The organism is Bacteroides sp. An51A, assembly GCF_002161565.1.
Classification (GTDB): domain Bacteria; phylum Bacteroidota; class Bacteroidia; order Bacteroidales; family Bacteroidaceae; genus Phocaeicola; species Phocaeicola intestinalis.
The window spans coordinates 402,672-485,454 of record NZ_NFIC01000004.1 but is presented as its reverse complement, the minus strand read 5'-3'; the positions used below and the strand labels follow the sequence as shown (position 1 = coordinate 485,454).

At 46.6% G+C, this 82,783-nt stretch carries 71 protein-coding genes, 1 tRNA gene and 1 pseudogene (1 of these 73 running past the window's edge); 36 read left to right on the top strand and 37 right to left on the bottom strand.

What is annotated here, in order from left to right:
- Positions 1–430 precede the first annotated feature (430 nt).
- The gene (locus B5G04_RS10505; protein ID WP_022039535.1) at positions 431–982 is read right to left on the bottom strand and encodes a 30S ribosomal protein S16; all 552 of its coding nucleotides are present in this window, start codon (positions 980–982) and stop codon (positions 431–433) included.
- 252 nt (positions 983–1,234) lie between these two features.
- On the opposite strand from B5G04_RS10505, the gene B5G04_RS10500 reads away from it, so the two are divergent.
- The 9 genes from B5G04_RS10500 (at position 1,235) to B5G04_RS10460 (ending at position 7,708) form a co-directional block, all read left to right on the top strand.
- Positions 1,235–2,212, top strand: coding sequence for a TolC family protein (locus tag B5G04_RS10500; protein ID WP_087397078.1), 978 nt, complete (start codon positions 1,235–1,237; stop codon positions 2,210–2,212).
- Between the two features lie 208 nt (positions 2,213–2,420).
- Positions 2,421–3,377: a hypothetical protein gene (locus B5G04_RS10495; protein ID WP_087397076.1), complete on the top strand. Its 957-nt coding sequence runs from the start codon at positions 2,421–2,423 to the stop codon at positions 3,375–3,377.
- A 59-nt stretch (positions 3,378–3,436) separates the two neighbouring features.
- Entirely contained in the window at positions 3,437–4,477 is a 1,041-nt protein-coding gene (locus B5G04_RS10490; RefSeq protein ID WP_087213269.1) for an IS630 family transposase, read from the top strand.
- A 301-nt stretch (positions 4,478–4,778) separates the two neighbouring features.
- On the top strand, positions 4,779–5,510 hold the full coding sequence (locus B5G04_RS10485) for a DUF6261 family protein (protein WP_087397074.1): 732 nt from the start codon (positions 4,779–4,781) through the stop codon (positions 5,508–5,510).
- Positions 5,511–5,756: 246 nt separating this feature from the next.
- The gene (locus tag B5G04_RS10480; RefSeq protein WP_087397073.1) at positions 5,757–5,981 is read left to right on the top strand and encodes a DUF3791 domain-containing protein; all 225 of its coding nucleotides are present in this window, start codon (positions 5,757–5,759) and stop codon (positions 5,979–5,981) included.
- On the top strand, positions 5,978–6,451 hold the full coding sequence (locus B5G04_RS10475) for a DUF3990 domain-containing protein (protein WP_087397071.1): 474 nt from the start codon (positions 5,978–5,980) through the stop codon (positions 6,449–6,451). The genes B5G04_RS10480 and B5G04_RS10475 overlap by 4 nt, the downstream gene beginning before the upstream one ends.
- Entirely contained in the window at positions 6,448–6,669 is a 222-nt protein-coding gene (locus B5G04_RS10470) for a hypothetical protein (protein WP_087397069.1), read from the top strand. The genes B5G04_RS10475 and B5G04_RS10470 overlap by 4 nt, the downstream gene beginning before the upstream one ends.
- Before the next feature lie 29 nt (positions 6,670–6,698).
- Positions 6,699–7,160, top strand: a complete 462-nt coding sequence (locus tag B5G04_RS10465) for a DUF2867 domain-containing protein (protein ID WP_143270456.1) — start codon at positions 6,699–6,701, stop codon at positions 7,158–7,160.
- Between the two features lie 131 nt (positions 7,161–7,291).
- Positions 7,292–7,708, top strand: a complete 417-nt coding sequence (locus tag B5G04_RS10460; RefSeq protein ID WP_087249731.1) for an EamA family transporter — start codon at positions 7,292–7,294, stop codon at positions 7,706–7,708.
- A gap of 7 nt (positions 7,709–7,715) precedes the next feature.
- On the opposite strand, the gene B5G04_RS10455 is transcribed toward B5G04_RS10460, so the two are convergent.
- The gene (locus B5G04_RS10455; RefSeq protein WP_087397065.1) at positions 7,716–8,432 is read right to left on the bottom strand and encodes a DUF169 domain-containing protein; all 717 of its coding nucleotides are present in this window, start codon (positions 8,430–8,432) and stop codon (positions 7,716–7,718) included.
- A 318-nt stretch (positions 8,433–8,750) separates the two neighbouring features.
- Between B5G04_RS10455 and B5G04_RS10445 the strand changes: the two genes are divergently transcribed.
- Complete coding sequence (locus tag B5G04_RS10445) at positions 8,751–9,215, top strand: ATP-binding protein (RefSeq protein ID WP_087397063.1); 465 nt, start codon at positions 8,751–8,753, stop codon at positions 9,213–9,215.
- 178 nt (positions 9,216–9,393) lie between these two features.
- Here B5G04_RS10445 and B5G04_RS10440 read toward each other — a convergent pair whose 3' ends face one another.
- The 12 genes from B5G04_RS10440 to gdhA form a co-directional block, all read right to left on the bottom strand.
- A complete protein-coding gene (locus B5G04_RS10440) occupies positions 9,394–10,749 on the bottom strand; it encodes a S41 family peptidase (protein ID WP_087212701.1) in 1,356 nt (451 codons plus the stop codon).
- A gap of 11 nt (positions 10,750–10,760) precedes the next feature.
- Positions 10,761–11,630, bottom strand: coding sequence for a hypothetical protein (locus B5G04_RS10435; RefSeq protein WP_022039526.1), 870 nt, complete (start codon positions 11,628–11,630; stop codon positions 10,761–10,763).
- Positions 11,631–11,832: 202 nt separating this feature from the next.
- The gene (locus B5G04_RS10430; RefSeq protein WP_087397061.1) at positions 11,833–13,584 is read right to left on the bottom strand and encodes a fimbrillin family protein; all 1,752 of its coding nucleotides are present in this window, start codon (positions 13,582–13,584) and stop codon (positions 11,833–11,835) included.
- 473 nt (positions 13,585–14,057) lie between these two features.
- Positions 14,058–16,478 (bottom strand): hypothetical protein, encoded by a 2,421-nt coding sequence (locus tag B5G04_RS10425; RefSeq protein WP_087397059.1) that lies wholly within the window; start codon positions 16,476–16,478, stop codon positions 14,058–14,060.
- Between the two features lie 18 nt (positions 16,479–16,496).
- The gene (locus B5G04_RS10420; protein WP_087397057.1) at positions 16,497–18,716 is read right to left on the bottom strand and encodes a DUF1566 domain-containing protein; all 2,220 of its coding nucleotides are present in this window, start codon (positions 18,714–18,716) and stop codon (positions 16,497–16,499) included.
- A 2-nt stretch (positions 18,717–18,718) separates the two neighbouring features.
- Positions 18,719–20,281: a fimbrial protein gene (locus tag B5G04_RS10415; protein ID WP_158100086.1), complete on the bottom strand. Its 1,563-nt coding sequence runs from the start codon at positions 20,279–20,281 to the stop codon at positions 18,719–18,721.
- Positions 20,282–20,295: 14 nt separating this feature from the next.
- A complete protein-coding gene (locus B5G04_RS10410; RefSeq protein ID WP_087397053.1) occupies positions 20,296–22,098 on the bottom strand; it encodes a hypothetical protein in 1,803 nt (600 codons plus the stop codon).
- Positions 22,095–23,141 carry a FimB/Mfa2 family fimbrial subunit gene (locus B5G04_RS10405; RefSeq protein WP_087397051.1) on the bottom strand — a complete coding sequence of 349 codons (1,047 nt, stop codon included), beginning with the start codon at positions 23,139–23,141 and terminating at the stop codon, positions 22,095–22,097. The genes B5G04_RS10410 and B5G04_RS10405 overlap by 4 nt, the downstream gene beginning before the upstream one ends.
- Before the next feature lie 249 nt (positions 23,142–23,390).
- Positions 23,391–24,944, bottom strand: coding sequence for an Mfa1 family fimbria major subunit (locus tag B5G04_RS10400; protein WP_087397049.1), 1,554 nt, complete (start codon positions 24,942–24,944; stop codon positions 23,391–23,393).
- A gap of 267 nt (positions 24,945–25,211) precedes the next feature.
- A complete protein-coding gene (locus tag B5G04_RS10395) occupies positions 25,212–26,672 on the bottom strand; it encodes a DUF3868 domain-containing protein (RefSeq protein ID WP_087397047.1) in 1,461 nt (486 codons plus the stop codon).
- A gap of 13 nt (positions 26,673–26,685) precedes the next feature.
- The gene (locus tag B5G04_RS10390; RefSeq protein WP_087397045.1) at positions 26,686–27,243 is read right to left on the bottom strand and encodes a DUF3575 domain-containing protein; all 558 of its coding nucleotides are present in this window, start codon (positions 27,241–27,243) and stop codon (positions 26,686–26,688) included.
- 689 nt (positions 27,244–27,932) lie between these two features.
- Complete coding sequence (gene gdhA / locus B5G04_RS10385; protein ID WP_022039514.1) at positions 27,933–29,270, bottom strand: NADP-specific glutamate dehydrogenase; 1,338 nt, start codon at positions 29,268–29,270, stop codon at positions 27,933–27,935.
- A 229-nt stretch (positions 29,271–29,499) separates the two neighbouring features.
- On the opposite strand from gdhA, the gene B5G04_RS10380 reads away from it, so the two are divergent.
- A complete protein-coding gene (locus B5G04_RS10380) occupies positions 29,500–32,457 on the top strand; it encodes a PEP/pyruvate-binding domain-containing protein (RefSeq protein ID WP_087397043.1) in 2,958 nt (985 codons plus the stop codon).
- Between the two features lie 224 nt (positions 32,458–32,681).
- Here the strand turns inward: B5G04_RS10380 and B5G04_RS10375 are convergent.
- Positions 32,682–32,755: transfer RNA gene (locus B5G04_RS10375), tRNA-Thr, on the bottom strand.
- Positions 32,756–33,097: 342 nt separating this feature from the next.
- Between B5G04_RS10375 and B5G04_RS10370 the strand changes: the two genes are divergently transcribed.
- The 9 genes from B5G04_RS10370 (at position 33,098) to B5G04_RS10330 (ending at position 42,218) form a co-directional block, all read left to right on the top strand.
- Positions 33,098–33,628 (top strand): DUF4199 domain-containing protein, encoded by a 531-nt coding sequence (locus tag B5G04_RS10370; RefSeq protein WP_087397041.1) that lies wholly within the window; start codon positions 33,098–33,100, stop codon positions 33,626–33,628.
- Positions 33,629–33,639: 11 nt separating this feature from the next.
- Entirely contained in the window at positions 33,640–34,590 is a 951-nt protein-coding gene (locus B5G04_RS10365) for a glycosyltransferase family 2 protein (protein WP_087213319.1), read from the top strand.
- 2 nt (positions 34,591–34,592) lie between these two features.
- Entirely contained in the window at positions 34,593–35,105 is a 513-nt protein-coding gene (locus B5G04_RS10360; protein WP_087397039.1) for a DUF6452 family protein, read from the top strand.
- On the top strand, positions 35,053–35,766 hold the full coding sequence (locus B5G04_RS10355; protein ID WP_087213328.1) for a DUF6048 family protein: 714 nt from the start codon (positions 35,053–35,055) through the stop codon (positions 35,764–35,766). The genes B5G04_RS10360 and B5G04_RS10355 overlap by 53 nt, the downstream gene beginning before the upstream one ends.
- A gap of 116 nt (positions 35,767–35,882) precedes the next feature.
- On the top strand, positions 35,883–36,452 hold the full coding sequence (locus tag B5G04_RS10350) for a manganese efflux pump MntP family protein (RefSeq protein ID WP_087397037.1): 570 nt from the start codon (positions 35,883–35,885) through the stop codon (positions 36,450–36,452).
- A gap of 157 nt (positions 36,453–36,609) precedes the next feature.
- The gene (locus B5G04_RS10345) at positions 36,610–37,623 is read left to right on the top strand and encodes an FAD:protein FMN transferase (protein ID WP_087397035.1); all 1,014 of its coding nucleotides are present in this window, start codon (positions 36,610–36,612) and stop codon (positions 37,621–37,623) included.
- Between the two features lie 128 nt (positions 37,624–37,751).
- Positions 37,752–39,746, top strand: coding sequence for an oligopeptide transporter, OPT family (locus B5G04_RS10340; protein ID WP_087397033.1), 1,995 nt, complete (start codon positions 37,752–37,754; stop codon positions 39,744–39,746).
- A gap of 106 nt (positions 39,747–39,852) precedes the next feature.
- The gene (locus B5G04_RS10335) at positions 39,853–40,692 is read left to right on the top strand and encodes an alpha/beta hydrolase (protein ID WP_087250114.1); all 840 of its coding nucleotides are present in this window, start codon (positions 39,853–39,855) and stop codon (positions 40,690–40,692) included.
- Between the two features lie 119 nt (positions 40,693–40,811).
- Positions 40,812–42,218 (top strand): amidophosphoribosyltransferase, encoded by a 1,407-nt coding sequence (locus tag B5G04_RS10330; RefSeq protein ID WP_022039641.1) that lies wholly within the window; start codon positions 40,812–40,814, stop codon positions 42,216–42,218.
- Positions 42,219–42,471: 253 nt separating this feature from the next.
- Here the strand turns inward: B5G04_RS10330 and B5G04_RS10325 are convergent, their stop codons facing one another.
- Positions 42,472–43,686 carry a BamA/TamA family outer membrane protein gene (locus B5G04_RS10325; protein WP_087250116.1) on the bottom strand — a complete coding sequence of 405 codons (1,215 nt, stop codon included), beginning with the start codon at positions 43,684–43,686 and terminating at the stop codon, positions 42,472–42,474.
- A gap of 202 nt (positions 43,687–43,888) precedes the next feature.
- On the opposite strand from B5G04_RS10325, the gene pepT reads away from it, so the two are divergent.
- Together pepT and gcvT are read left to right on the top strand one after the other, a co-directional pair.
- Positions 43,889–45,115 (top strand): peptidase T, encoded by a 1,227-nt coding sequence (gene pepT, locus B5G04_RS10320; RefSeq protein WP_022039638.1) that lies wholly within the window; start codon positions 43,889–43,891, stop codon positions 45,113–45,115.
- A 115-nt stretch (positions 45,116–45,230) separates the two neighbouring features.
- Positions 45,231–46,316 carry a glycine cleavage system aminomethyltransferase GcvT gene (gene gcvT / locus B5G04_RS10315; RefSeq protein ID WP_087250118.1) on the top strand — a complete coding sequence of 362 codons (1,086 nt, stop codon included), beginning with the start codon at positions 45,231–45,233 and terminating at the stop codon, positions 46,314–46,316.
- Between the two features lie 52 nt (positions 46,317–46,368).
- On the opposite strand, the gene B5G04_RS19835 is transcribed toward gcvT, so the two are convergent.
- The 3 genes from B5G04_RS19835 to B5G04_RS10310 all read right to left on the bottom strand — a co-directional run bounded on the left by B5G04_RS19835 (position 46,369) and on the right by B5G04_RS10310 (position 47,777).
- The gene (locus B5G04_RS19835) at positions 46,369–46,539 is read right to left on the bottom strand and encodes a hypothetical protein (RefSeq protein WP_158100085.1); all 171 of its coding nucleotides are present in this window, start codon (positions 46,537–46,539) and stop codon (positions 46,369–46,371) included.
- A 24-nt stretch (positions 46,540–46,563) separates the two neighbouring features.
- Positions 46,564–46,734 (bottom strand): hypothetical protein, encoded by a 171-nt coding sequence (locus B5G04_RS19830; protein WP_158100084.1) that lies wholly within the window; start codon positions 46,732–46,734, stop codon positions 46,564–46,566.
- Positions 46,735–46,880: 146 nt separating this feature from the next.
- Positions 46,881–47,777, bottom strand: a complete 897-nt coding sequence (locus B5G04_RS10310) for a helix-turn-helix domain-containing protein (RefSeq protein WP_087209256.1) — start codon at positions 47,775–47,777, stop codon at positions 46,881–46,883.
- Between the two features lie 162 nt (positions 47,778–47,939).
- Here B5G04_RS10310 and B5G04_RS10305 point away from each other — a divergent pair, with 162 nt between their 5' ends.
- Positions 47,940–49,352 carry an MATE family efflux transporter gene (locus tag B5G04_RS10305; protein ID WP_087250121.1) on the top strand — a complete coding sequence of 471 codons (1,413 nt, stop codon included), beginning with the start codon at positions 47,940–47,942 and terminating at the stop codon, positions 49,350–49,352.
- On the opposite strand, the gene B5G04_RS10300 is transcribed toward B5G04_RS10305, so the two are convergent.
- A complete protein-coding gene (locus B5G04_RS10300; RefSeq protein ID WP_087397031.1) occupies positions 49,353–50,555 on the bottom strand; it encodes an acyloxyacyl hydrolase in 1,203 nt (400 codons plus the stop codon).
- Between the two features lie 175 nt (positions 50,556–50,730).
- Between B5G04_RS10300 and B5G04_RS10295 the strand changes: the two genes are divergently transcribed.
- Entirely contained in the window at positions 50,731–51,051 is a 321-nt protein-coding gene (locus B5G04_RS10295) for an iron-sulfur cluster assembly protein (protein ID WP_022039632.1), read from the top strand.
- A 21-nt stretch (positions 51,052–51,072) separates the two neighbouring features.
- A complete protein-coding gene (locus B5G04_RS10290) occupies positions 51,073–51,840 on the top strand; it encodes a UDP-2,3-diacylglucosamine diphosphatase (protein ID WP_087209279.1) in 768 nt (255 codons plus the stop codon).
- Positions 51,841–52,011: 171 nt separating this feature from the next.
- Here B5G04_RS10290 and B5G04_RS10285 read toward each other — a convergent pair whose 3' ends face one another.
- From B5G04_RS10285 to pta, 3 genes are all read right to left on the bottom strand, one after another.
- On the bottom strand, positions 52,012–53,052 hold the full coding sequence (locus B5G04_RS10285) for a sugar kinase (RefSeq protein WP_087397029.1): 1,041 nt from the start codon (positions 53,050–53,052) through the stop codon (positions 52,012–52,014).
- A 141-nt stretch (positions 53,053–53,193) separates the two neighbouring features.
- Positions 53,194–54,396 carry an acetate kinase gene (locus B5G04_RS10280; protein WP_087209251.1) on the bottom strand — a complete coding sequence of 401 codons (1,203 nt, stop codon included), beginning with the start codon at positions 54,394–54,396 and terminating at the stop codon, positions 53,194–53,196.
- A 37-nt stretch (positions 54,397–54,433) separates the two neighbouring features.
- Complete coding sequence (gene pta, locus B5G04_RS10275) at positions 54,434–55,447, bottom strand: phosphate acetyltransferase (RefSeq protein WP_022039628.1); 1,014 nt, start codon at positions 55,445–55,447, stop codon at positions 54,434–54,436.
- A 242-nt stretch (positions 55,448–55,689) separates the two neighbouring features.
- On the opposite strand from pta, the gene B5G04_RS10270 reads away from it, so the two are divergent.
- On the top strand, positions 55,690–56,040 hold the full coding sequence (locus B5G04_RS10270) for a CidA/LrgA family protein (protein ID WP_087209248.1): 351 nt from the start codon (positions 55,690–55,692) through the stop codon (positions 56,038–56,040).
- Complete coding sequence (locus tag B5G04_RS10265) at positions 56,021–56,716, top strand: LrgB family protein (protein ID WP_022039626.1); 696 nt, start codon at positions 56,021–56,023, stop codon at positions 56,714–56,716. The genes B5G04_RS10270 and B5G04_RS10265 overlap by 20 nt, the downstream gene beginning before the upstream one ends.
- Here the strand turns inward: B5G04_RS10265 and B5G04_RS19825 are convergent.
- On the bottom strand, positions 56,685–56,882 hold the full coding sequence (locus tag B5G04_RS19825; RefSeq protein WP_158098063.1) for a hypothetical protein: 198 nt from the start codon (positions 56,880–56,882) through the stop codon (positions 56,685–56,687). The two genes, B5G04_RS10265 and B5G04_RS19825, sit on opposite strands and share 32 nt — an antisense overlap.
- 398 nt (positions 56,883–57,280) lie before the next feature.
- Between B5G04_RS19825 and B5G04_RS10260 the strand changes: the two genes are divergently transcribed.
- A complete protein-coding gene (locus tag B5G04_RS10260) occupies positions 57,281–58,252 on the top strand; it encodes a type I phosphomannose isomerase catalytic subunit (RefSeq protein ID WP_022039625.1) in 972 nt (323 codons plus the stop codon).
- 132 nt (positions 58,253–58,384) lie between these two features.
- Complete coding sequence (locus tag B5G04_RS10255; RefSeq protein WP_239414080.1) at positions 58,385–59,659, top strand: acetylxylan esterase; 1,275 nt, start codon at positions 58,385–58,387, stop codon at positions 59,657–59,659.
- A 165-nt stretch (positions 59,660–59,824) separates the two neighbouring features.
- Here B5G04_RS10255 and B5G04_RS10250 read toward each other — a convergent pair whose 3' ends face one another.
- From B5G04_RS10250 to B5G04_RS10240, 3 genes are all read right to left on the bottom strand, one after another.
- Positions 59,825–61,291: an MFS transporter gene (locus B5G04_RS10250; protein WP_191764811.1), complete on the bottom strand. Its 1,467-nt coding sequence runs from the start codon at positions 61,289–61,291 to the stop codon at positions 59,825–59,827.
- 61 nt (positions 61,292–61,352) lie between these two features.
- Positions 61,353–62,273 carry a 5-dehydro-4-deoxy-D-glucuronate isomerase gene (gene kduI / locus B5G04_RS10245; RefSeq protein ID WP_022039622.1) on the bottom strand — a complete coding sequence of 307 codons (921 nt, stop codon included), beginning with the start codon at positions 62,271–62,273 and terminating at the stop codon, positions 61,353–61,355.
- Between the two features lie 35 nt (positions 62,274–62,308).
- Positions 62,309–63,697: a PTS transporter subunit IIC gene (locus tag B5G04_RS10240; protein WP_022039621.1), complete on the bottom strand. Its 1,389-nt coding sequence runs from the start codon at positions 63,695–63,697 to the stop codon at positions 62,309–62,311.
- Positions 63,698–63,974: 277 nt separating this feature from the next.
- On the opposite strand from B5G04_RS10240, the gene B5G04_RS10230 reads away from it, so the two are divergent.
- A complete protein-coding gene (locus B5G04_RS10230; protein WP_087397027.1) occupies positions 63,975–66,077 on the top strand; it encodes a pectinesterase family protein in 2,103 nt (700 codons plus the stop codon).
- 87 nt (positions 66,078–66,164) lie between these two features.
- On the opposite strand, the gene B5G04_RS10225 is transcribed toward B5G04_RS10230, so the two are convergent.
- The 7 genes and pseudogenes from B5G04_RS10225 to B5G04_RS10205 form a co-directional block, all read right to left on the bottom strand.
- Positions 66,165–67,889, bottom strand: a complete 1,725-nt coding sequence (locus tag B5G04_RS10225) for a pectinesterase family protein (protein ID WP_087209237.1) — start codon at positions 67,887–67,889, stop codon at positions 66,165–66,167.
- 19 nt (positions 67,890–67,908) lie between these two features.
- A complete protein-coding gene (locus B5G04_RS20520) occupies positions 67,909–69,021 on the bottom strand; it encodes an alpha/beta hydrolase family protein (protein WP_239414079.1) in 1,113 nt (370 codons plus the stop codon).
- Between the two features lie 33 nt (positions 69,022–69,054).
- Positions 69,055–70,014 (bottom strand): annotated as a pseudogene (gene pelA / locus B5G04_RS20515) (pectate lyase); the annotation flags it as partial.
- Positions 70,015–70,112: 98 nt separating this feature from the next.
- A complete protein-coding gene (locus tag B5G04_RS10215) occupies positions 70,113–71,570 on the bottom strand; it encodes a pectate lyase (protein WP_143270455.1) in 1,458 nt (485 codons plus the stop codon).
- Between the two features lie 13 nt (positions 71,571–71,583).
- Positions 71,584–73,161: a pectate lyase gene (locus B5G04_RS10210; protein WP_087397025.1), complete on the bottom strand. Its 1,578-nt coding sequence runs from the start codon at positions 73,159–73,161 to the stop codon at positions 71,584–71,586.
- Positions 73,162–73,298: 137 nt separating this feature from the next.
- Positions 73,299–73,604 (bottom strand): hypothetical protein, encoded by a 306-nt coding sequence (locus B5G04_RS19820; protein WP_158100083.1) that lies wholly within the window; start codon positions 73,602–73,604, stop codon positions 73,299–73,301.
- Between the two features lie 50 nt (positions 73,605–73,654).
- Complete coding sequence (locus tag B5G04_RS10205; protein ID WP_239414077.1) at positions 73,655–74,899, bottom strand: TonB family protein; 1,245 nt, start codon at positions 74,897–74,899, stop codon at positions 73,655–73,657.
- A 208-nt stretch (positions 74,900–75,107) separates the two neighbouring features.
- Between B5G04_RS10205 and mscL the strand changes: the two genes are divergently transcribed.
- Entirely contained in the window at positions 75,108–75,533 is a 426-nt protein-coding gene (gene mscL, locus B5G04_RS10200; RefSeq protein WP_022039613.1) for a large-conductance mechanosensitive channel protein MscL, read from the top strand.
- A gap of 183 nt (positions 75,534–75,716) precedes the next feature.
- Positions 75,717–77,123, top strand: coding sequence for a glycoside hydrolase family 28 protein (locus B5G04_RS10195; RefSeq protein WP_087397023.1), 1,407 nt, complete (start codon positions 75,717–75,719; stop codon positions 77,121–77,123).
- A gap of 92 nt (positions 77,124–77,215) precedes the next feature.
- Here the strand turns inward: B5G04_RS10195 and B5G04_RS10190 are convergent, their stop codons facing one another.
- Entirely contained in the window at positions 77,216–77,617 is a 402-nt protein-coding gene (locus B5G04_RS10190; RefSeq protein ID WP_022039611.1) for a DUF6249 domain-containing protein, read from the bottom strand.
- Between the two features lie 324 nt (positions 77,618–77,941).
- Between B5G04_RS10190 and B5G04_RS10185 the strand changes: the two genes are divergently transcribed.
- Both B5G04_RS10185 and B5G04_RS10180 read left to right on the top strand, forming a co-directional pair.
- Positions 77,942–78,505: an RNA polymerase sigma factor gene (locus tag B5G04_RS10185; RefSeq protein WP_087213288.1), complete on the top strand. Its 564-nt coding sequence runs from the start codon at positions 77,942–77,944 to the stop codon at positions 78,503–78,505.
- Positions 78,492–78,845 carry a hypothetical protein gene (locus tag B5G04_RS10180; protein WP_022039609.1) on the top strand — a complete coding sequence of 118 codons (354 nt, stop codon included), beginning with the start codon at positions 78,492–78,494 and terminating at the stop codon, positions 78,843–78,845. Before B5G04_RS10185 ends, B5G04_RS10180 begins: the two co-directional genes overlap by 14 nt.
- A 74-nt stretch (positions 78,846–78,919) precedes the next feature.
- Here B5G04_RS10180 and B5G04_RS19815 read toward each other — a convergent pair whose 3' ends face one another.
- Together B5G04_RS19815 and B5G04_RS10175 are read right to left on the bottom strand one after the other, a co-directional pair.
- Complete coding sequence (locus B5G04_RS19815; protein WP_158100082.1) at positions 78,920–79,120, bottom strand: hypothetical protein; 201 nt, start codon at positions 79,118–79,120, stop codon at positions 78,920–78,922.
- A gap of 39 nt (positions 79,121–79,159) precedes the next feature.
- On the bottom strand, positions 79,160–81,457 hold the full coding sequence (locus tag B5G04_RS10175) for a glycoside hydrolase family 2 (protein WP_087397021.1): 2,298 nt from the start codon (positions 81,455–81,457) through the stop codon (positions 79,160–79,162).
- 585 nt (positions 81,458–82,042) lie between these two features.
- Between B5G04_RS10175 and B5G04_RS10170 the strand changes: the two genes are divergently transcribed.
- Together B5G04_RS10170 and B5G04_RS10165 are read left to right on the top strand one after the other, a co-directional pair.
- On the top strand, positions 82,043–82,507 hold the full coding sequence (locus B5G04_RS10170) for a hypothetical protein (RefSeq protein WP_013619197.1): 465 nt from the start codon (positions 82,043–82,045) through the stop codon (positions 82,505–82,507).
- 7 nt (positions 82,508–82,514) lie between these two features.
- A protein-coding gene (locus B5G04_RS10165; protein WP_158100081.1) for a DUF4377 domain-containing protein crosses the window boundary here: on the top strand, positions 82,515–82,783 show its start. Its footprint extends 868 nt past the window's final position; 269 of the gene's 1,137 nt are visible here — the first part of the coding sequence; its start codon is at positions 82,515–82,517; its stop codon lies beyond the right edge, outside the window.

Sequence of the window (82,783 nt, the reverse complement as noted above, 5' to 3'; positions counted from 1 at the left end):
ATCGCCCAAAGCACACACGAAAACAGATACATCAAGCCAAGAAAAACTTTTTGGAGAAATTCAAAACAGCTTCTAAGTGTAGTAAACAAAATTGGTTAGCGAAACTGTTATTATCTTCTTGCTTCAACGCAGATAGCTTCGTTTGGTAAGATTAATAATCTTCCGCTTGTAAGATTAATAATCTTGCAGCCTGAAGATTATTAATCTTACAGCGGATGAGCCTATCTGCGTTTACCGTTGCACCTATATCCGTGGTTCAACTGAAACATAATAACTCTTTCGGCGTGGATAAGTTGGTGCATCCGGGCGTATGCGATACGCCCCTACATTGGCTGTTTGTGGACATCCATTAAAAAAATAAAGAATGGCAAGAAGTATTGCCATTCTTTATTTTGCGACAGCCTCGCTTTTATTACGTCAAAAAGCGAATTTATGCTTCAGCCGGAGCTTCGGTAGCAGGTGCTTCTTCAGCCGGAGTTTCTTCTGCGGTAGCAGCTTCAGCTTCTGCCTTAGCGGCAGCTTCAGCAGCTTTCTTTTCAGCTACTTTCTTAGCAATTTCTTCATTGATTTTCTTTTCTGCTTCCAGACGTTCTTTAACGGCTGCTTGTTTGGTTTCTTCTGCTTTAGCCTTTATTGCGGCCAAATTAGCTTGTTTGTTTTCTTTCCAAGCGCTGAAGCGAGCCTGTGCTGTAGCTTCATCGAATGCGCCTTTTGCAACACCACCCTGCAAGTGTTTCATCATATAAACACCTTCGCGAGACAAGATGTTACGTACAGTGTCTGTAGGTTGTGCACCTACTTTTACCCAATACAATGCACGGTCGAAATTCAAATCTACTGTGGCAGGATTGGTATTGGGGTTGTATGTACCAACTTTTTCAATAAATCTACCATCACGTGGTGCTCTTGAGTCTGCAATAACAATTGAATAAAACGCATATCCTTTGCGTCCGTTTCTTTGCAATCTGATTTTTGTTGCCATCTTTAAATATAAAGTTTAGTAAATAATAAAATGATTTGAATTATACTAATAACTCGTATTAGCGGCTGCAAAGGTAATGCTTTTTATTTGATTGGCAAAGCATTGGTTCAGATTTTAAAAAACTGTTGTGAATTTCTTCAAAAAGTTTTCATGCCTTGATGCATTTGTCTTCACTATTCTTGGGGATTTGCCGGATGTCTTCAAGATTCCTACAACATCCGTATCTATTTTTGCCGGAAAAACGGTATCAATATGATTCGGATATGTTTTATTTTAGTCTTTTCCTTTTGTATCCTTACGGCAGGAGGGCAGCAAATGTCTCATGATTTGTCTTATTATGCAGAAGCTGCACGGAATTACAGCCCCTTGCTCCACGATTACCGCCACCAACTGCAAATCGAGCAGGCGGAACTCAGGCGGCTAAAGGCGCTGTACACCCGTTCACGGCTGGAGCTGAACGGGGATTACCTGTTCGTACCCGTCCTGACCAAAGACGGGGGACAAACCTCTTTCCGATGGAACGCACAGGATGCCACGGATTATTACGGCTACGACTTGGGCGAGAGCAGCGGGCACCTGCATGCCGGAGCCACGTGGACACAACCGCTCTTGGGACATTCGTCTTACAAAGTGGCACAAGAGCAATCCTGCATCAATATGGATATGGCCCGCAACCACATCCGCCTGGAAGAGAACCAACTGGAACGCGCGGTGACGGAACAGTACCGGCTGGACAGCCTGAACACGGCGGCATCGCTGCGCTCTTTCAACTTGCAGTACAAGCCGCGGCTGGACCTGTTTGTGGACGGAGGCATGCAGACGGGCAGTTTCTCGCAATGGTACAGGCATTTCGGCTGGAGCGCAGGACTGACATTTACGTGGACGCTCTTCGACGGCAGGCAAAAGCGTTGGAAGGAGCGTCAGGCGGAATTACAGCAGCAAAGCATACGCATCTACCGGGATCATGCCGAATACCAACGCAGCATGAGGCTTCGCCAATGCCTGTCGGAGTTGGAGAAATATGACCGGAGGGAAAAGGCTCTGACGGAGCAACTCGCCGGATATGAGCGTGTCCTGTCCGATTACGCGCGGGAGGTGGAGGCCGGGCAGGTGTCCGTGCTGGATTACCTGACCGTGCTCCGCAATAAGATACAGACGGAACGGGATGCCCTGCTGATGCGTACGAACCGGCAGCTTGTCATTGCCGCCTACAATTACTGGAACCACTAAACACAACTTGGATATGAAAGCAACTCTTTCGATTCATCAACTCTACGCCAAGCCCATCCTCTTCGTGGCGGGTCTGCCCCTGCTGCTGGTAGTGCTTCCGGCGCTGATGCGGAGGATTTACCGGTGAATGGTGGGGCTTTGTGTTTGCTCCTTTCCTTACTTTTCGTTATCTTCGCCACCCGAAAACTAACATTTAACAGAAAATGAAATGAAGAAAAAGACAAAACGTAATTTGATTATCGCAGCGATAGTGATAGTCTTGATTGCTGCCGGAGCCGCTTGGTTTGCTTATCCTTTCATCCGTTATAGTTCGCATACGCTTGCATACCGTTCAGCCCTGCCGGAAAACGCGTGCTATCAATATCCGATTCAGTACAGCAAAGAGGGTTGGTTTCTGATTGATTGTACCCTCAACGGCACGCACAAAGTTCCGCTCCGTATCGACACGCAAGCGACAAGCCTTATGCGTGAAGATTCCATCCAAGCCTATGGCGGTGAATACTGGGGGAACCTACCGATTAAAAGCACCAATGCGTATCAAGAGAAAAATTCTCCGGAATTGTACACATTCACTTCTATCTCTTTTGGTGAGGCAAGCATCCAAGAACCGATGTTCAACGGCATTCGCAAAGATAACGTGATATATGATGTGATAGATGAAGGCGTGTTCGGAACGGAAATGTTGGCTATTGGCACGTGGAAATTCGACACGGAAGCGGGCACGATGACGCTTTTCCATTCCAATAACAAAGACCTGCTGGCAAAGGAGACCGCAGGAATGACCTATCTCCCTCAAGGATTGCGCGAGGATTCCATTCCGGTTTATATGAATGGATTGAATGAAGAAGTACGCTTTACGCTCGATTTGGGTTATACAGGAGTATTGGAGATAAACAACGCACTTGCAGACCGGCTGAAAACGCACTTTCCTTACGAAGAAAAAATCAAACAGCACGGAGGGAAATTGACCGATACGCTCACTGTTTTCAAGATTCCCGTCACGGTTGCCGGAACACGGGTTGATTCTTGTGAGGTAGTGAACAGTCGCGTGGTGGATGCCAACTATATAGGAGCCGAATTTATGCACCGTTGCAATTTCGTTCTGTATTATTCTCTCAATGAGCATGGCAAGCCGAACAAAGACCTCTATCTGAAAGTGAGATAAATTATAGTCAAAAGTAAGTGAAATGCGAATAATTCGTTTAAAAGTTGTATCTTTACGGCATGGAAATGCAGTTGTCGACATCAGAAATAGAAAATTTACGTAAACTTCAACGGAATCTAGCCGGAAGTTCCGACTATGCCCGTGTGACTTGCATTCTGATGTTGGGCATGGGCAATTCTCCTTCCTTCGTGGCTTCATGCCTTGGAATAGACGTTTCCACCGTATACCGTTACCGTTCCGCTTATTTGCACGGCGGTGCCGATGAACTTCTGGAAAACCGCCACAAAGGTTATTGGGGGCTTCTTGACAGCAGACAGTTGTCCGCCTTGCGCAAGGAACTTCGTGAGCATATCTATACGGATGCCAAGAGTGTGGCAGAGTGGATAAAGTCCACATTCGGCGTGGAGTACACGCCCCAGGGGGTTGTAGACCTGCTGAACCGCATTGGTTTCACCTATAAGAAGACATCGGAAGTCCCTTGCGAGGCTGATGCCTCCAAGCAGGCAGCCTTTGTCGGAGAACTTTCCGAAATCCTTTCCGGTATGCCGGAAGATGCCGTGGTTTATTATGCCGACGGTGTTCATCCGACCCACAACAGCCGTTCCACTTATGCGTGGATAGAGAAAGGCGAAAAGTTGGAACAACCGACCGTCAGCGGTCGTGACAGGGTGAACATCAACGGGTTGCTTAACGCGCATGACGTGACGGACGTGATAGCCCATGATTGCGAAAGCGTCAATGCCGAATCCACAAAAGAAGTTTATCAGGCGGCCTTGGACAGGCATCCGGAGGCCCCGTTCATCTATATCATTTCCGACAATGCCCGTTATTATCACAACAAAAAGCTCAAGGAATGGGTGGACGGGACAAAAATCAGGCAGATATTCCTGCCGCCCTACTCGCCGAACCTCAATCTGATTGAGAGGCTTTGGAAATTCCTCCGCAAGAAGGTCATCAATACCGGTTTCTACAGGACAAAAGAGAAATTCAGGCAGGCCGTTAAGGATTTCTTCGACAATATCGGAAACTATAAAGAAGAGTTGGAGTCACTTCTGACTCTTAAATTCCGTTTGTCTAATTCGCAAACCATTTCTTTTTGACTATATTTCAGTCGACAAAGCCGCTCCGCCCCGATAACCGCCGTCGACCCGGTCGACAGCATCAATCCGTCAGGAAAAGCCCTGTCGATTCAATCGACAACGCCAATCGGCGCGGAGAAGCATCGTCGATTCAGTCGACGGCACAAATCGGGACGGAGAAACCCTGTCGACTGAGTCGACGGCACAAATCCTATAGGATTGGCACTGCCGACTGGTTTTCCGCATATAATTTGCCCCGACGAAGGAAAAAGACTATATTTGTCAACGTAAAATTTTCGTATCATCCTTAAAATTGAAGCGTATGAAACAATTATCAGCATTGAATATTGCCCGTCTCCGCACCGAAGAATCGTTCGGTTATCTGAAACAAGTTGAAACGGAAACGGCGAACCTGCCGGGCGAGGAACCGGCTGCCGCCCTTACCGCTGCAATAACCACCTTTACAACCAATGTAGACGCTTTCGACGATGCGCTGAAAGCATCTGCCACCAATCCTGCCACCGCCACGGCGACCGCAGCAGACGATGCACGCGATGCCGCGTGGCGTGGCGCGAACAACTACGTGGCAGCCATGTGCGCCTATCCCGATGCCGACCTCCGTGCCATCGCGGAACAATGCAAGGCGGTGTTCGACAAATACGGCGATCCCACGAAGCTGGCGCAAACCGAGGAAAGCGGCGTGCTGCACAACCTCCTGCAAGACCTTGAGGCACTGCCCATCGCTGAAATCAACTTTTCTGTCTGGGTGGAAGACCTGAAATATAAAGAAGAACAATTCCTTGCCGCAGCCGCCGAGCGCACGGAAGCCGATGCAGCCCGTCAGGTGGGCATCGTGAAGGAGACCCGCACTGCCGCCGAAGCTGCCTACCGCTCGCTGGTTGATACGGTGAACGCCCTGGCGATGATAAACGGTGATGCGGAATACGCTACGTTTATCGACCATGTGAACGCGATGATTGAGCGTCAGAAAGCCATCTCGAAAGCGCGTGCCACTCGTGCGAAGAAGGAGGACGAGAAGCCGGGCGAACTTTGATGACGGACGATAATCTGAAAGTTCTAAAAGCCTCTGCCGGGAGCGGAAACCGACAGAGGCTTTTCTTCGCCACGTGACGACGGTATCGGTGGTTCTTCTGTTTGTTTGAGGTCTCATTCTGGTGCTGATGCGGGGGATATATAGGTAAAAACAACCATTATCAATTATAAATGCAGTGTCTGCTTGCTTGATTCTTGCGCAAATTCATTACTTTTGTGCTGATTGAATCATTTAAGTAAAAGGAAAATGAAAGATGACATCAAAGACAAAGTGGAATGGACGGTTATATTCGTGCTGGAGTTCGGGCGCAAATATGGGTTGACAATGAAACAGGCATTCAATTATCTGAGTCGCTTCAAAGGGATTGAGTTCATCGACCGTCATTACGGGTACGCTCATACGCAGTCGTTTGCCTCAATGGTGGACGACGTTGCAGAATATTGCCATCGCCGTGGAGGGGCGTTACTATGAAGCTCTATCACGGAACCAACCGGGACTTCGACCGCGTGGACTTGTCGAAATCCAAGCCAAACAAAGATTTCGGGTGCGGTTTTTATCTGTCTGCCGATTACGAGCAGGCGTGGAATATGGCTCAAGTCAAAGTGGAACAGTTGGAAACGGGAACCCCTATCGTACAGACCTACGAAATAGATGATGCCGCATGGAAAGACTTGCGCATACTCCGCTTTGAGAACTATTCGGAAGAATGGGCAAAGTTTATTCTATTGAACCGTAACAACCCTGTCCGATTGCCTGCACACGACTACGACGTGGTGATTGGCCCTATTGCCAACGACCGGGTAGGCGTGCAGCTATGGAAATATGAGAATCGTTTCATTGACTTGCCCACACTGGTGCGCAATCTGCAATATATGAAAGGAATAACGATACAATATTTTTTCGGCACGGAACGTGCCATCAAATCATTACGACGAATATGAACGAAAAGACAGAAATGATGGCCGACATGGTGAAGAATCTTGCCGTGTTGTTGCTGGAACAGAATAACGAGCTGAGCATGGAGCAGGCATTATCCCAGGTATTCAATTCGGATACTTATCAGAAGATAACAGATGAACGTACACGACTCTATTTCCAAAGTCCGCGGTATGTCTTTTCCTTTTTAGAAGACGAACTAAAGAATGGGAAACTCTCTTGAACTCCATAATTCTACAAACATTTAAGAATATGGATAAACTGATTGACAAATACCGTCCTGCGAATTACGAAGATTGTTTCCGCCAAACATTGATTGGAAAAGAGCGGATGAAGCCAAGAGACTTGTTCGATCTTATATTTGTTCAATATCCGAAGCCTGCACAATATTTATTGAAATTCAGGGACATGTTAGTGAAGCCATTAGGGCTTAAAACTGGAGGCGGGTTTGCGGATATGATAATTGAAGAAAATGAAACAGGGCTGGTTATCGGTAAACGAGACAAGCATCTTGACTTTTATGTTGTGTTGGAATGTGAATCCCCGTCAGGAAATGCGCAGAATATCAGCATTGCGACATTGGTCAATTATAATAACGGCTTAGGCAGGATATATTTCTTTGCCATACGTCTTTTTCATATCCTCATCGTTAAGAATTTAGTTAAAAGGGCAGTGAGGATATGGAGCAATGAAACGAAAATATACGGATATTAGGGAATTCCGAACCCTATACAATGGGATTTGTTACAGGCTTTCCTTCTTTCTTCAAAATTCCTACAAAATCCGCTCCTACCTTTGCGCAGATACAATAACTTTGCAACCGATTTAAAAACAGGAAAGCGATTATGTGGAAATACTATGCACTGCTGTCCGCCCTCTTTGCCGCGCTGACCGCCATCTTCGCCAAGGTGGGCGTGAAGGACATCAATTCGGACTTGGCTACGGCTATCCGCACCACCGTCATCCTGCTGCTGACGTGGGGCATCGTGCTCTTCGGACAGCACGTGGGCGAGATAAGGGAGATACCGCGTCATGCCTGGCTCTTCCTCGTGCTGAGCGGGGTGGCGACGGGGCTGTCGTGGCTTTTCTACTTCAAGGCGTTGCAGACGGGCGACGTGTCGCGCGTGGCGCCGATAGACAAGCTGAGCGTCGTCATCACCATCTGCCTGTCGTTCCTGTTTCTGAAGGAACCGGTCAGCCTGCGGGTGGTGGCGGGCGCGCTGCTGATTACGGGCGGAAGTATCATCATGTTAATCAAGTAAGCGCAGGTCAGATGCTGTTGGTTATCCGTTCTTTTACCTTACTCCATGCATTCGTATGGAAGAGGCAACAACGGTCCATTGTCTGATACATCTCTTTAAAACGGCTTGCCGGAATCACAAAACTCAGCACATTGCTTTCTACATAAGGGCGCACGGAAGGGTCGAGCAGACCTATAAACGTACGACGGCCGCCTGTTCTGTTTTCTTTTACGGCTTGGGCTACAACTGATGAACAGCCTGAGCCGAAAATGCAGGAGACAGCATCATCGGCGTTATTGTCGAAGAATGCCCAAGTTGCCAGTCCTGACAGCATGTCGGGAGTAGCAAAAAACAAAATCCCTTCCATGGGTTCAAAACTCTCTACGCAGTCAATCCGTATGAAATTGAGATACTTTTTAGCAGCCGGCCGTATATCAAGCCGTTCAATGCACGTTATCACATCTTCCGGAGAAGCCTTGTAGCGTTCTTTATGTGACACAAAGCCGGGCACATGCTCAGGCATCGGCGCAAAGGCGGTATAGAGCTTGCCTCCGCCACAACCGATGGTTTCGGCATTCAGGCTAAGCCCTTTCCCTTTTCTCGCGGCATCCATTCCCTTAAAGAGACAACCGTTTATCTTATCTGTATCTGCCACTGGTTCGTTATCATAATAGAACAGAAGCGGAAGTTCCGCCGTTTCACCAAAAGCCTGGCGGTATTTGCTGATGAATGTCTGAGTATCCATATCTTTTTCAGTATAAGTAGTTTTGTGGGTAAATATAGTGAAAAATTCGATTCTTCTTCAATATATCTTCAAATTTCCTTATTACCTTTGCTTCCATGTTTATTCATCAAACGCAATGAAACTGCTGATAATCGAAGACGAAAGGGAACTGTCGGCCCTTCATCGGTAACGTGGGCAAGGCGGTGTCGAAGGCAGGGATGGCAGAGTATCCCAGCGGCGACATGGCGGATATGCTGGACAATCACGACTTCGTCTACACGCACATCAAGAACCTGAAGGCAAAGCTGGCGGAGGCGGGCGTAAGGGATTGCGTCAAGAATGTGTATCGCGGTGTTGCTGCTTGCCAAGATAGACAACCGCCAGTACGAACAGATGGAAACCATCAGTTTGGGCGATTTTTTCGACAGACTGCTGCCTTCATTGGAATGCCTTATGGGAAACATCGTTCTCCGCAAAGATTTCCAGACTTCGCTGATGATACGTGCCAACCGCACCCTTCTGGAAAGTCTCGTGAATAATCTTGTGGTGAATGCTGTCCGCCATAACCGTCCGAATGGGGACATCACTCTTGTTCTGACCGGCAGGCAGCTTATCGTATCGAACACTTCCGATGAGCCGGAATTGGACGCCCGGCAGGTATTCAATCGCTTCTACCGCCCGTCAGAAAAAACAAAAGGTAATGGATTAGGACTGGCGATAGTGAAAGCGGTTTGCGAATACCATGGATGGAAAGTGAACTACTGGTATGAAAATAACAGGCATTGTTTTGCGGTGAATTTTTAGTTCCTATGTTTGTAAAATGTGCTAGCAAAATAGCATAAAGCCAAGAGAAACTGTTTTGAATTTCTCCAAAAAGTTTTTCTTGTCTTGATGTGTTCGTTTCGTGTGTGCTTTGGGCGATTTATTTGGCAAAGCCTGTCCTATTGCGTTTTCATGAGAACATGCTGATAAATGTCAACATTCATTTTATTGACATTTGGCTTCGCTTTGGCTTGTGGTCTATAGGGTTATAAATAATTTTGCTTCCTGTTGAACGGGTACTTTCTTCTGTTCCAGTCGAGGGAAACGTGCCGTGTTCCAAATGATAAAATACCGGAGCCAAAATACTGTCGGCTGGTGTGCCGAACTCTCCTAAATTGGCAGTTAAGTCTTCAGATGAAACATAATCAGGTTGCAGCCCATCAGTATAATAATCGTAAAAGTTTTCCGAGTTAGCTGTATATGAGGTGGTTAACCAGAATTCCAGTTGTGGGTAAGCTTCATTGGTAAACAAGCTCTGTGCCACATTTTTTCCAAAGGTGGCAGCACCTACTTGTAATAGCTTATCACCTAAATATGGGCGCAAGGTATTGATAACAATTTCGGATGCCGAGGCTGTATTAGAGGTGGTGATGACGTACAGGTGGTCATAATTCAGATTGGTTACCCCTTGCAGCAGACTGGCATCAAAAGTATAGGTCTGTGTCTGAGGATCAGTCTTGTCATTAAATACCATTGTAAGCCACGGTTGTCCCATTGCACCTTGTGGGGCAAGGATGGTACTAAGCAATTGGGCGGTGGATACATAGCCACCCGGATTGTAGCGAAGGTCGAGGATGATGTCGGATGGTGACTGGGCGGCAGCTTCGTTGAAGGCTGCTTTCAGTGATTCTTCGTCGTCCGTTTCAAATCCATTGTAGAGGATATAAAAAGCTTTTTTGCTTCCAGCGGTTATGGTCTTATAGGTAAATACGCTGGGTTGTTCGATGATTCGGGGAGCAGGCATGTCAACGTAGGATGTATCCGGCTGTCCATCTACTTCTGTAGCTACCCGGTAGCGGCAGGAGCTGCTGGGACGCTGGAAGAAAGATTCGAAGTTACTTGTATTCAAAGCCCGGTCGTTCACGCTTACCACCCAGTCGTTGCGTTTCAGTCCCACTTCAGAAGCTGGAGAATCAGGATACACATATAATATATGTACTACATAGTCACCGTTGGTATTGCGTATCAATGAGCCTTCCAATCCGAAAGTGGGGTAAGCACTTTGTACACGTGAAACATTTACCGAATCAATGTGGGAAAACACGCTTCCATTTTTCTGGTCCTGTGAAGAAACAACCGACTGGAGAAATGTTTCGGGCTTATCGAAGAAGTTCAGTCCTTCTTCGGTGGGAAGGTCTTCGTAAAACAGGTAATGTTGTTGCATGGTTTCGTACATCCACGTTTTTGGTCCGATAAGGGCATAATATTCCCCCGAGCGGTCTTGTCCGCACGATGCAAGGAATAAGGCAGATGCAAGCATGCATAGCGCATGGATGTGGAATAGGCTTCTTTTCATGATGCAGGCTTTTATTTCATGGTAAACGAGTTTTGTCCGATCATATTGCCATCGGCAAAGATATAGACCGTATAGGTACCTGCAGGAAGGTATTCTTCCACGTCCCAATAGACGGTAACGCTTTGTTCTTCTCCGGTATATTCAATATACTTTTTAATGGAGTAAGTAATTTCACGGTCTTCGTAGGCAAAGGTGGTATTGCCTTTCGAGAGGATGTCATTGTCGGGCTTGGCAATGCGGATGTAGATTGTTTTGTTGCCCGTTTCGGCAGTGATGTTCTTTACGATGGTGAACGAGATAGCAATTTTTTTCACGTCTTTTACCTTTCGTGCTTTCTTGCCACGTTTATTCATCGGTAGTGCAGAGATGTTGGTGGCATCCAGTTGGGCTGCTAGCGATACCTTTTCGTTCAGGTTTTTCTTTTCTTGCGAGAGGGTATTGATTTGCGCTGTGGCAGCTGAGTATTTGCTTTTCACTTCCTGATTTTCTTCCATCAGTGCAGCGTTGAGCCGGTTGAGCGAGTCAATTTGGATCACGTAGGTACGTAGCACGGCACGTACGGTTTTCAATTCTTTCTTCAACCGCAATATTTCAGCAGCATTGGTTGTCTTCACCTGCCGCAGTTCTTCCAATAACCGTTGGGTCTTCAACTTTTCACTTTCCAGTTTTTCACGAAGCGAATCGTTGTTGATCTGCACCTGAAGTTCATCGTATTGTGTAGCAAACGCGCTATATTCATTTTCCATTTCTTGTTTTTCTACGGCAAACACTTCGGCCATTTCCTTATTTTTCCGGTATTCGTTCACGGCAAGGAAAGAAACGCCTGCAACAATGACAATCAATAGAATAATCGCTCCAACTAATTTTTTATTTTTTTCCATAGACTCTTGAGTTTGGGCGCAAAATTACAACATTTTGCACAGATGTAGTCTTTTGGGCTGATAAAAAACTATAATGGGGATGAGTTCATGCGTTTTAAGTTTTTGAGTTTTGGGGTTTGTTTGCTGATTCTGCCTCACTGGTTATTGGGAGTAGTTCTTAAAAACTCATCCTACATCATCACACAAAACTCAAAACAGACTTTTAAAGGCCTGCCAACTTGGCTGGAACACCTTCATCTCCTGCTTCCCAATGCAAAAGGGGAAGTCCGTTATACTCGCCTTGCTGCTTGTCTACCCAGGCATTCAAGGCATCCAAAAGGGTTTCGCCCGTATCGGTAACGGTGAAATCAGTATCGTAAGTATAGATGGTGCTTTTGTCTTTGATGTTGGTGAAATTCTTGTAAACAGGATCGGAGGTGCATGTTACCGGGTAATAACAATATTGAAATATCGTTTTTGTTGTTGCAACTCTATGACTAAAATAACCAAATTCCGTATTGCCCACATACATTAAATCCCCTGCATAACAATTAAGAAGGCAGTTTTCGTCATTTCCACTACGATGAAAAATTCCTCCAGTTTGCGATGCTTTGTTAAAATGACACGCGTATACATAGCTATTGAGTATTTGGGAATAATTATAGTTACATAATCCCCCTGCACTATATAATGTTCCCTCAAAATTGACATTATATGATGAGCAGTTGGCAATAATGCCATGATTTTCACTTACTAATCCTCCAGCGTAGCCCAATGTCCAGTCCTTGATACTACATGACTTTACATGACATCCAGTAACAATCCCTTCATTTTTCCCAACAATTATTCCTTCATAATAGGATTTATCAGAAATCATTGGATTGGTATAGGAACAGTTTTCTAAAGTCAAGTTTTTTACTATTCCTTGCGGACCAATGTATCCGAATAACCCTTGATAAATAGTGCCTTCCGGTGTAAGAATTTGCAAATACGAAAGCGTGTGTCCTTGCCCATCAAAACAATTAATAAATGGACAATCTTCTCTATCACCTGTTATAGTCCTATCATATCCTATCGGCTGCACTTGCTCACTTTGCTCTTCTGTAAACGCAATGTCTGCACAAAGGAAATAGGTCATGACGCCATCTACTTCATGTCCGAAATCGTCCAGCGTGTAGCCTTCGTATTCCATCCCGTTTATCAGATGGGAGAATGCGATAAATTCTTCTGCGGTGTAGATGCCGGTTTCTTTTTCTTTGGAAATAAGCCGGTAGGTATATTGGTGTCCCGAAATAAAAGATTGTGTTGGAGTGGTGAGTTGTAGTTCACCTTCGGAGGTGACAAGCCTGATGTCGACAGAAACATTGTCGGCAGGAGGTATGAAAAGTGTATATATACGGTCAGTTCGTTTTTCGAAAGAAACGGTAGGTGCCGGAGTTTCTGCAAATGTGAATGTTCGGGTGTGAGGCTCTATGCTTGCCAGTCGGACGGATGGGGTAAAACGGATGTTTTGCATCTGTGTATGGATTGATTCATCTGTCTCAAAAGTGATTTTGGCAAAGAGATGTTCGAATTGCAGTTCAACTGGTTTGCCGTAGGGCGTTTCTTGAGCTGCATATAAGATGTCTTTCAGATTTCCTTCCTTATCGTAAAGTTCTTGTTGGGTTGATGCGAATGCCGGATAGTAGACGACAACCGATGCTTCGTTTCCACTTTTATCCCAGTACAATGGAGTCTCAGGATGCCATTCCCCATCTTGATAAGTCAGGGCGATATTGTTGGCGTTTATTCCTCCTTGACTGAAAAGGGAGGCATTGTCGCCTGCGGTGAAGATATTTTTTCCTTCATTGTTCCGAGTCATCCCTTCCAATTGGTTTCCTTGGATGGAGACTGTTATAAGTGAGTTGTCCATAAGTTGTTCTTCCTGGCATCCGACAAGCAGGCAAGCAAGGAGGATGATATATAGCTGTTTCATGGCATTCGGTATATTGTTGTTTTTTAAATATAACGCAAGAGCATTATTTTGTTTACCCCCGTTCCCTGTTTTTTACCAGCTGATTATGCGAATCGGAAGTTGACAACGGATTCTTGTGATGCTATCATAGAACACAGACTACACAAGAATACACAGAAGAACAGGTCAATAATCAATATGCTGATGTGAAAATAAATTAGCACATTGCCCTATTATTCATTGGCACATTAAAATAAAATCTGTGTCTTTCCGTGTTGTCTGTGTTCCATTAAAATGCACAAATAAATACCGCGTGAAGTATAACTCCTAAACGAAGTGATAACTTCTGTGAAACATAACGACGTTTAACACCTGATTTGCATAAATCAAAAACCGGCGCGCATCCCTGCGAACCGGTTCCTTAGATTTACTAATTTAAGTAAAATGTGTGTGGGGACGCTTCCCCACGGTTTTGATAGAGATATAAAAATGTGTTAATATCCTTCTTTCAATGTTATAGTCTGAGGACTGCTTATCAAACTTTGAACCGTAGCTTCACCATCATAATTGGTGGCCCGATAACCACTACCTGTACTATACCTGAAATACAGTGTAGAGGTAAGTTCAAAACCTACAAACGAACGGATAGTTATTTCGCCGTTATTGCCTACGGTGTAATCTGCTACATGATTCTGATAGTCACGGTCGCTGTAAAGTGAAATCGTGGCATTGCTTGGTACATAATCTGTTTGAGGTATATAATTGCCATGAACATACTGGAACCTTACCGTACAAGGCGGAGTTGTATATTCTACTATAGCAGTTCCATGGTCATACGATTCCAATTGGAAACGCCCTGTAGCCAAATCTTCGGTTATGGTAAAGGTAATCGATTGAACACCATACGGATCACCCGGCGTATAGTGAATACCGTCACCATCCGGATCTACTTCGAATGTACCTGTCGAAGGTTCCGCTTTTGCCCAATTCATAAAGTTGCCATAGATTTCCACTACCGGATGAGTAGAACCATCGGATGTATATCCATCTCCTTGCTCATGCAACGTAAAGGAAAGCGTTATCTTTTTCGCTCCCGTTTTATACGTATTGAAAGTAAAAAGGTCGTCTACTGTACTAAAATCACCATTCCCTTCCGATGCTAACCTTACGTTAATGAAACTATAATGCATATCTCCTTCATTAACAAAACGCGCCGTATTGTTCTCATTCAAGAAATATGGATTCGTTACGGTTATCTGGGTGGCACTGGATGCCATATTTGTCTTGAAATAGAACGTGAAAGTTCCATTCTGTGTACGGTATTCGTTATACGATATCGTTGCCTGATAGGAGAATGTCTGGTTTCCTTCTGATTCCACAGGAATGCGGTTCCTTGTTACATCCGGATAAATAGATTTCCGTTCCGGCTCGATATCTAATGTCAATGGGAAAGCAGAAGTCGGCATATTTTCCGGGAGACCTATTGTAAGAGCCACATCCGAACCTGTTACCCGAGGTATGTTATCAGTACAATCCACCACTCTAAACCGGAACGGTTCATGTACACGCAACAAAATGCGACGAGACAAGCCCGATGGGGTGGTGACAATAAACTCTTGTTCTTCCATCAAAGCCGGAAGTGATGCAGGCGGCGTTATACTCAATACACCATCGCTATATGTAAAACTTGCTACGGCATTCGGATTAAGCCCATCTTCTCCGCTTCCACCTACGGCAAAGATTTTCACCTTGTCATTCGCAAGAGTTCCTTCACCTTCGTCTATTCCTTCCCGATATTCATAATCAATGGTTACTTCATCCGAAGTCACTACCAGCAAATCAGTCTCACTTACATAAAGTTCATTCTTTCCGTCTTGAATGGTATTTACTTCGCTGACTTCCACCGATGCACCAATATTATTCGATGCCACTGCATCAATGGCTTCTTGAGGCGTATCATATCCTACACCGCTTACGCTGGTAATACGGATGGTATATTGGAAATTGCGATACAGGTTCAGATACGTAGTAATGTACGTACTTGGGTCTGTTTCCACCAAATCCAATTTATAGTAATAAGCACCGCCATTATATTGTGCACGCACCAATACGAAAGCCGGACGAGAGGCTTCGTCTTGATTGCGTTCATAGACGTACTTTGGTGTATTGGTGAAATCAGCTTCCTGCGGAACAGTCTCATCTACACTTCCTGCATTGTTTCCGCCAAATCCCGGATTGAGAGAAGTGAATTGTTCGTATACAGTGCTTTCTTGTTCCGCTGGCAAATTGAATGTAGCAAACCCGCCGTTTGTACCCAAGGCTTCATCCGTGCCTGCATAAGGAGCTACTGTACCTTCCGTAGTTTCACGTACAATCGCATAGCCCAACACTTCAAGTTGTTCTAATTCTTTGCTTACCACAATCTTTGCAAAATTACGTATCAAGGTTACTTCCGGCAAAGTCATTCCGTCTTGTATGTTATTTACCGTGATACGTTGCCAATAAGCATCTGTACCATTCGTTACGGTTAACTGGCTGAATATGCTTGTTTCGCTATCATCAGGCACATAATCGCCAAATTCTACATCCCCCAAGACAAAATGCAATACACGTGCCCTATCGGAAGGAGGCAGTTGCACTGTATATGTACCCTTTGTTCCGTCGAAACTATTTACCGTAGCAAGTTGGTTGGCAACGAAGAAACCGTTTTCATCGAATACCAATACATGCAAAGGCAAGTCTGTTGCCGGTGTATCCCCCATGGCTCGTGTAGCGATTCTTGGTTCGGGGATATTGACCGTAAACCGATATTCACCCGACTTTAATGCCGGTGCCTCTGATACAATCTCCTGCTGCTGGCACGATGTAACCAGCAGAATCGTCAGGAGGCTTATGTAGTAATATATCTTTTTCATACGCTTATAACATTAAGTTTATTGCCTTGGTTCATCTCCCCACGTAAACCGATTGGGATTTTCGATTTTTTCATCACCCCAATACCATACGTCATAGACACAGCGGACTGAATGACTACCATTATCAGAATAAAAGCCTGGACGGTTTGAACTTTGATAACCGTTATCATAATATCTACCTGTCGATGCAAAATAGTCACCATTGAATAAATCAGGAATTTTATCAGCATTCGAAAGACTAATAATGTATTCTATTTCCCCTTCTGTTGGCACCCGCCAACGACCTGCGGGGTAACCATTCTCTTGATAAGAGGCACAACGTTGTTTTGCAGCATCAAAAGTTATACCATTTCCATCTACTACTCCCCATGAAGAAGCAATTTTAAATGCTGGTGCAACAACTGATCCATTCGTATTTATATCTGAAATGCTTTCTTGGACAGATGGATAGTAATATGTTAAATTACGACCGTTTACATCTTCTTGATTTCCCAAATAATCAAGATTGTCTATGATTTCACTCCTTGGATCTCCAATAGCATATTCATCATCTATATCGAAAGAAGAAATATAAATTGTATATTGATTTAAATTACTATTTGTCGCACCACTCGCTTCAGGATCGTATACATTACCTAATGACGTTCCCCTATCATTAGTTACAGAACGCCCATCTCTTCCTCCACCATTTACACCATATACAAATCGATTTGAAGAACCTGTTCGATTATATTCTCCTTCAATATACATAGCAGGATATTGTGTTATCGTCCATTTATCCGCCTCTACTCCTTGCTCATTATATACTGTAACCGTAATGGTGATAGCAACATAATCGTCGTCTGTCAATGGATGACCAAATACTAAATTATCACCTTCCACACGAATCGTATAATCATTAGGAATTTGACCAACATATTCCATCCTATTACCATCTTCATCAGTATAATTATTTTTTGCTTCTTCCGCATAATATTGATGACGAGCATTCGTTTGTCGGTAATTCCATAAACTCACTTCTGTAATTTCAGTATAATATCCTTCGGGAGTAGGATTATAGCCTTCTTCCGTTGATATTGGACTACTACTAATATACGGCATGCTCAATTCATCCACATTATTCATTACCGAAGTATATTCATCCAATACCAGATAGCGGTAATTATTCATCGCTGCATCTATACGCATTTTAAACCAATCATGAATAATGAAGTTTGATGATACCGTTACCGCATCGTGCGGATTCAAGCTACCCAATACACCTATCCTCGTATGAACCTCGTAATACTTGTTACGCTCCATTAAAGCAGGAGAATCATCGCCTGTAATGGGAACACGATAATAATAGTTTACAGCCTGTTCAGTAGCTTCACCATCTACATACCAAGGTACACAAAGAATCAAATACGTATCTTTGCGGTCTGTTGTTTCTTCGGGGTTGGGATAAGAATAGAACGGAGCCGTTTGTTCGTAACCGTTTTCTCCATCTATTTGCTGATAATCACGCAACATACGGGTAATATAATCGCTATTAGCTTGCACTTGATAAGTTCCAGCCAGATTTGTCTTATTCACACCATATACCATCGTAACCCTCATGCGGTCAAGTGCTGGACGATACGTCACCTGTTCATCACCTTCGCCTACTGTAATTTTATCTTCGGCAGTAGGGAAAAGCATGACTTTTGCCATAGCACGCTTTAAGTCTACATGTCCCGATGTACCTTCCGGAGAAATGGTAACCGTTGTTGCTCCGTCCATTACCAAAGAAGGTTCCGGACCTGTATTTCCGCTATAACCATCTTTCCAGTTCGTTGTAAGCACAGTTTCTTTTAAATCTGCCAAAGTCTTATTTGCAGCAGAAGTTCCGTTCAACAAATCGTAGTTTGCCACTACATATATATAATAGGAGTTTCCATCCGTAATAATATCCTTGTCAAGTTGTACTTGAAGTGTATTATTGCTTACCGGCACACTCAAATGGGCATAAAGACAAGTCCGGCTTTCATTTTGCTCTGCATCAGAAGAAAAGAAGTACACATCAGCACGTGTAATGGTGTTTTCATTGAAACGGTCTTCACCCACAACCTCGGCACGTGAAGCCGCCATGGTACTTACGCTCAATGTCAGGCAATCGCCGTCCGTTGCTTGCTCTCCTTTCCAGTCTTCATCCTGACATGACCCTAATACCAAAAGCAATGCCAGCATATATATAGGATATAATATTCTACGTTTCATAATTATCTACTTTGAAGAATTGTAAAACGATTGATTTCGTCTGTCTGTCCCGGAGTCATACTTGGATTCGGGTCAGTCAAATCAAGTTCATAAGTCTTTCCGCCAATATCCGCAAATACCCGCAAAGTCACGCTATGTGTATCTTCCGATTCGGGGTCAGTGCAACGTATTTGAAGCGTCTGTTCAACAGGCTGTCCGTTACTATAAGCCGTACCAGAGTTTTCACCTACGAACTCGAAGTAATTGACATCTTCTCCTATCAGCTGCGCACGCCATGTAGCTCCGCTTGGCGTATTAATGGTAAACTTCAGTTCAGCATTTTCATCGGGATTAACATGTACGGTCAAGCCATCTTCCATTATTTCCAGTATTGATTCCGGTGTCCAACCGGCACTGGTATAACTCAAATTATCGGTATAATCTACCGTTATCTCTTCTCCATCCCATGGCATAATCGAATAAGTCAAGTTAACCAGTGTTCCCGGATCTATGCGCGAACCGCCTTCACGGTCTATCGTTACCGCTATGTCGTAAATGTAATTGCGTTGCAATCGGTAAAGGTCTTTGTAGCTTTCATCCGGAGTGATGGCGTCGTTGTCTTCGGGCAACTGATAATTGACGGGGACTTTGTAGTACCAATCTTTTCCGTTGAAAGGAGCCTTCAGCAGGATGTAGGTTTGTTTGTCCGGATCTATCGGAGCTTCCGTATAGAGGTTATCCTGATCATCACCTACCTGCACCATGTTGTCATTGATATCATCATTCTCCCCCATCGGATGCGGTTCATACCAATTGTTGGCGTAAGAGTACAGTATGAGTTTACCGTCATAAATGTTTTGCGCTCCGTCCACCGGAATCATTTCATCTTCCGCCGAACTGGTCGTGCTTTGCAATATGGCGTTATTCGAAACCAAGAAAGCAGTTTCTCCCTCTTCCAATACGGCAGAGTTTGGTGCATAGTTAACGAATTGGTATTCGTAAGAAGCCTCATTATTATACGTATTGGTTACGGTCAAGCGGATTTTGGCTAAAGCACGTTTCAGTTCAACCTGAATCGTAGCATCATTGCCACTTCGTGTCAGCGTTCCTTTTCCGTCCATTAAGAAAGAAGTTTGCTTGGCGTTACAAGTCAAACTTTGCACGTATGCCTCTTGCAAACCTTGCAATGTGGTAACAGATGCTACGCTTGGACAATTCGCAATCAAATAAATCTGATCACCTTCTGCTATGTTTTCAGGCGAAAGGTCATTCATGGCAAATACCCAAGTATGGACACTCCCGTCTTGACCATCTGTAACATCAGGTGTTGATTCTTGATGTATGACATTACCTCCACCAGCTGGGAAGATAAACAAATCCAATCGGTTGATTTGGTTTTCATTCCAATAGTCATCATTCACACCTGCTTCTGCACGCGACGGCGTGATGCCGCTGATAGAATAGGTCAGCGTGACTTTACCTTTTCCTTCTGCGGAGATGCCGGACTGCATATCATCTGTACACGAACTGAATAGTCCGCATATAGCAGGCAGGCTTATCAATAAATATCGTATGTATGTTTTCATATTCCGCATTGTTTTTAATTTTCATTATTTGCCGGTGAATCCGGATCCCAAAACTGACTAATGGTATGGGTTGGATTATCTTGAAGGATATTCTTCACAATTTGAGTAAAATTATCACCGTTTGTGGCTTTGAACTGCCAGATATAAATCCGGGTATCCGTTCCGGCAAAACGTCGTCCATTTAGCCAATGAGTATTGGTTGCAACATTTTTCGGATTAATCACCAATTCGTGTTCTTCTACTCCATCTAAAGAAACGGTAATATAAAACTCGGCATATATTTCCTCCCCACTTTCTTCTACCTGATTGCCCCAGACCAAATTATTGAATTTTGCATCCGTCCAAGCATGGGTTGCTGTAATCTGAATCTGGTAAGGTTCTTCACGGGCGATACCAGTCGTTACACAAAACCGTTCATACGGACCATTATCCTCCAATCGATATTGTCCGGTCCCGAAACGGAAATTATGATTTCCATCCGGTTCTTCTAAGTGAGCTTTCCATACTGCTCCATCCGGCGCATCTAATTTAAAGTAGAAACCGGCATAAGAGGGTTTGGTATTGTCATACTCATCAGTTTCCAATATAGTGTGTTCATCATTATCATATCTCGGATATACCACATAACAATAAGCTGCCTCTTCGTCTCCTACTGTTGCATTCGTCAAGTTTGGAGCGTCATAATCATCACTATTCCAAGCTGCCACTATAGGGGTTGCATTCCAACCGATAACAGAACTTACGTTTTCCCATTGCAAGGCAAGGTATTCCAACTCTAAGATGCCGCCTTTCACCGTTCCGGTTATTACTACGTAATGGTTGCGGATTACGTCTTTATCCAATTTTACGGTTGCAGTCTTTACCTCTGCCGTACCTAATGTATATTGGATAGTTACCGTCATATCATTAGCATCCGCTTCGAACAGATAATAATCATTCGTAGAAGATGCGATTTGATTCAATCGGGTTACATAGTTTTGTGCGTCTTCTTCGTCACCACGTGCCAAAGTGGCATCTTCCGCTAATACTTGGATAGCAGACGGAGGAGTGATGGGAACGGTTTCCGTATTCGTTACTCCTGCCGGCACATTGGCTGCACTTGGACGAGTGTCTTTATTCTCAAATGTCACAGCCGCCGGGAATACGCTTCCCCTATCGGTTGCACCCGAAACAGTGATGCTGGTGATTTCGGCTTGTGTGCTTTCGCTTTCCTTGGCAAAGAAACAGGCAATTTTGGCTACGCCTCTTTCTAAGGGAAGTTGTGTGTTTGCATCATAACTTCCGGAAAGCTTTGCTACGGGAATACCCGTAATGATACGGCTCATCAGCAAACCATTGTTTGTCAATTCGGATGAAGTTTCATTGTTGGGCTTATTACTAAATGTTGTGGACTGCAATGCACTTCGTGTGGAATTGGCATCCAAACCTGTAACCAAACCATTCGTTATCACATAGATGTCTACCGTAGTTATCTCTTCGGGAATGGTCAGTTCCGTGCGGAGTTCTCCACTTGCCGTGGTATAGCGTTCGGCATCTTCAATACGCTTGTAGGCGGCTGCGGTGGCATTATCATCTGCATTATTACTATCAAATACCCAGATGTCAGCGGTGTGGAAAGTACTTTCTCCATCTATCGCATTCACATCATTATCGGCACGCGAAGCGGTATAAGGCTGGATTGCCGGGAAATTGAGGCTGATGGTGCGCATCTTTGCCTGCGGCGTGCCTGCATCATCATCGCGGCAGGACGTAAGGGACGCCACAAAGAGCAGCATCCAGCCTACAGCCCATAAATGAATATATCTGTTCCGTTTCATAATACGTCCTTTCCTCCTTCTAAGTCAACGTTTTCTAATGACAATACCCAGTCGTTTACGATGATGCGGCTCATCAGGAAGGTGTCGCCGTCTACGAAGAATGTCATCGCAAACTCATCTTGGCGGTCGAGGTATTCCTGGTCGCTCCATTCGCTCCGGTGTTCGCCGATAGCCTGCAACGAGAGGAACCATGTCAAGTTCAGGTCGAGCAAGGTTTCGCCCGTATCGTTATTCAAAATGCGAAGGCGAGGGTTCTGGTCGTACATCATGCGCGAGGTGTTCAGCTCTGCTACTACGGCATGATTGATTTCGCCTTCCGTTGTTTCTGAGTCGCTTGCTGTTGAAAGTTCCTGCAGGTAAGGTTCGTAGGCAAGCGGGTCTTCTTCGTAAGTGTCTCCTTTATAATCCAACCAGCCATTGTGTCCGTCAATCACAAAGTGATAATCTTCGGCTTGCAACTGCTGTCCGGCACGGTAAGGCATCAGGATGATACGCAACTTGTTGGTACATTTCATCATGTCGACCGTAAATACATCTTCACCACCTGTCACTTCACCTTCTACTGTTCCGCATAGCAATCCGTTCAGTTCAGTATGGCAAATGTTCTCTTCCCGATTTAGCCGGGCATGAAGATCGGTCAGTGTAGAGGTACCTGCGGTCAACTCAGGAAAAGTAAAGTTAGATAAATTGTCCTGGTTATCGGTTTCTTGTGCCCATGCTACAAAAGTGTACGTGCCTGGGGCTAAGTCGGACATATCCATGGTAAAGCCATTGTTGATGTTTTCGTTTTCCTCCTGCTGTGTAGAGAGATAATTTCCGTTTTCATCGAACACCCATACTTGCACGCGGTCGGCTTCACGTCCGAAAGCATCGCCTTCGGTTACGTTATAGGTATAACGGAACTGTAGCGTTACGCTACTTTCTGTTACGGGTGGTTCCGTCACACAATCATCACGGTCTTCTTTGATGCACGATGTCAGTGACAAGGCTGCAAGTGTACTGAGAAGTCCCCAATAAATGCCTGTTTTTCGACTCTTTTTCATGGTTATATCATTTTTTTGTTATTATCTCTCTGTTTATATGTTGTGGGAAAGGTTTCACCACGGATTACATAGATTAAATCCATTGGTTTCTGTTCTTTCCTTCTTTATTTTCTATTCCGGTGGCATCCATAGGATGCAGGTGTTTCCTTCTTTTGCAGAAGAGGAGCCTCCCCAAACCCCTCCCGAAGGAGGGGGGATACATAGGAGGTTGCTAGTTTTAAATTGTTTGCTTCTAAGAATAAAGTATTTTTATTGCAATGTTACATTGTAGTTGCTCAGTACCCATGGATTGACTTCGCATTCTACTTGCAGATAGTTTGGTACATCAATCGGTTCTTCAGGATCTACGTCCGGATTCCATCCGCCCGGTACATCATCACCGATGTTCTTCACACTCTGTACGGTCAACCCATAGATAGTGTTACGCATTACAGCGTTATACAATACTTGTTTGTTTTCACTATTGGCAGCTGTATAATTTTGGTCTTCAATGTAGTGTGTATAATACATTACACCGTCTTCAAATACGCGAACTAAGTATTTTACGCGGAAATCAGATACGGTTTTTACGTCTGCATCTTCTTCTGTGCCTGCAACCGCTGCGGTCAATTCATCTTGTGCTGCTTTCAGTTCTGCCGCTGCATCTGTTTGGTCATTGTTATCATCGAATACGCTCGGATATTCTGTCTGTAATGCTTCCAGCGATGCAAAATATTGTCCGTTATATCCATAGAAACAATTTTCGCCTGCAATCTTGTCGCTTGCATCAGCACTCAAAGTCGCTGTAGCTTTAAACAATACACCTGTTGTATTACCTTGCAGGTCTGCACCTACAGCAAAACAATTTTCAGCAGTAGAACCGCTGTTGTTTTCCATGCAGAACAGTGGGGTTTTTTCCCACTCAGCATCTTTTACTTCATCCGTAACTTCTGTATAAGTTTCACCGCCGCCTTGAGCTGGTGTCGTTGTAATCGTACTATAATCCGACCATTGATTATAGAAATCTGTACCGATAGTAGCGGCAGGAGTTAATAAAGTATTTATTTTGGCAAAAGCTGAAGCTGTAGGAGTGTCAGCAGACCAATGTTGTTGCAAATTAACTTTCTTAACACCATTTACTAACTTGAAGCCATTGAAAGTAATGCTTTCCAATGCGCCTAATTGATTTTTTGCAGCAGAAATATCTACAGCGTCAGCTTCTTTGTATGTAATCTTGGCTGCCAAGCGGTCCAGTTTAATCGGAGCTTTTGTAGTAGCCGGATTGTCATAATCGTTGGCTGCTGTTACGGTGATTTCGGCACCAGTTGTAGCATTTTTACCGTTGCACTCGTTGAACATAATGAATCTACCGTTTGTAGAATAGCCGTTCATTGTGGTTGCATCGATATTGTCCATAATGACATCTGTTACTTTAACACCAGTAGCAGGAGTATATGTACCCGGATTAGCTATCACATATACATAATATGTACCTTCAGTTACTGCAATAGGCTGGGTCTGTACCCCCGCTTCTGTACTTGTCAGGTTGGAAGTAGGTACAGCTTGTGAAATTGTACCGTCCTTCGCACATAACAAAACCTTAGCACTAGTAATCTGGCTTTCACCCGGTTCACCTTCATCTGTACCATCTTCCCCCGGCTGTGTTCTTGAAGCACCGTTATCGGCACCTACCAAAGTCAAAGTCAGATAAGCATTCGCTTGCTGATTACCATTATTTTCTGCAACAATATTTTCTTCATTGCTGCATGATGCGAGCATGCCCATACTCAGTATACCCGCTACCAAATAATAAAACTTTTTCATAATCACTAAAATTTAATAGTTATTCTGTTTTGTTGGTTCTTTTGTTTTTAAGTTTGCAAGTTATTGAGTTTGTAAGTTTATAAGTTCTGTTGATTTTTGACTTGAAAATTTATAAACTTATAAATTCTTTAATGATATCCGCATTTTGCCTAATTGGCTGTAAGGGCGTATTGCATACGCCTTGAAGATATCCGCATGGATAAGTAGACGTATTCGGGAGTATGCGATACGCCCCTACATGGGATGTTTTCGGATATTCAAAATTCTTTACTCTGCATAATATTCTGTTATGGCTTCCAATGTTTTTAAGTTCTGATGCGCCTGTGCGTTTCCTGCCGATGCCGCCTGGCGGAACATGCTACGGGCATCTTCGGTATTGCCTTGTTTCATGTATGCCACACCCAATATGTTTTGCAAGGCGGCGTCTTGCGGAGCTTTTTTCAGCAAGTCGATGGCTTCTTGGGTGCGTCCGGCTTCTATCAATGCCAATGCAGCATTGTTTTGCATTGTGATGTCCTGAGGATAGGCTTTGGCTCCGGCTTGCAGGCATTCGATATAGCGTGTCGAACCTTTGCCATAGCTGTCTGCTACCTGTTGTATCTCGTTGACGCTCATCAGGTCGGGGCGGGTAGCAATCATTTTCTTTCCCTCTTCCAAGTTGAAATGGCGCACGTTGTATTCGATGCGGTATTCATTGCGTCGGATAGGTGGATAGACTTCATTCAGTAGTTGACGGTAAGCTTCTGCTGAAACAGTCTTGCGTATTTGCTGTTCGCATGCATCCTTGTCATCATCACAACCGTTTATTACATCCATGATAATAGCACGTTCCTGTACTTCGGGATGCCGGTTGAGTTCGGCACGTAATCCTTCCCAATCCTCGCCTTTCCAATCCACGTGATACAGTTTCGGGTCGGTAGAGGAAAGATCGTCTTTGATATATTCTGTAAACGCTTTCGCGCGGCGTTCAGATAGTTTCATGTTGAAATCGAATCCTCCTTCGGGCGAAGCGTAGCCTGTGACGTAAATGCCTGTAATGGTAAGGTCTGTATTTTCTTTTACCAATTCGATAGACTGTTTTACTTCATTCAGTTCGTTGGCATTTTGTTTGTACTGTTTTTCAATTGCCGAACTGCCTTGACGGAATTGCAAGCGTGCCGTACGGGTTTCGGAGCGACGTTTTACTTCCTCTTCTTTGGGTTGGATAAACGGATAGGCGTATGTGGCTTCCATAGGCGGCAGCACATTTCCCAAATAACCGGTTTCGTTTCCTTCTTTGCATTCGGCGCACCCTGTAGTATAGCTATGCAATTGCAGATTGCCTCCTATCATCCAACGTTTAAAAGGTACGGCTGTTTCATAGCTGACAGTTTGTGCAGTTCCGTTTTTCCGTCGTACAGTAAATAATGCGTCTGCATTTGGCGTTGCTCCATGAAGTGCTTTGGTACGGGCATTTGCTTTGTCGCGCACTTTGCCGTTGATGATAAATGCAGGCAGTTCCACTTTTTGGTTTCCATCTTCGGATATCAGTACCGGAACTATGCGTAGTGATTGCTGGCGTTTCATGTCCAGTTCGGACAAATCGGCATCGAATGTCACTTTTACTTGCCTGCCGGCTATTTTCTCTACATTCGAATGATTAATGGAAATCTCTCTCAGATACGAAGTCTGGCTATAGGCTCCCGAACATGCCAACAGGAAAGCCAAGGATATAATTTGTTTTTTCATGACTTGTTTCTCCTTATTTAATAATATAGATGATAGAAACGGCAGCTTTTGTCACGCCGAAATAGTCTTTCTTGCCCGACCCTTGCCATTCTCCACATTGGGGGCATTCGTATTTATCCCAGTTGGCATGAATCCATCCGGCACCTATTTCCAATCCTAAATTCCAATGGTTTCCCAAGATAAATTGGTATCCGTAGCCTATTCCGGCTCCATACATACCGCCCTCGTAGCGTGCACCTTTGGTGGAAGGAAAGATACCTAAATCCATATTGCCTACATTGAATTCGCCTCCCAAAGCATGTAAGGCAAAGAAATGCCCGTTGAATGCCTCGCAAAGCCAATAGCGTGCTTCCGGCTGTACTAGCCAGTGCTTCATCTTCTTGTTGTCACTAAACTCAAACGGATTGTAATTTCCCGAAAGGTCGATTGTCCATTTTGGTGCAACTCGGAATTCAACACCAAGATTTAGTGTTGTGGTTGCGTCATACAATACATTCGTCTTCACAGCCACTTTCTGTGCCGAAACCGAAAGCCCGACAAAGAATAGAAGGATACAAACAATGTGTTTCATAATTATATCGATTTTTCTTATTTTTTTCTTGTATCAGGAATACAAAAACGTCTTTCCTGTTGTATCTTTGTATTCCTATCCTCCCGATAATATCCTCAACCGCATTTACTTTGTCTTGTCGTCTGTAATTCTGCACAAACATAGATATAATACTTTACAAAAACAAGTGTTTTCATTGTTTTTTTCAAAAAAATAAAATAAAATTCTTATAGGAGTGCTGTAGCGAGGGTAGCATAGTGGAGGAGGTACACCTTATTTGATATAATGCGAATCGGGAGTTAAAAGGGAGTTGGAAGAAATTATTGTCCGCAGGTGGGTTGGAAGTTTGGCGGTCAGTATATTTGTATCGGTTTCAGAGGCAGGAATATTGCTCTGGAAAGTAAGATATACTTCAACCGCGGATGAATATATACTTCAACCGCGAATGAATATATACTTCAACCGCAGATGAAGATATACTGCAATCAGATGGGGTATATTTTAGGGGCAGGAGGACATTGCTTTGGGATAATCGAATGTTATTTTGATGCGCCTTCGGAATGTGTCCACTTATCCATGTGGATGTATTCAGGGCGTATGCGATACGCCCCTACAGCAAAAAGCGCTGCTTACCTTCACAGGCGAGCAGCGCAGCTACAATACAAAATACAAATACAACTAAACGAGATATTATTATAAAACGTCCTGTTTTATACAATTCCTTGTGCCATCATGGCGTGTGCCACTTTCATGAATCCGGCAATGTTGGCACCTTTTACATAATTGATGTAACCGTCAGGCTCGGTGCCGTACTTCACACATTGTTCGTGGATGTTGTGCATAATCTGATGCAACTTGTCGTCTACTTCCTGTGCGGTCCAGCTGATGTGCATGGCGTTCTGGCTCATTTCGAGTCCCGAGGTCGCTACACCTCCTGCATTGACGGCTTTTCCCGGTGCATACATCACCTTGTTTTCGATGAATGCATCGATGGCTTCGGGTGTGCAACCCATGTTGGAAATTTCTCCGACACAAAGAACGGAATTTTTTATCAAATTACAAGCGTCTTCGCCATTTAATTCGTTCTGAGTGGCGCAAGGAAGTGCGATATCTACCTTTACTTCCCACGGACGGCGTCCCGGATAGAAGGTTGCGCCCGGATATTTTTCGGCATAGGGTGCTACCACATCGTTTCCCGAAGCGCGGAGTTCGAGCATGTAGTCTATCTTTTCACCGCTTACTCCGTCGGGGTCGTAAATATATCCGTCGGGACCGGACAGGGTGACTACCTTAGCTCCTAACTGGTTGGCTTTCGTTACGGCTCCCCATGCTACGTTGCCGAAACCTGATACGGCGATGGTTTTGCCCTTGATGTCGATGCCTTTCTTGTCGAGCATGTGTTTTACGAAGTACAGTCCGCCGAAACCTGTGGCTTCGGGACGGATAAGCGAACCGCCATATTCAAGTCCTTTGCCTGTAAAGGTGCCGGTAAATTCGTGTGTCAGTTTCTTGTACATGCCGAACATGTATCCAACCTCGCGTCCGCCTACGCCGATGTCGCCGGCAGGCACATCCATGTCGGGACCCAGATGGTGGTAAAGCTCCAGCATAAAGGCTTGGCAGAAGCGCATGATCTCGGCTTCGCTCTTGCCGCGCGGTGAGAAGTCGGAACCGCCTTTGGCGCCACCCATGGGCAAGGTGGTAAGGGCGTTTTTGAATGTTTGTTCGAATCCTAAGAATTTCAGGATAGACAAGTTGACTGATGCGTGGAAACGGATGCCGCCTTTGTAAGGACCGATGGCATTGTTGAATTGGACGCGATAGCCCAGGTTGACTTGCACTTTGCCTTTGTCGTCTACCCACGGCACACGGAATGTGATGATGCGGTCGGGTTCTACCAGCCGCTCGATGAGCGATACCTTTTCGAACTCGGGATGCTGGTTGTAAATATCTTCGATAGAAATCAATACCTCTTTTACGGCTTGCAAATACTCAGATTCACCGGGATGCTTGGCCTCCAGCGATGACATGATTCGGTTGATGTCCATAACTATTTATCTTTAAGGTCTGACAAAATGAAATGTTTCTTTATGCAAAGGTAGGATTTTAAACGGATAAACCAAATAATTCTGTATGAATTTATCTGTAAAACTGATAAAAAGTTAAAAGCCGTGTGGCAGGTCATTGGCGGCAGGTAAAGTTTGTACGCCGATAAGTTGCATAAATCAAGAGAAATCCCGAAATTTGTTTGAGAAATCAAGCTTAAATCCGATAGCTATGCTCAATAAGTTAAAATTAAACCAACTCTATTTCAAGGATACCCAGTTTGTCAACCTGATGACGAAACGTATCTTTAATGTACTTCTGGTTGCCAATCCGTATGATGCTTTCATGCTGGAAGACGACGGGCGCATCGATGAGAAAATCTTTATCGAGTATATGAACCTGAGCCTTCGTTATCCGCCGCGTTTCACGCAGGTGTCTACCGAGGAAGATGCCTGGAAGCAGTTGGAAAACACCCGTTTCGAGCTGGTCATCTGTATGCCCGGCACCGATAATAGTGATACGTTTGACATCGGCAGGCAAATCAAGGAGAAATATCCGCATATTCCGCTGGTGGTCCTGACCCCGTTCTCGCACGGCATCCGCGAGCGGATGGAGCACGAAGACCTGAGTGTCTTTGAATACGTGTTCTGCTGGCTGGGGAATACCGACCTGCTGGTGTCTATCATCAAGCTGATAGAGGACAAGATGAATCTGGAGCATGATGTCAAGGAGGTGGGTGTGCAGATGATTCTGCTGGTAGAAGACTCCATACGGTTTTATTCGTCGGTATTGCCTAACCTTTACAAGTTTGTGTTGCGCCAAAGCCAGGAGTTTGCAACGGAGGCGCTGAACGAGCACCAGCGTACCTTGCGCATGCGCGGGCGTCCTAAGATTGTATTGGCACGCACTTATGAGGAGGCGTTTGACCTTTATACCCGTTATCAGAACAATACCTTGGGGATTGTTTCCGATGCACGTTTCCCTCGAGAAGGGAAGATTGACCCGCAGGCAGGCATCCGCTTTCTTACCGAGGTGCGTAGCCGGAGTCCGTTTATCCCTTTGATTTTGCAATCGTCGGAAGCTTCGAACCGGGAGTTTGCCACCCACATTCATGCCCAGTTTGTCGACAAGAATTCCAAGAAGATGAATCTGGACTTGCGGCAGGCTGTGTCTGAGCATTTCGGCTTCGGTGATTTTGTGTTCCGTGACCCGAAGACCAAGGAGGAAGTGGCGCGGGTGCATAACTTGAAAGATTTGCAGAACGCCATTTTCTCTATCCCCGCCGACTCGCTGCTGTATCATATCGGGCGTAATCACGTGTCCCGCTGGTTGTATTCGCGTGCTATATTTCCCGTGGCAGAGTTCCTGAAGCAGATTACGTGGGAGTCGTTGCAAGACATTGATGCCCACCGGCAGATTATCTTCGAAGCCATTGTGAAATACCGTAAGATGAAAAACCAGGGTGTCGTAGCGGTATTCCAGCGCGACAGGTTCGACCGCTATTCGCACTTTGCCCGCATCGGTGACGGTTCGTTGGGAGGAAAGGGGCGCGGACTTGCCTTTATCGACAACATGGTAAAGCGTCATCCCGAGTTTGAAGAGTTTGAGAATGCCACGATAGCCATTCCGAAGACGGTGGTGCTCTGTACGGATATATTCGACGAGTTTATGGAAACCAACCAGCTCTACCAGATAGCCCTGAGCGAAGCGGATGACGAAGTGATATTGCGTGCCTTTCTGCGTGCGAAGCTGCCCGATAACCTGGTAGAGGACTTTTTCGCTTTCTTCGATGTGGTGAAGGCGCCGATAGCCATCCGTTCGTCCAGCTTGCTGGAAGACTCTCACTATCAGCCTTTTGCCGGTATCTATTCTACTTATATGATTCCGTATATGGATGACAAGTACGAACGCCTGCGGATGCTGAGCGATGCGATAAAAGGTGTATATGCTTCGGTGTTCTATAAAGACAGCAAGGCGTATATGCAGGCTACCAGCAACGTTATCGACGAGGAAAAGATGGCGGTAATCCTGCAGGAGGTAGTGGGTACGCAATACGGCGACCGTTACTATCCTGCCATATCGGGCGTGGCACGTTCGGTCAATTATTATCCTATCAATGACGAACTTGCCGAAGAAGGTACTGTCAGCCTGGCATTGGGCTTGGGCAAATACATCGTCGACGGCGGATTGACCCTGCGTGTGTGTCCGTATCACCCTGATAAGGTGTTGCAGACCAGTGAGCTGGAGATGGCGCTTCGCGAGACACAGACCCGCTTTTATGCCCTTGACCTGAAGAACCTGGGACACGACTTTTCGCTGGATGACGGGTTCAATCTCTTGAAGCTGCCGGTGAAGGAAGCCGAGGCAGACGGTTCGCTGACATACATCGCTTCTACTTACGACCCTTATGATATGGTTATCCGCGACGGTATTTATCCTGGCGGGCGCAAGGTGATTACCTTTGCCAATATTCTTCAGCACGATGTGTTTCCTTTGGCACGTATTCTTCAGCTGGTACAGAAGTATGGTCAGGGTGAAATGCGCCGTCCGGTAGAGATTGAGTTTGCCGTTAACCTGAACGCCCAAGAGAAGTCCGGCACTTTTTATTTGCTTCAAATCCGTCCGATGGTGGATATGAAAGCCGATTTCAACGAAGACCTGGAAGCCATCCCCAGAGAGCGTTTGTTGCTGAAAAGCGAGAATGCGTTGGGGCAGGGTGTGATAGATGATATGCAAGATGTGATTTATGTGAAGACGGAAGGTTATTCGGCTTCGAACAACCAGCTGATAGCCTATGATATCGAGAAACTGAACCGGCGTTTCCTTGACGAAGGCAAGCACTATGTCCTGGTAGGTCCGGGCAGGTGGGGAAGCAGTGATACCTGGCTGGGTATTCCTGTGAAGTGGCCCAATATTTCGGCGGCACGTATTATCGTTGAGGCTGGTCTCACCAATTACCGTGTCGACCCTAGCCAGGGTACGCATTTCTTCCAGAATCTCACGTCATTCGGGGTAGGCTATTTTACCATCAATGCTTATTGCGGCGACGGGGTGTTCAATCAGGAATTGCTGGATGCCATGCCTGCTGTGGAAGAGACGAAATTTATCCGTTGGGTGCATTTCGACAAGCCGCTTACGGCAAAGATGAACGGGAAGAAGAAGCTGGGAGTGGTGGAATTGCCGGAATGAGTAACCTGTTTATTATATAACTATTCACTACAGAGGCCACAGAGTGCCACAGAAGAATAGGTCAATAAACAATATGCTAATGTGAAAATAAATTGGCACATTGCCCTATTATTCATTGACACATTAAATCTGTGTCCTCTGTGGTGAGAATCATCGCACGATAAATTCAAAACAGTTCCTAAAAGAAAAGGTTGCTTCCTTTTACAGAAAGCAACCTTTTTTCGAGCCTCTTGTCGGATTCGAACCAACGACCCCGAGATTACAAATCACGTGCTCTGGCCAACTGAGCTAAAGAGGCAGGTGGGTAAGCTTACCATATCGCGCCGCTACAACCAACTACCTTTGCTGCGATCAAGCCCTGGAGGATTCGAAGGGAGCTGGCCGTATGGGACTTACCCGTATTTCAAAAATCTTGCAATCCCTGAACTATCGGCGCGATATTTCTTGATTGCGGGTGCAAAGGTAGGTATTTTTTCTGAATATGCAATACGTCTTCTGAAAAAAATGCAGAAAAAAATGAAGAGACGTCATTTTTCATGCTTTTATTACGCTGAATAAGTACAAAAAACGTACTTTTGTACGCAAATAAAGTTATCCGTTACGGAGGGTATACTCTTTTAATCTATTTAAAGTAAAGAAAATGACACCAGACAGACCAATCGGTATTCAAGAGCATGCAATGAGATTCGGAACCTATATGGGAATCTTTTGGATTATCAAATTCATTTTTCTTCCATTAGGGTTTAAAATTCCCTTGCTGCAACTCCTTTTTATATTGGGTACGCTGTTTGTCCCCATATTGGGATACTTGTATGCACGCAAATTCCGGAATACATATTGCAACGGAACCATTCCGTTTTTCCGTGCTTTCATCTTTACCGTATGCATGTATGTCTTTGCGGCCATGCTGGCGGCGGTAGGGCACTATCTTTACTTCCGGTTTATCGACCAAGGATTCTTGTTTGACATGTACAGGCAACAGCTGAACGAGGCAAAGGCTATGCTTCAAGGTGAACTGGCAACTTCCATAGACCAGCTTATGCTTGCTTTTGATACGATAGCTTCCCTGAGTCCCATTCAACTCACTTTTCAACTCATTACGCAGAATGTATTCTATGGCATTTTGCTTGCCTTGCCTACAGGCTTGTTAGTTATGAAATATAAAAAATAAAAATCAGTATTATGGACATATCAGTAGTCATCCCTTTATATAATGAAGCCGAGTCGTTGCCCGAACTGCATGCATGGATAAAACGGGTAATGGATGCCAATCATTTTTCGTATGAAATCATCTTCGTCAATGACGGAAGCACCGACCGCTCGTGGAATGTCATTGAGGAACTGAGCAAAAACAATCCGGAGGTGAAAGGCATCAAGTTCCGCCGTAATTACGGGAAGTCGCCCGCCCTGTACTGTGGGTTCGAACGGGCAGAAGGCGATGTGGTCATTACCATGGATGCCGACCTGCAAGACAGTCCCGACGAAATTCCGGAACTATATCGGATGATTACGGAGGACGGGTATGACCTGGTTTCGGGCTGGAAACAGAAACGCTATGACCCGCTCTCGAAAACCATACCCACCAAGCTTTTCAATGCAACGGCACGGGCGGTGTCGGGCATACACAACCTGCACGATTTCAACTGCGGGCTGAAGGCATACCGGCGTGAAGTGGTGAAGAACATCGAAGTGTATGGCGAAATGCACCGGTATATCCCGTACCTGGCAAAAAATGCAGGATTTGCCAGAATCGGTGAAAAGGTGGTGCATCATCAGGCACGTAAGTACGGAAAGACCAAATTCGGGCTGAACCGCTTCGTAAACGGTTACCTCGACCTGCTTACGTTATGGTTTCTTTCCACTTTCGGGGTGAAGCCGATGCACATCTTCGGCTTTCTGGGTTCTATTATGTTTTTGTTGGGATTCATATCGGTGGCTGTTATCGGATTCAACAAGCTGCACGACATGTATTGCGGAAATCCGTACCGGCTGGTGACCGAAAGCCCGTACTTCTACCTGGCGCTGACCACGATGGTTATCGGCACGCAATTGTTCCTTGCCGGATTCATCGGCGAACTGATAGCCCGCAACGCTCCCGAACGAAACAAGTATCAAATCGAAAAAGAACTGTAACGATGAAAAGACTACCGGTCATATTCTGCATATTGGCGTTAGCAGGACTGTTGGTTCCAGGCTGTGAAGTGGAAAACTGCCCGCCCAACGCCTTGTCGTACCTGCATTTTTCGCTGGTAGACCAAAACGGACGGACATTCAATACTTCTGACACCATCACTATCGTAGGTCAGACCACTTCTTCTGATACACTTGTATCTGACACGCTTATCAATCAGGAGGCGGCGGCAAGCAGCTTCAGCCTTCCTTTGAGCTACGATGCCTACACCCAGTTTGTCTTTATCTATCACGCGCTGGATGTCGGTTATGTGGGACGCGACACCATCCGGATTGACCACCGGAACATCCCGTATTTCACCAACCTGGATTGCGGAAGCATGATGTTCTACGAAATCACCGGCACGGCGCACACCCACCACAGGCTCGACTCTATCACCATCACTAACCCGAATATCGACAACAATGAGAAAGAAAATATCCGCATCTATTTCACTGTTTCTGGTGTTGAGCAGTAGCCTTCTCTTTCTGTTCCCTGCCCCGTCATGGGCACAAAAGAAAGACAAGGAGCAGCTAAAGGCAGACTACAAGGCTTCCCCGTTCTATCAGGGAAGCTCTATCGGCGTGGAAATAGCCGGCATAGGCGGCTACCTGCTGGGAGGAGACATCATGAGCAGCGAAATTTTATTGCAAAGTAACCTGAAGAACCGTTTTTTGCCTACCCTCGAAATAGGCTACGGGAAAACCGATGTCGTCAATGATGCCAACGACATGCACTACAAGACATCGGCACCTTATTTCCGGATAGGCATGGACTATAACGTGTTCTACCTGAAGCCTTACCTGCCCGGTTATCTGTATGTGGGCCTGCGTTACGGCATGAGTTCGTTCACCTACGACGTGAGCGGACCTGACATGACTGACCCCAATTATGGAGGGACTACGGTGCCTTTTTCGTATTCGGGCATGAAAAGCAAGGCAAGCTGGCTGGAAGGTGTGGTAGGCATCAAGGTAAGGATTTACAAACGTTTCCACATGGGATGGGCGGTGCGCTACAAGATGCGCATGAGCATCGACAATCACGAGAACTCAGTCCCCTGGTACGTGCCCGGCTTTGGCAAGAACGCCAGCAGCAGCTTCAACCTGACGTATAACTTGATTTATAATCTTCCGTTTTAAGGGAACAAGGTGACAAGGAGACAAGGTGACAAGGTCTTGAATAGTTAACCAAAGTATCTGAAACCTCGTCACCTTGTTAACTCGTCACCTTGTCAACTAACTAATAACTGACACAAATGGGTATATTCGCAATTCTTTTGCTTGCCGTGAGCCTCGCCATCGATTGCTTCACGGTGTCCGTCACCAGCGGCATCATATTACGGCGCATCCGGTGGAATACGTTTCTGACGATGGCGTTCTTTTTCGGCTTCTTTCAGGCTTTGATGCCTTTGCTGGGCTGGCTTGGGGCAAGCCATTTCAGCCACCTCATCGAGGCTTACGACCATTGGATAGCCTTCGGGCTGCTCGCTTTTTTAGGCATCCGCATGATACGCGAGCATTTCAAGGACAGCGAAGAACACAGCTTCGATCCTACCCGGCTGAAGGTCATCATCACCCTTGCCATCGCTACCAGCATTGATGCACTGGCGGTGGGCATCTCGTTTGCCTTCACCGGATTCAAGGAGCTACAGAGCCTGCTTCTTCCGCTCGTTGCCATCGGACTTGCCTCGTTCGTCCTCTCGCTGGCAGGAAGCCTTATCGGCATCTTTTTCGGGAAACGCTTCAACTTGCGGATGGAATTGTTCGGCGGGCTGGTATTGATAGGTATCGGCGTAAAGATACTTTGCGAACACTTACTCGGTTAGAAAATGGAGAATGACAATATGTATACAAAATTAAACGATATAAGGAAACGCAGATTTTCGCAGATTCGCGCAGATTTAATCAATATTAAAAATAATCTGCGAAATCTGCGTAAATCTGCGTTTTAAACTGACACATTCATAAACTAATCACAACGATATGAAGAAAAAAAACGGACTGAAATGGCAAATCCCTTTCCTGCTGCTGCTCGTCGTGGGTACCGTATGGATATTGCGCAAGCAGGCACCTTACCAGACCGACCAGGGGCTGGTGTTCGGTACGATGTATAAAATCACTTACCAGTCGAAAGAGAACCTGAAAGCCGAGATAGAAGCCGAGCTGCAACGGGTAGACCGTTCGCTTTCGCCTTTCAACAAGGCATCGGTCATTACGCGCATCAACGACAATACGGATATGCAGACCGACTCCCTGTTCGACTATGTGTACCGCCTTGCCCTGCAGGTATCGGAAGAGACACACGGCGCGTTCGACATTACCGTTGCTCCGCTGGTGAATGCCTGGGGATTCGGGTTCAAGAATGCATCGCAAGTAGATTCGGCTACCATCGACAGCTTGCGCCAATTCGTCGGATACGATAAGGTGAAGCTGGAAAACGGAAGGATTGTCAAGAACGACCCGCGCACGATGCTGGACTGCAGTGCCATTGCCAAAGGCTTCGGTGTAGACTGTGTGGCACGCCTGCTGGACCGGAAAGGCATACGCAACTATATGGTAGACATCGGGGGAGAATTGGTGATGAAAGGTGAAAACGCGCAGATGAAACCGTGGCGCATCGGCATCAACAAGCCCATAGACGACTCGCTGGCAGTGAACCAGGAGTTGCAGACCGTATTGCAGGTGAGCGGCGTAGGGCTTGCCACTTCGGGCAACTACCGCAACTTCTATTACAAGGACGGCAAGAAATACGCCCATACCATCGACCCGCGTACAGGCTACCCGATACAGCACAACATCCTCTCGGCTACGGTCATCGCCGACAATTGTGCCAAGGCAGATGCTTACGCCACCGCCTTCATGGTATTGGGGCTGGACTCTGCCAAAGCCGTCTGCCATGCCCATCCCGAGCTGGACGCATACTTTATCTATAGCAAAGACGACGGAAAGACGGACATCTACTACACCGAAGGGATGGGGAAGTACATCGCAAGATAGGTTATAATTAATAATTAACAATTAACAATTAATAATTAATAGCTGACAGTTTATATCACACCGGGAACGATGCATAAGGCTTTATCTGGCACGAAAAGATAAATTGAAACTAAAAATAATAACACAACATGAAAGAAACAGATGAAAAACCGACGGGACTGCCCGAAAACGCGTTCCGTCCACTGAAACCGGGCGAACAATACCACCCCCTGATGTCGCCCGACAAGAATTATCCCGAAGTAAATGCCTGGTCGGTGACGTGGGGCATTGCCATGGCAATACTCTTCTCGGCAGCAGCGGCATACTTGGGGTTGAAAGTGGGACAGGTATTCGAAGCCGCCATCCCCATCGCCATCATTGCCGTGGGAGTGTCTGGAGCCGCCAAGCGTAAAAGCGCATTGGGCGAAAACGTCATCATCCAGTCCATCGGGGCATGTTCGGGCGTTATCGTAGCCGGAGCCATCTTCACCCTTCCGGCACTTTACATTCTTCAGGACAAGTATCCGGAAATGACGGTCGACTTTTTCCAGATGTTCATCAGCTCTTTGCTGGGAGGTATCCTTGGTATCCTGTTTCTCATTCCTTTCCGCAAGTATTTCGTAAGCGAGAAGCACGGCGAATATCCTTTTCCCGAAGCCACCGCCAGCACGCAGGTGCTGATTTCGGGCGAAAAGGGAGGAAGCCAGGCGAAACCGTTGCTCTTTGCCGGACTCATCGGCGGTCTGTACGACTTTATCGTAGCTACCTTCGGGTGGTGGAACGAGAACTTCACCACCCGCGTATGCGGCTGGGGCGAGACGATTGCCGACAGGGCGAAGCTGGTGCTTAAAATCAATACCGGAGCAGCGGTCTTGGGGCTGGGGTATATCGTAGGGTTGAAATATGCCGCCATTATCTGCGCCGGCTCGCTCGCCGTATGGATTATCATCGTGCCGGGCATCGCAATGCTGTGGGGCGACCAGGTATTGAATGCCTGGAATCCGGCTATCACGCAGACCGTAGGCTCGATGTCGCCCGAAACCATCTTCGCCGAATATGCCAAGAGTATCGGCATCGGAGGCATCGCCATGGCGGGCATTATCGGCATCGTGCGCTCGTGGAGCATCATCAAGAGTGCCGTAGGGCTTGCCGCCAAAGAGATGAAAGGCAAGAAGGCAGACGCCGGCGTGGTGCGCACACAGAAAGACTTGTCGATGAAAATCATCGCCATCGGGTCGATTGTCACCATTATCCTTGTGGCGCTGTTCTTCTATTTCGATGTGATGCAAGGCAATTTGCTGCACACCATTGTAGCAATCATCCTCGTGGCAGGCATCTCGTTCCTGTTCACCACGGTAGCTGCCAATGCCATTGCCATCGTGGGTACCAATCCCGTATCGGGCATGACACTGATGACCCTGATTCTGGCATCGGTGGTGATGGTTGCCGTAGGGCTGAAAGGTGCTACGGGCATGGTTGCGGCATTGGTTATGGGAGGCGTGGTATGTACCGCCCTCTCGATGGCAGGCGGCTTCATTACCGACCTGAAAATCGGCTATTGGCTGGGAAGCACGCCCGCCAAGCAACAGACGTGGAAATTCCTGGGCACGCTGGTATCGGCTGCTACCGTAGGCGGTGTTATCATGATATTGAACAAGACCTACGGATTCTCTTCGGGTGCACTTGCCGCACCGCAAGCCAATGCCATGGCTGCCGTTATCGACCCGCTGATGAACGGTGTGTCAGCTCCGTGGCTGCTCTATGGTATCGGTGCCGCACTGGCATTGGTGCTGACTTATTTCAAAGTCCCGGCACTTGCCTTTGCCTTAGGTATGTTTATCCCCTTGGAGCTGAACCTGCCGCTTATTGTAGGCGGTGCCATCAACTGGTACGTCACCACCCGTAGCAAGGACGAAGCGGTCAATGCGGCGCGTGGAGAAAAGGGCACTTTACTGGCTTCGGGCTTCATAGCCGGCGGTGCACTGATGGGTGTGATAAGTGCCGCGATGCGTTTCGGAGGTATTAACCTGGTGAACGAAGTGTGGCTGGAAAACCCGATGAGCCAAGTAGTATCGCTCATTGCATACGCACTCCTTATTATATATTTAGTAAAAGCGAGTATGAACATCAATAAAGTTGACTAGATGACAAGGTACTAGGTACTAGGTTTTTGATACCATTAGCAAAACTATTCAAAGCCTAGTCACCTAGTCCCTAGTACCTAGTCACCTAATAAAAAAATAAAACACCATGAAAAAGTTAGCATTAATGAGTTTACTCTTTGTTTCTACGCTGCTTGCGGCGCAGGAACCTGTCAAAATCAAGTTGTGGCAAAACGGCGCGCCCAATGACAACGGCATGACCAGCCAAGTGGAAAAAGGTCCGCTCTATGTAGCAGAACCGACCATCGAAGTCTATCCCGCTAAAGAAAGCAACGGACTTGCCATCGTGATGTGCCCGGGAGGTGGATACAGTCATCTCGCCATGAACCACGAAGGGCATGATATGGCAAACTGGTTCAACAGCCAAGGCATTACATACGCCGTACTGACCTACCGTATGCCTAACGGAAACAATGAAGTCCCCCTGAGCGATGCCCAACAGGCACTCCGCATCATGCGCCAGCATGCAAAAGAATGGAACATCCAAAAGCTGGGCATCATGGGCGCCTCGGCAGGCGGACATCTGGCAAGCACCGCCGCAACCCATTTCACAGACGCAGAGACACGTCCCGACTTCCAGATTCTGTTCTATCCAGTCATTACGATGGATCCTGCTTACACCCACATGGGTTCTCACGACAACCTGTTAGGAAAGAATCCTTCAAAAGAACTCGAACAAAAGTACTCGAACGAACTGCAAGTCACACCCGAAACTCCTCAGGCATTCATCATGCACAGCAGCGATGACGGTGCCGTACCCGTAGCCAACAGCGTGAACTATTATACGGCACTGGTGAAAAACGGTGTCTCGGCAAGTCTGCACACCTATCCCGTCGGCGGACACGGCTGGGGATTCCGCGACAGCTTCCCTTACAAACGCCAATGGACCGGTGAGCTGGAGAAATGGCTGCGTGAGCTCGACCGCTAAACATACAGAAGCTGGCTGGAAGGAAAATTCTCTTTCCGCCAGCTGTTTTTTCGGTACTTTTCTGTAATTTTGCAGGCGATTTACTTACTTTACAATTTTAACAACTTAACATAGCAAAAATGGGTGGTTTTTTCGGAACAGTCTCTATGGCTGAATGTGTGACCGATTTGTTTTACGGTACGGATTACAATTCGCACTTGGGAACCAAACGTGCAGGGATGGCTACTTACGATGAAACATCGGGTTTCGCAAGGTCGATTCATAGTATAGACAATTCGTACTTCCGTACCAAATTCGAGTCGGAGTTATCAAAGTTTAAGGGCAAATCGGGTATCGGCGTTATCAGTGATACCGACCCACAACCCATTATGATTAATTCACATCTGGGACGGTTTGCGATAGTGACGGTCGCCAAAATCAATAATATCTCCGAACTGGAGAAAGAATTGCTGGATGCCAATATGCACTTTGCCGAAATGAGTATGGGGAAAACCAACCCTACCGAGCTGGTGGCATTGCTCATCGTGCAAGGAAAAAATTTCGTCGAGGGCATTGAAAACGTATATGCCAAGGTGAAAGGCTCGTGCTCGATGCTGCTTCTTACCGAGGATGGTATCATCGCCGCCCGTGACCGGCTGGGACGGACGCCCATCATCATCGGAAAGAAAGAGGGCGCGTATGCCGTGACCAGTGAGTCGTGCAGCCTGCCCAACCTTGATTTCGAGATAACCGGCTACGTGGGACCGGGCGAGATAGTCCGTGTGCGTGCCGGAGGCGTAGAGCAGCTGCGCAAGCCCAACGAGGAGATGCAGGTATGCTCCTTTCTGTGGGTGTATTACGGCTTCCCCGTGTCGTGCTACGAGGGGCGCAACGTAGAAGAAGTGCGCTTCAAGAGCGGTTACGAGATGGGACGTACCGATGAGTCGGAAGTGGACTGCGCCTGCGGCATTCCCGATTCGGGTGTAGGCATGGCGTTGGGCTATGCCGAGGGCAAAGGCGTACCTTATCACCGTGGCATTGCCAAGTACACTCCTACCTGGCCGCGCAGCTTCACACCCAGTAACCAGGAGATGCGCTCGCTGGTGGCAAAAATGAAACTTATCCCCAACCGTGCCATGCTGCAAGGCAAACGGGTGTTGTTCTGCGATGACTCCATCGTGCGTGGCACCCAGTTGCGCGACAACGTGAAAATCCTCTACGACTATGGTGCCAAGGAAATCCACATGCGTATCGCCTGCCCGCCGCTGATTTACGGCTGTCCGTTCATCGCCTTTACCTCGTCGAAGAGCGACATGGAACTGATTACTCGCCGCATTATCGAAGAGATAGAGGGTGACGGCAATGCGAAATTAGACCGCTATGCCACTACTGGCTCACCCGAGTACAATGAACTGGTAGAACGTATCCGTGCGCGATTTGGTCTCACATCGTTGAAATTCAATACGCTGGAGACGCTGATAAACGCCATAGGCTTGCCTAAGTGCAAGGTCTGCACGCATTGCTTCGACGGTTCGAGTCGCTTCTGATTTCCCTTTTCTCACCAATTGGCAATGGATAATTGACAATTATTCTAAGCCGGAGTAGTTGTCAATTGTCTGTTGTCATTGTCATTACCGTTGTGATGCAACTATAATGGATACGGGGGACATATATATGCACACACGGACGGATATAGTTGCATATTTCCGAGTGGCTATAATTACCTGCCAAATCTGCGTTAATCCGCGAAAATCTGTGTTTTCAGAACTTGTCGTATATTATTGATTACTTATCGACGGATCAGAACGCTTCTGTCATGTTGAAATAGAACAGGTTCTGGCGGTTGATGAAGTTGCGCCCGAAGTCGAGGCGGACGTTCATGCGCGGCTGCACTTCGATGCGCAGGCCCAAGCCGGCGTTGGGCAACACGCCTTCTATCTTCACCGGATTAGGACCCATGAATCCGGCTCCTCCCCAGGCTACGAAGCCCAAGTGGTGGACGATGCGCTTCAGCCAGTTGCTGCGGTCGGTGTTGAACATCTGGCGGTATTCCACCAGTGCCACGTGGCCGCTCTTGTCGCGGTATTGCCCCATGTAGTATCCGCGCAGGTCGAACGGTGTACCGCTCAGCACGTATTTGTTCAGTGGAATGTTGTTGCCGAATACGTTCTTGGTCTGTACCGTCCAGGCGAGTACTTTCCGTTCGCCTACCGACTTGTATTGGCGGTAATCCAGCTCGAAGCGGTAGAAATCGTTGTCACTTCCCAGCCATTTCTGGTACAGCAGTCCACGGATGTCGAAGTACAGCCCTCGGTAAGGGTTGGCAGGAATGTCACGCGTGTCGTAGGTGACGAGGAAGCCGATGCCCGAGCTGAAGTTCTTGTAGCCCGATTCGTTACCTCCGGCGCGCACGTAATCTGCTTGGTGTGCCAAATGCTTTGCCGGACTGCTTATCTTGTCGTAGTTCAGGTCGATTTGCGGGCCGATAAACCAGTCGGTCTCCTTGATGCGGAACAGAAACCAGGGGTTTATCTGCACACCGCTGTAGCGGTATTGGCTGGTACTGTCACTCCGCTCGTAATTTTTGTTGGTAGAATAGCCCACGCCGTAGAAGTTCTCTTGCGTGTTTTTGTAAGTGAATTGTCCGAAGATGCGGAAGCGGTCGTTCTTGAAAAACAGTTGGGGCTTTACTTGGATATTCAGTCCGCCTTTGAAGATGAATGCCATGGCAAAGGGGAGTACTGAGCGGCGCATGGTAGTGTCTTTGGGATTCATGCGGAACGTCATCAGTGCACTTCCGCCTACCAGAAATCCGAAGTCGGGGCTGAAGCTGGGTCCTCCCAATATATTGTAATGGAAGTTTCGTCGTGCTACCTTCTGGCGGTGCAGTTCTTTCTTGCTCAGAGTCATTGGCGGGGAAAGCGTGTCGGCAGGAAGCCGGAGGGTGTCCGTCTCTTGGGTAAAGCCGAGCGATGCCGTCAAGCACAGGATGCAGAGTGTAATCAGTTTTTTCATATTCAAAATGTTATCAGTCGCAAAGGTATAAAAACTTGGGCACTTGGAGGCTTAAAATTAGAAGAACTTAATTAAGTTTGTGGTCTTGTATGGCTTTTTAATGCTCTCGGTATAGCTTTTTAACTTCGTATGTTTGGCGGTATGCCGGCTATTTTCTACTTTTACATCACTAATCATTGCTAAAAATTTAACTTAAAAGATTATGACAGTAATAGAACGTTTTTTGAAGTACGTTTCTTTCGACACTCAGTCGGACGAGAATGCCGGTGTGACACCCAGCACTCCCGGACAGATGGTGTTCGCCAAATATTTGCAATCGGAATTGGAAGCATTAGGGCTGGAGGAAATCTCACTCGACGAGAACGGTTACCTTTTTGCTACCCTTCCGGCTAATGTGGACCGTGATATCCCTACCATTGGTTTCATCGCTCACATGGATACCAGTCCCGATATGTCGGGTGCGGATGTACGTCCGCGCATTGTGGCCGATTACCAAGGTCAGGATATACCCTTGTGTGAGGAAGAAGGTATCGTGTTGTCACCCGGACAGTTTCCCGAATTGCTCGACCATATAGGCGAGGACTTGATAGTGACTGACGGGCGAACCCTGCTGGGAGCCGATGATAAGGCAGGCATTGCCGAAATCGTAGGGGCAATGGCTTATCTGAAGGAGCATCCCGAAATCAAGCATGGAAAAATCCGCATCGGTTTCAATCCTGACGAGGAAATTGGACTGGGAGCGCACAAGTTCGATGTGGAGAAGTTCGGATGCAAATGGGCATACACGATGGACGGAGGCGAAGTGGGTGAGCTGGAGTTTGAGAATTTCAATGCGGCTTCGGCAAAGGTGCAGGTAAAAGGTCTGAACGTGCATCCTGGATATGCCAAAGGCAAGATGGTCAATTCGTTGCTGGTAGCAAACGAGTTCGTGTCCTTGCTCCCTGATGCCGAAACTCCTGCCACGACCGAAGGCTACGAAGGTTTCTTCCACCTGATAGGTATGGAAGGAGAGGTGGAACATACTACGGTTTCGTACATTATCCGCGACCATGACCGTGTGAAATTTGAGGCACGCAAGGCGCTGATGAAAGTGTGTGCCGACAAGCTGAACGAAAAATACGGAGCGGGTACGGTAACGGTAGAGGTGAAAGACCAATACTACAACATGCGCCAGCAGGTAGAGCCGCTGATGCACATCATTGATATCGCTTTTGCTGCCATGCAGGAGGCAGGTGTGGAGCCGAAAGTGAAAGCTATCCGCGGAGGTACGGATGGCGCCCAGCTCTCGTTTAAAGGCCTGCCCTGTCCAAACCTCTTTGCCGGCGGCTTGAACTTCCACGGGCGTTACGAGTTTGTGCCCATACAGTCTATAGAGAAAGCCATGAAGGTGGTAGTGAAGATTGCCGAGCTTACCGCCAGGCGGTATTGATTTTGTTAATTATGCGAATCAGGAGTATAACTATGTTTAACTCCTGATTTGTTGATAAAAAAATCGGTTAATCTGTGGTGATGACCTTAATAATAAACCTTAACATGAAAAACAGATGAAAACAACTCCATTTACAGAGAAACACATCGCGCTTGGCGCAAAGATGCACGAATTTGCGGGCTACAATATGCCTATCGAATATTCTGGAATCATTGACGAACATCTTACGGTGTGCAACGCCGTGGGCGTGTTCGACGTCTCACACATGGGCGAATTTTGGGTGAAAGGTCCTTATGCGCTCCAGTTTATTCAAGATATTACTTCGAACAATGCGGCTGTGCTCACGCCGGGTAAGGTACAATATACGTGCTTTCCCAATGAAACCGGGGGGATCGTCGATGACTTGCTGGTGTATTGCTATGAGCCGGAAAAGTATATGCTGGTGGTAAATGCCGCCAACATCGGGAAAGACTGGGACTGGTGTGTATCGCACAACCGTGCCGGTGCTGAACTGGAAAACGCTTCCGACCGTATGGCACAACTTGCCATACAGGGACCGAAAGCTTTGTCTGTGTTGCAGAAACTGACCTCGGTAAATCTGGCAGAGATACCCTATTATCATTTCTGTGTGGGCGATTTTGCCGGGGTACCGCAAGTGATTCTCTCGAATACTGGCTATACCGGAGCCGGAGGCTTCGAACTTTATTTCTATCCGCAAGATGCGATACACATTTGGGACGCTATTTTCGAGGCTGGAGCCGAGTTCGGCATCAAGCCTGCCGGATTGGGCGCACGCGACACATTGCGCTTAGAGATGGGTTTCTGTCTGTACGGCAATGACATCGATGATACCACATCGCCCCTCGAAGCCGGACTGGGGTGGATTACAAAGTTTGTAGAAGGCAAGGATTTCCCCAATCGTGCAGCACTCGAAAAGCAGAAAGCCGAAGGTGTTGCCCGCAAGCTGGTAGGTTTTGAGATGGTAGACCGCGGCATCCCGCGCCACGGCTATAAGTTGGCGGATGCCGATGGAAATGAAATCGGACATGTCACTTCGGGCACCATGTCGCCTACTCGCAAGATAGGTATCGGTTTGGGCTATGTACAAACCGCTTTCTCGAAACCCGGTACGGAAATCTATCTGGACAACCGCGGGCGGAAGCTGAAAGCACAAGTCGTGAAGCCGCCTTTCCGCAAGTGATGTTTTCACCGCAGAGAATGTATAATTACTGTTTTTCGATTTACGAAGTAAACTAAGAAGCTGTTTTGAATTTCTCCAAAAAGTTTTTCTTGGCTTGATGTATCCGTTTTCGTGTGTGCTTTGGGCGATTTTTTGGTCCTTTTCGCTCCTGTTCTTCGTCAGATAGCCCGCTATCTTCCTCATCACACAAGCGGAAATGCCTCAAAAACTCATCCCAAATCATCACACGATAAATTCAAAACAGCTTCTAAGAAACTGTTTTGAATTTCTCCAAAAAGTTTTTCTCGTCTTGATGTTTCCGTTTTCGTGTGTGCTTTGGGCGATTTTTTTGTCCTTTCCGCTTCTGTTCTTCGTCAGATAGCCCGCTATCTTCCTCATCACAGAAGCGGAAATGCCTCAAAAACTCATCCCCAATCATCGCACGATAATTCAAAACCGTTTCTAAAATCGTAAATATTGAATCCCGCAAACATCCCATGTAGGGGCAAAATGCGGATATTCATTTAGTAAATAGTCAAATCGTAAATTTAAAAGACTCTGTGTCCTCTGCGGTGAAATATCCATTCAGTTCTGTGCCAGACGGTACTCGTTAGGGGCAAGACCGGTGATTTTCTTGAAGATGAAATTGAACTGCTGGAGAGTAGGGAAGCCCAGTCGGGAAGCTATCGCCGCTACGCTATCGGTATTTGCCAGAAGCATCTTTCTGGCGGTATCCAGACGTTTCAGCTGGAAATACTCGTGCAGGTTTTTTCCGGTCTCGAATCGTAGCAGGTCGTTGAAATATGCCACAGACAGCTTCAGTTGTTCTGCACAATAGTCGGGGGTGGGCAATATGCCGTGTTTCAGTTGGTCTGATGTGATATAATTATCCAGTATCCTGTCCATGTGGCGTAACAGAGCTTTGTTTTTATCTTCGCGGGTAATGAACTGCCGTTCGTAATAACGCGTGCAATAATCCAGTAACAGTTCGATGTAGTGCGAGATAAGCGTGCGGCTGAACCGGTCGATGGGGTGGCGCAGTTCTTCTTCCGTTTCTTGAAGGCATGTCACGATTTTGTTTTTCTCGCGCAGGGAGAGGTGCAGGGCTTCCTCTTTCCGGTAGGCGAAAAACGAATAATGCCCGAGGCTATGTTCGAGCGTAGTGTTGTAAAGCAAGTCGGGATGGAAAGCAAGCAGCCATCCTTGTGTCGGAAGTACGTGCTTGTCATTGATGCCAAACGAGTGTTGGGGAGGCAAGAAGACCATGGTGGCGGTGGAGAAATCGTAATATTTCCGTCCGCAACAGCATTCCTCTTCCATACCGTTTTCTATCAGCAAGACGGTATAGAAATCAAATCGGATAGCCTGTTGTGTCACATTCGCATTGTCCAGGCGGATGACGCTGGCTTGTGGGTGCAAGGTTTTGCATCCCAGGCAGCAGTTGCATTGGTGTACGGTCTTGATGTCTAATGTTTCTTTCATTGTTTTCTTGCATCTGTTACGGGACGCAAAGATAGACTTTTATCTGCAATCCTTTTATACCCGTTTTACGGAGTGATGTATCGAAATTACTTTTATCCGTAATTCGGGTAAGTTTGTTATCCGAATTTGGTGTATCTTTGCACGCGGAATAAACTGCACTCTATGAATTTCGGAAAAAACGATTTATTGGTACTGATACGTGAAGGTCGTCCGATGAGCCTTCGCCAGCAACTTCTGCTTACGGTTCAGCTGAGTATACCGGCGATGGTAGCCCAGTTGTCGTCTATTGTGATGCAATACATCGATGCTGCCATGGTGGGCAGCCTGGGTGCCAATGCCTCGGCATCCATCGGGCTGGTATCCACTTCTACGTGGTTGTTTTCGGGCTTGTGTAGTGCGGCATCTACCGGTTTTGCCGTACAGGTGGCGCATTGCATTGGTGGAGGGAAGTTTAAGGAAGCACGCCAGGTGTTGCGCCAGTCCCTTGTGGCTGTGTCGTTATTCAGTATTCTTCTGGCAAGTATCGGCATGGGTATCAGCGGTGCCTTGCCCTATTGGTTGGGCGGTGAAGAGGTCATCAATCACGATGCTTCGGTTTATTTCCTGATTTATGCGGCTTTCCTTCCCATGATGCAGTTGTGTTTCCTGACGGGAGGCATGTTGCGTTGTAGTGGAAATATGCGTGTACCCAGTATGCTGAACGTGCTGATGTGTATGCTGGATGTGGTGTTCAATTATTTTCTTATTTTCCCTTCCCGTCACATTTCTCTGTTTGGGATGGAAGTGTTTATGCCTGGTGCCGGATGGGGGGTGGCAGGAGCTGCTTTGGGGACGGGGCTTGCCGAACTGGTTGTGGCAGGTCTGATGTTATGGTTTCTGGTGACCCGTTCTTCCGAATTGGGGCTGATGCACGAAAAGGGACGTTTTCGTCCTACATCGGCTGTATTGAAAAAGGCTGCCCGTATCGGGGGGCCGATGGGCATTGAGCACGCAGTGATTTGCGGCGCACAGATTCTTACTACGGTTATTGTGGCACCTTTGGGAGTATTCGCCATAGCGGCTAATTCGTTTGCTATAACGGCAGAGAGCTTGTGCTACATGCCGGGTTATGGTATAGCAGATGCTGCTACTACTCTGGTAGGGCAGAGCATGGGTGCCGGGCGTAGAGACTTGACACGGCGTTTTGCCCGCATCACGGTAGGAATGGGCATGACGGTAATGGGCATCATGGGGGTAATCATGTATGTGGCTGCCCCGTTGATTATAGGTACGATGACGCCCGATGCCGAAGTGCTGGAACTGGGCGTAATGGCATTGCGTATCGAGGCTTTTGCCGAACCGATGTTTGCCGCGGCAATAGTGGCTTACGGTGTCTTTGTAGGAGCCGGCAGCACCATTATTCCGTGTCTGATGAATTTTTTCAGCATTTGGGCGGTGCGTCTTACGCTGGCGGCATCGCTGGCTCCGTCGATGGGCTTGAAAGGCGTATGGCTTGCCATGTGTATCGAATTATGTTTCCGCGGATTTATCTTCCTTGTCCGGCTTGAACGTGGCAAATGGATGAACTTGAAATGATTAAAACCGGTAGCCCAGTCCCAGCATCAGGTTGTTGGGGTCGCGGAAGTTGCTCAGTTGATATCCCACATGTAGGAAGACGCGGCGTGTGACGAATGTTTTCAGGGCAAGAATCTGGTAAAATCCTTTGGTGTCTTCTCCTTTGTAGATAAGGTTGCGTCCTATACCGAGGTTGATGCTGAATATCGGCATGGTCAGTTCGGCACGCAGGGAAAGTCCTACGGCAAACTGTTCGCGGAAAGATGGGCGGTAGAATTGTTTTTGGTTGGTGTCATGTTCGGTTCCGGCTACATGGTTTTTCAGGTTGGCGCTTTCGTCGTATTGTGCATCCAGCGAGATGCCGGCACGGAAATACCTGTTGACCCGGTAGAGTGGATTGAAGTTGAACCCGATTACCCCGAACGAGCCGGGTACAAGGTATCGCTCGTCGGGCCAGATGATGCCTCTGCGCCGGGTGGCTCCGTATAAAATAATGTCATAACTGAATGGGGAACCTTGTAGGAGAGCTTTTTCTTGCGGGTGAGTTTTGGGGTTTGTTTTTTCAGCTCCGAAAGTACGTACCAGTCCGATACGTCCTCCTACGGTGTTGACACCCGAATTGGGGTAATTGCTGTTCCCGTTTGAATAATGTGTGGTTTCTATCCCTGCGGTCAGATGCCATTGTGGGGCGAGTTGCCAGTTCAGGTAGATGCCGGCATTCAGGTAAGCATTGATTTTCGAACCTACCACATCGTTGTACGGGTTGCTTGTCTCGTTATACTTTTTCCATCCGAATGAGGCTCCGAAGTTCCATTCGTAGTCTAGTGTCAGGTGAGGGGTGAGCCGGGCTATTTGTGAACCTTGGAACACATATACACTGACGGGGTTTCCCAGTTCCGAAGGGTTGAAAAAAGAAGTATATGCTATGCCGATGCCCTGATAGGCATGCGGATAGAGTTTTCCCAAATACGAGTCTTTATCGAATCGGAAGGCATATTTCAGATGTGCCGAAAGTACGGTGTTGATAGGTTTTCCTTGTGCATTTTCGCCTTCAAAAAAACTTTTGGTAGGCAATACATATCCCGGGCGGATATCGAAACCTATCTGGTGGTGTATCGGGTGATGGGTAAGCGAGTCGGGTTCGGCATGTCCGGCAAGGGTTCCCCCGATACAAAAGAAGGCGAATAGGAGGCAGAGCAAGATAAATCTATCGGTCTTTTTCATAATCTCGTATCTTTTTGCATTCAAAGGTAAGTCAATCCGATGAAACGGACAAACATTTCGGAAACGAAAAATGGGTATGCATTGGAATGCTGTCTTTAACTTTCGCTCTTTCTTCTGCGGCTTATTTCACTTTTTTGTCGTATATTTGTCGCAAACAGTAAAAAGAAAGAAGGATATGGATAATACTGAAAAATTGAAGATAGAAGAGCGGATTGTGGATATGTTGAAAACCGTTTACGACCCTGAGATTCCGGTCAATGTGTACGATTTGGGACTGATTTACAAGATTGACCTTCAGGATGACGGAGAAGTGGTGGTGGATATGACGCTTACGGCTCCCAATTGTCCCGCCGCCGAGTTCATCATGGAAGATATCCGGCAGAAGATAGAGTCGGTAGAGGGGGTGAAAGCAGCCCAGATCAATCTGGTCTTCGAGCCGGAATGGGACAAGGACATGATGAGCGAAGAAGCAAAACTGGAGTTAGGATTTTTATAAAAACAGGTAATGATGGATGCGATGAAGAATGTATATTTTTTGTCGGATGCGCATTTAGGCTCGCGGGCTATTGCGCATAGCCGCACTCAGGAACGCCGTTTGGTCAATTTCCTCGACAGTATTAAGGAACGGGCTTCGGCTGTGTATCTCTTGGGGGATATGTTCGACTTTTGGTACGAATTCAAGCTGGTTGTGCCTAAGGGATATACCCGTTTCTTGGGCAAATTGTCTGAATTGACCGACCGGGGAGTGGAAGTGCATTTCTTCATCGGAAACCACGATATCTGGTGTGGTGATTATCTGGAGAAAGAATGCGGAGTGATTCTGCACCGGGAACCGCAGACGTGCGAGATTTACGGAAAGGAGTTCTTCCTGGCTCATGGCGACGGGCTGGGCGATAATGACCGTAAGTTTCATTTGCTCCGGATGATGTTTCATAGTCATACTTTACAACGTATGTTCTCGATGTTGCATCCGCGCTGGAGTGTAGAACTGGGACTGGAGTGGGCGAAGCATAGTCGCCAGAAGCGGGAAGAGGGGAAAGAGCCTCCTTATATGGGTGAAGATAAAGAACCGTTGGTGTTGTTTACAAAGAAATACCTGAAAACGCATCCTGATATCAATTATTTTATTTTTGGCCATCGCCACATCATGCTCGACCTGATGTTGAGCCGCACATCGCGTCTCCTGATTCTGGGCGATTGGATATCCGAGTTCTCGTATGCCGTATTCGATGGTGAGAATCTTTTTATGGAACAGTTCATCGAAGGAGAGACGGAAGTCAGGTAACAAGGTGACGATTTGACAAGGTGACAAGGTGACGAGGTAACAAGGGGACGAGGTTTTGAATAGTGTTGCATACTTCAACCCAAGTTTTTGAAACCTTGTCACCTAGTTCCCTCGTCACCTTGTTCCCTCGTTACCTTGTTCCCTTGTTCCCTTGTTACCTTGTCAACTGATTTATCTTGCCACTTCACCGTTTTCGTGTTTGGCGAGCAAGCCTTCCACTTCGGCAACTTTCACCATATTGTAGTCGCCTGCAATGGTATTTTTCAGTACAGAGGCCGCCGTAGAAAAGTCTACGCGCTTCTGTTCATCTTCAAAAGCGTGTTGGGCATACAGCATGGCACCGCAGAAAGCATCGCCTACACCAACGCAATCTACCACTTCATCAATGTCGAACACACGGGTATGTTTCATAGTGCCGTGCGAATAAAGGATGCCGGCAAAGGTATGGTGTACCGAGCTGATGACGTTGCGCAGGGCAATGTAGATGTATTTGCAGTTGGGAATCTGTTCACTGATGCCTTTGCAGAAAGCTTCGTAGGCTTCCAGGTCGTATGCTTCTCCATTGCGTGTGGCTTTGAATCCCGGTGCTTTCAGTCCTGTAACCAAAGCATACTCTCCTTCGCTTCCGAACATGATGTCGCTCGAAACCATCAGGGGACGCAATACTTCCTGTGCGTTTTTCCCGTAGTTCCACAGGTTTTTACGGTAATTGATATCATACGAAATGGTCAGTCCCATTTCCTTGGCTGTGTCAATGGCTTCTTTACATACATCGGCAAGTCCCGGTGTAAGAGCCGCATCGATGCCCGACCAGTGGAAGATGGAAGCGTCTTTGAATGCATCACGCCAGTTTATCATGCCGGGTTTCAGTTCTGAGAAAGCCGAATGTTCGCGGTCATATATCACTTTTGAATTACGCATGGCGGCTGCTTTCTCCATATAATATGTTCCTAAGCGGTTGCCTCCCGTCAGTACATGTCCTGTTCCAATGTTGTGCGAACGCAGTTCGGACAGGCAGGTATCTCCCAGTGCATTGTCGGGCAGGCGGGTTATGAATTCCACTTCTCCTCCGAAATTGGCAATGGAAATGGCAACATTGGCCTCACTTCCTCCATAGTTGACCAGAAAATCATGGCTTTGTTGTATGCGAAGATTGTCGGGAGTGGTAAGACGGAGCATGATCTCACCGAATGTTACAACTTTTTTTTTCATATTCTATGTGTTTAAGTTCTTGGATGAGGGAGGACAAAAAAAGACATCCCCAGAAGCCGCTTTTTGTCTCTGCCCGTGCAAAGATAATGAAAAGCGACTTACGGGGATGCCCTTTTATAAACCTATTTAATGATTATTTACTTAATTGCGTTCGTTCAGGATGTTCATCGTGTCGGTTGCAATGGTCAGCTCTTCATCGGTCGGGATAACTACGACTTTCACTTTCGAGTCATCGGTAGATATGATGGCTTCTTCGCCGCGCACCTTGTTTCTTTCATCATCGATTTTCACACCCAGGTATTCCAGGTTCTTGCAGACAGCAGCACGTGCACTCGACTGGTTTTCGCCTACACCGCCTGTGAAAAGAATGACATCCACGCCGTTCATGGCTGCTGCGTATGCACCAATGTATTTGGTGATACGGTAGAAATACATCTTTTCGGTCAGAATAGCACGTTCTTCGCCATTTTGTACGGCAGCTTCCAGTTCGCGCATATCACTCGATTTTTCGAACATGCCCAATACACCGCTCTTCTTGTTCAGCAATGTAGACATTTCATCGGGGGTAAGTCCTTCCTTTTTCATGATGTAAGTGATGGCACCTCCATCTATGTCGCCGCTGCGTGTACCCATCATCAAGCCTTCCAATGGGGTCAGTCCCATACTGGTATCAATACATTTCCCGTCTTTTACGGCAGCAATAGAACCTCCGTTTCCGATATGGCAGGTGATGATACGGCTTCCCTCTTGCGGGATTCCCAAAAATTCGCATACGCGTTTTGATACGTAGCGGTGAGAAGTGCCGTGGAAACCATAACGGCGGATACCGTATTTTTCAAAATAGCGGTAAGGGATGGCATACAGGTAAGCGTAATCGGGCATCGTCTGGTGGAAAGCTGTATCGAATACGGCTACTTGTGGAACTTCGGGTAATAATTGCTGTACGGCATAAATACCTTTCAGGTTGGCTGGATTATGGAGCGGACCCAGGTCGCAACATTCTTCTACGGCGGCGATTACGGCATCATCAATCAGTACAGAACCACTGAACTTGGTTCCTCCGTGCAATACGCGATGGCCTACGGCATTGATTTCGTGCAGGCTCTTCACGGCTCCATATTTGGGGCTGGTCAGGGTGTCGAAGATGAACTGCACGCCGGTGGTATGTTCGGGCACATCTTTCTCGATGATTTTCTTTTCACCGTTCGGCAAGGTCAATTTCAGGAAAGACCCCGGCAAACCTATTTTTTCGATGCCGCCTTGTGCGAGGACTTGTTTGGTAGTCATTTCATACAATTTGTACTTGATGGATGAACTGCCGCAATTGAGTACTAATACTTTCATATATAGTTGATTTGTTATTTTTATAGTTAGGACATGGTTATTCTTGTGCTTTCGCCGCAATAGCCTGGTTGGCTGTGATGGCAATCATCTTGTATACATCGTCAATGCAGCAGCCGCGCGACAGGTCATTGACCGGACGGGCGATACCCTGAAGAATCGGACCTACCGCAGTGGCATGTCCTAAGCGTTCTACCAGCTTGTAAGAAATGTTACCTACTTCCAGGCTGGGTACTACCAGTACATTGGCATATCCGGCGATTTCCGAACCCGGAGCCTTGCTCTGTCCGATTCTCGGAACCAAAGCGGCGTCTGCCTGCATTTCTCCGTCAATCTTCAGTGCCGGATCCATTTCCTTGGCAATCTTCAGCGCTTCTACCACTTTGTCTACCACTTCGTGTTTAGCCGACCCCTTGGTGGAGAAACTCAGCATGGCTACGCGTGGTTCGATACCTGCAACGGCTTTAGCAGTGCGGGCGGTGCAGACAGCAATCTGTGCCAATTGGCCTGCATCGGGAACCGGAGTAACGGCTACGTCACCCATAACGATTACACCATTGTCGCCACATTCGGGGGCGTGAGTCAATAAGAGCATGGCACCGGATACACACGTGATGCCCGGAGCAGTCTTGATAATTTGCAATGCCGGACGCAATACATTGCCGGTCGTGTTGCGGGCTCCGGCAAGCTGGCCGTCGGCATCACCTGCCTTAATCATCAGGCAGCCGTAATACAGCGGGTCGAGCACCAGTTTGCGGGCTTCTTCGATGGTCAAGCCCTTTTTCTTCCGCAGTTCGCACAATAATTGTGCGTATGCTTCTTTTTTCGGGCTGGTTTCGGGATCGATGATGGTAGCTTTATGGATGTTACCCAAACCCCATTCTTTTGCGAGTGCCATGATTTCATCGGGATTGCCCAACAAAGTCAGGTCGGCCACACCATCTGTCAATATCTGATTGGCAGCTTTCAACGTACGTTCTTCTGTTCCTTCCGGAAGCACAATGTGCTGTTTGTTCGCTTTTGCGCGTTCAACAATTTGACTAATTAAATCCATAGATTTGTATATTTTTAATATGTGATTCTTTTTGTTGTGTGCGATAACGCTTTTCTCATACCGCACTGCAAAAATACGTTTTTTTGTAATATCAAGTTTGCAAAGACGGCTTTTTTTTTCGGAAGAAGTAGAGAATTTTAATATGTTTGACAGCAGGAAAAATAAAAAAGCCCGTTTCTGTACAAGATAACACCAGAATGTTTACCTTTGCGTCCGTTTTCAATAGTTAAAGTTTTTAGGATATGGTTCGTCAGTGTTCAATTTTATTTGGATGCCTTGCGCTGGGGGAACTGGTAGTTTACCTCACGGGAATCCACCTGCCTTCGAGTATCATCGGGATGCTTCTGCTCACGTTGTTCTTGCAGCTGGGATGGATTAAGCTGGAATGGGTACAGGGGCTGAGCAATTTCTTGGTTGCAAACCTGGGTTTCTTTTTTGTTCCTTCGGGAGTTGCGTTAATGCTTTATTTCGATATTATCCGGGCGCAGTTCTGGCCCATAGTCGTTGCTACGCTGGTCAGCACAGTACTGGTATTGGTCGTTACAGGTTGGGTACATCAAATCGTCAGAAAATATGGATTTTTTCACAAATAAGTTCTTTTTGCTTGCCATTACTTTCGGGTTTTATTTTCTTTCGAAAGTGATACAGAAGAAGACGGGATGGCTCATTCTGAATCCCATCCTGTTGGCTATCGCATTGCTGATATGCTTTTTGCAATGTACGGACGTTTCTTACGAGACTTATTCCGAGGCAGGATCGCTGGTCGAGTTTTGGCTGAAGCCTGCCGTGGTGGCATTGGGGGTTCCCTTGTATTTGCAGTTGAAAATGATAAAGAAACAGCTTATGCCGATTCTCATTTCCCAGTTGGCGGGTTGTGTGGTAGGGCTGGTTGCCGTAACGGTTATTGCCAAGGTGATGGGGGCTTCGCCCGAGGTGATCATGTCTTTGGCTCCGAAGTCGGTTACGACACCGATTGCCATGGAAGTGTCGAACGCCGTAGGCGGCATTCCTTCCTTGACCGCAGCCGTAGTGATTGTAGTAGGGCTGTTTGGTGCCATCTGTGGATTTAAGGTGTTGCAGGTGGGGCATGTAGGAAGCCCTATCGCACAAGGCTTGTCGATGGGTACGGCTTCGCATGCCGTAGGCACTTCGCGGGCAATGGAAATAAGCGGCAAATACGGTGCATACGCCAGTCTGGGGCTGACATTGAACGGTATTCTGACCGCCTTGCTGGCTCCTACCATCCTGCATCTGCTGGGACTTTATTAGAAGCTATTTTGAATTTCTCCAAAAAGTTTTTCTTGGCTTGATGTATCCGTTTTCGTGTGTGCTTTGGGCGATTTTTTGGTCCTTTTCGCTCCTGTTCTTCGTCAGATAGCCCGCTATCTTCCTCATCACAGAAGCGAAAATGCCTCAAAAACTCATCCCAAATCATCGCACGATAAATTCAAAACAGCTTCTTAACCGTTTCTTCTGTTATGCACAAGTTATTAACAGGCTGTTCATAACTGTTGATAACTTGTGCATAGCCTTATGGCGGGCAAAAGTCTCGGTTGATTTTGTGTGATGCAGTTACTTGCGGAGCAGGGCGCAACTATATACATTGCGTGCTATATATAGTTGCGCGGATAAATGCAGATAAGTGCATGGTTGGTAAGATTATTAATCTTCCGGCTGTAAGATTATTAATCTTACGCGTGCAAGATTATTAATCTTGCAGAAAGGTCAGTTATCTGGTGCGTTTGTCCTGTAAAACCATCCGAATGTATTTCGCAATTCCATAAGTTTTCTTACCTTTGCCGTAGTAATAAATTAACCTAATCTTTTAGTTCTATGTATCCATTAAAGTTTAAACCGATTTTAAAATCGACCATTTGGGGAGGAGAGAAAATCATTCCGTTCAAACACCTTGATATCCAGCAAGAGCAAGTAGGAGAAAGTTGGGAAATCTCGGACGTTCCGGGTGATGAGTCTGTGGTGGCAAACGGTGCTGACGCAGGGAAAAACCTTACACAGATGGTAGATGAATATAAAGCGGCTCTGGTAGGGGAGAGCAATTACAAACGTTTCAACGGCAAATTCCCTTTACTTATCAAGTTTATCGATGCTTGCCAGGACTTGTCTATTCAGGTGCATCCGGATGACGAACTGGCGATGAAACGTCATCAGTCGCTGGGCAAGACCGAGATGTGGTATGTTATCGGCAACGATGGCGGAAAAGCCCATTTGCGTTCGGGCTTGTCAAAGCAGATTACGCCCGAAGAGTATGCGCAGATGATTGCCGACAATACTATTTGTGACGCGCTTGCCGACTATGCGGTTCAGCCGGGTGATGTGTTCTTCTTGCCTGCCGGACGTATCCATAGCATCGGAGCCGGATGTTTTATCGCCGAAATCCAGGAGACTTCGAACATTACTTACCGTATTTATGATTTCAACCGTAAGGACAAGAACGGCAATACGCGCGAACTGCATACCGAGCTTTCGAAAGATGCCATCGACTATACGGTGAATGAAGATTACCGTACGCATTACACGCCGAAGCAGAACGAACCGGTAGAACTGGTGGCGTGTCCTTATTTCACCACTACGGTGTACGACTTGACCGAACCGATGGAAATGGATTATAGCGAGCTTGACTCGTTTGTGATTTATATCTGTATGGAAGGGGCTTGTAGTGTGACCGACAATGAGGGCAACCAACTTTCGCTTCAGGCAGGCGAGTCGGTATTGTTCCCGGCTACTACCCAGAAGCTTTCGGTAAAACCGGAAGGACAGGTGAAATTCCTAGAAACTTATGTTTGATAATTGCGAGTATAAATGAAAGGTTAAGGCGCAAAAGAAAGTGTGTGGTTAAGAAAACATACTTTCTTTTGCGCTTTTATTGTGTATAAATGTAAAATGATGAATACGAAAAATTGGTTTATCTCTGTATGGATGTGTTTGCTTGTATGGGCGGTCACACCTCTTTTTGCGGAAAATTATCCCTATCGTAGTGATGTGCTGTGGGTAACGGTACCCGACCATCCCGACTGGCTTTATCAAGTGGGCGAGCAGGCAAAGGTGGAGGTGCAGTTTTATAAATATGGTATCCCTCAGGATGGAATAGAAGTGGCTTATGAGCTGGGAGAGGATATGATGCCGGCACACCGTAGCGGAAAGGTTGTGCTGAAAAACGGACGTGCCGTCATTCAGTTGGGTACGATGAATCAGCCCGGATTCCTGGATTGCCGGCTTACGGCAATCATAGACAGGCAGACCTACAGACATCATGTAAAGGTGGGATTCTCTCCTGAAAAATTGCAGCCTTATACACAGCTCCCTGATGACTTCGACGCGTTTTGGGAAAAGAATTTGGCTGAGGCTGCCAGGTGTCCGATGGAATATACCATAGAGCCAGCTCCCGAATATGCTTCGGAAACGACCGAATGTTTTCTGGTCAAGTTGCAATGTTTCCGTCCCGGTTCGTATGTATATGGTTATCTGACCCGTCCCAAGGCTTCGGGCAAATATCCCGTGGTACTTTGTCCTCCGGGTGCGGGAGTAAAGACCATTAAAGAGCCTGGGCGTCATATTTATTATGCCGAAGAAGGATGCATCCGTATGGAAATGGAGATTCATGGACTGAATCCGAAAATGACCGGCAAAGAGTTTAAGGAGATATCGGCGGCTTTCGGCGATTACCTGACGTTCGGTATTGATGACCGCGAGAATTATTATATGAAGAAAGTCTACATGGCATGTGTGCGTGCCATCGATTACCTCACTTCTTTGCCCGACTGGGACGGGAAGAATGTTATCGTACAAGGCGGAAGCCAAGGCGGGGCACTGGCACTGGTAACGGCTGGACTGGATAAGCGTGTAACGGCTTGTGTGGCAAATCATCCGGCATTGAGTGACATGGCAGGATATAAGGCAGGACGTGCCGGAGGTTATCCTCATTTTTTCAAGCGTTATCAGGATATGGATACACCTGCGAAAATCCGTACTATGGCCTATTATGATGTGGTCAACTTTGCCCGGCGCATCAAGGTGCCGGTCTATATGACATGGGGGTATAATGACAATACATGCCCTCCTACTACCAGCTACATTGTTTATAATGTATTGACCTGCCCCAAGGAGGCGCTGATAACCCCCATTAACGAACACTGGACTTCGGAAGCAACAGAATACGGACATCTGAAATGGATTCAGAGACATTTAAGGTAACCGTTGTATTGGGACTCAGTCTGTGAATGTGTTCTGGGACTCAAAGAATATCTTCTGAAAAAAGCGTGCCTGCATACTATGAGAACAATAGTAGTGCAGGCACACCGAAAATGAAAACCAAAATGTGCAAAAAATTAGAAACGGTTTCTAAATCCGTCTGGCGGATTATACTTCTACCAGTTTATATTTAGGTACCATGATCTTCATCATAATCCAACTGAACAGGTAGGCGAGCGATGCTACGATGAATACAATCATGTAGCCGGCATCGATACCCTGAAAACCAAGGAAAGACATGTTGGTTTCTTTCGAATAAGTAAATAGCAAACCCGAGCACTGGTTGAAAAGCAAGCAGCCTACACCACCTGCCATACCACCGATGCCTGTAACGGTAGCTACGGCCGATTTCGGGAACATATCACTTACTACTGAATAGACATTTGCGCTCCAACTCTGGTGTGCTGCACCGATGATACCGATGATGATAATCGGATACCAGCAAGAAGCTGCACCGGTCGACTGGGCAAACAAACCTATCAATGGGAAGAACGAGAAAATCAGCATGGCTTTCATTCTGCCTTTATAGGGGTCCATTTTTTGCTTTTCAACAAAGAATGTAGGCAGATAACTTCCGTAAAGCGACAACATCGAAATCAGATACAGTGTAAAAATCAGCATCATTCCCATGGTAGAGTCTGAACTGTATCCGTATACATCACGGATATATGCCGGAGCCCAAAACAGGAAGAACCACCATACACCATCGGGCAGGAAACGTCCGAAGATGACCGCCCATGTCTGGCGGAAAGTGAAACATTTCCAAAGTCCGATTTTCGGTCCGTCATTATTGTCTTTGCTGACCGTATTTTCGGCTATTGCATCCTGTTCGATGTATTCAAGTTCAGCTTTGTTCACATGCTTGTTGTCACGTGGCTTGTCGTAGAATTTGTAGAACAAAATCATCCAGAGCAGCCCGACTCCACTCATTACGATGAATGCCATTTCCCAGCCGAAAGCACGTGCAATGCCCGGTATGATGAACGGGGCTACCAGAGCACCTACTTGTGCACCTGCATTGAACAAGCCGGTAGCGAAGCCACGGTCTTTCTTCGGAAAATATTCGGCAGTAATCTTGATGGCTGAAGGGAAATTGCCCGATTCACCGATGGCAACAATGCACCGCATGAATACAAACAGCCAGACACTGACAGTTGATACCGCCAGTGCGATATTTCCAGTAGCTTTGATGGCGGCAAGGTTTTCGCGTGCGGCTCCGAAAGTGAACATCCAGTCGCCACTTACAATGCCATTGGTCAGTATGCCGGTAAAAGCATGTAAGAATGCACCCACTACCCATGTGCCGAAGGCAATGAGATAACCGCGGCGCGTACCTACTTTATCGATAAACTTTCCGATGAACAGCATACTGATGGCGTAAACTAACGAGAATACACCCGTGATGGTTCCATAATTGGCATCCGACCAGTTCAGTTCGGGAGCGATAAAGTCTTTATAGGTAAGCGATAGAACCTGGCGGTCCATATAAGTTGCTGCAGTAGCCAAGAATAGCATGCTACAGATTACCCAGCGGTAATTGCTCATCTTCGCTCCGGTATTAGTTGAATTGTTCATGGTATTGAATCTTGTTTTTATCGTTTAGATAGTTTTTAGTTAATAAATGACGGGAGGGTGCTTATCTCATTTCTGTGTAAGAAATCTTGTCCATATCTCCGTAGTCCAGGTTCTCACCAGCCATACCCCAGATGAACATGTAGTTGCTGGTGCCGGCTGCTGCATGGATAGACCATTCGGGTGACATGATAGCCTGTTCGTTGGCAAGCCATACCAGACGTTCTTCTTGTGGTTCGCCCATCAAGTGGCAAATCATGTTGCCTTCAGGAACGTTGAAATAGAAATACGCTTCGATGCGGCGGCTGTGGGTATGTGCAGGCATGGTGTTCCATACACTGCCGGGTTTCAGTTCGGTCAATCCCATTTGGAGTTGGCACGGGCCTTCTTCCAGTACGTTGTTCACAATCAGCTGGTTGATGACACGGTCGTTGCTTTCTTCCATTTTTCCGGCAGGGAATGAGTTGGCTTTCAAAGAGCCTTTGCGTCCGTCGATGGTAATCAGTTGTGTCTTGTACTCTTTATGTGCCAGTGCCGAGTTGATATAGAACTTGGCAGGCTTGCTGGCATCTTTGCTCTTGAATGTCACATTTTTGTTTCCACGGCCAACGTACAGGGCTTCTTTGAATCCCAGTTCGTATTCTTTGCCATCTACGGTTACGATACCTTCGCCACCGATGTTGATGACTCCCAGTTCGCGGTTGAACAGGAAATAAGGAGCTTTCAGTGCATCAAAGGTTTCCAGTGTCAGTTCTTTGGTTGCGGGAACGGCTCCGCCGAAGATGAAGCGGTCGTACATGGAATAAGTCAGGTTGATTTGGTCGGCAACCATTACTTTTTCCATCATGAAACTGTTACGAAGTCTTTGTGTGTCGTATGTTTTTACATCTTGGGGGTTGCATGCCGTTTGCATGCGTACGTTTACTTGTGCATTTGCCGATAAAGCGGCTGCACCTAACATCATTGCAATTGCTAATTTTTTCATGTTGCTTTCGTTTTTTATAGTTTGTTTTTTATTGATTATTCAGCGTTGCGGCTTTCCTTGATAATCCGGCGTCGGTTAAAGATTGCCAAAGCCAGTGTAAAGGCAACAAGGATAATAGAACCTACAATCTTCATATTATATACAAGGTGGAAAATAGCCCATGAGAAGAGGCTTGAGGCAAAGTCGAGTGCACCTCCTTGGAACCCTTCGGGTATTTTTACGGCAGAGTCTTGTGTCTTTGCATATACGTCTTGTGCGGCTTGGGTAAAGAAAGGAGCCAAATCGGTAACGAAATAGAGTCCTACAATCAAAGCTACCAGGCCGATGATGAATGTTTTCAATACGTTGCCTTTAGTGATGGGAAGGACCGCCGGAAACAAGTAGAACATACCAGCCAGCGAGGCAAGCGGCAAGAATTGGTTTCCGGGAAGTATAACCGATAAAAATAAAGTAACAGGAATCAGTAACAACGAGACAACAAGCGTTGTAGGATGGCCGATGACCAATGCAGGGCTCATACCAATGTTCAGTCCGCTTGCATTCTTGAATTTGCGGGCAATTAATTCACGGGTGGCATCCGAGATTGGGCGCAATCCTTCAATGAATAATGAAGTGATACGTGGAATCAATTCCATTACAGCTCCCATCTTAATGCCCAGTCCCAAAATGGCAGGAATGTTGTCGACCAGCTGCTTGCCGCTTTCACAAGCTAATGCACCAATGCCGCATCCCACGATGACACCTAGAAAAAGAGGTTCACCCATGATGCCGAATTTCTTTTTCATGCCTTCCGCATCGATGTTTAATTTTTCAAATCCGGGAATTTTATCCAGTGCCTTATTGATAACTACGGCAAAGGGTACAAAACCCTGGCAGAAAGGTTGAGGGATGGAGATGCCGTCCATTTTGTCGTAATAGGTCTGGAATTGTTTGCAGGTCAGGTCTGCCATTACCAAAGTAATAATGTAGCAGATAATGGCGGCAAAAAATCCCCACCAGATATTGTCTGATGCGAAATAGACCACAGCACCGATAAAAGCAAAGTGCCAATAGTTCCACAGGTCGATGTTGACGGTTTTGGTTGTTTTGGTCAGCAACATCACGATATTGACTGCAAGGCATACAGGAATGATGAAAGCACCTACAGATGTGTTGTATGCAACTGATGCAGCAGCAGGCCATCCCATGTCGAAGATACCTAGACTTAACCCATAGATTTCGGTGACTCTTTTCAGTGGTTCTCCCAGGCTGCTTGTCAACAAAGCGGTCACTACCGATAATCCTACAAAACCGACTCCGACGAGCAATCCGCTCTTGAGTGCTTTCCCGAATTTAATTCCGATACATACTCCTAAAATTGTAAAAATAATAGGCATCATCACCGCTGCTCCCAGACCGATGATATAGCTAAAAACCTGTTCCATACGTTACGTTTCTCTTTACTATAAATACGTTTATAAGGTTAATAATGAATGTAATTGCACCAAATGTACGGTCTTTTCTTTTAATTTGCAATTGATTTGGTAAGAAATTGCAGTATTTGTCGAAATTTTCCGTTATCGTACACGATAATTCTTGTTTCTTGAATAAATAATCCACTTTTAAGCCCAGAAAATCCACATGGCCCATCTACTTTTTCTTTACTTTTGTAACTGTTAAGGGAGTGTGGGCATTCATGCAAAAACAAATAAAAAACACGTTATGAGAAACAAGAGCTTTTTAGTTATGATGTTGGGGGTTGTGTTGGCAACTTTGGGTAAAATTCAGGCAAAGACCGATTCCTTCGAGCCGCAGAAGCCTTGGTCTGTCCGTATGGCAGAGTCGGAAATGGTAAGAAATCCTGAGTCGTGGCAACTTGATTTCCAACCGTCATTGAAATGGGATTATTGTCATGGGCTGGAATTAGGGGCTATGTTGGATGTGTACGACCGTTATGGCGACAACCGTTTTTTCGAGTATGCTTTGGCTTATGCCGATACGATGGTTAATGCAGACGGGACAATCAAGAAATACAAGGTAGAAGAATATAGCCTGGACCGTATCAATTCCGGAAAATTCTTGTTCCGCATTTATGAACAGACTAAGGAACCGAAGTACAAGAAAGCCTTGGATTTGATTCGCACACAGTTCGACGGACAGCCTCGCAATGCTGATGGAGGCTTTTGGCATAAGAAAGTATATCCTCACCAAATGTGGTTGGACGGTATCTATATGGGGGTTCCTTATTTGGTGGAGTATGCTTACCGGAATAATGAACCGGAAGATTATCAAGAGGTTATCAAGCAGATAAAGTTGGCTGCGCGTCATACGTACGATTCAGAGACGGGCTTGTTCCGCCATGCTTGTGATGTAAGTAAGACAGAAAAATGGGCGGATAAGACTACCGGTCAGTCGCAGCATTGCTGGGGACGTGCGTTGGGATGGTATACAATGGCAATCGTTGATGTGCTTGATTATCTTCCGATGCATGAACCGGGACGTGACTCATTGCTGGTGATACTGAACCACATTGCCAAGACGTTGAAAAAATATCAAAGTCCGGAAGGATTGTGGTATCAGGTGATGGATCGTAGTGGTGATGAAGGAAATTATTTGGAGTCGTCCTGCTCTACGATGTTTGTCTATTCCCTCTTGAAAGCAGTGCGTAAGGGATATATCAGTTCTTCTTATTTCAATACGGCGCGTAAAGGTTACGAAGGCATTTTAAATCATTTTATAAAGGTGGACGAAAATGAGTTGGTGTCGATAACCCGTGCTTGCGCAGTTGCCGGACTGGGAGGCAAGAATTACCGGTCGGGTGATTATACCTATTATATAAATGAGAAGATTCGTGACAACGACCCGAAGGCTGTTGGACCGTTTATTCTGGCAAGCCTGGAATGGGAAAGTCTTCCTAAGGAGCAACGTCGTTTTGCCGAACCTAGAACGTTGATGGTGGCTCAGGATGGTTCGGGCGACTTTACTACTTTAAAGGATGCTTTGGAGTCGGCAAGAGCTTTTATGGATTATGATGTAAAGATTTATGTCAAGAATGGTGTTTATCGTGAAAAGCTGGTTGTGCCTTCGTGGCTTCAGCACATTGAGATTATCGGTGAAGATGCTGGCAAGACAATAATAACGAATGCCGATCATGCCAATATGAACAAAATGGGTACTTTCCGAACCTATACGGTGAAAGTAGAGGGCAATTACATCACGTTCCGTAACATAACTATTGAGAATAATGCACCCCGCTTGGGACAGGCTGTAGCCTTGCATACTGAAGGGGATTGCTTAAGATTCTATAATTGCCGGTTGTTGGGCAATCAAGATACAGTCTATACGGGGACAGAAGGAACTCGTCTTTATTTCGAAGGGTGCTACATAGAGGGAACTACCGATTTCATCTTTGGTCCTTCTACTGCTTGGTTCGAGGGATGTACCATTCACAGTAAAGCCAATTCGTATGTGTCAGCAGCTTCTACTCCTGCCTATATTTCTTATGGTTATGTGTTTAATAAGTGCAAACTGACTGCCGATGCCGGTGTAAATAAAGTCTATCTGGGACGTCCGTGGCGTCCGTATGCTTCTACCGTATTTATGAATTGCGAGTTGGGCAAACACATTGTTCCGGCAGGCTGGCACAATTGGAATAATAAGGAAAATGAAAAGACTGCTCGTTATGCTGAATACGGAAACACCGGTGAAGGTGCAATAACCGGCCAACGGGTCGGATGGGCAAAGCAGTTGACCGAAAAAGAGGTAAATGACATAACTTTTGACCGTTTTTATTTTATGTCAGGAAATTGGAATCCGTGCGAATAAAAGTCGTATAACTGTAAGAACTAATCAGGAGTTAAAAGTCAATAACCTTGTAGGTTTGGGCTTTTAACTCCTGATTAGTTCTTACAGTTACCGCTTGATGTCTGTCAATAGGGCATTGCCATTTTTAAGAGGATTCCATCCATCGTTTCCTGCCAATACCTTTTCGGGCTGGTATCTTGTGATGTCAGTCAGTTGGTGGCTATAGGGTACTCTAGTATTTGGGCTTGCTCCTTCGCCAGTGCTTTTGTATTCAGCGAAGAACGCGGTTTTTTCATTCGATGCTTTACCCCAGTTGTTCCAGCCTGCCGGAACAATGTGTTTGCCCAATTCGCATTCTATGTAAACCACTTGGGCATAGGGACGCCACGGACGAGCCAGATAAACTTTGCTGGTTTCCTTGTCTGAAGTCAGGCGGCAGTTCCAGAATACATATCCATAGTCTTTCCCTTGGTCGGTAGAGGGAGCGGTCACATAGCCATCACCTAAGCTTCGTATCTCGCAATTTTTGAATAAGGCAGTGCTCCAGCCAAAGATGAAATCGACAGTGCCTTCTATGTAGCATTCCTCGTAGTATTGTCGGCTTTCTTTGCCATAGGTGTAGAGTGTGTCTTGGTTGCCCAGAAAACGGCAATGCCGGAAATAGGCACGATCGCCGTCGACAAAACATGCTACAGCTTGTCCTACCTTTCCTGCCGTATTGGCAAAAGTGATGTTTTCGGCATAAAAGTCGGGAGCGTAAATGTAGACGGTAGATGAACCGGAGGTAGACATTTCTTCGCCGAAAATATTTTTCTTCGAGGCATAATTGTCATCAGTGATTATGGCTCCCTCTTCGCCGATAAGTGATACATTGATTTTTGAGGCAGGGACGATGACACGTTCTTTGTATTCGCCTTTCCGTACAAGAATGGTAGTGCGATGTTTTTTGCGGAAATCGGGTACGGCATTAATTGCTTCCTGAACGGTGAAGAAATCGCCGCTACCATCTTTTGCTACTACAAAATCATAATAACGTACGTACTTGCCCAATTCGGGAATTTGCTTCTCGATGGCTTGTACGGCAAGTCTGGCTACCTGTCTGGCACCGTATACGTTGAAATGGGTATTGTCTTGGCGTCCTTTGGGGCAAGCGGGTGAAACACCTGCCGGAATCCACATGAAAAGTCTTTTTGAACCTTCTACGCCCATTGATTCTACCAGTTCCTTTGTGGCACGGTTGAGATCGATGAATACTACATCCAGTTCTTTTGCCACATTGCGTGGCGAGTCAAGATATTTTCCATGGGTATCTATCAGCGTATCTCCTTCTTCGATGGCATCTGTCTTTTCGGGACGGAGGTCATCAGCAGCAATCGCATTGGGGTTTTCACCGAAATTGCGGCGTACTACAGAATTAAACAAGACGGGAATACCTCCTTTTTCGCGTGTCTCACGTACGAATTTCCGGAGGTTTTCATCGAAAGTTGTACCTGGTTCGGTATGACGGTCAGGGTTCGTTTTCTCGTCATTATGTCCGAACTGGATAAATACATAGTCACCTGGGCGGATTTTGTTTACCACTTCTTCCCAGTGTCCTTGGTCAATGAAACTTTTCGAGCTTCTTCCGTTTAAAGCATGGTTGTCTACGCGTACGTCTTCGGTGAAAAATCCTCCTAAAACGTGTCCCCAGCCTCGTTCTAAATTACCGGCATCCAACGATTTATTGGCCATGGTGGAATCACCTATCATAAAAATCGTGATAACCCGGTCTGACTTGAATGCTGACAGGAACAGAACTGTCAGTAAGATGCAGAACAAATGAACTTTTTTCATAAAATGATGGTATATGTTTTCAATGGTTGAATTCTTTATTGAAAAACTCTAATACGGCTTGCTGGATTTCTTTGCTGCAGAAATGGGGCAAGTCGTAGAGTTGGGTATGGAGGTGTTTATCGGCTCCCTGGCTTTCCCATACTTTGTGCAGGATTTCGTATGCAGACTTTACCCCGTCTACCGGAAAAAGTTTGTCTTTCAGTCCGTTGGTGAATAACATCGGCTTGGGACAGGCGATGCTTGCTACGTGTGGATAATCCATGTAACGCCGGAGGTTCGGGATAATCATGGCGTATGCCGAACCACCTTTGTTCTGGTTGTTGGTTAAAGTCATCAGACTATCGGTGGTATTCATCCAGCATACGGCAGCTCCGGCTTTTACGGCATCGGTAGCCGCCATGGTCATCCATGCCCGATGTGCTCCCATAGAGAAGCCCATTGTACCGACTTTTTCCTTATCGACATTAGGAAGAGAACTCAAGAACTCAGCACTTCGGATATCGTCCCACGTGATGAGTGCTCCCCATGACATGCCCATCTGAAGCAAATTAGCAGATAAAGCTTGTTGCGAATCGTAGCGTGGATATTCTTTTCGTCCGCGTTCGCCCCAGAACAGGGCATCTACTGCCAGCACGATGTATCCGTGTTGTGCCAGATAATCACCTACGTATTGTCCGTCGTAGCAACGTGTTACCCAATCGTCTGCATCTGCTTGTACGACTTCTGATACGTGAAACGGACGTACCATCTTTTCTTTTCCGATGGTGAAATGTGCACCATGGTCGTGTAGTAGCAGGATAGCAGGAAATGGACCTTTTCCTTCAGGTACCAAGAGGTATGCCGGCACGCGAGACCATTTGGAAATGTTAAATACGATTTTTTGTGCCGTATAGCCCTCACGTTGCTCACTCTCGATGACTTTCATATCGAAGGCAGATTCGGGAGGTGCAGGCTGCATGCATTCCAGCAATTTCCGGCGTGCCTGTTCACGCCAGCGGCTGAAATCTTTTTCTGGTGCATTGCCCCACGCCAGTGGATAGGTGAGTGTTTGTTTCAGTTCTTGGTAGAAGATAGGCATATCGTTTATGGTTTCGTAGCCTGTGTATGCCTGTTCTGCCTCTATTTTTTTTATCCATGCCGGATAAGCTTGTAAGATGGCTTCGGGAACGTATGTGTACCATGCATAGCCTACCCGTCGTTCGGGTGCTACATCTTTCAGCTGATAGACTTTTTTCCCATTGCGGTTAGCCATGAAGGGACGGTTGGTATCCAGTTCGTAAAAACGGGCCCAGATGCGTGGAGCTTTAGCGTCTTCCACGACAATTCTGTCGTAGGGATATTCTGCGTTGGTGATTTGCGTTTTGTCTATGGGAACCTTTTCGATGCGGATACCTTGGATTGCTGATTTTTCCAGCCAGGATATGCCGGCTTTTACGGCATCTATGACCGGAGGTGTAGGGTGAGGAATGTGCATCAGCAGGCGCAGGATACTACAGCTTTCGCTCGAAACCAATGACGGAAGTTCGAAGCTGCGGGCATGTGTAGGGAGCAATGTCTTGTTGTCGTGTTGCTGTCCCCATACAGTTTTGGTGCCGTTCTGTACATATTGAGTATGCAAAATCATGTCGATTCCCTTCCAAAATGCCTGGTGGATTTTTTTTCTCATTGTGTCGTCCAGCCAGGTGTAATGGATATCTCCTTCGTTGATGCGTAAAAAGAGTTCCAGTACACCAGTGGTCACCTCATCATTGTATGTGATGGCATCTACGTCCCAGCCGCGCCAGCCTCCGTTTTTCTTTTGAGTTTTAAGAAGGTAGCTCAACCCTTTGAGAGCGGCATCTTTGTAGCGTGCCTGTCTGGTCAGCGTATATACATGGGCAAGATAATCGATTTGTGAGTACGTATTGCGGTTGTCCAGCGTACTGCGTTTGTATCGGTCGCTTAATGTGCTGTATACCGAGTCGGGCGGCAGAATGGCCAGCCAGTCGATGTTTTTGGGCCATCCGCCGTCTTGATTCTGGTAAGCAATGAAATTGTTGGCTATTTCCTTGTACTGTTCAGGGGCATAGCGGGCATAGTTGCGGACGGGATGTCCCAGATTCCAGTGGTGGATGCCGTCATCCATACTTTTTAGTGAGGGGATATCTTGTGCGTGTGCGAAACTTGCCAGTCCACATATCAGCAGGCATAGTAATTGGTTTTTCATGGCTTAACTCTTACTTCTCAGTTTTTCGGATATAAATGGTTAACTAAACTATTCAGATAAACTTCCAGATTGGTATAGTCGGTACTCAGGCTGTAAACAGCCCCATCCGAGGCGTCATTGGGGTTTAAGCCGTGTTGTTTTTCCCATTCATCGGGCATCCCGTCGGAGTCAGTATCAATAGGAGCAATGTCAGACTGGTATTCATCCCATCCGCCTACATCGCTGGGTTGGTCTATCATGCCGTTAGTACTTCCGTGGCTTCCTTCATAATGATAGATGCCCTGCCGGGTTTCGTCTACGATACGTTGGTCGTATGCATCCCGTTTGAAAGAAGCTCCTGCGTATTGCAATACGGCTTCATAAGCTTCGTGTGCCGGTTGGAGCGAAGTATGTTCGGCTATATCGAAGGGGGAATCGGATAAGTAAGTTGTTTTGTCTGCGGTTTTGTCTTTTAAAATCAACCCTACGGTATTGTCCTTGTTCACCTTTTGCATGTCTTTCCGTTGCTTTTCGCTCAGCTTGGTGCATGAATCATCCATGTAGTTCCCGTTCAGATAGAAAACACCGTGAATACCTTTTGTATTGGAGTTCGTTCCGTCATCGGGATATGCTGTAAACAAACGTTTGTATGAGGAGACCGTAGCGGTATAGGGACCGGGCTTATAGTAATTGTTCAGGAAATTATACGAACCTCCTTCGCCCGCGTATGCTCCGGCACTTCCGTAATTGTAGATGACATTGTTGAACAATTCCACCCGCTCTTCTTCGGGCTTGCCTGTATAGCGGCTTCCGCATAGGCGGGGCGTGCGGTTGGAGTGATGTGCCAGCAGATTGTGGTGGAACGAGGCGGGCTGTCCTCCCCAGATGCCTCCATAGCCGTGCTTGCCTTTTTCGTGGATGGAGTTGAGCAGGCTTTCGCTGGCGATGCACCATTGCATCGTGAAGTTCCGGTTATCGTAGAACGTGGCACATTCGTCCGTGCTCCAGCTCATCGAGCAATGGTCGATGATGATATCCCGGTGGTTATTGAATCCGTTCATGGCATCGTTCCCTTTTTGCTTGATGTCCGCTCCCATGCGCGAACGGATGAAGCGGATGATGACGTTGTCCGCCTTGATTCCCAGCGTATAGTTTTTCAGGCAGATGCCGTCGCCCGGAGCGGTCTGTCCGGCAATGGTCAGGTCTCCGTTATTGATATAGAGTGGGGATTGCAGTTCGATGATGCCGCTTACGGCAAATACGATGGTGCGCGGTCCTTTCTTGCGGATTGCCCAGCGCAACGTGCCTTCCGACCCGTCGTCTTTCAAGGAATTGACGGTATATACTTTTCCGCCTCTTCCGCCGGTAGTATATTTCCCCGCACCGTCGGCTCCGGGGAATGCCGGTACGCGGTCGGTGGATGCTGATACCGGTAAGGCGCATAACGAGAGCGCAATCAGGCAGGCGGCTGTTCCGAGTTCTCTTTTCAGGTTCATATATAATAAGGTATTAAGGGTTAGGATATAAATCTTCTACTAAGCTATTCAGGTAAACCTCCAAGTTGGTATAATAGGGGCTGAGGTTGTATTTGGCTCCGTCCGAAGCATCGTTCGGGTTCAAGTGTTGTTCTTCTTCCCATGCATCGGGCATGCCGTCTCCGTCCGTGTCTGCCGGAGCTGTGCCCGGTGCGTAATCGGGCCATCCGCCTACGTCTTCGGCACGGTCTATCAATCCATTCGAACTTCCGTTGCTTCCCTCGGCGGTATAATTCCCTTGGCGCACGTTATCGACAATACGCGCGTCTACATCATCCCGGACGAGCGATGCTCCCGCATGAGCCAATACCCAATCGTAAGCATCTTGTGCCGGTTGGGTATATTCGTCCGCATCGGGAGTGATGAGGAAGGCTTCTCCCGACCGGATGGCTTCGATGCCTCCTTCGGGCAAGGGGCAATTGTTTTCATTGGGATGTATGCCCGACCAGTTATCTGCATTGACTTCCGCTATCAGTTTTTTGTAGTTCTCGGGCAAGTTGGGGCAGGTATCATCAAAATAGTTTCCGTTTACGTAGAAGGTTCCCCATACGCCTTTCGGGTTTTGCTGGCTTCCGTCATCCCCGTTAGGCTGGAAGATGCGGTTGACAATGCCTTTCTTCGTACAGGTGGAAGGTCCCGGCTTGTAATAGTTGTTGATGAAATTGTACGAGCCTCCTTCGCCCGCATAGCCTCCGTTGGTCGGTCCCCAATTATAGAATACGTTATTCCGCAGGTCGACTTGCTCCTTATCGGGATTGCCCGTGGTGCGGCTTCCCGAAAGGCGGGGCGTACGGCTGCTATGGTGTGCCAGCAGGTTATGGTGGAACGAGGCAGGTTCTCCTCCCCAGATGCCTCCGTACCCATGCCTTCCTTTGCTATGCTCGGAGAGCGTAAGGCTTTCGCTGATGATGCACCATTGTAGGGTGAAGTTCTCGTTATTATAGAAAGAGGCACACTCGTCGGTGCTCCAGCTCATCGAGCAATGGTCTATCACGATGTTTTTCCGTCCTCTGCCCCACACGGCATCGCCTCCGTCGGCTTCGGTTTCCGTCAGGTTGTCCGATCCCATGCGGAAACGGATAAACCGTATGATGACATTATCTGCATTTACTACAACCGGATGCCCTTTCAGGCAGATGCCTCCTCCCGGTGCGGTTTGTCCGGCAATGGTTACATCTCCATGATTGATTTTAAGCTCTTGGCTTAATTCGATAAGCCCGCCCGTGGCAAAGACGATGGTACGCTTGCCCGATTGGTTCAATGCCCAGCGCAAGGTGCCCGTAGAGCCGTCATCGGCAAGGGAAGTGACGGTATATACCTTCCCTTCCGCTCCTCCGGAAGTAAAGCGTCCGGCTCCGAAAGCATAAGGAAAGGCGGGGGTTGCGTTCCGGTCGGGAGCGGGATAGTCGGGCAATTCTTCTTCGTCCGGCTCCGGTTCAGGTTCTTCTTGTCCGGGCTTTTCTTGCTCAGTTTTAGGGGATGTATCCGCACAGGCGGTAAATAAGCTAAAGCTAAATGCCATGGCAAGCCAGACTGGTTTCGTATGTTTCATAAAAGATGTTTTTGTTTTTGTTTTTGTATCAAAAGTACGTCTTTTTCGTGTGGTAGAGGGGGAAATATTGGTTTTTATATACCATATTTTGAACTAGGGCAGGATGGACTTGAATGGGAGTTTTAACGTATACGGCTTCATTTGCCTGCGAAGCTGTATGTGTCGGTTGATGAAACTTGCTTCGTAAGGCGATGAAGCCGTATGCGTTTATGTTTTCGCAATAGTTGCATCGCTTGTAAGATTATTAATCTTTCGGCATGAAGATTAATAATCTTAGAAGCTGTTTTGAATTTCTCCAAAAAGTTTTTCTTGGCTTGATGTATCCGTTTTCGTGTGTGCTTTGGGCGATTTTTTGGTCCTTTTCGCTCCTGTTCTTCGTCAGATAGCCCGCTATCTTCCTCATCACAGAAGCGGAAATGCCTCAAAAACTCATCCCAAATCATCGCACGATAAATTCAAAACAGCTTCTTACAAGCAAGGCAGTTATGTGCTCTTATTTATCCTTGATTCCGAACAGCCAACGGAAGAAGCGGACAAAGATGTTGCGTTTCTTAGGCTTTTGTTCCGTTGCTTGCTGACCGGTAGAAATTTGTTCCAGCGAGTCTTTCGGTGCGATGGAGTCGGTAGGTAGCAGCAGGCTGTCTTTCTTCAGAAGTAACGAGTCGACCCCGATGTTCAGTGAGTCGGCTGGTAAAGATAACGAGTCTTTTTGTAGCCGGATTGAATCTGTACGCAACGAATCCGCCAATACTTTCCGGAGCATGTGCAAGGAGTCTATGGCAAGCGAATCGGTGCGGAGCGAGTCAACAGTCAGCGTGTCGCGGTGCAAGATGCTGTCGGCTTGTGCTGGTATTGGTCGGTGCTGTATAGGTTTCGGACGTTCTATTTTGAACTGTATGGGTACCGAGTATTTGCAGCGTACTGTGATTCCGTGGTCTTTTGCCGGAATCCAACGAGGCATTTGTTGGATAAGGGCTAGTGCCGCCGTGTCCATTGTAGGCTCCAGGCTACGTACAATGGTGGGTGAGGTGATCCGCCCGTTTCTTTCTACGACGAATTGTATTGCCACTACTCCTTCCAGACTGTCCCGTTTGGCACGTTCGGGGTATTTCAAATTCCTTTTTACATATCTTGTAAAGGCTTTCATTCCTCCTGGAAATTCGGGCATCTGTTCGGCAGAGGCATAGATACGTACCGAACTTTTGGCATACATTGTGATGGGGAGTGGTTCGTTCGGGTATTGCAGGAACTGTTGGATGGGAATAGAGAGGTTGTCCATCCCGTCGGCACGCACGGTCACCGGATGGTTGAAGTCGGCATCGATATGGAATAATCCGATTTCGTCGGTCGTAGTTCGCCGTCCTGTTCCCAGGATGCTGATGATAGCTCCCGTTATCGGTTCACCGGTATCAGAACTTACAATGCCTTCGACGGGGAAGGTCTGCTGGCTTTGCTTGAATGCTACAATATCTTGTGGGCTGTCCAGATAGAATGTCCGGGTAGCGTTTTCAGCTTCAAGGGCGAACGAGGCGACCGATTTATTGCGGTCGGTTGGAAAATATAAGTTTGCCGTACGGGTATAACTATCTTCGGTGGCATACCGGAAGGTAATGATTCCCTGTGCATCCCCGGTATACTCCTGGCTTCGTCCGGAAATCTTCAGAATTATGCCCGGCTGGGGTTGTCCGTTCGACTTCAGGACGGTAATACGGAATGTTGTTTCCGTTTCTATTCCCAACAGGTTTTGCGGTAGGATTAATGCAAGGCACATCAATAGTATGTGTCCTAATGTGTATAGTCTTCTGTTCCGGTTCATAATCATAGGAAAATAGCGGTGCAAAGCTACGAGTATTCTCTTTCATTTCAAAGTTTCTTGCCTGATTTCTGTTTCCTGTGTTTGATTTTATTATCTTTGTGCACGTAAACGGATTCAAAAACGGAGCAAGATGAAAAAGACATTCGACGAGTTTAAGAAATTTGCCATGCGGGGAAATGTCATCGACATGGCGGTAGGTGTCATTATTGGCGGTGCTTTCGGCAAGATCGTGTCATCGCTGGTAGGCGATGTAATAATGCCGGCGATAGGTCTGCTGGTGGGAGGTGTGAATTTTTCTGACCTGAAGTGGGTTATCAAGCAAGCGGTAGTGAAAGACGGAGAAGTGGTCACTCCCGAAGTGGCGCTTAATTATGGAAACTTTATCCAGGTGACTTTCGATTTTCTGATTATCGCTTTGGCGGTATTCTTTTTAGTGAAAGGCATCAATGCATTGACTCGGAAGAAAGAAGCCGAGACAAAGACTCCGCCTGCTCCTCCGGTAGATATCCAGTTGTTGACCGAGATACGTGATTTGTTGAAAGAAAAGAAGAATTAAGCGATATAATTAGAAGTTAAAATTAGAAGTTAAAGAAGTGAGAAGGAGTTATCGCCCGCTGAAACGGGCTTGGAGTTAAAAGCTAATATCCGGTTATGGCTTGCATAAGTAAAAGTATTGGCTTCTAACTCCTTGAAGCAACTCCCTTTTAACTCCTGATCTTAACCAAATAATGAATTATTTATGAAAACATTATTGATTTCCCTGCTGGCTTTTGCGGGTTTCTCCTTGCAGGCTTCCGAACCTGTTGACTTTGATAAGGCTTTTGCCCAATCGGTAAAAATCGAACAACAAATCAAACTCACTCATTTTCCTGACAGGGTGTACAATATCGTAGATTTCGGTGCAAGGCCCGATACACCCGAAGAACCTTGCCACGAAGCTATCAATCAGGCGATTATAACTTGTAGCCAGGAAGGAGGAGGCACGGTATTAGTTCCTAAAGGAACGTTTTATACCGGTCCGATAACCTTGAAAAGCAATGTAAACCTGCATGTGGAGGAAGGGGCTATACTGAAGTTTTCTACCGTTCAAGAACTTTATTTCCCTGCAGTTATTACCCGTTGGGAAGGATTGGATTGCTATAATGCTCATCCGTTGATTTATGCGTATGGCGAAACGAATATCGCGCTGACCGGTAAGGGAATCATTGACGGGCAAGGCTCGAACGAACATTGGTGGTATATGTGTGGTGCATCCCGTTATGGCTGGAAGGAAGGGATGCGCAGCCAAAAGTTAGGAAGCCGCGAGCGTCTGATGGGATATGCCGAACTGAAACGTCCGATTTACGAACGTGTAATGACTCCTGAAGATGGACTGCGACCTCAACTGGTTAATTTTTATTCGTGCAATACCGTGCTGATAGAAGATGTGACTTTGCTGAACTCGCCCTTTTGGGTCATCCATCCTTTGTTTTGCGAGAGCCTGATTGTACGGGGCGTGAAGATATTCAACCGCGGTCCGAACGGGGACGGATGCGACCCCGAATCGTGCAAGAACGTGCTGATAGAGAATTGCCGTTTCGATACGGGAGACGATTGCATTGCGATTAAATCGGGACGGAACGAAGACGGGCGCAAATGGAACATCCCGAGTGAGAACATCGTCGTGCGGAATTGCGAGATGAAGAACGGGCACGGAGGTGTGGTTATCGGAAGCGAGATATCGGGCGGATACCGCAACCTGTATGTGGAAGATTGCGTGATGGACAGTCCGCAATTGGACCGGGTGATTCGTATTAAAACCAGCACTTGTCGAGGTGGTGTGATAGAGAATGTATTTGTGCGGAATATCAAAGTAGGACAGTGCAACGAGGCTGTGCTTCGTATCAACTTGCGTTATGAAGACCGTGAGCAATGCAACCGGGGTTTTGACCCGACGGTACGCAATGTCCACCTGAAGAACGTGACCTGCGAAAAGAGCCGCTACGGCATCGTGGCTATCGGGCTGGACGATGACAAGCATGTATCCAATGTATCGCTGGAGGATTGTCACTTTAATAATGTAAAGGAGAACGGGAACCGCATCGAGAACGTGAGCGATATCACGATGAAGAACCTCTACATCAACGGGAAACTCTTTGAGAATTAAGAATGAAGAATTAAGAATGAAGAATCGCTTCGCCTGCATGGGATTGGCTAACGCCGAACGTTGTTTCTTCATTCTTAATTCTTCATTCTTAATTATTCTTCGTTCTTTTTATTCAGCTTCAGTTCTACAAGGAAAGCGACTATCAGTCCGATGCCTCCGCCTATCAGGACGCTGGCTCCATAGATAAGGGAAACGGTTTCGTTTACATGATGGTCGTAGTTTGAGAAATATGCCGGTTGTGTGTTGTAGACGATGCAATAGCCGGCAATTAGACCCAGTCCGATGCCCAAGAACAAGCAGCCCATGCGCAGGGCAGAGAAGAAACCCGAAGGAGAAGAAGAATTCGGATATTTCACTTTTTCTTTGTCCAGCAATTCGGGAGGTAGTTTTTCAATCAGCATGATTCGTTCTTTCCGTTTGGCATAAAGTTCGAACAACTTGTACATCACTCCAAAAATAATAGCCACATTGGCAACAATCATTAATTCATCCATATTATTATCAGTTTTATTTTGTTTCTTTGTTTCTTTAGACGCAAGTGGATGCGGAAGGTTACACCAAATGATAAAGATATTTATGAAAAAGAATGTCCGCAAACTTCCAGTAGAAACAAGCATATACTTGTCTTTGCCTTTAAAGATACTTGCATGGTCATTGCTTTATATATATGTAGCCAGTTGCAGATATATAAAGCTATAAAGGAAGAATATCGCGTTGGAGGGAAATGGTGTATATAGAACTATTGGACTATCATATACGAGAATTTTTTTCACCGATAGTTGTAACCTCTTTCTTCTGTTTGCGTCTAAAAGTATGAAATGAATACGAACGAGTCACATATCATCGCACAGGTGTTGGCGGGGAAAACCGAAGCTTTCGCTTATTTCCTAGATACATACGGACAACAGATTTTTACGTTGATTGTCCGGATGGTATCATCTCCGGAAGACGCCGAAGAGCTGACGCAAGACACTTTCATGAAAGCCTTCCGCCACCTTGGCTCGTTTACAGGAGGCAGCAGTTTTTCTACGTGGATATACCGCATTGCCTACAATACCGCGCTTTCGGCATTGCGTAAGAGGCGTGAAGAAGTGCTGGCGATAGATGATAAGCAATGGGAGCGGGTTTCCGAAACAGAGGTGGACGAAGCACTGGATGACGATTCGGAAGACCGTGTTGCCCGTCTTCAGGAAGCCTTGCAACAGCTTGCTCCCGAAGAACGTGCCATCATCACTTTTTTTTACGAAGAAGAGAAGAATATCGATGAGATAGCGCATATCTTGAACCAAAGCGTTAGCAATATCAAGGTGAAACTGCACCGTATACGCAAGAAACTCTATCTATTAATGAACAAAGGAGAAATAAGCTATGACAACAGATAAAGGACTGAAAAAAGCACTGGGCAAACAATCGTCATACCGCTTGCCAAGTAATTTTACATATCGTATGATGCAGCAGGTGCGCGAGGAGGCCTTTGCACGTGAACGTCGGGAGGAACACCGTCTTTGGTGGGCATTGGCTGTATTTTGTTTGTGCACATTCTGTGGTGTGACCTATTATGTTGTTAAGTTGTATGGCGCATCCATAGTTCGTTGGTGGCATTCGTTGTCGTTTGCATTGCCTTCAGTCAATGCTGTCCTATTTTTCCTGCCTACGCTGGTGGCACTTCTCTGTTTGGGGAGATTGTATTGGTGGCTGGAGAAGAAAATGCAAAGTAATTAAGACAAGGAGACAAAGTCTGCCCTGTCTGATAGCAGGGGCGGCCTTTGTCTCCTTCTTGTGGAAAATCCTTTCAGTTAAGAAGCTATTTTGAATTTGAAACAGGCTTTAGAAGCTGTTTTGAATTTCTCCAAAAAGTTTTTCTTGGCTTGATGTATCCGTTTTCGTGTGTGCTTTGGGCGATTTTTTGGTCCTTTTCGCTCCTGTTCTTCGTCAGATAGCCCGCTATCTTCCTCATCACAGAAGCGGAAATGCCTCAAAAACTCATCCCAAATCATCGCACGATAAATTCAAAACAGCTTCTTAATTCTTGTCAGTTATTCTTCGTAAATCGAACGGGCATCTGTCCGTTTTTCAACACCTTTGTTCTGCTTGCTGAAAAAAGAAAGCAGGTCTTGTTTGCTGACGGTTCCGGTGGGGACAAAGTCTGCCGAATTCATGTATTGTGTCAGACTATAGAACAGTTGCTTTACCTCAGGTTTCTGTTTGCTCTCAGTCGACAAGAGGTCTATTGAACTCATGATGAGTTTGCCCTTTCCGTATTTAGTTTCGAAGACGGAGGCCAGTCGGCGATTGTTTACGAAATTGTCTGTTACTTCTATGATAGGTTGCAAATCGGGCAACGAATCCATGACCAATACCTTGGAGTGTTTGACCAGGTTCCACCATTGCCAGTCGCTATGCATCTCGGTAGGGAAATGCAGAAGTGCCGGATGTTTGGGGTCGCAAAGTATGCCCATGGTTCCTGCCTGTTTGGGGAAATGGACGGGGCTCCAGAACACCGGAAGGAACTTGCCTTCCAATCCTTCCAGTTTATCGGGACGTGGAGAGAGCAGGACTTTTTTCCCTGCTTCCAAAGCCGACAGTGCCTGGCTGATGTCTTGAGTCAGCACAACATCACCGGCATTCAGTTCCTTAAGTGGAGGATATACCCATATCGACCAGCTGTTTTCCCAATCTGTATCTTCGATGGTTACTTTCAGGTAGAGCTGGGCTGCGTTTCGCACTTTCTCTAATCCGGCGTGTATTTCACCTGCGGAAGTGACGGTTCCTTTTTTGAAGGTACCGGCATCCAGTTTCCCTCGCCCCACTTCATATCCGGTCTTGTCTGTCAATTGCCACAGGATATGCTTGCCGCGGATGTCTTCTTTGTAATAGTTGGCTATTTCCACTTGTGCGGCAAAGGTTTCGTTGGTTGTCCAAGTAGCTTTTTCGAAACGGGCGAGCGGGACGACCGGTGAGCAGAACTGACGGAAATAACGTTCATCGGTCAGTTTCTTCGATTCCCAAAACGCATTGACCAGACCGACGAGTGCCGTGCCTTGTCCCGGGAAATCTTGCAGGCCAAGCAGTTGATAGCCGCTGAATTGCGGTGTTTTCATGGCACGTTCGATTTCTTCTTTGTAGAGTTGTACTGCAAATCTGCCTGAAGCTTGCAGGTAACGTTCGGCTTTGCCGGCAAGCCCTTTCTTTTCCAGGTCTTTTTGGATGGCTTTCAGGTTGAGCGGTTCCAAGGTGCCGGTGTAGTTCCCGATTTCTTTCATGTCCGGATATACCGAATATTGTCCTATCTCGTGCGAAATCAGCGGGACTTTTATGCCTTCTGCCGCCTGTCGGTAGTCTTTGTTGAAGTTGGGTTCTTCGGCATCGAATACGCCTTGTCCGCGTATCCATCCTTTGTCTGTCCATTGGGTAACGAAGAAGTCGTCTTCCGGTTCGGGTTGTGTGCCATGCCCTTGCTCGAAAGTGAATGTGGTGGTTGCATACAGGTGGCGGTTATCTTGTCGTTTCATATAGCCCACAAATGCGTTCAGGAACTGGAAGTCGGGCTGCAGCTCGTTGCCTGCGCTCAACATGCAAAAAGAAGGATGGTTTCCATACGCGGCAATGATGCGGTCGAACTCCTGGTATAGGAAACGGTTGGTGGCGGTGTCCTTTCCTACCGTAAGTGACCAGTTGGGCAATTCCACTTGCAGGTAAAATTCCATGCGGTCTGCTACCTTGAAAGCGGCTTCGGGCGGGCAATACGAATGGAAACGCAAGTGGTTCAGTCCCAATGCTTTGGCGGTAGAGAATACTTTTTCCCAGCCGGCTTCATCGGTCGGAGGCGTTCCGGTCAGCGGAAAGATGCAGCATTCCAATGTTCCGCGCAGGAATATCCGGTTGCCGTTGATGGTAAGATAACCGTCGGTATGCCCAATCTCGCGCATGCCGAAAGTGGTTTCATAGCGGTCTGTACCCTGCCGGGTGTGGCAGCTTGCGTGCAACGTATAGAGGGCGGGAGAGAACTCGTCCCACAGGCGCATGTCTTCGTCCAGCGCATATTCTTTTTCTATGCAGACCGTATCATGAGGGAATGCGGCCGGATAGGTTTGCGGCTCGTATGACTTGCCGGTCTCAGCGCAGTTGACTTGTAAGGTAACCTCTGCCTGGGTGGTTTGGGGATTGGTCCGCACCAGGACGGCTTTTACTTTTATCCGCTTGCCTGCGATGTCCGGATACACGTTTACTTGTTGTAGCTTGACATCGTTTTCCGCTTTCAGTTCCATACGTCCCAACACGCCGTTCCATTTCACTTGTGTGTCTTCGGTATACGCATGTGCCAGTTCGCGCATGGAAATATCGTGTTGTTTGCGGTTGTCTATGCGGAGGAATATAGGTGCATCCGCTGTAAGATTATTAATCTTCAGGCTGCAAGATTATTAATCTTACAAGCGCAAGATTATTAATCTTACAGCAGACGAAGCTATCTGTGTTGAAGCAAGAAGATAATAGCAGCAACCTTTTATCAAAAGATATACACTGATAAAACCAATGCGCCTTGCTCATTGTACATTCTTGACTATTGGCTCGCATAAAGCAGGAACTAATTTCGTGTTTCAGGGAAAAAACTTTTGAAAATAGGAGATTATCGTAAAAATCTTCTATCTTTGTATTCTGGTAGAACCAACTCTTTCCCAAAACATGCGAGAAAAAGAAGAAACGTTATGCGCATCAAGTATTTGGAAACATAGGAAATTTTCAAATTGCATATTCAGATGGCATGGTGGTTCTGACGCTATAGCGTGGGCTGCTATAACTACATCTGTATACAAGGTTTCCTACGACCTCCAAGTAAAGACGTGGCATAGTTGGCTCACGTTTCCTGTAATACAAATGAAAATTCTTAGGAAGTCAACAAGAATTTTATAACGATGAAGATGAAAAACATTTTAAGAAAACTCCCGACATTCATCGGTGTCTGTATACTGATGATTCTGACAAGCTGTACTACATCTAAATCCGTCGTCTCACAAGGTGTCAATTTATCTAAGTATAAATACGTAGCGGTTATAGACGATGATACGTACAGAATGCCCCCCGAACTTGTACAATATCAGATACAATTATACGATGCTGTCGAACAGTCGGGGTTAACATTGATAAACCAATATCGCATTAACGAACTGACACAGAGTGAGCAGTCGGCGTTATTGCTGGCGACATTCGGTGTCGCTGTAAGCCAAGAAGAAACCGTAATCACGGTCAACTTCATCGACTTCAACACCGACCGCCCTTTAGTTTCCTGCCGAGGTGCTTATACCACGTTAGGAATAAGTCACGATGCCGACATCAAAGGTGCTCTTAAACGTGTGGGTGAACAGATTTCAAAAACCTTTAAATAAACAAGTCGTGACAATCAAGAATCTTTCTTTCGTTTTATTGACGGTCCTAAGTTTTATATGGGGCGGTTGTGACAATGAAGATACTTCAGGAGACAGTTATGCGGATATCATCATGCAGGTATCCGAAACAACGGTTTGGGAGTCCGTATGGGGAAGTAATGTTCCAATGGAATACATGCTTGTAAAGGAGCCGTCTGATACGGAATGGCAGCGTCTTGTCATGGGCAGCATCGAAGGCTTTGAATACGTGCAAGGACATGCCTACGAATTGAAAGT

Coding starts and splice junctions, on each gene's coding strand:
- B5G04_RS10505 (WP_022039535.1), bottom strand. CDS start 982: ATGGCAACAAAAATCAGATTGCAAAGAAACGGACGCAAAGGATATGCG.
- B5G04_RS10500 (WP_087397078.1), top strand. CDS start 1,235: ATGATTCGGATATGTTTTATTTTAGTCTTTTCCTTTTGTATCCTTACG.
- B5G04_RS10495 (WP_087397076.1), top strand. CDS start 2,421: ATGAAGAAAAAGACAAAACGTAATTTGATTATCGCAGCGATAGTGATA.
- B5G04_RS10490 (WP_087213269.1), top strand. CDS start 3,437: ATGGAAATGCAGTTGTCGACATCAGAAATAGAAAATTTACGTAAACTT.
- B5G04_RS10485 (WP_087397074.1), top strand. CDS start 4,779: ATGAAACAATTATCAGCATTGAATATTGCCCGTCTCCGCACCGAAGAA.
- B5G04_RS10480 (WP_087397073.1), top strand. CDS start 5,757: ATGAAAGATGACATCAAAGACAAAGTGGAATGGACGGTTATATTCGTG.
- B5G04_RS10475 (WP_087397071.1), top strand. CDS start 5,978: ATGAAGCTCTATCACGGAACCAACCGGGACTTCGACCGCGTGGACTTG.
- B5G04_RS10470 (WP_087397069.1), top strand. CDS start 6,448: ATGAACGAAAAGACAGAAATGATGGCCGACATGGTGAAGAATCTTGCC.
- B5G04_RS10465 (WP_143270456.1), top strand. CDS start 6,699: ATGGATAAACTGATTGACAAATACCGTCCTGCGAATTACGAAGATTGT.
- B5G04_RS10460 (WP_087249731.1), top strand. CDS start 7,292: ATGTGGAAATACTATGCACTGCTGTCCGCCCTCTTTGCCGCGCTGACC.
- B5G04_RS10455 (WP_087397065.1), bottom strand. CDS start 8,432: ATGGATACTCAGACATTCATCAGCAAATACCGCCAGGCTTTTGGTGAA.
- B5G04_RS10445 (WP_087397063.1), top strand. CDS start 8,751: ATGTGTATCGCGGTGTTGCTGCTTGCCAAGATAGACAACCGCCAGTAC.
- B5G04_RS10440 (WP_087212701.1), bottom strand. CDS start 10,749: ATGAAAAGAAGCCTATTCCACATCCATGCGCTATGCATGCTTGCATCT.
- B5G04_RS10435 (WP_022039526.1), bottom strand. CDS start 11,630: ATGGAAAAAAATAAAAAATTAGTTGGAGCGATTATTCTATTGATTGTC.
- B5G04_RS10430 (WP_087397061.1), bottom strand. CDS start 13,584: ATGAAACAGCTATATATCATCCTCCTTGCTTGCCTGCTTGTCGGATGC.
- B5G04_RS10425 (WP_087397059.1), bottom strand. CDS start 16,478: ATGAAAAAGATATATTACTACATAAGCCTCCTGACGATTCTGCTGGTT.
- B5G04_RS10420 (WP_087397057.1), bottom strand. CDS start 18,716: ATGAAACGTAGAATATTATATCCTATATATATGCTGGCATTGCTTTTG.
- B5G04_RS10415 (WP_158100086.1), bottom strand. CDS start 20,281: ATGAAAACATACATACGATATTTATTGATAAGCCTGCCTGCTATATGC.
- B5G04_RS10410 (WP_087397053.1), bottom strand. CDS start 22,098: ATGAAACGGAACAGATATATTCATTTATGGGCTGTAGGCTGGATGCTG.
- B5G04_RS10405 (WP_087397051.1), bottom strand. CDS start 23,141: ATGAAAAAGAGTCGAAAAACAGGCATTTATTGGGGACTTCTCAGTACA.
- B5G04_RS10400 (WP_087397049.1), bottom strand. CDS start 24,944: ATGAAAAAGTTTTATTATTTGGTAGCGGGTATACTGAGTATGGGCATG.
- B5G04_RS10395 (WP_087397047.1), bottom strand. CDS start 26,672: ATGAAAAAACAAATTATATCCTTGGCTTTCCTGTTGGCATGTTCGGGA.
- B5G04_RS10390 (WP_087397045.1), bottom strand. CDS start 27,243: ATGAAACACATTGTTTGTATCCTTCTATTCTTTGTCGGGCTTTCGGTT.
- gdhA (WP_022039514.1), bottom strand. CDS start 29,270: ATGGACATCAACCGAATCATGTCATCGCTGGAGGCCAAGCATCCCGGT.
- B5G04_RS10380 (WP_087397043.1), top strand. CDS start 29,500: ATGCTCAATAAGTTAAAATTAAACCAACTCTATTTCAAGGATACCCAG.
- B5G04_RS10370 (WP_087397041.1), top strand. CDS start 33,098: ATGACACCAGACAGACCAATCGGTATTCAAGAGCATGCAATGAGATTC.
- B5G04_RS10365 (WP_087213319.1), top strand. CDS start 33,640: ATGGACATATCAGTAGTCATCCCTTTATATAATGAAGCCGAGTCGTTG.
- B5G04_RS10360 (WP_087397039.1), top strand. CDS start 34,593: ATGAAAAGACTACCGGTCATATTCTGCATATTGGCGTTAGCAGGACTG.
- B5G04_RS10355 (WP_087213328.1), top strand. CDS start 35,053: ATGAGAAAGAAAATATCCGCATCTATTTCACTGTTTCTGGTGTTGAGC.
- B5G04_RS10350 (WP_087397037.1), top strand. CDS start 35,883: ATGGGTATATTCGCAATTCTTTTGCTTGCCGTGAGCCTCGCCATCGAT.
- B5G04_RS10345 (WP_087397035.1), top strand. CDS start 36,610: ATGAAGAAAAAAAACGGACTGAAATGGCAAATCCCTTTCCTGCTGCTG.
- B5G04_RS10340 (WP_087397033.1), top strand. CDS start 37,752: ATGAAAGAAACAGATGAAAAACCGACGGGACTGCCCGAAAACGCGTTC.
- B5G04_RS10335 (WP_087250114.1), top strand. CDS start 39,853: ATGAAAAAGTTAGCATTAATGAGTTTACTCTTTGTTTCTACGCTGCTT.
- B5G04_RS10330 (WP_022039641.1), top strand. CDS start 40,812: ATGGGTGGTTTTTTCGGAACAGTCTCTATGGCTGAATGTGTGACCGAT.
- B5G04_RS10325 (WP_087250116.1), bottom strand. CDS start 43,686: ATGAAAAAACTGATTACACTCTGCATCCTGTGCTTGACGGCATCGCTC.
- pepT (WP_022039638.1), top strand. CDS start 43,889: ATGACAGTAATAGAACGTTTTTTGAAGTACGTTTCTTTCGACACTCAG.
- gcvT (WP_087250118.1), top strand. CDS start 45,231: ATGAAAACAACTCCATTTACAGAGAAACACATCGCGCTTGGCGCAAAG.
- B5G04_RS19835 (WP_158100085.1), bottom strand. CDS start 46,539: ATGATTTGGGATGAGTTTTTGAGGCATTTCCGCTTGTGTGATGAGGAA.
- B5G04_RS19830 (WP_158100084.1), bottom strand. CDS start 46,734: ATGATTGGGGATGAGTTTTTGAGGCATTTCCGCTTCTGTGATGAGGAA.
- B5G04_RS10310 (WP_087209256.1), bottom strand. CDS start 47,777: ATGAAAGAAACATTAGACATCAAGACCGTACACCAATGCAACTGCTGC.
- B5G04_RS10305 (WP_087250121.1), top strand. CDS start 47,940: ATGAATTTCGGAAAAAACGATTTATTGGTACTGATACGTGAAGGTCGT.
- B5G04_RS10300 (WP_087397031.1), bottom strand. CDS start 50,555: ATGAAAAAGACCGATAGATTTATCTTGCTCTGCCTCCTATTCGCCTTC.
- B5G04_RS10295 (WP_022039632.1), top strand. CDS start 50,731: ATGGATAATACTGAAAAATTGAAGATAGAAGAGCGGATTGTGGATATG.
- B5G04_RS10290 (WP_087209279.1), top strand. CDS start 51,073: ATGAAGAATGTATATTTTTTGTCGGATGCGCATTTAGGCTCGCGGGCT.
- B5G04_RS10285 (WP_087397029.1), bottom strand. CDS start 53,052: ATGAAAAAAAAAGTTGTAACATTCGGTGAGATCATGCTCCGTCTTACC.
- B5G04_RS10280 (WP_087209251.1), bottom strand. CDS start 54,396: ATGAAAGTATTAGTACTCAATTGCGGCAGTTCATCCATCAAGTACAAA.
- pta (WP_022039628.1), bottom strand. CDS start 55,447: ATGGATTTAATTAGTCAAATTGTTGAACGCGCAAAAGCGAACAAACAG.
- B5G04_RS10270 (WP_087209248.1), top strand. CDS start 55,690: ATGGTTCGTCAGTGTTCAATTTTATTTGGATGCCTTGCGCTGGGGGAA.
- B5G04_RS10265 (WP_022039626.1), top strand. CDS start 56,021: ATGGATTTTTTCACAAATAAGTTCTTTTTGCTTGCCATTACTTTCGGG.
- B5G04_RS19825 (WP_158098063.1), bottom strand. CDS start 56,882: ATGATTTGGGATGAGTTTTTGAGGCATTTTCGCTTCTGTGATGAGGAA.
- B5G04_RS10260 (WP_022039625.1), top strand. CDS start 57,281: ATGTATCCATTAAAGTTTAAACCGATTTTAAAATCGACCATTTGGGGA.
- B5G04_RS10255 (WP_239414080.1), top strand. CDS start 58,385: ATGTGTTTGCTTGTATGGGCGGTCACACCTCTTTTTGCGGAAAATTAT.
- B5G04_RS10250 (WP_191764811.1), bottom strand. CDS start 61,291: ATGAACAATTCAACTAATACCGGAGCGAAGATGAGCAATTACCGCTGG.
- kduI (WP_022039622.1), bottom strand. CDS start 62,273: ATGAAAAAATTAGCAATTGCAATGATGTTAGGTGCAGCCGCTTTATCG.
- B5G04_RS10240 (WP_022039621.1), bottom strand. CDS start 63,697: ATGGAACAGGTTTTTAGCTATATCATCGGTCTGGGAGCAGCGGTGATG.
- B5G04_RS10230 (WP_087397027.1), top strand. CDS start 63,975: ATGAGAAACAAGAGCTTTTTAGTTATGATGTTGGGGGTTGTGTTGGCA.
- B5G04_RS10225 (WP_087209237.1), bottom strand. CDS start 67,889: ATGAAAAAAGTTCATTTGTTCTGCATCTTACTGACAGTTCTGTTCCTG.
- B5G04_RS10215 (WP_143270455.1), bottom strand. CDS start 71,570: ATGAACCTGAAAAGAGAACTCGGAACAGCCGCCTGCCTGATTGCGCTC.
- B5G04_RS10210 (WP_087397025.1), bottom strand. CDS start 73,161: ATGAAACATACGAAACCAGTCTGGCTTGCCATGGCATTTAGCTTTAGC.
- B5G04_RS19820 (WP_158100083.1), bottom strand. CDS start 73,604: ATGATTTGGGATGAGTTTTTGAGGCATTTCCGCTTCTGTGATGAGGAA.
- mscL (WP_022039613.1), top strand. CDS start 75,108: ATGAAAAAGACATTCGACGAGTTTAAGAAATTTGCCATGCGGGGAAAT.
- B5G04_RS10195 (WP_087397023.1), top strand. CDS start 75,717: ATGAAAACATTATTGATTTCCCTGCTGGCTTTTGCGGGTTTCTCCTTG.
- B5G04_RS10190 (WP_022039611.1), bottom strand. CDS start 77,617: ATGGATGAATTAATGATTGTTGCCAATGTGGCTATTATTTTTGGAGTG.
- B5G04_RS10185 (WP_087213288.1), top strand. CDS start 77,942: ATGAATACGAACGAGTCACATATCATCGCACAGGTGTTGGCGGGGAAA.
- B5G04_RS10180 (WP_022039609.1), top strand. CDS start 78,492: ATGACAACAGATAAAGGACTGAAAAAAGCACTGGGCAAACAATCGTCA.
- B5G04_RS19815 (WP_158100082.1), bottom strand. CDS start 79,120: ATGATTTGGGATGAGTTTTTGAGGCATTTCCGCTTCTGTGATGAGGAA.
- B5G04_RS10175 (WP_087397021.1), bottom strand. CDS start 81,457: ATGCGCGAACTGGCACATGCGTATACCGAAGACACACAAGTGAAATGG.
- B5G04_RS10170 (WP_013619197.1), top strand. CDS start 82,043: ATGAAAAACATTTTAAGAAAACTCCCGACATTCATCGGTGTCTGTATA.